The 89,624-nt window shown below is 59.9% G+C and carries 87 protein-coding genes and 1 pseudogene (1 of these 88 cut by a window edge); 43 read left to right on the top strand and 45 right to left on the bottom strand.

Annotated features, from left to right (window positions below; genetic code table 11):
* Positions 1 to 375, top strand: partial view of a quinolinate synthase NadA gene (gene nadA, locus AC07N8_RS02450; RefSeq protein WP_493142465.1) — the 3' end only. Its footprint begins 684 nt before the window's first position; the window shows 375 of its 1,059 coding nt (coding positions 685-1,059); its start codon lies beyond the left edge, outside the window; its stop codon occupies positions 373 to 375.
* An 87-nt stretch (positions 376 to 462) separates the two neighbouring features.
* Here nadA and AC07N8_RS02455 read toward each other — a convergent pair whose 3' ends face one another.
* From AC07N8_RS02455 to arcD (AC07N8_RS02510), 12 genes are all read right to left on the bottom strand, one after another.
* Positions 463 to 951, bottom strand: coding sequence for an RDD family protein (locus tag AC07N8_RS02455; RefSeq protein ID WP_483841782.1), 489 nt, complete (start codon positions 949 to 951; stop codon positions 463 to 465).
* A gap of 94 nt (positions 952 to 1,045) precedes the next feature.
* A complete protein-coding gene (locus tag AC07N8_RS02460) occupies positions 1,046 to 1,258 on the bottom strand; it encodes a cold-shock protein (protein ID WP_007934683.1) in 213 nt (70 codons plus the stop codon).
* A 404-nt stretch (positions 1,259 to 1,662) separates the two neighbouring features.
* Positions 1,663 to 2,787, bottom strand: coding sequence for a glycine cleavage system aminomethyltransferase GcvT (gcvT, locus tag AC07N8_RS02465; protein WP_493142467.1), 1,125 nt, complete (start codon positions 2,785 to 2,787; stop codon positions 1,663 to 1,665).
* Between the two features lie 37 nt (positions 2,788 to 2,824).
* A complete protein-coding gene (locus tag AC07N8_RS02470) occupies positions 2,825 to 4,201 on the bottom strand; it encodes an L-serine ammonia-lyase (RefSeq protein WP_493142468.1) in 1,377 nt (458 codons plus the stop codon).
* A 93-nt stretch (positions 4,202 to 4,294) separates the two neighbouring features.
* Positions 4,295 to 7,144, bottom strand: a complete 2,850-nt coding sequence (gcvP, locus tag AC07N8_RS02475) for an aminomethyl-transferring glycine dehydrogenase (RefSeq protein ID WP_483841779.1) — start codon at positions 7,142 to 7,144, stop codon at positions 4,295 to 4,297.
* Positions 7,145 to 7,156: 12 nt separating this feature from the next.
* On the bottom strand, positions 7,157 to 7,540 hold the full coding sequence (gcvH, locus tag AC07N8_RS02480) for a glycine cleavage system protein GcvH (RefSeq protein ID WP_123432938.1): 384 nt from the start codon (positions 7,538 to 7,540) through the stop codon (positions 7,157 to 7,159).
* 435 nt (positions 7,541 to 7,975) lie between these two features.
* Positions 7,976 to 9,484, bottom strand: a complete 1,509-nt coding sequence (gene gcsR / locus AC07N8_RS02485; RefSeq protein WP_493142469.1) for a transcriptional regulator GcsR — start codon at positions 9,482 to 9,484, stop codon at positions 7,976 to 7,978.
* 202 nt (positions 9,485 to 9,686) lie between these two features.
* Positions 9,687 to 10,049, bottom strand: coding sequence for a DUF5064 family protein (locus AC07N8_RS02490; RefSeq protein ID WP_493142470.1), 363 nt, complete (start codon positions 10,047 to 10,049; stop codon positions 9,687 to 9,689).
* 12 nt (positions 10,050 to 10,061) lie between these two features.
* Complete coding sequence (gene arcC, locus AC07N8_RS02495; protein ID WP_483841776.1) at positions 10,062 to 10,991, bottom strand: carbamate kinase; 930 nt, start codon at positions 10,989 to 10,991, stop codon at positions 10,062 to 10,064.
* A 165-nt stretch (positions 10,992 to 11,156) separates the two neighbouring features.
* Positions 11,157 to 12,167 carry an ornithine carbamoyltransferase gene (locus AC07N8_RS02500; RefSeq protein WP_483841775.1) on the bottom strand — a complete coding sequence of 337 codons (1,011 nt, stop codon included), beginning with the start codon at positions 12,165 to 12,167 and terminating at the stop codon, positions 11,157 to 11,159.
* 81 nt (positions 12,168 to 12,248) lie between these two features.
* The gene (gene arcA / locus AC07N8_RS02505; protein WP_483841774.1) at positions 12,249 to 13,505 is read right to left on the bottom strand and encodes an arginine deiminase; all 1,257 of its coding nucleotides are present in this window, start codon (positions 13,503 to 13,505) and stop codon (positions 12,249 to 12,251) included.
* 35 nt (positions 13,506 to 13,540) lie between these two features.
* Positions 13,541 to 14,968, bottom strand: a complete 1,428-nt coding sequence (arcD, locus tag AC07N8_RS02510; protein ID WP_483841773.1) for an arginine-ornithine antiporter — start codon at positions 14,966 to 14,968, stop codon at positions 13,541 to 13,543.
* A gap of 462 nt (positions 14,969 to 15,430) precedes the next feature.
* On the opposite strand from arcD (AC07N8_RS02510), the gene arcD (AC07N8_RS02515) reads away from it, so the two are divergent.
* Positions 15,431 to 16,858 carry an arginine-ornithine antiporter gene (arcD, locus tag AC07N8_RS02515; RefSeq protein WP_483841772.1) on the top strand — a complete coding sequence of 476 codons (1,428 nt, stop codon included), beginning with the start codon at positions 15,431 to 15,433 and terminating at the stop codon, positions 16,856 to 16,858.
* Positions 16,855 to 17,718 carry a DNA-3-methyladenine glycosylase family protein gene (locus tag AC07N8_RS02520; RefSeq protein ID WP_493142471.1) on the top strand — a complete coding sequence of 288 codons (864 nt, stop codon included), beginning with the start codon at positions 16,855 to 16,857 and terminating at the stop codon, positions 17,716 to 17,718. Before arcD (AC07N8_RS02515) ends, AC07N8_RS02520 begins: the two co-directional genes overlap by 4 nt.
* Positions 17,719 to 17,783: 65 nt before the next feature.
* Here the strand turns inward: AC07N8_RS02520 and AC07N8_RS02525 are convergent, their stop codons facing one another.
* From AC07N8_RS02525 to gap, 9 genes and pseudogenes are all read right to left on the bottom strand, one after another.
* Positions 17,784 to 19,115, bottom strand: a complete 1,332-nt coding sequence (locus AC07N8_RS02525) for a CoA transferase (protein WP_483841770.1) — start codon at positions 19,113 to 19,115, stop codon at positions 17,784 to 17,786.
* 194 nt (positions 19,116 to 19,309) lie between these two features.
* Positions 19,310 to 20,065, bottom strand: a complete 756-nt coding sequence (locus AC07N8_RS02530; protein WP_483841930.1) for a methyl-accepting chemotaxis protein — start codon at positions 20,063 to 20,065, stop codon at positions 19,310 to 19,312.
* Between the two features lie 102 nt (positions 20,066 to 20,167).
* Positions 20,168 to 21,454, bottom strand: a pseudogene (locus tag AC07N8_RS02535) (methyl-accepting chemotaxis protein); the annotation flags it as partial.
* A gap of 178 nt (positions 21,455 to 21,632) precedes the next feature.
* Positions 21,633 to 22,028, bottom strand: a complete 396-nt coding sequence (locus AC07N8_RS02540; protein ID WP_493142473.1) for a YbaN family protein — start codon at positions 22,026 to 22,028, stop codon at positions 21,633 to 21,635.
* A 163-nt stretch (positions 22,029 to 22,191) separates the two neighbouring features.
* Entirely contained in the window at positions 22,192 to 22,800 is a 609-nt protein-coding gene (locus AC07N8_RS02545; RefSeq protein WP_493142475.1) for a biliverdin-producing heme oxygenase, read from the bottom strand.
* 75 nt (positions 22,801 to 22,875) lie between these two features.
* Entirely contained in the window at positions 22,876 to 25,440 is a 2,565-nt protein-coding gene (locus AC07N8_RS02550; protein ID WP_493142477.1) for a TonB-dependent receptor, read from the bottom strand.
* 122 nt (positions 25,441 to 25,562) lie between these two features.
* Positions 25,563 to 26,528 (bottom strand): FecR family protein, encoded by a 966-nt coding sequence (locus tag AC07N8_RS02555; RefSeq protein WP_483841766.1) that lies wholly within the window; start codon positions 26,526 to 26,528, stop codon positions 25,563 to 25,565.
* Between the two features lie 124 nt (positions 26,529 to 26,652).
* Entirely contained in the window at positions 26,653 to 27,171 is a 519-nt protein-coding gene (locus tag AC07N8_RS02560) for an RNA polymerase sigma factor (RefSeq protein ID WP_483841765.1), read from the bottom strand.
* 140 nt (positions 27,172 to 27,311) lie between these two features.
* On the bottom strand, positions 27,312 to 28,313 hold the full coding sequence (gene gap, locus AC07N8_RS02565; protein WP_483841764.1) for a type I glyceraldehyde-3-phosphate dehydrogenase: 1,002 nt from the start codon (positions 28,311 to 28,313) through the stop codon (positions 27,312 to 27,314).
* Positions 28,314 to 28,533: 220 nt separating this feature from the next.
* Here gap and edd point away from each other — a divergent pair, with 220 nt between their 5' ends.
* The 11 genes from edd to AC07N8_RS02620 all read left to right on the top strand — a co-directional run bounded on the left by edd (position 28,534) and on the right by AC07N8_RS02620 (position 42,052).
* Positions 28,534 to 30,360 carry a phosphogluconate dehydratase gene (edd, locus tag AC07N8_RS02570; protein WP_027922964.1) on the top strand — a complete coding sequence of 609 codons (1,827 nt, stop codon included), beginning with the start codon at positions 28,534 to 28,536 and terminating at the stop codon, positions 30,358 to 30,360.
* Positions 30,357 to 31,316, top strand: coding sequence for a glucokinase (locus AC07N8_RS02575; protein ID WP_493142480.1), 960 nt, complete (start codon positions 30,357 to 30,359; stop codon positions 31,314 to 31,316). Before edd ends, AC07N8_RS02575 begins: the two co-directional genes overlap by 4 nt.
* 189 nt (positions 31,317 to 31,505) lie before the next feature.
* Positions 31,506 to 32,237: a response regulator gene (locus AC07N8_RS02580; RefSeq protein ID WP_140667520.1), complete on the top strand. Its 732-nt coding sequence runs from the start codon at positions 31,506 to 31,508 to the stop codon at positions 32,235 to 32,237.
* Complete coding sequence (locus AC07N8_RS02585; protein ID WP_123432925.1) at positions 32,227 to 33,696, top strand: ATP-binding protein; 1,470 nt, start codon at positions 32,227 to 32,229, stop codon at positions 33,694 to 33,696. The genes AC07N8_RS02580 and AC07N8_RS02585 overlap by 11 nt, the downstream gene beginning before the upstream one ends.
* Positions 33,697 to 33,922: 226 nt before the next feature.
* Positions 33,923 to 35,182 (top strand): D-mannose isomerase, encoded by a 1,260-nt coding sequence (locus AC07N8_RS02590; RefSeq protein ID WP_493142483.1) that lies wholly within the window; start codon positions 33,923 to 33,925, stop codon positions 35,180 to 35,182.
* Positions 35,183 to 35,299: 117 nt separating this feature from the next.
* A complete protein-coding gene (locus tag AC07N8_RS02595; RefSeq protein ID WP_123432923.1) occupies positions 35,300 to 36,592 on the top strand; it encodes an ABC transporter substrate-binding protein in 1,293 nt (430 codons plus the stop codon).
* Positions 36,593 to 36,738: 146 nt separating this feature from the next.
* Positions 36,739 to 37,647, top strand: a complete 909-nt coding sequence (locus tag AC07N8_RS02600) for a carbohydrate ABC transporter permease (protein WP_027922970.1) — start codon at positions 36,739 to 36,741, stop codon at positions 37,645 to 37,647.
* Positions 37,640 to 38,485, top strand: a complete 846-nt coding sequence (locus AC07N8_RS02605) for a carbohydrate ABC transporter permease (RefSeq protein WP_027922971.1) — start codon at positions 37,640 to 37,642, stop codon at positions 38,483 to 38,485. The genes AC07N8_RS02600 and AC07N8_RS02605 overlap by 8 nt, the downstream gene beginning before the upstream one ends.
* 2 nt (positions 38,486 to 38,487) lie before the next feature.
* Positions 38,488 to 39,648 (top strand): ABC transporter ATP-binding protein, encoded by a 1,161-nt coding sequence (locus AC07N8_RS02610; protein WP_483841760.1) that lies wholly within the window; start codon positions 38,488 to 38,490, stop codon positions 39,646 to 39,648.
* Between the two features lie 89 nt (positions 39,649 to 39,737).
* The gene (locus AC07N8_RS02615) at positions 39,738 to 41,084 is read left to right on the top strand and encodes a carbohydrate porin (RefSeq protein WP_493142486.1); all 1,347 of its coding nucleotides are present in this window, start codon (positions 39,738 to 39,740) and stop codon (positions 41,082 to 41,084) included.
* A 113-nt stretch (positions 41,085 to 41,197) separates the two neighbouring features.
* The gene (locus tag AC07N8_RS02620) at positions 41,198 to 42,052 is read left to right on the top strand and encodes a D-hexose-6-phosphate mutarotase (RefSeq protein ID WP_483841758.1); all 855 of its coding nucleotides are present in this window, start codon (positions 41,198 to 41,200) and stop codon (positions 42,050 to 42,052) included.
* Between the two features lie 140 nt (positions 42,053 to 42,192).
* On the opposite strand, the gene AC07N8_RS02625 is transcribed toward AC07N8_RS02620, so the two are convergent.
* On the bottom strand, positions 42,193 to 43,053 hold the full coding sequence (locus AC07N8_RS02625; protein WP_175649041.1) for a MurR/RpiR family transcriptional regulator: 861 nt from the start codon (positions 43,051 to 43,053) through the stop codon (positions 42,193 to 42,195).
* Positions 43,054 to 43,279: 226 nt separating this feature from the next.
* Here AC07N8_RS02625 and zwf point away from each other — a divergent pair, with 226 nt between their 5' ends.
* The 4 genes from zwf (at position 43,280) to AC07N8_RS02645 (ending at position 47,057) form a co-directional block, all read left to right on the top strand.
* Complete coding sequence (gene zwf / locus AC07N8_RS02630) at positions 43,280 to 44,749, top strand: glucose-6-phosphate dehydrogenase (RefSeq protein WP_310265454.1); 1,470 nt, start codon at positions 43,280 to 43,282, stop codon at positions 44,747 to 44,749.
* Positions 44,736 to 45,449: a 6-phosphogluconolactonase gene (gene pgl, locus AC07N8_RS02635; protein WP_483841757.1), complete on the top strand. Its 714-nt coding sequence runs from the start codon at positions 44,736 to 44,738 to the stop codon at positions 45,447 to 45,449. Before zwf ends, pgl begins: the two co-directional genes overlap by 14 nt.
* Before the next feature lie 17 nt (positions 45,450 to 45,466).
* On the top strand, positions 45,467 to 46,132 hold the full coding sequence (locus AC07N8_RS02640) for a bifunctional 4-hydroxy-2-oxoglutarate aldolase/2-dehydro-3-deoxy-phosphogluconate aldolase (protein ID WP_007949453.1): 666 nt from the start codon (positions 45,467 to 45,469) through the stop codon (positions 46,130 to 46,132).
* A 199-nt stretch (positions 46,133 to 46,331) separates the two neighbouring features.
* Positions 46,332 to 47,057, top strand: coding sequence for an intradiol ring-cleavage dioxygenase (locus AC07N8_RS02645; protein WP_483841756.1), 726 nt, complete (start codon positions 46,332 to 46,334; stop codon positions 47,055 to 47,057).
* Between the two features lie 2 nt (positions 47,058 to 47,059).
* Here AC07N8_RS02645 and AC07N8_RS02650 read toward each other — a convergent pair whose 3' ends face one another.
* Both AC07N8_RS02650 and AC07N8_RS02655 read right to left on the bottom strand, forming a co-directional pair.
* Positions 47,060 to 48,241 (bottom strand): aminotransferase class V-fold PLP-dependent enzyme, encoded by a 1,182-nt coding sequence (locus tag AC07N8_RS02650; protein WP_493142489.1) that lies wholly within the window; start codon positions 48,239 to 48,241, stop codon positions 47,060 to 47,062.
* Between the two features lie 18 nt (positions 48,242 to 48,259).
* Positions 48,260 to 48,496 (bottom strand): DUF3820 family protein, encoded by a 237-nt coding sequence (locus AC07N8_RS02655; protein ID WP_007949456.1) that lies wholly within the window; start codon positions 48,494 to 48,496, stop codon positions 48,260 to 48,262.
* A 204-nt stretch (positions 48,497 to 48,700) separates the two neighbouring features.
* On the opposite strand from AC07N8_RS02655, the gene AC07N8_RS02660 reads away from it, so the two are divergent.
* A complete protein-coding gene (locus tag AC07N8_RS02660) occupies positions 48,701 to 49,168 on the top strand; it encodes a ferritin-like domain-containing protein (RefSeq protein WP_027923861.1) in 468 nt (155 codons plus the stop codon).
* Between the two features lie 58 nt (positions 49,169 to 49,226).
* On the opposite strand, the gene AC07N8_RS02665 is transcribed toward AC07N8_RS02660, so the two are convergent.
* Together AC07N8_RS02665 and AC07N8_RS02670 are read right to left on the bottom strand one after the other, a co-directional pair.
* The gene (locus AC07N8_RS02665; RefSeq protein ID WP_027923862.1) at positions 49,227 to 49,697 is read right to left on the bottom strand and encodes a MaoC family dehydratase; all 471 of its coding nucleotides are present in this window, start codon (positions 49,695 to 49,697) and stop codon (positions 49,227 to 49,229) included.
* A 42-nt stretch (positions 49,698 to 49,739) separates the two neighbouring features.
* Entirely contained in the window at positions 49,740 to 50,684 is a 945-nt protein-coding gene (locus tag AC07N8_RS02670) for an alpha/beta hydrolase (protein ID WP_483841754.1), read from the bottom strand.
* 245 nt (positions 50,685 to 50,929) lie between these two features.
* Between AC07N8_RS02670 and fadD2 the strand changes: the two genes are divergently transcribed.
* A complete protein-coding gene (fadD2, locus tag AC07N8_RS02675; RefSeq protein ID WP_483841753.1) occupies positions 50,930 to 52,618 on the top strand; it encodes a long-chain-fatty-acid--CoA ligase FadD2 in 1,689 nt (562 codons plus the stop codon).
* A 353-nt stretch (positions 52,619 to 52,971) separates the two neighbouring features.
* Positions 52,972 to 54,672: a long-chain-fatty-acid--CoA ligase FadD1 gene (gene fadD1 / locus AC07N8_RS02680; RefSeq protein WP_483841752.1), complete on the top strand. Its 1,701-nt coding sequence runs from the start codon at positions 52,972 to 52,974 to the stop codon at positions 54,670 to 54,672.
* 186 nt (positions 54,673 to 54,858) lie between these two features.
* On the opposite strand, the gene AC07N8_RS02685 is transcribed toward fadD1, so the two are convergent.
* Positions 54,859 to 55,236: a hypothetical protein gene (locus AC07N8_RS02685; RefSeq protein ID WP_027923866.1), complete on the bottom strand. Its 378-nt coding sequence runs from the start codon at positions 55,234 to 55,236 to the stop codon at positions 54,859 to 54,861.
* Positions 55,237 to 55,436: 200 nt separating this feature from the next.
* Between AC07N8_RS02685 and AC07N8_RS02690 the strand changes: the two genes are divergently transcribed.
* The 3 genes from AC07N8_RS02690 (at position 55,437) to def (ending at position 57,297) form a co-directional block, all read left to right on the top strand.
* Complete coding sequence (locus AC07N8_RS02690) at positions 55,437 to 55,628, top strand: CsbD family protein (protein ID WP_003227408.1); 192 nt, start codon at positions 55,437 to 55,439, stop codon at positions 55,626 to 55,628.
* Between the two features lie 173 nt (positions 55,629 to 55,801).
* On the top strand, positions 55,802 to 56,761 hold the full coding sequence (locus tag AC07N8_RS02695; RefSeq protein ID WP_483841751.1) for a YihY/virulence factor BrkB family protein: 960 nt from the start codon (positions 55,802 to 55,804) through the stop codon (positions 56,759 to 56,761).
* Positions 56,758 to 57,297: a peptide deformylase gene (gene def / locus AC07N8_RS02700; RefSeq protein WP_493142491.1), complete on the top strand. Its 540-nt coding sequence runs from the start codon at positions 56,758 to 56,760 to the stop codon at positions 57,295 to 57,297. The genes AC07N8_RS02695 and def overlap by 4 nt, the downstream gene beginning before the upstream one ends.
* A gap of 115 nt (positions 57,298 to 57,412) precedes the next feature.
* On the opposite strand, the gene AC07N8_RS02705 is transcribed toward def, so the two are convergent.
* Entirely contained in the window at positions 57,413 to 57,847 is a 435-nt protein-coding gene (locus tag AC07N8_RS02705) for a GNAT family N-acetyltransferase (protein ID WP_483841750.1), read from the bottom strand.
* A gap of 337 nt (positions 57,848 to 58,184) precedes the next feature.
* Between AC07N8_RS02705 and AC07N8_RS02710 the strand changes: the two genes are divergently transcribed.
* From AC07N8_RS02710 to AC07N8_RS02725, 4 genes are all read left to right on the top strand, one after another.
* Positions 58,185 to 59,126 carry a fatty acid desaturase gene (locus AC07N8_RS02710; RefSeq protein ID WP_493142492.1) on the top strand — a complete coding sequence of 314 codons (942 nt, stop codon included), beginning with the start codon at positions 58,185 to 58,187 and terminating at the stop codon, positions 59,124 to 59,126.
* 82 nt (positions 59,127 to 59,208) lie between these two features.
* A complete protein-coding gene (locus tag AC07N8_RS02715) occupies positions 59,209 to 60,000 on the top strand; it encodes a phosphate/phosphite/phosphonate ABC transporter substrate-binding protein (protein ID WP_493142494.1) in 792 nt (263 codons plus the stop codon).
* Positions 60,001 to 60,117: 117 nt separating this feature from the next.
* On the top strand, positions 60,118 to 60,651 hold the full coding sequence (locus AC07N8_RS02720) for a sigma-70 family RNA polymerase sigma factor (protein ID WP_493142496.1): 534 nt from the start codon (positions 60,118 to 60,120) through the stop codon (positions 60,649 to 60,651).
* Positions 60,648 to 61,661 (top strand): ABC transporter substrate-binding protein, encoded by a 1,014-nt coding sequence (locus tag AC07N8_RS02725; protein WP_493142497.1) that lies wholly within the window; start codon positions 60,648 to 60,650, stop codon positions 61,659 to 61,661. Before AC07N8_RS02720 ends, AC07N8_RS02725 begins: the two co-directional genes overlap by 4 nt.
* A gap of 112 nt (positions 61,662 to 61,773) precedes the next feature.
* Here AC07N8_RS02725 and AC07N8_RS02730 read toward each other — a convergent pair whose 3' ends face one another.
* The 4 genes from AC07N8_RS02730 to AC07N8_RS02745 form a co-directional block, all read right to left on the bottom strand.
* A complete protein-coding gene (locus AC07N8_RS02730) occupies positions 61,774 to 62,271 on the bottom strand; it encodes a hypothetical protein (protein ID WP_493142499.1) in 498 nt (165 codons plus the stop codon).
* A gap of 137 nt (positions 62,272 to 62,408) precedes the next feature.
* Positions 62,409 to 62,963, bottom strand: a complete 555-nt coding sequence (locus AC07N8_RS02735; RefSeq protein WP_483841743.1) for a hypothetical protein — start codon at positions 62,961 to 62,963, stop codon at positions 62,409 to 62,411.
* A 139-nt stretch (positions 62,964 to 63,102) separates the two neighbouring features.
* Positions 63,103 to 63,735, bottom strand: coding sequence for a glutathione S-transferase family protein (locus tag AC07N8_RS02740; protein WP_493142501.1), 633 nt, complete (start codon positions 63,733 to 63,735; stop codon positions 63,103 to 63,105).
* 15 nt (positions 63,736 to 63,750) lie between these two features.
* Positions 63,751 to 64,182, bottom strand: a complete 432-nt coding sequence (locus AC07N8_RS02745) for a PACE efflux transporter (RefSeq protein ID WP_493142503.1) — start codon at positions 64,180 to 64,182, stop codon at positions 63,751 to 63,753.
* A gap of 120 nt (positions 64,183 to 64,302) precedes the next feature.
* Between AC07N8_RS02745 and AC07N8_RS02750 the strand changes: the two genes are divergently transcribed.
* Positions 64,303 to 65,175: a LysR family transcriptional regulator gene (locus AC07N8_RS02750; protein WP_493142505.1), complete on the top strand. Its 873-nt coding sequence runs from the start codon at positions 64,303 to 64,305 to the stop codon at positions 65,173 to 65,175.
* A 23-nt stretch (positions 65,176 to 65,198) separates the two neighbouring features.
* Here the strand turns inward: AC07N8_RS02750 and gntR are convergent, their stop codons facing one another.
* Both gntR and AC07N8_RS02760 read right to left on the bottom strand, forming a co-directional pair.
* Positions 65,199 to 66,230 carry an HTH-type transcriptional regulator GntR gene (gene gntR, locus AC07N8_RS02755; protein ID WP_493142507.1) on the bottom strand — a complete coding sequence of 344 codons (1,032 nt, stop codon included), beginning with the start codon at positions 66,228 to 66,230 and terminating at the stop codon, positions 65,199 to 65,201.
* Positions 66,227 to 66,454 carry a hypothetical protein gene (locus AC07N8_RS02760; protein WP_483841739.1) on the bottom strand — a complete coding sequence of 76 codons (228 nt, stop codon included), beginning with the start codon at positions 66,452 to 66,454 and terminating at the stop codon, positions 66,227 to 66,229. Before AC07N8_RS02760 ends, gntR begins: the two co-directional genes overlap by 4 nt.
* Between AC07N8_RS02760 and AC07N8_RS02765 the strand changes: the two genes are divergently transcribed.
* Together AC07N8_RS02765 and AC07N8_RS02770 are read left to right on the top strand one after the other, a co-directional pair.
* A complete protein-coding gene (locus AC07N8_RS02765) occupies positions 66,446 to 66,979 on the top strand; it encodes a gluconokinase (RefSeq protein ID WP_493142508.1) in 534 nt (177 codons plus the stop codon). The genes AC07N8_RS02760 and AC07N8_RS02765 overlap by 9 nt on opposite strands.
* An 82-nt stretch (positions 66,980 to 67,061) precedes the next feature.
* Positions 67,062 to 68,414, top strand: a complete 1,353-nt coding sequence (locus AC07N8_RS02770; RefSeq protein ID WP_483841737.1) for a GntP family permease — start codon at positions 67,062 to 67,064, stop codon at positions 68,412 to 68,414.
* A gap of 113 nt (positions 68,415 to 68,527) precedes the next feature.
* On the opposite strand, the gene alaC is transcribed toward AC07N8_RS02770, so the two are convergent.
* Complete coding sequence (gene alaC / locus AC07N8_RS02775; RefSeq protein ID WP_483841736.1) at positions 68,528 to 69,739, bottom strand: alanine transaminase; 1,212 nt, start codon at positions 69,737 to 69,739, stop codon at positions 68,528 to 68,530.
* Between the two features lie 139 nt (positions 69,740 to 69,878).
* Here alaC and AC07N8_RS02780 point away from each other — a divergent pair, with 139 nt between their 5' ends.
* From AC07N8_RS02780 to AC07N8_RS02790, 3 genes are all read left to right on the top strand, one after another.
* On the top strand, positions 69,879 to 70,541 hold the full coding sequence (locus AC07N8_RS02780) for a LysE family translocator (RefSeq protein ID WP_483841735.1): 663 nt from the start codon (positions 69,879 to 69,881) through the stop codon (positions 70,539 to 70,541).
* A 67-nt stretch (positions 70,542 to 70,608) separates the two neighbouring features.
* Positions 70,609 to 71,103 (top strand): GyrI-like domain-containing protein, encoded by a 495-nt coding sequence (locus AC07N8_RS02785; RefSeq protein WP_493142510.1) that lies wholly within the window; start codon positions 70,609 to 70,611, stop codon positions 71,101 to 71,103.
* Between the two features lie 315 nt (positions 71,104 to 71,418).
* Positions 71,419 to 71,907 carry a GNAT family N-acetyltransferase gene (locus tag AC07N8_RS02790; RefSeq protein ID WP_493142512.1) on the top strand — a complete coding sequence of 163 codons (489 nt, stop codon included), beginning with the start codon at positions 71,419 to 71,421 and terminating at the stop codon, positions 71,905 to 71,907.
* A gap of 134 nt (positions 71,908 to 72,041) precedes the next feature.
* Here AC07N8_RS02790 and AC07N8_RS02795 read toward each other — a convergent pair whose 3' ends face one another.
* Positions 72,042 to 72,527 (bottom strand): GNAT family N-acetyltransferase, encoded by a 486-nt coding sequence (locus tag AC07N8_RS02795; RefSeq protein ID WP_483841732.1) that lies wholly within the window; start codon positions 72,525 to 72,527, stop codon positions 72,042 to 72,044.
* A gap of 140 nt (positions 72,528 to 72,667) precedes the next feature.
* Here AC07N8_RS02795 and AC07N8_RS02800 point away from each other — a divergent pair, with 140 nt between their 5' ends.
* From AC07N8_RS02800 to AC07N8_RS02815, 4 genes are all read left to right on the top strand, one after another.
* The gene (locus tag AC07N8_RS02800; protein ID WP_493142513.1) at positions 72,668 to 73,093 is read left to right on the top strand and encodes a YybH family protein; all 426 of its coding nucleotides are present in this window, start codon (positions 72,668 to 72,670) and stop codon (positions 73,091 to 73,093) included.
* Between the two features lie 67 nt (positions 73,094 to 73,160).
* Positions 73,161 to 73,505 (top strand): YciI family protein, encoded by a 345-nt coding sequence (locus tag AC07N8_RS02805; RefSeq protein ID WP_194940643.1) that lies wholly within the window; start codon positions 73,161 to 73,163, stop codon positions 73,503 to 73,505.
* Positions 73,506 to 73,532: 27 nt separating this feature from the next.
* Positions 73,533 to 74,021: an SRPBCC family protein gene (locus AC07N8_RS02810; protein WP_493142515.1), complete on the top strand. Its 489-nt coding sequence runs from the start codon at positions 73,533 to 73,535 to the stop codon at positions 74,019 to 74,021.
* Positions 74,021 to 75,256 (top strand): RNA polymerase sigma factor, encoded by a 1,236-nt coding sequence (locus tag AC07N8_RS02815; RefSeq protein ID WP_493142516.1) that lies wholly within the window; start codon positions 74,021 to 74,023, stop codon positions 75,254 to 75,256. Before AC07N8_RS02810 ends, AC07N8_RS02815 begins: the two co-directional genes overlap by 1 nt.
* A gap of 177 nt (positions 75,257 to 75,433) precedes the next feature.
* On the opposite strand, the gene AC07N8_RS02820 is transcribed toward AC07N8_RS02815, so the two are convergent.
* Positions 75,434 to 76,288, bottom strand: coding sequence for a LysR family transcriptional regulator (locus tag AC07N8_RS02820; protein ID WP_493142518.1), 855 nt, complete (start codon positions 76,286 to 76,288; stop codon positions 75,434 to 75,436).
* Positions 76,289 to 76,378: 90 nt separating this feature from the next.
* Between AC07N8_RS02820 and AC07N8_RS02825 the strand changes: the two genes are divergently transcribed.
* Positions 76,379 to 76,825 carry a multidrug/biocide efflux PACE transporter gene (locus AC07N8_RS02825; protein WP_483841727.1) on the top strand — a complete coding sequence of 149 codons (447 nt, stop codon included), beginning with the start codon at positions 76,379 to 76,381 and terminating at the stop codon, positions 76,823 to 76,825.
* Here AC07N8_RS02825 and AC07N8_RS02830 read toward each other — a convergent pair.
* Positions 76,803 to 77,714, bottom strand: a complete 912-nt coding sequence (locus AC07N8_RS02830; RefSeq protein WP_493142519.1) for a LysR family transcriptional regulator — start codon at positions 77,712 to 77,714, stop codon at positions 76,803 to 76,805. The two genes, AC07N8_RS02825 and AC07N8_RS02830, sit on opposite strands and share 23 nt — an antisense overlap.
* A 113-nt stretch (positions 77,715 to 77,827) precedes the next feature.
* Here AC07N8_RS02830 and AC07N8_RS02835 point away from each other — a divergent pair, with 113 nt between their 5' ends.
* Positions 77,828 to 78,682: an NmrA family NAD(P)-binding protein gene (locus AC07N8_RS02835; protein WP_483841725.1), complete on the top strand. Its 855-nt coding sequence runs from the start codon at positions 77,828 to 77,830 to the stop codon at positions 78,680 to 78,682.
* A gap of 179 nt (positions 78,683 to 78,861) precedes the next feature.
* Here AC07N8_RS02835 and AC07N8_RS02840 read toward each other — a convergent pair whose 3' ends face one another.
* The 4 genes from AC07N8_RS02840 to AC07N8_RS02855 form a co-directional block, all read right to left on the bottom strand.
* A complete protein-coding gene (locus AC07N8_RS02840; RefSeq protein WP_046031989.1) occupies positions 78,862 to 79,584 on the bottom strand; it encodes a TylF/MycF/NovP-related O-methyltransferase in 723 nt (240 codons plus the stop codon).
* A complete protein-coding gene (locus tag AC07N8_RS02845; RefSeq protein ID WP_483841724.1) occupies positions 79,581 to 80,447 on the bottom strand; it encodes a hypothetical protein in 867 nt (288 codons plus the stop codon). Before AC07N8_RS02845 ends, AC07N8_RS02840 begins: the two co-directional genes overlap by 4 nt.
* A gap of 245 nt (positions 80,448 to 80,692) precedes the next feature.
* A complete protein-coding gene (locus tag AC07N8_RS02850) occupies positions 80,693 to 82,312 on the bottom strand; it encodes an inorganic phosphate transporter (RefSeq protein ID WP_483841723.1) in 1,620 nt (539 codons plus the stop codon).
* 274 nt (positions 82,313 to 82,586) lie between these two features.
* Positions 82,587 to 83,609 (bottom strand): transporter, encoded by a 1,023-nt coding sequence (locus AC07N8_RS02855; RefSeq protein ID WP_483841722.1) that lies wholly within the window; start codon positions 83,607 to 83,609, stop codon positions 82,587 to 82,589.
* A 274-nt stretch (positions 83,610 to 83,883) separates the two neighbouring features.
* Here AC07N8_RS02855 and AC07N8_RS02860 point away from each other — a divergent pair, with 274 nt between their 5' ends.
* Both AC07N8_RS02860 and AC07N8_RS02865 read left to right on the top strand, forming a co-directional pair.
* Positions 83,884 to 85,506 carry a methyl-accepting chemotaxis protein gene (locus AC07N8_RS02860; protein WP_493142521.1) on the top strand — a complete coding sequence of 541 codons (1,623 nt, stop codon included), beginning with the start codon at positions 83,884 to 83,886 and terminating at the stop codon, positions 85,504 to 85,506.
* Positions 85,507 to 85,617: 111 nt separating this feature from the next.
* Entirely contained in the window at positions 85,618 to 86,055 is a 438-nt protein-coding gene (locus tag AC07N8_RS02865) for a hypothetical protein (RefSeq protein ID WP_483841720.1), read from the top strand.
* Here AC07N8_RS02865 and AC07N8_RS02870 read toward each other — a convergent pair.
* From AC07N8_RS02870 to AC07N8_RS02880, 3 genes are all read right to left on the bottom strand, one after another.
* Positions 86,052 to 87,230, bottom strand: a complete 1,179-nt coding sequence (locus tag AC07N8_RS02870; protein WP_493142522.1) for a GAF domain-containing sensor histidine kinase — start codon at positions 87,228 to 87,230, stop codon at positions 86,052 to 86,054. The genes AC07N8_RS02865 and AC07N8_RS02870 overlap by 4 nt on opposite strands.
* 126 nt (positions 87,231 to 87,356) lie before the next feature.
* A complete protein-coding gene (locus AC07N8_RS02875) occupies positions 87,357 to 87,662 on the bottom strand; it encodes a PepSY domain-containing protein (RefSeq protein ID WP_483841718.1) in 306 nt (101 codons plus the stop codon).
* 153 nt (positions 87,663 to 87,815) lie between these two features.
* The gene (locus AC07N8_RS02880) at positions 87,816 to 88,943 is read right to left on the bottom strand and encodes a glycerophosphodiester phosphodiesterase (RefSeq protein ID WP_493142523.1); all 1,128 of its coding nucleotides are present in this window, start codon (positions 88,941 to 88,943) and stop codon (positions 87,816 to 87,818) included.
* A gap of 237 nt (positions 88,944 to 89,180) precedes the next feature.
* Here AC07N8_RS02880 and AC07N8_RS02885 point away from each other — a divergent pair, with 237 nt between their 5' ends.
* Positions 89,181 to 89,507 (top strand): DUF2025 family protein, encoded by a 327-nt coding sequence (locus AC07N8_RS02885; protein WP_493142525.1) that lies wholly within the window; start codon positions 89,181 to 89,183, stop codon positions 89,505 to 89,507.
* Positions 89,508 to 89,624 lie beyond the last annotated feature (117 nt).

The following is an 89,624-nucleotide window of genomic DNA, read 5'->3' on the forward strand; positions in this document are numbered from 1 at the left end:
GAATCGCCGACTTCGGTGATCGAGCTGGCGGATGCCGTCGGTTCCACCAGTCAGTTGATCGCAGCGGCGCAAAGCCTGCCGAACAAGACCCTGATCGTCGCCACCGATCGCGGCATCTTCTACAAGATGCAGCAGCTGTGCCCGGACAAGGTCTTCATCGAGGCGCCAACGGCCGGTAACGGCGCAGCCTGCCGCAGTTGCGCGCACTGCCCGTGGATGGCGATGAACACCCTTGAGCGCACGCTGAAGAGCTTGAAAGAGGGGGCGAACGAGATCTTTGTGGATCCGGCGCTGATTCCGCAAGCGATTCGGCCGTTGAAGCGCATGCTGGACTTCACTCAGGCTGCGCGGATGAAGCTGGCTGGCAACGCCTGAGATCTGTCAGGTAAGCAGCAATAAAACTGTGGGAGCGAGCCTTGTGGTGAGGGGGCTCGCTCCCACAGTGGTTTCTGTATGGCTGAATTACTTGGTCTTCTTTGGGATGCGAACAAGCTGCGTGTTCGAATACATGTCATGCCAGCTGCGTTTCTGCTTATCGAACAGCGACCAGAAGAAGCCCAGCCCCACGCACAGCCACGACGCAATCGACACCACGAACCGCAACAACGCCTGCCACAGGCTGATCGAAGAGCCATCGGCATTCTGCACGCGAATGCACCACACCTGCATGCCGAGGGTCTGACCCGACCAGGTCCAGAACTTGGCGAAGAAGCCGAACAGCACAAACAGCAGCACCGTCGAAAGCAATGGATCACCATCCAGCGCACCTGCTTCCGTCAGGGTGCGCATTTTCTCTTCGCCGAGGATCGCCATCTGGATCATCTTGTAAATGCCGCTGGTGACGATCAGCAGGGCGGTACACAACAGGAAGTCATAGAACATCGCTGCCAGGCGACGACCCAGGGTAGCGGCGGGAAAGTCGCCCTGGGGGTTGAGCAGGTGTTTCGACATGGCAGCCTCTGGGCGGAAAAAAAGCCATTTTACGGATTTACGCGCACAAAAAAGCCCCTGATGTCAGCATCAGGGGCTTTTTCGTAACAGAAGATTAACCTTCTGCTTGAACCTCGTCAGCCTGCATGCCTTTCTGGCCTTGCACAGCAACGAAAGTCACTTTCTGGCCTTCTTTCAGGCTCTTGAAGCCGTTGCCCTGGATGGCGCGGAAATGCACGAACAGATCCGGACCGCTTTCAGGAGTGATAAAACCAAAACCTTTCTCGTCGTTAAACCACTTGACGGTACCGCTCTGACGTTGGGACATTTCTTATTTCCTATGACGCAAAAATTAATGACAGTCTCCTTCTCATGAAAGAGTACTGGGGCTGGTTGCAGGAGAGTAAGAAGACGTCGAACGGGATGTAGCTAACTTGTAGGCTACTGCCCAGGTCACGATTCCAAGCGACCCATGCAAACACAGTGAACAAACTCTACGCCAACTACGGGAGAAAAAACAAGCCCCGTCAGGGGCCCGGTTTTGCTCAGGTTGGCCGTACTAGTCGATCCACTAGTGCCGTCTTATTCTTTGTCGCTGTTCAATTGTTTTCGATCGTTATAAGCAACGTTCATAAACGAAGGATGGCTATAAATATATGCACTATTTTATGGCGGTTGCGTTACACATTAGTGCACTGTTAACGCAACCGCGTTACTTATAGAAACAGTCAATCAGCCGCGATAGTAGCGTTGTGCAACAAATGGCATTTTGCTTACAAGCAAAGGCACCTTTTTCCCACGAACGATCGCCCAAACGGGTGTGTCGATAGCGATATAAGCGCTGTCGAGGTAACCCATGGCCAAAGGAGCGCCCAGAGTCGGACCGAAGCCGCCACTGCAGACAGCGCCGATGATGTCTCCAGCTTCGTTGACGATTTCTGCGCCTTCACGCACGGGCGTACGTTCCTGAGGCAGCAAACCGACGCGCTTGCGGCTGACGCCACCTTGTTGTTGTGCGAACACGGTTTCAGCGCCAGGGAAGCCGCCGGCCCGCGCGCCATCGGCACGACGAGGCTTGGAGATGGCCCACAGCAGGCTCGCTTCGATCGGGGTGGTGTCGGTGTTCATGTCGTGGCCATAGAGGCACAGACCGGCTTCCAGGCGCAGCGAGTCGCGGGCGCCAAGGCCGATGGCCTCTACTTCAGGTTCAGCCAGCAGGGCGCGAGCCAGGGCTTCGGCGTTGGCGGCCGGTACCGAGATTTCGAAACCGTCTTCACCGGTGTAGCCCGAACGGCTGACGAAGCAGTCCACGCCCAGCAGTTTCACGCGGGCGAACTGCATGAAGGTCATCTTCGCCACTTCCGGCGCCAGGCGTGCGAGCACGGTAACGGCGGCCGGGCCTTGCAGGGCCAGCAACGCGCGTTCTTCGAACAGCGGCTCGATAGTGCATTGCTCGCCGATGTGCTTGCGCAGGTGTGCCAGGTCCTGATCCTTGCAGGCCGCGTTGACCACCAGGAACAGTTCGTCGTTACCGAGGTTGGCAACCATCAGGTCATCGAGGATGCCACCGGTTTCGTTGGTGAACATTGCGTAGCGCTGCATGCCCACCGGCAGGTCGATGATGTCCACCGGCACCAGGGTTTCCAGGGCCTTGGCGGCATTGGCGCCGGTCAGGCGAATCTGGCCCATGTGCGACACATCGAACAGCCCGGCCTGATCACGGGTGTGCTGGTGTTCTTTCATCACGCCGAGCGGGTATTGCACCGGCATGTCATAGCCGGCGAACGGCACCATGCGGGCACCGAGTTCGACGTGCAGTGCGTGCAGCGGGGTTTTCAGCAATTGTTCGGTGGACATATTCAGCTCCTGAAAAAGTGTGCAGTGCGCGTGAGCATCAGCACTCGATAATGTTGACCGCCAAACCGCCACGGGCGGTTTCCTTGTATTTGCTTTTCATGTCGGCGCCGGTCTGGCGCATGGTGCGGATGACCTTGTCGAGGGAGACGAAGTGCTGACCGTCGCCGCGCAGGGCCATGCGTACCGCGTTGATCGCCTTGACCGAACCCATGGCGTTGCGCTCGATGCAAGGCACTTGCACCAGCCCGCCAATCGGGTCGCAGGTCAGGCCGAGGTTATGTTCCATGCCGATTTCGGCGGCGTTTTCCACTTGCTGCACGGTCCCGCCAAGGATTTCGCACAAGGCGCCGGCCGCCATGGAACAGGCCACGCCGACCTCGCCCTGGCAACCGACTTCGGCGCCGGAGATCGAGGCGTTTTCCTTGTAGAGAATGCCAATGGCCGCCGCCGTCAGCAGGAAGCGTACGACGCCGTCTTCGGTGGCACCGGGAATGAAGCGCATGTAGTAATGCAACACCGCCGGAACGATCCCGGCCGCACCGTTTGTGGGCGCGGTCACGACACGTCCGCCATTGGCGTTTTCTTCGTTGACCGCCAGGGCGTACAGGTTGACCCAGTCCAGCACCGACAGCGGATCGCGCAGTGACGATTCCGGGTTCTTGCACAGTTGCCGATGCAGTGCTGCGGCGCGACGCTTGACCTTCAACCCGCCGGGCAGAATGCCTTCGTTGCGACAACCGGCATCGACGCAGTCCTGCATCACTTGCCAGATCTTCAGCAGGCCGGCGCGGGTTTCCGCTTCCGGGCGCCAGGCGCTTTCATTGGTCAGCATCACCTGGCTGATGGACAGACCGTAGGTGGTGCAATGACTGAGCAAGTCCTTGGCACTTTTGAACGGGAAGGTCAGCGGCGTAGCGTCCTCGACGATGCGGTCGGCGCCGGCGGCGTCTTCATCGACCACAAAACCACCGCCGACCGAGTAGTACTCGCGGCTGCGGACCTGCAGGCCGGCGGCGTCGAAAGCGCGAAAGATCATGCCGTTGGGGTGATAGGGCAAGGGTTTGCGAATCATTGCCAGGTGTTCTTTCTCGTTGAACGCAATGCTGTGTTCACCGAGCAGGTTCAAGCGACCGTTGCCGCGAATCTCTTGCAGGCGGGCGGCGACGGTTTCGGTATTTACGGTGTCCGGGTGTTCACCTTCCAGGCCCAGCAACACAGCCTTGTCGCTGCCGTGCCCCTTGCCGGTGGCGCCGAGCGAGCCGTAGAGCTCGACTTTGACGCAGGTGGTGGCGGCCAGCAGCCCTTCGCGGCGCAACCCTTCGACGAAACGCGCGGCTGCGCGCATCGGGCCGACGGTGTGGGAACTGGAGGGGCCGATGCCAATCTTGAACAGGTCGAACACGCTTAACGACATGGTTGTTCTCCGGTTTCTTGTTATAGGTATTGGACAATCTTGCGAGATAACACATTGCCCTGTGGGAGCGAGCAAACCCGCCCCCTTATCCGTTTAAGCGTAGCTTTCGATCGACGGGCAGGCGCACACCAGGTTGCGATCGCCAAACACGTTGTCGACGCGACCGACCGGCGGCCAGTATTTGCCTTCAATCAGGGAGGCCACCGGATACACCGCTTGCTCACGGCTGTACGGATGCGTCCACTCGCCAACGATCTCTGCCGCGGTGTGCGGAGCGTTCTTCAGCGGGTTGTCTTCCTTGTCCAGCGTGCCGTTTTCCACCGCGCGGATTTCTTCGCGGATGCGGATCATGGCGTCGCAGAAACGGTCCAGTTCTTCCTTGGATTCGCTTTCGGTCGGCTCGATCATCAGCGTGCCGGCGACCGGGAACGACATGGTCGGAGCGTGGAAGCCGAAGTCGATCAAGCGCTTGGCGACGTCATCAACGCTGATGCCGCTGCTGTCTTTCAGCGGACGCAGGTCAAGGATGCATTCGTGCGCGACCAGGCCGTTGCTGCCGGTGTACAGCACTGGGTAATGCTCTTCCAGACGACGGGAGATGTAGTTGGCATTGAGGATCGCCAGTTGCGAAGCGCGTTTCAGGCCGGCGCCGCCCATCATCCGAATGTACATCCAGGTGATCGGCAGAATGCTCGCGCTGCCGAACGGTGCTGCGCAGACTGCGCCTTCCTTGCGTTCCATCTGGGCGTGGCCCGGCAGGAACGGGGTCAGGTGCGATTTCACGCCGATCGGGCCGACACCCGGGCCGCCACCGCCGTGTGGAATGCAGAAGGTTTTGTGCAGGTTCAGGTGCGACACGTCGCCGCCGAACTTGCCCGGTGCGCAGAGGCCGACCATCGCGTTCATGTTGGCGCCGTCGATGTACACCTGGCCGCCGTTGTCATGAATGATGCCGCAGATTTCGCGGATGCCTTCTTCGAACACGCCGTGGGTCGACGGGTAAGTGATCATCAGCGCGGCGAGGTGTTCGCGGTGCTCGATGGCTTTGGCGCGCAGGTCTTCGATGTCGACGTTGCCGCGTGCATCGCAAGCGGTCACAACCACACGCATGCCAGCCATGTTGGCGGTGGCCGGGTTGGTACCGTGGGCGGACGACGGGATCAGGCAGATGTCGCGACGGTCTTCGCCACGGCTCTGGTGATAGGCGCGGATGGCCAGCAGACCTGCGTATTCACCTTGCGAACCGGCGTTCGGTTGCAGCGAGATCGAGTCGTAACCGGTCGCGGCGCACAACATCGCTTCCAGTTCATCGGTCAGTTGCTGGTAGCCGGCGCTTTGCTCGGCCGGGGCGAACGGGTGCAGGGCACCGAATTCAGCCCAGGTCACCGGGATCATTTCGCTGGCAGCGTTGAGCTTCATGGTGCACGAACCCAGCGGGATCATGGTGCGGTCCAGCGCCAGGTCCTTGTCGGCCAGTTTGCGCAGGTAGCGCATCAGCTCGGTTTCCGAGTGATAGCGGTTGAACACCGGGTGGCTGAGGATCGGCGATTGACGAACCAGCGCAGCAGGAATGGTGCTCTGTACCGAGGCGGCCAGCGCAGCGAAGTCTGGCAGGGTCTTGCTGTCGGCGAACAGCGCCCACAGGGTTTCGATGTCAGCCTGGGTGGTGGTTTCGTCCACCGACAGGCCCAGACGCTGAGCATCGATGACGCGCAGGTTGATCTGCAGGGCGTGAGCCTTGTCGTGCAGCACGGCGGTTTGCGCGCCGGTGGCCAGGGTCAGGGTGTCGAAGAAGCTGGCTTGTTCGACGGTCAGGCCCAGTGCGTTCAAGCCTTTGGCCAGAATGGCGGTCAGGTGATGCACGCGGTTGGCGATCTGCGTCAGGCCTTTCGGACCGTGGTACACGGCGTACATGCTGGCGATGTTGGCCAACAGCACTTGGGCGGTGCAGATGTTGCTCGTGGCTTTCTCGCGACGGATGTGTTGCTCGCGGGTTTGCATGGCCAGGCGCAGGGCCGGCTTGCCGAAACGGTCCACCGAGACACCGACCAGACGGCCCGGCATGTCGCGCTTGAACGCGTCTTTAGTGGAGAAGTACGCCGCGTGCGGGCCACCGAAGCCCAGCGGAACGCCGAAACGCTGGGCGCTGCCGATGGCCACGTCAGCACCGAATTCGCCTGGCGGGGTCAGCACGGTCAGGGCCAACAGGTCAGCGGCCACAGCCACCAGAGCATTGGCGGCGTGGAAGCGTTCGGTCAGTTCGCGGTAATCGAACACGTCACCGTTGCTGGCCGGGTATTGCAGCAGGGCGCCGAAGAACGGCGTCACGTCAGTCAGTTCGAGCTCGTCGCCAACCACCACGTCGATGCCCAACGGCTCGGCACGGGTGCGCAGGACGTCGAGGGTTTGCGGGTGGCAATGCACGGAGGCGAAGAAGGCGTGGCTGCCCTTGTTCTTGCTCAGGCGTTTGCAGAAGGTCATGGCTTCGGCAGCGGCGGTGGCTTCGTCGAGCAGCGAGGCGTTGGCAATCGGCAGGCCGGTCAGGTCGCTGATCAGGGTCTGGAAGTTCAGCAGCGCTTCGAGACGGCCCTGGGAAATTTCTGGCTGGTACGGGGTGTAGGCGGTGTACCAGGCCGGGTTTTCCAGCAGGTTGCGCAGGATCGGCGACGGTGTGTGGGTGCCGTAGTAGCCCTGGCCAATGTAGGTCTTGAACAGTTGGTTCTTGCCGGCGATGGCTTTGATCGAGGCGAGGGCTTCAGCTTCGCTCAAACCGTCTTCCAGACCCAGCACGCTGGTGCCTTTGATGCTGTCCGGGATAACGCTGGCGCTCAGGGCTTCCAGCGAATCGAAGCCGAGGCTGTTGAGCATGGCTTGCTCGTCGCCGGCACGCGGGCCGATGTGACGGGCGATGAATTCGTTGGCGGTGGTCAGATTGATAGTCATGTCGGTTGCTCCTCAGGCGTCGGCTTGGGCTTTGATCAGGCGGTCGTAGGCGTCCTGGTCCAGCAGTTTGGCGACGGCAGAGGCGTCGCTTGGCTGGAAGCGGAAGAACCAGCCTTCGCCCAGCGGATCTTCGTTGACCAGTTCAGGGCTGCTGTCGAGTGCCGGGTTGACTTCCAGCACCTCGCCGTCGAGTGGCATGTACACGCCGCTGGCGGCTTTTACCGATTCCACGGTGGCGGCTTCAGCGCCTTTGTCGTAGGACTGCAGCTCAGGCAGTTGTACGAAAACCACGTCGCCCAAGGCGTTCTGTGCGAAAGCGGTGATGCCGACAGTAACGCTGCCGTCAGCTTCGGTGCGCAGCCATTCGTGGTCTTCAGTAAAACGCAAATCGCTCATGAGAACTCCTAAGGGGGCCAGACTCGTCTGGTGGACGCTATTGAATGCTTGGGCAAAAAAGCCCTGTTATGAGGGACTACATAGCAAGAACACGGCCAATGTTGGTTTTATCTTTATTTATCAGTGGCTTGGGGTGTTTTGCGAGGCGGCGGAATTTGCCTGCTGTAGCGAAATCGATACGGACAAAGTCAGGGAAGAAAGCCGAGGTGGATCAAAGCCTTGCACAGCCGTGATCGGGGAGGGGTGTAGCGATATCGTTCCGCTGTAGCGCTTTCAGTACAGATGGAGGTCGTTTTTGGAGAGGTATTTTGAATTTGGCATAAAACCAGTGTGGGAGCGGGCTTGCTCGCGAAAGCGTAGTGTCAGGCAGCAATGATGGTGACTGACCCACCGCTTTCGCGAGCAAGCCCGCTCCCACATTTGACCGCGTATGGTTCAGGGCTTGTTGGGTATGCCGTACTTGCGCAGCCGATGGGCAATTGCCGTGTGCGAGGTCTGCAGGCGGGTGGCCAGTTGGCGGGTCGAGGGGTAGCTGACGTAAAGTTTTTCCAGCAGGGTTTTCTCGAATTCCTCCATCGCCTGCTCCAGGCTGTCGACATCGCTGTCGCTCTGGCGCGCCACCGAGGTGCCGGCGATGTCGAGGTCGCCGATGTCGACTAGCGTGCTTTCGCAAATCGCCGCGGCGCGGAAAATCACGTTCTGCAATTGCCGCACGTTGCCCGGCCAGCGATTGCCCAGCAGTGCCGGGTAGGTGCCCGGCGCCAGGCGACAGACCGGGCGCTGGATTTGCGCGCAGGCTTGCTGCATGAAGTAGCGGGCGAGCAGCAGAATGTCCTGGCCACGTTCGCGCAGCGGCGGAACTTCAACGTTGAGTACGTTGAGGCGGTAGAACAGGTCTTCGCGGAAGCTGCCTTCGCTGACCATCTTTTCCAGGTCGCGGTGGGTGGCGCTGAGGATCCGCACATTGACCTTCACCTCACGATCACCGCCGACCCGGCGGAAGCTGCCGTCATTGAGGAAACGCAGCAGTTTCGCCTGCAAGTACGGCGACATCTCACCGATTTCATCAAGAAACACCGTGCCCTGGTTGGCCAGTTCCATCAGCCCCGGTTTGCCGCCTCGTTGCGCGCCGGTAAAGGCACCGGGAGCGTAGCCGAACAGTTCGCTTTCGGCGAGGTTCTCCGGCAATGCCGCGCAGTTCAACGCGAGAAATGGCGAACTGTGCCGGGCGCTGATGGCGTGGCAAGCCCGGGCGACCAACTCCTTGCCGGTGCCGGTTTCACCCTGAATCAGCAGCGGCGCATCAAGGGCCGCCACTCGTTGCGCGCGCGCCTTTAGGGTGCGGATCACCGGTGATTCGCCGAGCAGCGCATCGAACCCTTCGGCGTGGTCATGATGCAGCGCCGAGAGGCGTTCGCCGATGCGGTTGGGTTGATACAGGGTCAGCAGGGCGCCCGCGTCGGTGATTGGCGTGGCGTCCAGCAGCAGTGTCTGGCCGTTGACCGTGATTTCCCGCAGCGGCAAGCGAAAGCCCTGTTCCAGCAAAGTGTCGAGCAGCGCCGGGTCGGCGAACAGATCGGCGATGCTTTCACCCGCCGGTTCACGACCGTACAGCGCGATCAATGCCGGGTTGGCCAGCAACACTTTGCCGGCACTGTCCAGGGCCAGTACCGGGTCGGTCATGGCCGCGAGCAACGCGTCGAGTTGCAGGTGTCGGCGCTGGCCGGGAAGGATGTCAACCACCGTCACCGCTTGCACGCCACGCACGCTGAACAGCGCATCGCGCAGCTCTTCGAGGACTTCCGGGCTCAAGGTCGGGGCATCGATGTAAACGTTGGGTGGGACCATTTCCACCGCATCCAGATTGAGATTACGCCCACCGAGCAGGGCCAGGACTTCCTGGGTAATACCGACGCGGTCGATGAAGCTGACGTGGATACGCATGGGGCGGTTTTTGGTTCTGGAGTGCGGAGGGGCGCAAGTATGCCTTGGGGCGGGCGAATGGTGAAATCCTGCGCGGGATTTCAGGCCTGCACCGAACCCTTGTAGGAGCGAGCCTGCTCGCGAAAGCGGTGTATCAGTCACTATCAATGTCGACTGTCAGACCACCTTCGCGAGCAGGCTCGCTCCCACAAGGGGCAGTGGGTTATTCGAATTTCTCGAGGTCTACCGGGTCGCCGGATTTCATGTCGAGCTGCACGCGAATGTCTTCAAACATCAGATCGTAATGCTTGTGAACCGAACCAATCTGGCTGTGTGTCTTTGGAATGCCGTACTGCTCGGCGATTTTCGTCACGTTGCTGGCAAAGTTATAGGCCTCGACCTTGGGCAGGAAGAAGGTCTCTTTCATGTCCTTGCCCTGAATGCTGCCATGCATCGTGAATTGAATGCCTTTTTCCCCTTTGGGATTCTTGCTGACTTCATAGTCCAGGTGCACGTTGTAGCTGACATCATCCTTGGTCAGCGCGTGACGCTCGATGTGCAAGTGACCCGGTTCAAACTGTGCCATAGACGTCTCTCCCTACAAGTAAGTAATGCCAGGTTTCGCCGTGCTGATGCGCGTACCTGCCTTGCCCTGGACGATCGCTTCGATGTCCGAGAGTGAACCGATTACCGCGGTTTTTCCAGTGTGGCGGGCGAACTCGCAGGCGGCCTGAACCTTGGGTCCCATGGAGCCCGCGGCGAAGCCGAGTTTTTCCATTTCATCCGGGTGAGCCTGGCCGATGGCTTTCTGGGTTGGCTTGCCGTAATCGATAAATGCGGCGCTGACGTCGGTGGCGATCACCAGGATATCGGCTTCCAGTTGTTCGGCCAGCAGTGCCGAGCACAGGTCTTTATCGATCACCGCTTCGACACCTTCCAGTACGCCGGGTGATGTGTACATGGTCGGGATGCCGCCACCGCCGGCGCAGATCACGATGCTGCCTTTTTCCAGCAGCCATTTGATCGGGCGGATTTCGAAAATACGCTTCGGTTTCGGACTGGCCACCACACGACGATATTTGTCGCCGTCCGGGGCAATCGCCCAACCTTTCTCGGCAGCGAGTTTTTCTGCTTCGGCCTTGGCGTACACCGGGCCGATCGGTTTGGTGGGGTTCTGGAACGCCGGGTCGTTGGCGTCGACTTCGACCTGGGTGAGCAGGGTGGCGAAAGGCACTTCGAAGTCCAGCAGGTTGCCCAGTTCCTGTTCGATGATGTAGCCGATCATGCCTTCGGTTTCGGCACCGAGCACGTCCAGCGGATAAGGGGACACCGAGGTGTAGGCCGCGGCTTGCAGCGACAACAGGCCGACCTGCGGGCCATTACCGTGGGCGATCACCAGTTGGTTGCCGGCATGGACCTTGGCGATTTGTTCGGTGGCGATACGGATGTTGGCGCGCTGGTTGTCCGCGGTCATGGGTTCACCACGGCGGAGCAGGGCGTTACCGCCCAGAGCTACGACGATACGCATAATGCAGTCCTTCCAATCAGAGGAATAGCAAACGACTCGGTCCTTTGTGGGAGCGAGCCTGCTCCGGGCGGCGCTCCGACGAATGCGGTGTGTCAGTCGACATCCAGGGTGACTGTCAGATCGCTTTCGCGAGCAGGCTCGCTCCCACATTGACCGGCCCGTTCTTTAGAGGTCAGCCAGGGTCGATACCAGGATCGCCTTGATGGTGTGCATGCGGTTTTCCGCTTGCTCGAAGGCGATGCAGGCCGGCGACTCGAACACGTCATCAGTCACTTCGATGCCGTTCTTCAGGTTCGGGTACTGCTCGGCAATCTGCTTGCCGATTTTGGTATCGCTGTTGTGAAAGGCCGGCAGGCAATGCATGAACTTGGTGCGTGGGTTGCCGGTGGCTTTCATCAGTTCCTTGTTGACCTGATACGGCAGCAGTTGCTGGATACGTTCGGCCCAGGCTTCGACCGGTTCACCCATCGAGACCCACACGTCGGTGTGGATGAAGTCCACGCCTTTGACCGCAGCTTTGGTGTCTTCGGTCAGGGTGATGCGCGCGCCGCTTTCTTCCGCATATTTGTGGCAGCGCTCAACCAGATCGTCCAGCGGCCACAGCGCTTTTGGCGCACAGATGCGCACGTCCATGCCAAGCTTGGCGCCGATCAGCAGCAGCGAGTTACCCATGTTGTTACGGGCGTCGCCCAGGTAGACGTAACTGATCTCGTGGATCGGCTTGTCGGCGTGTTCACGCATGGTCAGCACGTCGGCGATCATTTGCGTTGGGTGGTATTCATCGGTCAGGCCGTTGAATACCGGCACGCCGGCGAACTTGGCCAGTTCCTCGACGATTTCCTGCTTGAAGCCACGGTACTCGATGGCGTCGTACATGCGCCCCAGCACGCGGGCGGTGTCTTTCATGCTTTCTTTGTGACCGATCTGCGAGGAGTTCGGGTCGATGTAGGTGACGTTGGCGCCCTGGTCATAAGCCGCGACTTCGAACGCGCAACGGGTACGGGTCGAAGTTTTTTCAAAGATCAGCGCAATGTTGTTGCCTTTGAGGTGCTGCTGCTCGGTACCGGTGTACTTGGCGCGCTTGAGGTCGCGGGACAGGTCGAGCAGATAACGCAATTCGCGAGGGGTGTGGTGTTCCAGGCTCAGCAAATTACGGTTGTGAATGTTGAAAGCCATGATGGATCTCCTTAGGTGTCGGTTATCCCCCTGGTCGTGCTTGCCTTCGGGTAGAAGGCAGCAGCGGCCAGGGCTTAAAGATTAATAGTCGATAGGGTCGCGAATGATCGGGCAGGTCATGCAGTGGCCGCCCCCGCGTCCACGCCCCAGTTCGCCGGCGCTGATGGTGATGACCTCGATACCCGCCTTGCGCAGCAAAGTGTTGGTGTAGGTGTTGCGGTCATAGCCGATGACCACGCCCGGCTCCACGGCCACCACGTTGTTACCGTCGTCCCACTGTTCGCGTTCGGCGGCGAAGCTGTTGCCGCCGGTTTCGACGACCCGCAACGCTTTCAGGTTGAGGGCCTTGGCCACGGTGTCGAGGAACGTGCCGTCTTCGCGTCGGATGTCGATGCCGCCCGGTTTTTTCTCGTCCGGACGCAGGGTGAAGGCGACGATCTGGTTCACGACTTCGGGGAAAATGGTGACCAGGTCGCGGTCGCAGAAGCTGAACACGGTGTCCAGGTGCATCGCGGCGCGGGATTTTGGCAGGCCGGCGACGATGACTTTTTCGACCGCTTTGTTTTTGAACAGGTTCAGCGCCAATTGACCGATGGCCTGACGCGAGGAACGCTCGCCCATGCCGATCAATACCACGCCGTTACCGATCGGCATCACGTCGCCGCCTTCAAGGGTGGAACTGCCGTGATCCTGGTCCGGGTCGCCGTACCAGATCTCGAATTCGGCGTTGGTGAACTGTGGGTGAAATTTGTAGATGGCGGTTGCCAGCAGGGTTTCCTGACGGCGCGCTGGCCAGTACATCGGGTTCAGCGTCACGCCACCGTAGATCCAGCAGGTGGTGTCGCGGGTGAACTGGGTGTTGGGCAGTGGCGGCAGAAGGAAGCTGGAGTGGCCGAGGAAATCACGGAACATCTGGATGGTCTTGCCACCGAAGGTGTCCGGCAGGTCATCGGCGGAGACACCGCCAATCAGGAACTCGGCGATGTGTCGCGGCTCCAGGCTTTTCAGCCAGGATTTCACTTCGTTGATCAGACCCAGGCCCACTGAGTTGGCGGTGACTTTGCGCTCCAGGATCCAGTCCAGCGCTTCGGGGATGGCGACGATGTCGGTCAACAGGTTGTGCATCTCTACAACGTCGATCCCGCGTTCGCGCATCTTGGTGACGAAGTCGAAGTGGTCACGCTTGGCTTGGGCGACCCACAGCACATCATCAAACAGCAGTTCGTCACAATTGTTCGGGGTCAGCCGCTGGTGGGCCAGGCCGGGGGAGCAAACCATGACTTTGCGCAGTTTGCCGGCTTCGGAATGCACGCCGTACTTAACTTTTTCCGTGGTCATTACAGTGATCCTCCAGATGACAAATTATTCAGGTGTTACAGGGTCAGGAAGCCGGAATACAGTCCATAGGCCGCCACCACGGCACCTATGATCACGGCTGCAAAAATCAGCTTCTCGACGTTGGTGAAAACAGGTTTGCCCAGTTCCCGCTTGGCCTTGGCGAACAGGATCACGCCGGGCGCATAGAGCAGGGCGGACAGCAGCAGGTATTTGGTGCCGCCGGCGTAGACCAGCCAGACCGCGTAGATCACCGAGATGGCGCCGATCAGCAGGTCCTTGGTGCGTTCGCCCGAGGCGTTTTCGTAAGTCTCGCCGCGCACCGCCAGCAGCAGCGCATACGCCGCCGACCACAGGTAAGGCACCAGGATCATCGAGGTGGCGAGGTAGATCAGCGACAGGTAAGTACTGGCCGAAAACAGGGTGATGATCAGGAACAGCTGGACCATCGCGTTGGTCAGCCACAGGGCGTTGACCGGCACGTGGTTGGCGTTTTCCTTGCGCAGGAACTCCGGCATGGTGTGGTCCTTGGCGGCGGCGAACATGATCTCCGCACACAGCAGCACCCACGACAGCAAGGCCCCCAGCAGCGAGATGATCAAACCTACGCTGATCAGCACCGCGCCCCAATCACCGACCACGTGCTTCAGCACGGCCGCCATCGACGGGTTCTGCAGCTTGGCCAGTTCCGGTTGGGTCATGATCCCCAGCGACAACACGTTCACCAGCACCAGGAACAGCAGCACAGTGATGAAACCGATGACGGTGGCTTTACCCACGTCGCTGCGTTTTTCAGCGCGGGCCGAGAAGATGCTCGCGCCCTCGATGCCGATGAACACCCAGACGGTGACGAGCATCATTTTGCGCACCTGGTTCATCACGCTGCCCAGGTCCGGGTTTTTCAGGCCCCAGATGTCGGCGGTGAAGATGTCCAGTTTGAAGGCGAAAATCGCGATCAGCACAAACAGCACCAGCGGCACGATCTTGGCGACGGTGGTCACCAGGTTGATGAACGCCGCTTCCTTGATCCCGCGCAACACGAGGAAATGCACACCCCAGAGCAGCAGCGATGCGCCGATGATGGCGGCGACCGTATTGCCCTCGCCAAAAATCGGGAAGAAGTAGCCGAGGGTGCTGAACAGCAGCACGAAGTAGCCGACGTTACCCAGCCAGGCACTGATCCAGTACCCCCAGGCGGAAGAAAAACCCATGTAGTCGCCGAAACCGGCCTTGGCGTAGGCGTACACCCCGCCATCCAGATCAGGCTTGCGGTTGGCCAGGGTCTGAAAGACGAAGGCCAGCGTGAGCATGCCGACAGCCGTGATGGCCCAGCCGATCAGGACCGCGCCAACGTCGGCGCTGGCGGCCATGTTTTGTGGCAAGGAGAAGATCCCGCCACCAATCATTGAGCCGACTACCAGTGCAACCAATGCGCCGAGTTTCAGTTTTCCGGGGGATTCAGACATCGCATGACTCCAGTGCAGGAGAAGAGAGACAACAGAGTAGTTCTGTTAGCTGTTCAAACATCTGACTTAGATCAGTGCATTGGCACATTCCATTGTTAATTAAAGACTTTTGGATGTTGCTTCGGCCACACACGGACTGCCGCAGAAGCCTAATCCAGACGGCTCGCTCAGAGCTATCCGAAATAAGAGAGCTTGGCTGGCGATCTTTAAATTAGTTCGTTTTGGCGTTTCCGCAAATATTTGGTACGCGTTTCCAGTGCAGAATTCATTTATTAGGATTAATCCAACAATTCGCTCTTTGCCCTGATGCACATAGAATGATCGGTTATAAATAAATGGTCCCGAAATGGCGTTTTCTAATAAACGTTATTACGCTGTATCTATTTAGTTAAGCCAACCCTGTGAAGGTTTCAAAAACATGACAACCCCCGGCCGACTGTGGACAAAAATGGAGATGCAGGTATGTCGCAACCCACGCAAAAGCTACGCCTGAGCGCACTGATCGCCCTGGTGGTGGGGTCGATGATTGGTGGCGGGATTTTCTCGTTGCCGCAGAACATGGCGGCGCGGGCCGATGCGGGGGCGGTGCTGATCGGATGGGCCATCACGGCTGTCGGCATGCTGACCCTGGCGTTCGTCTTCCAGACCCTGGCCAATCGCAAACCCGAACTGGACTCCGGGGTGTACGCCTACGCCAAGGCGGGTTTCGGTGACTACATGGGTTTCTCGTCGGCCTGGGGGTACTGGATCAGTGCCTGGCTCGGCAACGTCGGCTACTTCGTTCTCCTGTTCAGCACCCTCGGTTATTTCTTTCCGGTCTTTGGCCAGGGCAACACGCCGATTGCCATCGGCTGCGCCTCGGTGCTGCTGTGGGCCGTGCATTTTCTGGTGATGCGCGGGATCAAGGAGGCGGCGTTCATCAACCAGGTGACGACCGTGGCCAAGATCGTGCCGCTGATCATGTTCATCGTCATCGCCGCTGTCGCTTTCAAGGCCGACATTTTTACCCGGGACATCTGGGGCCGTAGCAACCCGAGTTTCGGCGGGGTGATGGACCAGGTGCGCAACATGATGCTGGTGACGGTGTTCGTGTTCATCGGCATTGAAGGCGCCAGTGTGTATTCGGCGCGCGCAGAGAAACGCTCGGACGTGGGCAGGGCGACGGTCATCGGTTTTCTCGGGGTGCTGGCGCTGTTGGTGCTGGTGAACGTGTTGTCGCTGGGCATCATGAGCCAGCCGGAACTGGCCAACTTGCAGAACCCGTCACTGGCCGCAGTGCTGGAACATATCGTCGGGCCCTGGGGCGCATTGCTGATCAGTGTCGGCCTGGCGATTTCGCTGTTGGGGGCGTTGTTGTCCTGGGCGCTGCTGTGTGCCGAGATCCTCTTCGCCACGGCCAAGGACAAGACCATGCCGGCCTTCCTGAAAAAGGAAAACGCCAACCATGTGCCGGTGAACGCGCTGTGGCTGACCAACGTGATGATCCAGCTTTTTCTGCTGATCACCCTGTTTTCCGCCGGCACTTACACCAGCCTGATCTACCTCGCGTCCTCGATGATTCTGGTGCCTTACTTGTGGTCGGCGGCGTATGCGGTGTTGTTGAGCGGGCGTGGCGAAACCTACGAACACGCCAGCGCCGAGCGCACCAAGGACCTGATGATCGGCGGTATCGCGCTGGGGTATGCGGTGTGGTTGCTGTATGCCGGCGGGGTCAAATACCTGCTGCTGTCGGCGCTGCTGTATGCGCCGGGGGTGATTCTGTTTGCCAAGGCCAAGCATGAGCAGGGCGAGCCGTTGTTCACCCATATAGAGAAGGGCATTTTTACCGGTGTCCTGATTGGTGCCGGGTTGGCCGCGTATGGGTTGTACAGCGGTTTGCTGTCGTTGTGAGGTTGTTGCTGGCGTATCAACCGCCGTATGACTGGTCGGCGATGTTGCAGTTCTTGTCGGCGCGGGCGGTGGCCGGTATGGAAATCGTGGCCGATGGGGTGTACTCGCGCAGCATCGGGCTGAACGGTGTTCACGGTTCTTTGTCGATTGGGCCGGCGGACGGTGATGCGCTTGAGCTGACGCTGGATTTTGCGGACGCGTCGGCGGTGCCGGAAATCGTCGCGCGAGTGCGGCGGATGTTTGATCTGGATGCGGATTTGCCGTCGATTCACCGGCAGTTGAAGCTGGACCTGTTGATGGAACGCTTGATTGCCGAGCGTCCGGGCTTGCGGGTGCCGGGGGCCTGGGATGGGCTGGAACTGGCGATTCGGGCCGTGCTGGGGCAGCAGATTACTGTGGGTGCGGCGATTCGGTTGGCGGGTAAGTTGGTCGCGCAGTATGGCGCGCCGTTGCAGTCGCCGCGGGCGGGTTTGAGCCATGTGTTTCCTGAGCCGCAAGTGTTGGCGCAGGCCGATCTGGCGACGTTGGGCATGCCGAAAAGCCGGGGGAGGACGTTGTCGGGCGTGGCTCAGGCGCTGCTGGATGATCCGCTGTTGTTTGAGCCGGGGCGGGAGGACGGTATCGCACGGTTGCTGGCGTTGCACGGGATTGGTGACTGGACGGCTCAGTACATTGCCTTGCGCCAGTTGCGTGAGCCGGATGCGTTTCCGTCCGGGGATGTGGGGTTGATCAAGGCGTTGGAGGTGCTTGAAGAAAGGCCGGTGACGGCGCGCGAATTGCTGCTGCGCGCCGATGCGTGGCGACCTTGTCGAGGGTATGCGGCGCAGTTGCTTTGGACATCGCTGAGCCGGATGGATTGAGCTGATCCGGGATTTGTGCTGAATAATCTGGCCCCTTCGCGAGCAAGTCGAAGGCGGTCAGACAGTCACCACCACTGCGCGCGATGGGAACCCAATTCAGTTGCCGGCAGTGCCCACTGCAATGGAGTACCGCTGATTTTCAGCGGCACATGCAGCCGGTGCGCCGGCCCCCACGGTGTCTGCTCAACCACCAGCCCTTGATCGTTGTCATCCTCCGCCCGCAACGCCTCGGCCGTTCCCGGGCCATTTTCAATCAGCAACTTCGCTGTACGCGCCAATGACAACCGCGCCGAACCCCCACGCCCCAACAGCCTGATCGCCGCAGCCGCCATCAAATACCCGGTCGCGTGATCGAGTGCCTGCACTGGCAACGGCGTCGGTTTTCCCGCGTTTTTCCACTGCATCCCGGCCTCGGCAATCCCGCTGCTCATCTGTACCAGGCTGTCGAAACCACGGCGGTTCTGCCACGGTCCGCTCCAGCCGTACGCATTGAGACTGACATCGATCAGGCCCGGCGCCAGTTTCCGGCGTTCGTCAGCCCCGTAACCCATGCGTTCCAGTGCATCGGCGCGGTAGCCGTGCAGGAGGATGTCGGCGTCCTTGAGCAGTGTTTCGAACACCGCGCGATCATCGCGGTTGTGCAGGTCCAGACGGGCGCAGCGTTTGCCCAAGGTGACTTCGGGCACGACGCCGGGTTCGTTCCAGGTCGGTGGGTCGATGCGCAATACATCCGCCCCGAGGCCGGCGAGAAAACGGCTGGCGACCGGACCGGCCAGCACGCGGGTCAGGTCCAGCACCTTGAGCCCGGCCAGCGGCTGAGCGACGGAGCCTTGCCACGCTTTCGCCAGTTGACCCTTGTCGTCGCTGAACTGAATCAACGGCTCGGCGTTCACGGCCAAACCTTGTGGGTGTTGCTGCCATTGCACCCAGGTGCGCATCTCGGCGGCGCATCCTCCGGCGTCGACGACGGCCTGTTCCAAATCACTGTTGGCCCATTGCGCCACCTTGCTTGCCATCGCCGCGCGATCGGCGCAGGTGCCTAACACGCTTTCAGCCGCAGCGCGGTGATGGGGCGCGTTGGTGTGCAGGCGGATCCAGCCGTCCTTCGTCGCGTAGTCACCGGCAACCGGGTCCCACAGCGGCGGAACGCTCCAGCCGAGGGGGCGGATCGAGGTGGCGAACCAGAAAGAGGCGAGGCGGCGGTCGACTTCGACAGCGGGCAAACGCCCCGTGTGTTGCCGCAATAACTCGCTGACTGCCTGCCCGGCTGCGGCGATGCTGGCGCAGGCGAGGTCGGTCACGGCAAACGCCGAGGGCAGGGCACCGCTCGACGTGAAGGGAATTGGGGTGTGAGGCAAGCCGAGTGCGGCTTGAATGGACGTGAGTAGATCAGTCATCGAAGGCCCTCCGGAACGAGAGCCCGATCATAGTTCAAAAAACTGGCCGGCCGGATGAAACGATGCGGCTGACTGAACACTACCCCTGTGGGAGCGAGCCTGCTCGCGAAAGCGGTGTATCAGTCACTATCAATGTTGACTGTCAGACCGCCTTCGCGAGCAGGCTCGCTCCCACAGGGGATCTGTGGTGATTGCTAGACCCGGAACTGGTCCATCAATTTCATCTGGTGAGTGGTCAGCGAGTTGAGCTGGCTGCTGATCTGCGCCGATTCGGTGGCCTGGCCCGTCAGGGTTTCGGTGACGGTACGGATCGCCGAGACGTTGCGGTTGACCTCTTCGGCCACCGCGCTTTGCTGTTCGGCAGCGCTGGCGATTTGCAGGTTCATGTCGCTGATCACCGTCACCGCGTCGCTGATTTTGCCCAGGGCCTGCACCGCTTGCTGGATCTGCCCGGCGTTGTTGTGGGCCTGGGTCTGGCTCGAATGCATGGTGGCGACCACGCCGCGCGTGCCGCTCTGGATGCGTTCGATCACCAGGCGAATCTCTTCCACCGAGTCCTGGGTGCGTTTGGCCAGGTTGCGCACTTCATCGGCCACCACCGCAAAACCGCGACCGCTCTCACCGGCACGCGCCGCTTCAATCGCGGCGTTGAGCGCCAGCAGGTTGGTCTGCTCGGCAATGCTGCGGATCACCTCCAATACCGAACCGATCTGCTCGCTGTTGACCGCCAGCGCTTCGACTTCGGTCACCGCTTTGCTGACTTCGTCGGCCAGTTGATTGATGTCGCGGGTGCTGCGCTCGATGATCTGCATACCATCACGGGCCGACTGATCGGCGCCTTTGGCGGCGTTGGCCGCATTCGAGGCGCTGTTGGCAACGTCGTGGGCGGTGGCGCTCATTTCGTTGGACGCGGTGGCGACCTGGTCGATTTCGCGGAACTGCAACTGCATGCCTTCGCTGGTTTGACGGGCGATTTCCGAAGACTGGTCGGCGGTGCCGCGGGCGTCGGTGATGCTTTGCTTGATCTGCGCGATGGTCGGTTGCAGCTTGTCGAGGAAGCGGTTGAACCAGCTGACCAGTTCGCCCAATTCGTCCTTCTTGCTGTAGTGCAAGCGCTGGGTCAGGTCGCCGTCGCCGCTGGCAATCGCCTTGAGCATCTCGGCCACGCTGTTGATCGGCCGGGTCACGCCCGACGCGGTGAGCCAGGTCAGCAGCAAACCGACCAGGCCGGCAATCACGGAGACCAGCACTGCTTTGATCGTGCCGCTTTGCTGGGCGTCATCGAGCACGGCTTGCAGTTTCACCGAGTCGGCGAGCAATACTTGTTTAGGCAGGTCGATCACCACGGCCCAGGCCTTCGCGTCGGCAATCGGGCTGACCGGGTACACCGCGCGAATCAGGTCGCCTTGCTGCAAAACTTTCGGCGCACCCCCACTGAGCAATTGCAGGATGTCCTTGCCATCCGCGCCCAGGGTTTCGCCGATAGGCTTGCCGACTTTACCGGCGTCGACACTGTTAGCCGCCAGCACGCCGGTGCCGGAGACGATCAGCATGTGCCCGGCGCTGTTGAACAGTTCACGCTGGGAATCGACCGCCGCCGCTTGCAGCGCATCGAGGGCAATGTCGATGCCGACCACGCCGATGGACTTGCCATCCACCAGCAGCGGCACGGAAATGGTGGTCATCAACACTTCTGTTTTGTTAGCGCCGACGGTATCGGCGTAGGGGTCGAGCAGGCAGGTACGCTTGCTGTCACGCGGGCAGGTGTACCAGACGTTGTAGGGCGTGCCGCTGAGGTTCAGGGTGGTTTTGGTCATGTCGTCTTCGACCATGACGGTGTTGAGTGTCTCGCCCCCGGCACGGCTCCAGTACGTGGCGAAACGCCCGGCTTCGTTGGACTGGCGCACCGCGTCATTGACGAACTCGCTGTCCTTGCCATCCAGCCCGTTGGGCTCGAACGCCAGCCAGACGCCCAACACTTTCGCGTTGCGCTCGAACGCGGTCTTGACGCTCTGGTTCAACTCTTCACGCAACGCACCCGCCTCCAGCGAGCGCTTGGCGGCCAGGGTGCGCATGTCCTTGATCTGGTCCGCCAGCGCGGTCACCACCGTCAGGGTTTCGCCAAAGGTCTTCTGCACTCGCACGGCCTGTTCAGCCGCCTTGGCTTGCAGCAGGTCTTGCACACTGTCGGTGAGCATTTTGCTGCTGGAGGCGCTGACCAGATCATCGTTCTGATTGGTCTGGTAAATGTTCATGCCGACGATCAGGGCGACCACGCCGAGCAGACACAGACCGGACAGCAAAACGATTTTCAGACGGATAGAGAGAGAGTCGAACATAGGGCGAACTCACAAATGGATGAGGTGTTGGCAAGGAGTCGCGATCGACTCGGTACGCCAAATCCATTCAGCGCCATTCAATGCACATCGGCGCCGTGTGACGGTTGCATGAACCGATGCCGACGAACGGTAGCAGGTGAACGTTTGCGCAGGAAAAAGCCCTGAAATGGCCGGGAATTCAGGAAATTCTCGGCAATGACTCCGGCCGCGACCAGATCCACAGATTGCCCAGGCCCATGCCGGTAATCGCCAGGTAAACCGGCCAGCCGTGATCGAGCATCACCAGCATCAACGTGGCACACAGCAGCATGCTGACGGTGGCACTGACCTTGGCGCGACGGGCGATGATTTTGCCGTTGCGCCAGTTGCGCAGGATCGAGCCGAACAGCCGATGGTTCTCCAGCCAGGCACTCAGGCGCGGCGAACTTTTGGTCGCGGCCCAGGCGGCGAGCAGGATGAATTCGGTGGTGGGCAGGCCCGGGATGACGATGGCGACGAGGCCTATGCCGAGGCTTACGTAAGCCAGCAGGCCAAACAGCAGGCGGGAGAGTTTTGAGGAGGAAAGGTGAGGCATGGGGCTCACGGATGGCGATTAAGGCTTGATCAGGTCTAGCAGGCTTACTCAATTCCCTGTGGGAGCGAGCCTGCTCGCGAAAGCGGTGCGTCAGGCGACATCGATGGTGTATGTGCTGACGCCTTCGCGAGCAGGCTCACTCCTACAGGGGCGATGTGTTTCTTCAGGCGAGTTCCGGGCTGGTGGCGTAAGCCTGTTCCAGCAGCACGGTGAAGCGGTTGAACGCATCGACCGCAGCCTTCTCCACTTCAGCTTCTTCCTGTGCAGAAAACTCCAGGCCATCGAGCGTCTTCACAAAGCTTTTCCAGCCTTCAGCACGACCACCTGCCGGTTCGCCGAGGTGGCGGGCGCCGAAGGTTTCGCTCAAGCCCAAACCGACAGCACGCTTGATCAAAAACGCCGCGCCAAGCTTCGAACCTTCTGACACGAACAACCAACCCAGCGCTTCAGCCTTGGTCGGATTTTTCACCGCGCCGGCAACAGGCGCTGGCACTTCGGTTTCCAGATCGGCCAGATCCGCCCTGGCCGCTTCAGCGCGGCAGCGAGCCGGCAAATCCGGAACAATCGCGGTCAATTCTGCATCGTTGTACAGCGACACCAATTCCGACTGAAACAGGTACTGAGCCACTACGAAACGCGCGAAGTTGGCCTGGGTTTCAAACGGTGCGTGGGCTTTGACCAGCGCATCGAGTTTGGTGTGCGGTTCGTTGGTGATCTGGTTCAAGCGTTGCGAACGCAGAGCGGGGCGTTGAGCAGTGTCCTGAGCGGTCATGAGAAATCCTTGAGAAATGGAGGCGCCTGGTAACGAGACGAATAAGCAGGCGCCGGACAGTAAAAAAAGGCGAGGTCAGATGTCCCAGACCAGATTGACCGCGAAGTTGCGACCCGGCTGGGTCAGGCGATCGAGGTTGGCCGGTTGCGTCACCGAGGCTTCGCCGACGCTGTCGTAGCCGCGCACGTCATCCCACTGCCAGTACTTTTTGTTGGTCAGGTTGTAGAGGCCGGCGTTGACAGTCACGTCGTCGGTGACCTTGTAGAAACCGGCCAGGTCGAGCACGCCATAACCCGGGGTCTTGAACTGGGTGCTGGTGCCGTCCGGGGTCTTGAAACTGGTGCTGTCGACGCGGGTCTTGCGCTTGACCAGTGTCCAGTTCAGCAGCGCGCCGTAGGTGTCCTGGTCGTAACCGAGGCCGAACACGCCGGTCAGCGGGTTGATGCTGTTCAACGGCTGGCCAGTGTCATCGTTGCGGCCATACAGGTAGGCCGCCGAACCTTGGGTATACAGGCCGCTCGGGGCACCGAAGGTGTCCAGGTTCAGACGCCCCTTGAGCTCCACGCCTTTGATGGTGGCGTGGGCAATGTTGTTGCTCTGGAACGTGGTCTCGGTGTAGCCAGGGGTGATGGCGTTCTCATCGATGAAGTCGCGGTATTTGTTGTAGAACACCGCCACATCGAACGTGCCGGCCTCGAACTGGCCGCGCAGGCCGGTTTCATAGCTCTTGCTCTTTTCCGGTTCCAGGTCCGGGTTGGGCGCGACCTGATAACCGCCCGCAAGGTTTTCAAAGCGACCGTACAAGGCCTTGGCCGTCGGCGTGCGGAAGCCTTCGGCGTATTGGCCGTACCACGTGTAGTTGTCATTGAAGCTATAAGTGGTGCCGAGTTTTGGCGACAGGCGATGCCAGGTCTTGGTGTCTTCGCTGACGACGCCGTTGCCGCTTTGGTCGGCGGTGGCGAGGAACTCGTCGGTGACATGCGGCGTAAGCTTGGTGTAGTCGTAGCGCGCGCCGGGCAGGAAGGTCCAGTTGCCCCAGCTGATCTGATCCTGGGCGAACAGGCTGTAGCTGGTAATGGTCGGGTCCGGGAAATCGCTGGCCGGTTTCAGGGTATCGGCGGCGCTCGGCGCACCGATCACCCGGCAGGCGCCGGCCACGGTCAGGCAGGTGCCGCTGCCGGTGCGCAAACCGGTGACTTTATCCTGCTTGATGGTGGTGCCGTAGGTCACGAGGTGATCGGTCTCGGCGATGGCAAACGACTTGTCGACCTGGGCATCGAAGACCCATTGGCGATCCTTGTACGTGGTGTCGCGGTTGCGCAGCACGGTACGCGACGGCGCGTAGATTTCTTCGGTGCTTTGATCAGCCTTGGCGATCTGGTAATTCAGCGACCATTTGATGTTGTCGGCCAGAACGGTGTCCAGGCCGAAGGTGTGATCGATGCCGAAACGTTCACGGGTGATCGTGTCGTTACCGGTGCGCGATTTATAGAAACCGAAACCGCGCCCTGCGTTGAACGGACCGCCCACAGCGCTCAACTGGTTGGTGTCGACGTCGTCCTTGTAGTGCTCGTACGTCAGGCCCAGGCGCGCGTCGTCGGCGTAATCCCAACCGAGTTTGGCCAGCACGCTGGTGGTGCGCACGTCTTCGGGATTGGCCTCGGTGCGGTTGAGGCCGGTGCCACCGGTTTCGCCGTAGGATTCGGTTTCATGGCCGTTGCGCTGGCTCAGGTGCAACAAGCCGTCGAACTCGCCGGTGCGGCCGGCCACGGTGCCGGAGGTCAGCCAGCTTTCATCGGCCGAGCTGTAACCGGTTTTCAGGCGTGCGCCGACGTCCTTGCCTGGCTTGATGATGTCGTCCGCATCCAGTGTGTAGTAGCTGACCGCGCCACCGATGGCGTTGCTGCCGTACAGCACCGATGCCGGGCCGCGGAGGATTTCCACGCGTTTGACGATTTCCGGGTCGACGTAGTTGCGGTTGGTCTGGGCATAGGGGCCATTGAAGAAACTGTCGGGCACTTGTACACCGTCAACCTGGGTCAGCACGCGGTCGCCGTCGATGCCGCGGATGTTGTAGCCCGTGAGGCCGGCGCGCTGGCCGGCGCCGCCGACCGAAACACCCGGTTCGTAGCGCACCAGTTCCTTGATGTTATTGACGTTGTTGCGGTCCAGGTCTTCACGGGTATAAACGCTGACCGTGCTCGGCACACTGTTCACGTCCTGTTCGTTACGGGTGGCGCTGATGGTCACCTGTTCCAGGTTGAGCACACCGCTGTTGCTGCGCTTCTCCAGCACAATGTTATGGGTGCCCAGTTTGCGATAGCTCAGGTTGGTCCCCACCAACAGGCGATCGAGGGCTTTTTCCGGCGGCAACGAACCGCGCACACCCGGCGACGCCACGCCTTGCGCCAGTTCTGCCGGCAAGCCGACCTGCCAGCCGGTTACGGCGGTAAAGGCATTGAGTGCCGAGACCAGCGACTGCTGAGGGATCGCGAATGAGTAATCACCGCTGTTGCGGGTCGACTGCTCGGCCGCGGTGGCGGCCATGAGCGGCGCGGCTGCCGCCATCAGGATGGCTGCGGTCAGCAGCGACAGCACGCGGGAAGGTGAAGAGGACTGGCGGGTAAGGCGAGAGGACATCGATAGCGCTCCGTGTCGCACGAATCTTTATAGGTGCTGATTGGCATGTCGAGATGCGAATCAATTGCATTGGCTATAACGAGACGAACGAGCTTCAGCTATCGAGTAAAAATAATTCTCATTTAGTTCAGGATCACCAGCGCGGGGAATTCCTGAAGCCGTGCGGAGGTGATGTGAGCGAGGGAGCGGACCACGTCCAGCGGCTGGTCGAGACGGTAATTGCCGGTCACGGCGACGTCGGCCAGTTGCTCATTGGTGTTGATGATCCAGCCCGGATAGTAGCGACGCAACTCGGCCAGCACCTGGCTTAGCGGGCAGTTTTCGAACACCAGTCGGCCCTGGACCCACGCCAGGTCGGTGGCGGCATCAAGCTTGGCCGGGCGGTCGAAACCGTTGGGGCCGATGCGGATGCTTTCACCGGCCGAGAGTCGTATGCGCGCATCGTCATGGGTCGCACGCAAGTCGACATCGCCGCGCTGCACCCGAACCTGCGTCACGCCGTCCAGATAGCGCACGGCAAACGCGGTATCGCGCACGCTGGCGGTGACCGGCCCGGCGTCGATTTGCAGTGGCTGGCCACGATTGGCCGGCACTTCGAAAAACGCCTCGCCCTGATACAACCGGGCCACGCGCTGCTGATCGTTGATGGTGCTGGAAAACGCCGAGTTGGTATTTAGCAGGACTTTCGAACCGTCCTCCAGTTGCAGGCGCTGGCGTTCGCCAATCACGGTCAAATGATCGGCCTGCAGGCGCATCGGCAGGTTGCTGAAACTGAACAGGCCGAGGATCAACACGGCGGCAGTCGCCAGCGGTTTCCAGTGCGGACGCAGGCGAGACAGGACGGTCACTTTCGGCGGTCGGGAGGCCAGTTGTTGTGCGCATTGCACGACTTGCGGGCCATCCCAGATGGCCTGCGCCTTGGCGAATGCTTCGGCATGCAGCGGATCGGCAGCCAGCCAGTCATGAAACGCTTGCGTCTGTTCCTCGCTCGGACTGCCCAGCACGATCAGCCAGTCCAGGGCCTGGTCCATCGCGCTTGCGGCGTCCCGCGCCGGGGAGGGCGCAGAGGAGCGGTGGGTGTCCGTCACGGTGTTTCCTCGGCAGTGTCTGTGCACGGCTGTTTTATGAGTGAAGCTTGAAAGTGCGGCAAGGGTAGCAAAGCCCGAGAGGCGGCGCAGTCGATCCCCGCACTTAACGAAAAGCCCTACAAACTCAGTCGCCGTTTAACCGCTCGGCGACACCGATGCAGATCGCCATGATCAGCTTCAGTTCCTTCTGCACCGTGCTCAAGGAGACGTCGAGCTTCTCGGCAATCTCCAGGTAGCTGTGCCCGTGCAGGCGGCTGAGGATGAAAATCTGTTGCTGACGCTGACTCAGTTCACCGAGGCTCACGTTCAAACGCTCCAGTAACTGTTCGGCATGGGCGGCATCCTCGGCACTGCTGGCAGGGGCGGCGATACTTTCCACCACGTCCAGCGGCACGTCGTCGAGCATCGTCCGGGACTGGATGCGGCGCGCGCGCAAATGGTCCAGCGCCAGGTTACGGGCGGTCTGGAAAACGAAGGGTTCAAGGTGATCGATGGCCCGTTCACTGAGCGCCCGGGTCACTCGCAGGTAGGTCTCCTGCAAGAGGTCTTCGGCGGTGCTGTGATTATTGACCATCCGCTCCAACGTGCGCAGCAGCGAAACCCGCTGGGCGATGAAGACGTGATTGAAGCGAGATTGACTCACGGGGGAACCTGATCCATTTCGAGCGAATGATAATGCTTATCATCTAGCCGGATGGTCAAGTATTGATTTCAGAACGCCACAAAACCTGTGTGGGAGCGAGCCTGCTCGCTCCCACAGGGGATATCCTCAGGGATGTCGGGTTACTCGGCGTTACACAACGCCAGGCAGTTATCGAGCATGCGGTTGGAGAAGCCCCATTCGTTGTCGTACCAGGCCAGCACCTTCAGCAGTTTGCCGCTGGATTTGGTGTGGTTGGCGTCGAAGATCGACGACAGCGGGTTGTGGTTGAAGTCACTGGAAACCAGCGGCAAGGTGTTGTAGCCGAGAATTTTCGAGTGCTGGCTGGCTTCTTTAAGCAGTGCATTCACTTCTTCGGCCGACGCTTCGCGTTTCAGCTGAACGGTCAGGTCCACCAGCGACACGTTGATCACCGGAACACGCACGGCCATGCCGGTCAGTTTGCCCGCCAGTTCCGGCAGCACCAGGCCAACGGCTTCAGCCGCGCCGGTCTTGCTCGGGATCATGTTTTGCGTGGCGGAGCGGGCGCGGTACGGGTCGGTGTGGTAGACGTCGGTCAGGTTCTGGTCGTTGGTGTAGGCGTGGATCGTGGTCATCAGACCGCTCTCGATTCCCAGTTCACGGTGCAGCACCTGAGCCACCGGGGCCAGGCAGTTGGTGGTGCACGACGCGTTGGAAATGATCTGGTGATGCTGGCGCAAAATGTCGTGGTTCACCCCATACACCACGGTGGCGTCGGCGCCCTTGGCCGGTGCCGAGATGATGACTTTGCGTGCGCCGGCCGTAATATGCGCGGCGGCTTTGGCGCGGTCGGTGAACAGACCGGTGCATTCGAACACGACATCAATCTTTTCCGCAGCCCACGGCAGCTCGGCCGGGTTGCGAATGGCGCTGACCGCAATTCGGTCGCCGTTGACCGTCAGGCTCTCATTATCGTGCTGAACATCGGCGTCGAACGTGCCGTGAACAGTGTCGTACTTGAGCAGATGAGCGTTGATTGCGCTGTCTCCCAAATCGTTGATGGCCACGATCTGCAGATCCTGGCGATAGCCTTGGGTATACAGTGCGCGCAGGACGTTGCGGCCAATCCGGCCAAAACCATTGATTGCGATTCGAAGAGTCATTTACAGCGCCGCCGTCGTTTTGTTGTTGGAATTACAAGATTATTCGCATAAAAATAGAAAACAAGCCTTTTTAATGGCAATATTTTGTTCAATCTACAACGAGTGACCTGAATCAACTGGTCCGACCGATCAAGAAAAACCGTTTGTCATCCCAATCACAACGGTCCTTGTTCAGCATAGACAATCAGGTCGCCACATCCGTTAGCCTGGAGTTCTACACATGCATCCCCGCGTCCTTGAGGTCACTGAACGGCTTATCGCCCGTAGCCGCGCCACGCGTGAGGCCTACCTTGCACTGATTCGCGGTGCGGCCAGCGACGGTCCGATGCGCGGCAAGCTGCAATGCGCCAACTTCGCCCACGGCGTGGCGGGTTGCGGCACCGAAGACAAGAACAGCCTGCGGATGATGAACTCCGCCAACATCGCCATAGTTTCGTCATATAACGACATGCTCTCGGCGCATCAGCCGTACGAAGTCTTTCCGGAACAGATCAAACGAGCGCTGCGCGAGATCGGTTCGGTCGGCCAGTTCGCCGGCGGCACCCCAGCCATGTGCGACGGCGTGACCCAGGGCGAGCCGGGCATGGAACTGAGCCTGCCGAGCCGCGAAGTGATCGCGATGTCCACCGCCGTGGCGCTGTCCCACAACATGTTCGACGGCGCGCTGATGCTTGGCATCTGCGACAAGATCGTGCCGGGCCTGATGATGGGCGCATTGCGTTTCGGTCATCTGCCGACGATTTTTGTGCCGGGCGGGCCGATGGTCTCGGGCATTTCCAACAAGCAGAAAGCCGATGTGCGCCAGCGCTACGCCGAAGGCAAGGCCAGTCGCGAAGAGTTGCTGGAGTCGGAAATGAATTCCTACCACAGCCCTGGCACCTGCACGTTCTACGGCACCGCCAACACTAACCAATTGCTCATGGAAGTCATGGGCCTGCACTTGCCGGGTGCGTCCTTCGTCAATCCGAACACGCCGTTGCGCGATGCCCTGACCCGCGAAGCGGCGCATCAGGTCACACGTTTGACCAAGCAGAACGGCGACTTCATGCCGATTGGCGAAATCGTCGACGAGCGATCGCTGGTCAACTCCATCGTGGCACTGCACGCCACCGGCGGCTCGACCAACCACACCCTGCACATGCCGGCCATCGCCATGGCGGCGGGCATTCAGTTGACCTGGCAGGACATGGCCGACCTCTCCGAAGTCGTGCCGACCCTGAGCCACGTCTACCCGAACGGCAAAGCCGACATCAACCACTTCCAGGCAGCGGGCGGCATGTCGTTCCTGATCCGCGAACTGCTGGACGCCGGGCTGTTGCACGAAAACGTCAACACCGTGCTCGGTCACGGCCTGCGCCGTTACACCATGGAGCCGTTCCTCGATAACGGCGAACTGGTCTGGCGCGAAGGCGTGACCGACAGCCTCGACGAAAGCATCCTGCGCCCGGTCGCTCGTGCGTTCTCGCCTGAGGGCGGTTTGCGGGTGATGGAAGGCAACCTCGGTCGCGGCGTGATGAAAGTCTCGGCCGTAGCGCTGGAAAACCAGATCGTCGAAGCACCGGCCATGGTGTTCCAGGATCAGCAGGACCTGGCAGACGCCTTCAAGGCCGGTCTGCTGGAGAAGGATTTTGTCGCGGTGATGCGCTTCCAGGGCCCGCGTTCCAACGGCATGCCGGAACTGCACAAGATGACGCCGTTCCTTGGTGTGCTGCAGGATCGCGGTTTCAAAGTGGCGCTGGTCACGGACGGACGCATGTCCGGCGCCTCGGGGAAAATCCCGGCGGCGATTCACGTCAGCCCCGAAGCGTATGTCGGTGGCGCTTTGGCGCGGGTGCAAGAGGGCGATATCATCCGCGTCGATGGCGTCAAAGGCACCTTGGAGCTTAAGGTGGACGCCGACGAATTCGCGGCGCGCGAACCTGCCAAAGGCCTGTTGGGCAATAACATTGGCAGCGGACGCGAGCTGTTTGGTTTCATGCGCATGGCCTTCAGCTCCGCAGAGCAGGGCGCCAGCGCCTTTACTTCTGCCCTGGAGACGCTTAATTGAAACTGGCTTTGGTCGGTGACATCGGTGGGACCAACGCACGTTTCGCGTTGTGGAAAAACCAGCAATTGGAAAGCGTCCAGGTGCTGGCGACGGCCGACCACGCCAGCCCGGAAGAGGCGATCAGCCTCTACCTGAGCGGACTCGGCTTGGCGCCGGGTTCGATCGGCTCGGTGTGCCTGTCCGTGGCAGGCCCGGTGAGTGGCGATGAATTTAAATTCACCAACAATCACTGGCGGCTGAGCCGCAAGGGTTTCTGCAAGACCTTACAGGTCGAGCAACTGTTGCTGGTCAACGACTTCTCGGCGATGGCGCTGGGCATGACCCGTTTGCAGCCGGGTGAGTTTCGGGTGGTCTGCGAAGGCACCCCGGAACCGTTGCGGCCGGCGGTGGTGATTGGGCCGGGCACTGGCTTGGGCGTAGGGACCTTGCTGGACCTTGGCGACGGGCGTTTTGCCGCGTTGCCGGGGGAGGGCGGTCACGTCGATTTGCCGCTGAGCAGCCCGCGGGAAACGCAGCTGTGGCAACACATCTTCAATGAGATCGGGCATGTCAGCGCTGAAACTGCGTTGAGCGGCGGCGGCTTGCCACGGGTTTACCGGGCAATTTGTGCGGTGGACGGCCACACGCCGGTGCTCGAAACGCCGGAAGCGATCACCGCTGCCGGGCTCGCGGGCGACCCGATTGCCCTGGAAGTGCTGGAGCAATTCTGCTGCTGGCTCGGTCGCGTGGCCGGCAACAACGTGCTGACCACCGGTGGGCGCGGCGGCGTGTTCATCGTCGGTGGCGTGATCCCGCGGTTTGCCGATTTCTTCCTTGAAAGCGGATTTGCCCGGTGCTTCGCCGACAAGGGCTGCATGAGCGATTACTTCAAAGGCATCCCGGTGTGGCTGGTGACGGCGCCGTATTCCGGCCTGATGGGCGCGGGCGTTGCGCTGGAACAATCCAACCCAACTTGAAATGCAATCCTGTGGGAGCGAGCCTGCTCGCGAAAGCGGTGTATCAGTCAACGAATGTGTTGAATGTAAAACCGCTTTCGCGAGCAGGCTCGCTCCCACATTGGTTTTCCCACAGTTGTTTCTGTGGTGTTTGTAGATTCAGTGCATCAGGCATAATCCGCCCAATTCAAACAACAAGGACGCCGCCCCGTGAGCTCAGTCAACAAGTCGATTTTGTTGGTCGATGACGATCAAGAGATACGCGAGTTGCTGGATACCTACCTGACTCGCGCCGGTTTCCAGGTCCGTACCACGCCCGATGGCGCCGGTTTCCGCCAGGCCTTGAACGAGGCCCCGAGCGATCTGGTGATCCTCGACGTGATGCTCCCGGACGAAGACGGCTTCAGCCTGTGCCGCTGGGTTCGCCAGCACCCGCGTCAGGCGCAAGTGCCAATCATCATGCTCACCGCCAGTTCCGACGAAGCCGACCGCGTTATCGGCCTGGAGCTGGGCGCCGACGATTACCTCGGCAAACCTTTCAGCCCACGAGAATTGCAGGCGCGCATCAAAGCCCTGTTGCGTCGTGCGCAATTCGGTCAGGAACGTAATGGCGGTGAAGTGCTGGCGTTCGACGACTGGCGCCTGGACATGGTCAGCCACCGGCTGTTCCACACCGATGGCGAAGAAGTGATTCTGTCCGGCGCCGACTTCGCGCTGTTGAAACTGTTCCTCGATCACCCGCAGGAAATTCTCGACCGCGACACCATCGGCAACGCCACTCGTGGGCGCGATCTGATGCCGCTGGACCGTATCGTCGACATGGCGGTCAGCCGCTTGCGTCAGCGTCTGCGTGACACGGAAAAACCGCCGCGACTGATCCGCACCGTACGCGGCAGCGGCTACCAACTGGCAGCCAATGTGGTTGCCAGCAATGGCCACTGAGTTTCTCAATAAGCTCGCCGCCCGTGTGCCGGTGCCGCGTTCGCTGCTCGGGCGGATGTTGTTGCTGACGTTGCTGGCGGTGTTGTTTGCGCAGACGTTGTCGAGCGTGATCTGGGTCTCGCAATTGCGTGCCACGCAGCTTGAAGGCCTGGTCACTGCCGCCCGCAGCCTGGCGCATTCGATGACGGCCAGCGTCAGTTACTTCCGCTCATTGCCGGTCGCGTTCCGGCCGTTGGTACTGGATCAGTTGCGCAGCATGGGCGGCACCCGTTTCGTGGTGACGCTCAACGACAAACCCCTGGGCATGGAAGTGCTGCCGATCACTCCACGCAAGGAAGCCGTGCTCAAAGCGGTGGACCAGGTGCTGCGCGAATCCCTGGGCCATGACACCGATATCTCGGTGACTTTCGTCAGCCCTGAAGACCTGCGGATCTTCAACAGCGGGCTGAAACTCGATGAATTGCCACGCTCCTGGGCGCATTACGCGTTGACCCTCGAACCGGTCAATCCACCCGTGCTGGTCACGCAAATCCAGATGGCACCGGGTGAATGGCTGTACATCGCTTCGTTGCTGCCCGAGCCCTACACCAGTCTTGAAGAGCAAGGTCTGCCGGCGCAACAGGTCTGGTTCATCGTCCTCACCAGCAGCTTTTTGCTGTTGTTCATCGGCTTGCTGGTGCACTGGCAAAGTCGGCCGCTCAAGCGTCTGGCGCGGGCCGCGCGCGACATGTCGCTGGGGGCTGATGTGCAACCGGTGGCCGAGGGCGGCGGCAGTGAAGTGGTCGAAGTGGGGCGTGCGTTCAACGCCATGCGCGAACGGATCAGCCGTTACCTGACGGAACGTAGCCAGTTGTTCAGCGCGATTTCCCATGACTTGCGAACGCCCATCACCCGTTTGCGCCTGCGCGTGGAATTGCTCGAAGACGAAAAGCTGCAAGCCAAGTTCGGGCGTGATCTGGATGAGTTGGAGTTGCTGGTCAAAGGCGCGCTGCAATGCGTGAAAGACACCGACATTCACGAAAACATCGAACCGGTGGACCTCAACCACGTGCTTGATTGCCTGGTGGAACCGTACCTGGCGCCTAACGGCAATGGCCGCGTGACCCAGCAGGGGCGGGCGCTGGCGGCGTATCCGGGTAAACCGCTGGCGCTCAAGCGCTGCATTGGCAATCTGATCGACAATGCCCTGAAATACGGGCAGAACGCGCATTTGCACATCGATGACGATGAAAGTGCGTTCATCCTTCACGTCGATGACGAAGGGCCGGGCGTGCCGGAACAGCGGCTGGAGCAGGTGTTCGAACCGCACTTCCGCCTGGCCGGACAGCAGCAGGGGTATGGGTTGGGGTTGGGGATTGCGCGCAACATTGCGCATAGCCATGGTGGCGAGGTCAGCCTGCAAAACCTGCGTGAGGGTGGGTTGCGGGTGACGTTGCAGTTGCCGCGCAGTGTTGACTAGATAGACCGCGTTATCGTTCTTCGCGAGCAGGCTCGCTCCCACAGGGGATTTGTGCACACCGCAAACCAATGTGGGAGCGAGCCTGCTCGCGAAGGCGTCAGACCATTAAACAAATATCTCCGGCCAAATGTCACAAACCAGTGACATAACTCGCCCCCTTCGTTACAAGCCCATCCCCGCCCGTTGTTTAGACTGCCCTCAGTCAAAACAACAAAAAAGGCACCCCATGGACACCTTCCAACCGGTCTTCAGCAGTTGGCTGAACGCGCCTGCCCATCAGCAATGGCTCGCCGCCGAAGGCCTGCGCCTGCTGGCATTCGCCAAGGCTTCAAAGCTGCCTGATGGCTTTGGCAATCTCGATGAAAAAGGCCACCTCCCGGCCAACGCCCGCGCTGAAACCATGAACACCGCACGCATGACGCACAGCTTCGCCATGGCGCATATTCAGGGCTTGCCGGGGTTTGCCGAATTGGTGGATCACGGTGTCCAGGCCCTCAGCGGCCCGTTGCGCGATGCCGAGCATGGCGGTTGGTTTGCGGTTGCTCATGCGCTGGATGACAACACCGGCAAGGCCGCTTATCTGCATGCCTTCGTGGCCCTGGCCGCCAGTTCTGCCGTGGTTGCGCAACGCCCCGGAGCACACGCTTTGCTCGATGATGCGATCAACATCATCGACACGCATTTCTGGAGCGAGGAGGAGGGCGCCATGCGCGAATCCTTCAACCGCGACTGGAGCGAAGAAGAAGCTTACCGCGGCGCCAACAGCAACATGCACGCCACCGAAGCCTTCCTCGCGCTGGCCGATGTCACCGAAGAAAGCCGTTGGCTATGTCGCGCGCAGCGCATTGTCGAGCGGGTGATCCACGGTCATGCCGCCGCCAACGATTACCTGGTGGTCGAGCATTTCGACCGCCAGTGGCAGCCGTTACGGGAATACAACCACGACAACCCGGCCGATGGTTTCCGCCCCTACGGCACCACACCGGGCCACGGTTTTGAGTGGGCGCGCTTGTTGCTGCACCTCGAAGCAGCGCGGGTTCAGACCGGCATGCTCACGCCGGGCTGGCTGGCCACCGACGCGCAAAAGCTTTTCGACCACAACTGCCGTTACGGCTGGGATATCGACGGGTTTCCCGGGATCGTCTACACCCTCGATTGGGACAACCGCGCGGTGGTTCGCCATCGCCTGCACTGGACCCATTGCGAAGCCAGCGCTGCCGCCAGCGCGTTGCTTAAACGCACGGGCGATGAGCAATACGAACGCTGGTACCGGCTGTTCTGGGAATTTTGTGACACTCATTTCATCGACCGTTGTGACGGCAGCTGGCATCACGAACTCGATCCGCAGAATCGCCCAAGCGCTGACATCTGGGCGGGTAAACCCGATCTGTATCACGCCTGGCAAGCCGTATTGATTCCGCGACTGCCCCTGGCACCCAGCATGGCCACGGCTCTGGCAAGGTTGTCCCAGAGCGTTCCTGTGTAACCATGTGGTGACATTCAAGCGTCCCTTCGTTACCTGCGAGGGGCTAACTCCTGTTTAAAATCCTATGCAGCGCAAGCACCAGACTTGCATGCATAACAACAAGAAAGGTACTTCTAGATGAATGCGATTTCTCGCCTCGCTACTGTCATTTCTCTCGTCTCCCTGTCTGCGATCCCTCTCAGTGTGCTTGCCGCCGAATCCAAAGGTTCCGTGGAAGTGGTTCACTGGTGGACGTCGGGTGGTGAAAAAGCAGCGGTCGATGTGCTCAAGGCCCAAGTCGAAAAAGACGGCTTCACCTGGAAGGACGGCGCTGTTGCCGGGGGTGGCGGTGCTACCGCCATGACCGTGCTCAAGAGCCGTGCCGTTGCCGGTAACCCGCCAGGTGTGGCGCAGATCAAAGGTCCGGACATCCAGGAATGGGCGTCTACCGGCCTGCTCGACACCGACGTCCTGAAAGATGTTGCCAAATCGGAGAAGTGGGACAGCCTGCTCGACAAGAAAGTCTCCGATACCGTGAAGTACGAGGGTAACTACGTGGCCGTGCCGGTGAACATTCACCGCGTCAACTGGCTGTGGATCAACCCGGAAGTTTTCAAGAAAGCCGGTATCACCAAAAACCCGACCACCCTCGAAGAATTCTACGCCGCCGGCGACAAGCTCAAGGCTGCGGGCTTCATTCCGCTCGCCCACGGCGGCCAGCCTTGGCAGGACAGCACCGTGTTCGAAGCCGTGGTGCTTTCGGTCATGGGGGTCGATGGCTACAAGAAAGCCCTGGTTGATCTCGACAACGCTGCGCTGACCGGTCCGGAAATGGTCAAGGCGCTGACCGAGCTGAAGAAAGTCGCGACCTATATGGACGTCGACGGCAAAGGCCAGGACTGGAACCTGGAAGCGGCCAAGGTCATCAACGGCAAGGCCGGCATGCAGATCATGGGTGACTGGGCCAAGTCCGAATGGACCGCCGCCAAGAAAGTCGCTGGCAAGGACTACGAGTGCGTAGCGTTCCCGGGCACCGACAAGGCCTTCACCTACAACATCGACTCCCTGGCTGTGTTCAAGCAGAAAGACGCGGGCACTGCGGCCGGTCAGCAGGACATCGCCAAGATCGTCCTGGGTGAGAACTTCCAGAAAGTCTTCAGCATCAACAAGGGTTCGATCCCGGTTCGCAACGACATGCTGGCCGACATGGACAAGTACGGTTTCGACTCCTGCGCCCAGACCGCGGCCAAGGACTTCCTGGCGGACGCCAAGTCCGGCGGCCTGCAGCCGAGCATGGCGCACAACATGGCGACCACACTGGCCGTACAGGGTGCGTTCTTTGATGTGGTGACCAACTACATCAACGACCCGAAAGCCGACCCGGCCGATGCCGCCAAAAAACTCGGCGCAGCGGTCAAGTCTGCCAAGTAATGCCTGGCCCCTGTAGGAGCCGGCTTGCTGGCGATAGCGGACTGTCAGTCACCAGATTTATCAACTGACACACCGCAATCGCCAGCAAGCCGGCTCCTACAAGGGCAGCATTTCCAAAGTAAATTTCTCTCGTACTGGATTTTCCCATGAGTTCTGTTGCTGTGTTCAGCAAGGCCTCGCCGTTCGATGCATTGCAACGCTGGCTCCCTAAACTGGTGCTGGCGCCGAGCATGTTCATCGTTCTGGTGGGCTTCTATGGCTACATCCTGTGGACGTTCGTTCTGTCGTTCACCAGTTCGACCTTTCTGCCGACCTACAAGTGGGCAGGCCTGGCTCAATACCAGCGGCTGTTCGACAACGACCGTTGGTGGGTGGCGAGCAAGAACCTGGCCCTGTTCGGCGGCATGTTCATTGGCATCACGCTGGTGATCGGTGTGCTGCTGGCGGTGTTTCTCGACCAGCGCATTCGTCGCGAAGGTTTCATTCGCACCATTTACCTGTACCCGATGGCGCTCTCGATGATCGTCACCGGTACCGCCTGGAAATGGCTGCTCAACCCTGGCATGGGCCTGGACAAATTGCTGCGTGACTGGGGCTGGGAAGGCTTTCGCCTGGACTGGCTGATCGACCCGGATCGCGTGGTGTATTGCCTGGTGATTGCTGCGGTCTGGCAAGCCTCGGGTTTCATCATGGCGATGTTCCTCGCCGGCCTGCGTGGCGTTGATCAATCGATCATCCGTGCCGCCCAGATCGATGGCGCGAGCATGCCGCGCATTTACCTCAAAGTGGTGTTGCCGAGCCTGCGTCCGGTGTTCTTCAGCGCCGTGATGATCCTGGCTCACATCGCGATCAAGAGCTTCGACCTGGTGGCGGCCATGACGGCCGGCGGCCCGGGTTATTCCTCCGACCTGCCTGCGATGTTCATGTATTCCTTCACCTTCAGTCGCGGCCAGATGGGCATGGGCTCGGCCAGTGCGATTCTGATGCTCGGTGCGATTCTCGCAATCATCGTGCCTTACCTGTACTCCGAGCTGAGGACCAAGCGTCATGACTAGTTTCGCTGCCAAACCTTCCATCAGCCTGAGTCGCATCGCGATTTACGGCGTGCTGATCCTCGCCGTATTCCTTTACCTGATACCGCTGGTGGTCATGCTGTTGACCAGCTTCAAGACACCGGAAGACATCAACACCGGCAACCTGCTGAGCTGGCCGACCGTGGTCAGCGGCATTGGCTGGGTCAAGGCCTGGGGCACCGTCGACGGGTATTTCTGGAACTCGATCAAGATCACCGTCCCGGCAGTCTTGATCTCCACCGCCATCGGCGCGTTGAACGGCTATGTGCTGTCGATGTGGCGCTTTCGCGGCTCGCAGTTGTTTTTCGGCCTGCTGTTGTTCGGTTGCTTCCTGCCGTTCCAGACCGTCCTGCTGCCGGCCTCGTTTACCCTCGGCAAGATGGGCCTGGCCAGCACCACCACGGGCCTGGTGTTCGTCCACGTGGTCTACGGCCTGGCGTTCACCACGTTGTTCTTCCGTAACTACTACGTCAGCGTTCCCGATGCGCTGGTGAAAGCGGCGCGGCTCGATGGCGCGGGTTTCTTCACGATCTTCCGGCTGATCATCCTGCCGATGTCCACCCCGATCATCATGGTCTGCCTGATCTGGCAGTTCACTCAGATCTGGAACGACTTCCTGTTCGGCGTGGTGTTCTCCAGCGGTGACTCGCAACCCATCACGGTGGCGCTGAACAACCTGGTCAACACCAGTACCGGGGCCAAGGAATATAACGTTGATATGGCGGCGGCGATGATCGCCGGGCTGCCGACCCTGCTGGTCTATGTGGTCGCAGGCAAGTATTTCGTGCGCGGGCTGACGGCCGGCGCAGTCAAGGGGTAATCATGGCTACGCTCGAACTTCGCAATGTAAACAAGACCTATGGCCCCGGCCTGCCGGACACCCTCAAGGACATCCATCTGTCGATCAAGGACGGTGAGTTCCTGATCCTGGTCGGACCTTCGGGTTGTGGCAAATCGACCCTGATGAATTGCATCGCCGGCCTGGAAACCATCACCGGCGGCGCGATCATGATCGATGATCAGGACGTCAGCGGCATGAGCCCCAAAGACCGCGACATCGCCATGGTGTTCCAGTCCTACGCGCTGTACCCGACCATGAGCGTGCGCGAGAACATCGCCTTCGGCTTAAAGATTCGCAAGATGCCCGCTGCCGACATCGAAACGGAAGTGGCGCGGGTGTCCAAGCTGTTGCAGATCGAACACCTGCTCAACCGCAAGCCCGGCCAGCTCTCCGGTGGCCAGCAACAGCGCGTGGCCATGGGCCGTGCCCTGGCGCGTCGGCCGAAGATCTACCTGTTCGACGAACCGCTGTCCAACCTCGACGCCAAGCTGCGGGTCGAGATGCGCACCGAAATGAAACTGATGCACCAGCGCCTGAAAACCACCACGGTCTACGTGACCCACGACCAGATCGAAGCGATGACCCTGGGCGACAAAGTGGCGGTGATGAAGGACGGGATCATCCAGCAGTTCGGAACGCCGAAAGACATCTACAACAACCCGGCCAACCTGTTCGTGGCGAGCTTCATTGGTTCACCGCCGATGAACTTCATCCCCCTGCGTTTGCAGCGCAAGGACGGTCGTCTGCTGGCGTTGCTCGACAGCGGCCAGGCCCGTTGTGAATTGCCGCTGGGCATGCAGGACGCCGGTCTCGAAGACCGCGAAGTGATCCTCGGCATGCGCCCTGAGCAGATCGTGCTGGCGAACGGCGAGCCGAACGGTTTGCCGACCATTCGCGCTGAAGTCCAGGTCACCGAACCGACCGGTCCCGACACCCTGGTATTCGTCAATCTGAATGAAACCAAAGTCTGCTGCCGTCTGGCACCGGACGTTGCACCGGCGCCGGGCGAAACCCTGACCCTGCAATTCGATCCGTCGAAAGTGTTGTTGTTCGATGCCAAGACCGGGGAACGGCTTGGAGTTGCCGGCGAACCAAAAGCCGAGGCGCACAGCGCCAACGTGGCCCAATTCAAAGGCCGCTGAAGATCAAGGTGGGAGTGAGCTTGCTCACTCCCACAGGGGATGTAACCGCGTTAGAAAACAGTTAATAACAATAAAACGAGGATGTAGGGATGAAGAAGAACAACAACGCTCAGCTTATCTGCCAGTTGTCAGCAGTTGCAGCCATGATGCTGGCCGGTAGTGTGCACGCGGCTGACGCGTTCAGCGCTGATTCCGAATGGATGACCGGTGATTGGGGTGGTGAGCGGACCAAGCTGATCGAGCAAGGCATCGACATCAAGATGGACTACGTCGGTGAAGTCGGCGGCAACCTTCACGGTGGCTACAACAACGACAAGACTGCGCGTTATTCGGACCAGTTCGGCCTGGGGGCGGCGCTGGACCTGGAAAAACTGTTTGGTTGGGATAACACCCAGGCCAAGATCCAGCTGACCAACCGTAACGGTGAAAACATCTCCAACGACCGTGTCGGCGATCCGCGTGCCGGCACCTTGAGCTCCTCGCAGGAAGTCTACGGCCGTGGCCACATGGTCCGTCTGACCCAGTTGTGGATCAAGCACCAGTTCCTCGACGGCAAACTGGACGTCAAGGCCGGTTACTTCGGCGAAGGCGAAGACTTCAACACCTTCCCGTGCGAATTCCAGAACCTGGCGTTCTGCGGTTCCCAAGTGGGTAACTGGGCCACCAACATCTGGTACAACTGGCCGGTCATGCAGGCAGCGGTCCGCGTGAAGTACAACATCTCGCCTGAGTTCTATGCGCAGATCGGCGCGTACAACCAGAACCCGTCGCAACTTGAGCACGGTAACGGCTTCAAGCTCAGCGGCAGTGGCACTGCGGGTACCGTGTTGCCGGTCGAACTGGTCTGGTTGCCGAACCCTAACAACCTGCCGGGCGAATACCGTGTCGGTTACTACAAAAGCACCGCCGAGGCCAATGACGTTCTCAAGGACGACAACGGCAATGATGCGGCCACCAGCGGTAACGCCTATCGTAGCCACAGCAGCAAGCACGGCTACTGGTTCGTTGCGCAGCAACAACTCACCAGCCACAACGGTGACAAGACCCGCGGTCTGAACATTGCAGCCAACGCCACGTTCCACGACAAGGACACCAACTTCGTCGACAACTACCAGTCGCTGATGTTTGTGTACAAGGGCCCATTCGACGCGCGTCCTAAAGATGACATGGGCATCGGTTTCGCCCGTACCCACGTTAACGATGACGTGAAGAAAAACGCCGAGCTGGTCAACGCGTCCAACAATGTCACTGATTACGAGAACCCACTGTTCTCGCCACTGCGGACCACCGAATACAACTACGAACTCAACTACGGCTTCCACGTTACCAACTGGCTGACCGTGCGTCCTAACCTGCAATACATCACTCATCCAGGCGGTGTGGATGAAGTCGATAACGCGCTGGTGGCCGGCCTGAAAATTCAGTCGGTGTTCTAACGCTGTTGCGATAAGCTCCTCTCTATGTGCGCATATTTGCGGACAGCCCAGGCTGTCCGCTTTTTTTTGGGGCGGCGCACCCCGGCAACAGATGATTTTCAGGACCGTGGCACATGCATGAGCATCCGCTACAACGCTTCTTCAAATCCTTGCGCGAACGTCCGGTGTTTGCGTGGGAGCGCTATCAGAAGCGCGACGTGTTGGTGATCGATCATCCGCTGTGTCAGGCGGTGTTCAGTCGCCAGGGCGCGCAGTTGCTGCATTTCCAGCCCACGGGTCAGAAGCCATGGCTCTGGTGCGCGGCGAAGTGGCCGCAGGTGGGGGCGATTCGTGGTGGCGTGCCCGTGTGCTGGCCGTGGTACGGCCGTCATCCGAGCGAAAACGCGTGGCCTTCCCATGGTTGGGCACGGCTGATCGACTGGAAGTTGCTCGACAGCAGCCACGACGACGATGGCGTGCGATTGCACTGGCAACTGCAGCTGTGCGACTGGCAAGTGGACCTGCATGCGCATCTGGGCGAACGCATGGATTTGCGCCTGAGCACCGAGCATCAAGACACCTTGCCCTGCCAATTGAGTCAGGCGTTGCACGCTTACTGGCGTATTGGTGATGTGGGCGAGATAGCGCTGTCTGGGCTCGAGGGCGCGCAGGGTTATGACCATTTGAACCGACAGGTCTGCCAGCAGGAAGGTGAGTTGCGGGTCGATGGCGGGTGCCAGCGTGTGTTCCAGCATGACGGCGAATTGCAGCTCAAGGACCACGCCTGGCAACGTGAATTGTGCATCGATACCGGCGACCATTCGGACACGGTGGTCTGGCATCCCGGTTCGCGGCCATTGCTGGGGGTGAGCTGGAACGAGATTTCAGAGTTCGTGTGTGTGGAAGCGGCGAGCGGCGGCGCACACAGCCTGAGCCTGGCGCCGGGGGAGAGGGCGCATTTGAGTTTGCAGGCGCGTGTGGGGGTTTAGCTCAAGATTTGCGATGTTGCGGCTGGCCCCTTCGTCGGAACGCCGCCCGGAGCAGGCTCGCTCCCACAGGGGAATGCATTCCAAATTGTGGGAGCGAGCCTGCTCGCGAAGAGGCCGGGCCAGGCTGCGGAGATACCTGGTTAGTTGAACTCATCCCCAACCGGATACCGGCTCGCATTCAGGCTCTCTTTGATCTTGCGCAAATGCGGCTGGAAATCCACCCCACGGCGCAGCGTCATGCCGGTCGCCAGCACGTCCAGCACGGTCAGCTGGATGATGCGCGAGGTCATCGGCATGTAGATGTCGGTGTCTTCCGGCAGCGGAATATTCAGGCTCAGCGTACTGGCCTTGGCCAACGGCGAACCCTCGGCGGTCAGGCCCAGCACCGACGCACCGTTCTCACGGGCGATGCGCGCCACTTCCACCAGTTCGCGGGTGCGGCCGGTGTAGGAAATGATCACGAACAACTCGCCGGTGTGCGCCACCGACGCAATCATGCGTTGCATCAGCACATCGGCATGGGCGGTGACGGCCAGGTTGAAACGGAAGAATTTGTGCTGCGCATCCAGCGCCACCGGGGCCGAGGCGCCGAGGCCGAAGAAGTGGATCTGCCGAGCCTGGATCAACAGGTCGACGGCGCGGCTGATCAGGTTCGGGTCCAGCGCCTGCAAGGCACTGTCCAGCGAGGCGATGGCGCTGCCGAAAATCTTCTTTGTATAGGCTTCAGGGTTGTCATCGGCCTCGACCGCGCGGCTGACATATGCCGCGCCACTGGCCAGGCTCTGGGCCAGCTGAAGTTTGAGTTCCGGGTAGCCGCTGACGCCGAACGAACGGCAGAAGCGGTTGACGGTCGGCTCGCTGACCTTGGAGGCCTGGGCGAGCGCGGCGATGCTGAACCGGGTGGCCTGCTGTGGGTTGAGCAGGATCACTTCGGCGACTTTACGTTCAGCCTTGTTCAGGTCTTCAAGGCGATTCTGGATCTGTTCCAGTAAATTTCGCACGCGGTCCATATATGTTCCTTGGGTCAGCAGCGCAAATTAGAGTTCGGCTATGCCAAAAGGGCCTTTGATGCGGCCCCAAACGGTGGCCTATCCTACTGATGGCTCCGACCGGCTACCACTCGGAATCTGTATTTTGCGAAAATGTTGTGGTTATTACTACATTTTCTCTTGAGCGATGCCTTGAAAAAAGGTATTTGTAGCTTAACTTGATAAAAGAACAAACATCATGCCTTCGATTACGGTTGAACCGTGCACCTTTGCCTTGTTCGGCGCCCTCGGCGACCTGGCCTTGCGCAAGCTGTTTCCTGCCCTCTATCAACTCGATGGCGCAGGCCTTCTGCACGAGGATACGCGCATTATCGCGCTGGCCCGCGAGCCCGGCACCGAGCAGCAGCACCTGGCATTCATCGGCGCCGAACTGCGTCGTTATGTGGGCGCTAAAGAGCTGGACGAAGCGGTGGTCGAGCGCTTTCTGGCGCGGCTGACCTACCTGCACGTGGACTTCCTCAAGGCTGACGATTACATCGCCCTGGCCGAAATGGCCGGCAGTGCCCAACGCGTGATTGCCTACTTCGCCACGCCGGCCGCTGTGTATGGCGCGATTTGCGAGAACCTGGCCAAGGTCGGCCTCGCGGAAAACACCCGCGTGGTGCTGGAAAAACCCATCGGCTCCGACCTGGAATCCTCGCGCAAGGTCAACGACGCGGTGGCGCAGTTCTTCCCGGAAAACCGCACCTACCGCATCGACCATTACCTGGGTAAAGAGACGGTTCAAAACCTGATCGCCCTGCGTTTCGCCAACAGCCTGTTCGAAACCCAGTGGAACCAGAACTACATCTCCCACGTGGAAATCACCGTGGCCGAGAAGGTCGGGATCGAAGGCCGCTGGGGTTACTTCGACAAGGCCGGACAGCTGCGGGACATGATCCAGAATCACCTGCTGCAACTGCTCTGCCTGATCGCCATGGACCCCCCGGCTGACTTGTCCGCCGACAGCATCCGCGACGAGAAAGTCAAAGTCCTCAAGGCACTGGCGCCGATCAGCCCGGAAGGCCTGACCACTCAAGTGGTGCGCGGTCAGTACATCGCCGGCTACAGCGAAGGCAAGCCGGTGCCGGGTTACCTGGAAGAGCCTAATTCGAACACCCAGAGCGACACCGAAACCTTCGTCGCCTTGCGTGCCGATATCCGCAACTGGCGTTGGGCCGGCGTACCGTTTTACCTGCGCACCGGCAAGCGCATGCCGCAGAAACTGTCGCAGATCGTCATCCACTTCAAGGAACCGTCGCACTACATCTTCGCCCCTGAGCAGCGCCTGCAAATCAGCAACAAGCTGATTATCCGCCTGCAACCGGACGAAGGTATTTCCTTGCGCGTGATGACCAAAGAACAAGGCCTGGACAAGGGCATGCAGCTGCGCAGCGGTCCGTTGCAGCTGAATTTTTCCGACACTTATCGCAGCGCGCGGATTCCCGATGCCTACGAGCGGTTGTTGCTGGAAGTGATGCGCGGCAATCAGAACCTGTTTGTCCGCAAAGATGAAATCGAAGCCGCGTGGAAGTGGTGTGACCAGTTGATCGCCGGGTGGAAAAAATCCGGTGATGCGCCCAAGCCGTACGCGGCCGGGTCCTGGGGACCGATGAGCTCCATTGCTCTGATCACGCGGGACGGGAGGTCGTGGTATGGCGATATCTGAATTGAAACTGCCTCAGGGCGTCAACGCCCATGAGTTCAAGAGCCCGGTGCTGTTGGCGCAAGCCCTGGCACTGTCGGTTGCCAAGCAACTGGGCGAAGCGATCGAAGCCCAGGGCACCGCCACGCTGGTAGTGTCTGGCGGTCGCAGTCCGGTGGCGTTTTTCCAGCACCTGGCCAAGCAGGCGCTGGACTGGTCGAACGTGGTGGTCAGCCTGGCTGACGAGCGTTGGGTGCCGGTAGAACATCCCGACAGCAATGCTGGTCTGCTCAAGCGTTATCTGTTGCAAGGCCCGGCGGCCAAGGCTCAGTTCCTGAACCTGTACAGCGCCAGCGCCAACCTGGAACAGGCAGCCGAGCAAGCCGACCGTTTGTTGTCCGAACTGCCGGTGATCGACGTGCTGGTGCTGGGCATGGGTGACGACGGCCACACCGCCTCGTTGTTCCCGAACAGCCCGAACCTGGCTGACGCCTTGAAAGTCGACGGCACACGTCGTTGCTACCCGATGCTGGCACCGACCGTGCCGCATCAGCGCCTCACCATGAGCCGTGCGCTGCTGGCGTCGGCCAAACACAAAGTGCTATCGATTTCCGGTCAGTCCAAGCTGACCACCCTGAGTGCCGCATTGGCCGTCGACGATGTCGCCGCCATGCCGATTCGCGCGTTTTTGCAACCTACGTTAGAGATTTACTGGTGCCCATGAGCCAAGGAACAGCCGCTATGACAACCCCATCCCCGACCGTATCCATGGCGGACAAAGTTGCCCTGATCGACAGCCTCTGCGCCAAGGCGCGGATTCTGCCGGTGATCACCATCGCTCGCGAACAGGACGTGCTGCCACTGGCCGACGCCCTGGCTGCCGGTGGCCTGACCGCCCTGGAAGTGACCCTGCGTTCGCAGTTCGGCCTCAAGGCCATCCAGATCCTGCGCGAACAGCGCCCGGAACTGATGACCGGTGCCGGCACCGTGCTCGATCGCCACATGCTCGCCGCTGCCGAAGCGGCCGGTTCGCAGTTCATCGTCACGCCGGGCATCACCCGTGATTTGCTCGAAGCCAGCGTCAACAGCCCGATCCCGCTGTTGCCCGGCATCAGCAACGCCTCCGGCATCATGGAAGGCTATGGCCTGGGCTATCGCCGCTTCAAACTGTTCCCGGCCGAAGTCAGCGGTGGCGTCGCGGCCATCAAGGCCCTCGGCGGTCCGTTTGGCGAAGTGAAATTCTGCCCGACTGGCGGCGTCGGCCCGGCCAACATCAAGAGCTACATGGCGTTGAAAAACGTGATGTGCGTGGGCGGTAGCTGGATGCTTGATCCGGAGTGGATCAAGAACGGCGACTGGGCCCGCATTCAGGAATGCACCGCCGAGGCCTTGGCGCTGCTGGACTGATCCGCTTTACCTGACACTTCGTTGTGTGTTCTACGGCTTTACGGTGCGCTTGGTCGGTGCACCGTTTTTTTTTGCCCATAGAAAACCTGTGGGAGCGAGCCTGCTCGCTCCCACTTGGAAGAACAGGCGATACATAGTTACCGCATCTCACGGCTCGCCCGACGTTAACCTGCGTTCATCTTATGGAAGAGAGAACATCATGGACGACAACACCCCAGTTACACCCACACCGCCGGTTTACCTGCTGTCTCCCGAGCAGATCCCCGGTCCGTATTTTCGTAATCCGAAACTCATCAGGCGCAACATCAGCGAAGGCGCCGATGGTGTTCCCCTGGTGCTGCGCCTGGAAATCGTCGATGCGATGACCGGACAGCCTGTCACCGGCGCGCTGGTCGATATCTGGCATTGCAATGCGCGCGGGTTCTATTCGGGCTGGAGCAGGATTGATCCAGACAAGGAAGTTGACGACGGTGACATCGGCTCGATCCCGCGCACCGACGACGACACTTACCTGCGCGGCGGGCAGTTCACCGACAAGCAAGGCGCCGTGCGGTTTACCACGGTGTATCCGGGGTTCTACGCCGGCCGTGCGCTGCACATTCATGTCGCCGTGCGCATTACTGCCGGCAACAATTACCTGGAAGAACGGCATGTCGCCTGGGTCGGTCAGTTGTACTTGCCCGAGGTGGCGTCGCGCTCGGTCCTCAACTCCCGTGAGTACAGCGGTCGAAAGGCCTTGGCGCTGACCAATGATGAAGACGTTTACTACAAGCATCACAGCGGCGAAGCGTCGACCTTGAACGTGCACACCCTCAGTCGGGAGTCGACTGAAGATGGCTTCTTCGGCTCCACGACCATTGGCATCGACACCTTTGCGGTGTCATCGCACATCAAGCCCGAGGACTTCGACAAATACACCGTGTGACCTCAACGCAGTTCGGTCAGCGCCCGGGTCAGCAACTGCATGTGCGCGGCGGTGGTGGTCAGGCCTGGCGTGATGCGAATGCACGGGCCACTCGCGGCACCGCTGCGCATCACGGTAAACAGGTTGTAGTCGTTGAGCAGTCGCTCGACCATCGGCTGTTGATCGGACTGTCGGGTGAAACGCATCGACGTGATGCCGCAATACAGGCGAGGGTCATCCGGCGTCATCACTTCGATCCCCGGAAGTTCGCGCACTTCGCGCACCCACAGATTGCGCAAGTAGTTGAGCCGGGAACTCTTGGCGGCAGATCCGCCCATGGCCTGATGTTCTTCGAACACCAGCGGCAAGGTCAGCAGCGCTGGAATATTGGGCGTGCTGTACGGCGTGCGCGCACGAATATCGGTAATCGGGAAATGCATCTCACCCATGTCCGGGTCGATATCGGCCAGGCGCTCGGGTGCGATGTAGATGAAGCCCAGGGTCAGTGGTGCACCGATCCACTTGTGCAGGTTGAAGCCGGCGAACGAGACACCGAGTTCCTCGAGCTTGAAGTCGATCTGCCCCAGTGCGTGGGCGCCATCGAGGATCACATCGACCCCGTGTTCCTTGGCCGCAGCAGCAATCGCCTGCACCGGCATCACCAGGCCGGTGCGGTGGGTGACGTGAGTCAGGGCCATCAGTTTGAGCTTGGGGTAACGCGCAAACGCGTCGCGGTAACTGGCCAGCAGACTGTCGAAACTGGCGGGATGGGCGTGATTGATTTCGATCACTTCGACCCCGCGATTGCGCGCCAGCCAGCGCATCGCGCCTTTGACGGAGTCGTATTCCAGATCGCTGAGCAGCACCTGATCGCCCGGTTGCAGGCGGTTGTAGTTGCGGATCAACGATTGCAAGCCGTCCGAAGCGTTGCGGGTGAGGGCGACGGTGTCGGGCGGCACGCCCACCAGCTCAGCCAACTGCGCGCCGATCTGCTGAATTTCACCCTGTTCGAAGCGCTGTCGTACATACACCGAGTTGCTGCGATTGATCAGCTCGATGTTGCGTTGGTATTCCTCGACCACCGTTCGCGACATGCGCCCGAAGTAGCCGTTTTCCAGGTTGATCGGGCCGGGTTCGACAGCGTAGCGGTCGGCAAAGGTCTTCCAGAAGGATTCATCACGGGCGCGGCGGGTGTTATCGGGCATGGGCTACTCGGATCAGGATCAATGGCGGGGTGCAGGTTTGCCATGTTTGGCGCGCAGGGGTTCGAGCAGTTCCGACAAGCCGTTGTGGTCGATTTCCTGCATCAGGGCCAGCAAGCCACCCAGTTCGCCATGGGGGAATCCTTCCCGAGCGAACCAGTTCAGGTACTGGCCGGGCAAGTCGGCAATGATCCGGCCCTTGTATTTGCCAAAGGGCATTTCGCGAGTGATCAGTAGTTCGAGTTTTTCAGGGTTCATCAGTCGGTCGTCTTGATTCTATGCGTCTGGAAAATACAGGCATTCTGCATGCAGGCCAATTGACAGATCATGCAAAAAAAACGGATACAGATTTGGTTGTTTTATATAAGTAGTTGAAAAATAACGAATAAATAATAGGTCAGAAGCTGGCATGCAGGGTGCAATAGTCATTACATCTTTCATCAACCCGCAAGGAATTGAAAAATGACCGACATGAATAAAGAAGCCATCTCTGTACTCAACGACCTGATTGAAACCAGCAAAGACGGTCAGGAAGGGTTCAAGACTTGCGCTGAAGACATCAAGCACCCAGAACTCAAAACACTGTTTGTTCAGCGTTCTGCCGATTGCGCCACTGCCGCTGCTGAACTGCAATCTGCCGTGCGTTCGATGGGCGGTGATCCGGAAACCTCTACCAGTGTCAGCGGCGACTTGCATCGTCGTTGGGTCGACGTGAAGTCGATGTTCACCGGCAAGGACGAAGAAGCCGTTCTGAACGAAGCAGAACGCGGTGAAGACCATGCGCTGAAGGCTTACCGCGAAGCCATGGAGAAAATCAACAAGCACAACCTGGTGGGTATTCGTGACCTGGTTGAACGCCAATACCACGGCGTGCAACGCAATCATGACCAGGTGAAAGCCCTGCGTAACCAGGCTCGCGCACGCTCGTAAGCGTTCGTTGCCTGCCAAAAAACGCCAGCCAGTCTGGCGTTTTTTTGTGCCCGGTCGATTAACCGATGCTGATCGCCGGCAATGTCGGCAGCGTCACGGTCTGCTGCTTGCGCGGCGCCAGGATCTCGGCTTCGCCGTCCACCACCAACTCATCGTTCTGGTTGAACACGCGGGTGGCAATGCGTACACGAAACTTCGGCAGTTTCTCGAGGATCTCCAGGCGCACGGTCAGGGTGTCGCCAATTTTCACCGGCTTCTGAAAGCTCATCTGCTGGCCAATATAAATAGTCCCCGGCCCAGGCAGCTCGCAAGCAACGGCGGCGCTGATCAGCGCGCCACTGAACATGCCGTGCGCGATGCGCTCCTTGAACATGGTGCCTGCCGCGAATTCGGCGTCCAGGTGCACCGGGTTGTGGTCGCCGGACATCGCAGCGAACAACTGAATATCGCGCTCTTCGACCTTTTTGCTGTAGCTGGCGGTCTGGCCGACTTCGAGGGCTTCGTAAGGGGTGTTGGTAACCTGGGTCATCTGTCTCGATTCCTGTGACGAATAAATGAATCCACAAAAAAACTATTCTGACCGGGGTGGCCGGCGGTGGCTGAGGGCCTGGGCAATCCACTGCAACACGTCGTTGATCACTTCCTCGCGGTTGCTCTCATTGAACAATTCGTGTCGCGCCTGCGGGTAAATCGTCAGGTGCAGGTTCTGGCTGCCTGCCGCACGCAAGGCGTCAGCCAGATCTTTCAGACGTTTGCCTTCGCTCACCGGATCACATTCGCCGCCAATCACCAGCAGCGGCAGGCCCGGATCGATCTGGGCGAGATTGGACGCTTTGCTGATTTGCTGCAACCCACCGAGCAAATCGATCCACAGTTGGTTGGTGCAACGAAAGCCGCAGAGCGGGTCGTTGGCGTACAAATCCACTTCTGCCGGGTCGCGACTGAGCCAGTCGAAACGGGTACGCGCCGGTTTGAATTGTTTGTTGAACGAACCGAAGGACAGCCATTCGATCAGCGCACTACGGCCCTTGGGCCCTTGGCGCAATTTCTCCAGACGGGCGATCTGCCGCGCCGCGCGATAAAGCGCCACGGGCTGGAAATTCGAGCCGCTAAGCACCGCGCCGTGCAGGCTGGCGCTGTGATGCAGCAGATAAGCCTGGGCGATGTAGCTGCCCATGCTGTGACCGAGCAACACAATCGGCACGCCAGGATGATGCTGGCCGATGTGTTGATTAAGGCTGGCGAGGTCGCCGACAACCTTGCACCAGCCATCGTCATCGGCGAAATGCCCCAGTGTGCCGTTTTCGGCAGTTTTGCCATGTCCACGCAAATCCGGTGCGTACACGCCGTAGCCTTGCTCGCAGAGTTTTTCCGCCAGCCGGGCGTAGCGAGCGCTGTGCTCGGCCATGCCATGGGCCAGCAGGATCACGGCTTTTAACGGCGAGGCGGGCAGCCACTGGTTGACGAATAGGCGGCTGTGGTCACTCGCGGTCAGCCAGAACGTGTCGTGGATCATGGCGATTCCTTTGCATGGGGCTGCATGTGGCATGGGCGTGGTTGCATTGTATAGCGCATCCCGCGCTTGCCGTCTGATCAGGCCACGCCACGGCAGGAAGATTCACGCGGTCAATGACGGCGTCGGCTGTATTTGCCTGAATCGCCATAACTGCTAGTGTCCGTGAAGCCCCGCCTTTCGCTTCATGTTTTTTAGAAGTGACAGAAAAGCGGCCCGGATAGGCTCAGGTAAAGAGGACAAGAACAATGCAACCTGATTTCTGGAATGACAAACGCCCGGCCGGCGTGCCCCTGGACATCGATCTTGGGGCCTATAAGTCGGTGATTGAGGTGTTCGAGCGTTCCTGCAAGAAATTTGCTGACCGCCCGGCCTTCAGCAACATGGGCGTGACCCTGACCTACGCCGAACTGGAACGCCAGAGCCTGGCCTTCGCCGCGTACCTGCAAGCCCACACTGACCTGGTGCCGGGGGATCGCATCGCGGTGCAGATGCCCAACGTCCTGCATTACCCGATTGCCGTGTTCGGTGCCTTGCGCGCCGGGCTGATCGTGGTCAATACCAACCCGCTGTACACCGCGCGGGAGATGCGTCATCAGTTCAAGGACTCCGGCGCCCGGGCGTTGGTGTACCTGAACATGTTCGGGCAGAAGGTCCAGGAAGTGCTGCCTGACACCGACATCCAGTACCTGATCGAAGCGCGAATGGGCGACCTGATGCCGGCCGCCAAGGGCTGGCTGGTTAATACCATGGTCAGCAAGGTCAAGAAAATGGTCCCGGCGTATTCGTTGCCGCAGGCCATTTCCTTTAAAACCGCGCTGCACATGGGACGTGGCCTGGGGATCAAACCGCTGAAAGTCAGCCTCGACGACATCGCCGTGCTGCAATACACCGGCGGCACCACCGGTCTGGCCAAGGGCGCGATGCTCACCCACGGCAACCTGGTGGCGAACATGCAACAGGCGCGGGCGTGCCTGGGGCAGTTCGGCCCTGACGGTCAGCCGCTGCTGCGCGAAGGGCAGGAGGTGATGATCGCGCCGCTGCCGCTGTACCACATCTATGCGTTCACGGCGAACTGCATGTGCATGATGGTGACCGGCAACCACAACGTGCTGATCACCAATCCGCGTGACATTGGCGGCTTCATCAAGGAGCTGAAGAACTGGCGGTTCTCGGCGTTGCTGGGGCTCAACACGCTGTTCGTCGCCTTGATGGATCACCCGGATTTCAAGACCCTGGATTTCTCCAGCCTCAAGCTGACCAACTCCGGCGGCACGGCACTGGTCAAGGCCACCGCCGAGCGCTGGGAGCAGATGACCGGTTGCCGCATCACCGAAGGTTACGGCTTGACCGAAACGTCGCCGGTGGCCTGCACCAACCCGTATGGCGACCAATCGCGAATCGGCACGGTCGGCCTGCCGGTGCCGGGCACCACGCTCAAAGTGATCAACGATGATGGCGTCGAGCAGCCGTTGGGCGAGCGCGGCGAGCTGTGCATCAAGGGCCCGCAGATCATGAAGGGCTACTGGCAGAAACCGGAAGCCACCGCCGAAGTGCTGGATGCCGAGGGCTGGTTCAAGTCCGGCGACATCGCGGTGATCGACCCGGACGGTTTTGTGCGCATCGTCGATCGCAAGAAAGACATGATCATCGTCTCGGGCTTCAACGTGTACCCGAACGAGATCGAAGACGTGGTGATGGCTCACCCGAGAGTCGCCAACTGCGCGGTCATTGGTGTGCCGGACGAGCGTTCGGGGGAGGCGGTGAAGTTGTTTGTGGTGGCCCGTGAAGCCGGGGTCAGCCTTGAAGAGCTGAAGGCGTACTGCAAGGAAAACTTCACGGCGTACAAAGTGCCCAAGCACATTGTGTTGCGTGAGTCGTTGCCCATGACACCGGTCGGGAAGATTCTGCGGCGGGAGTTGCGCGATATCGCCTGATCGTTGAATGGCCGCGCGTCGCTCGATCGCGAGCAAGCTCGCTCCCACAAGGTTCTCGGTGATCTTGTGGGAGCGAGCTTGCTCGCGATTTTTTTTGGATAAGCCCCCGTATTTCGGGGCTTCCAAGGCTTTATAGGATTTTTGCTCTAAAATGACCGCTAGAAGTTCTTGAGTCACATTTGTGACCGTAGAGGCCGCTTTTGGCTCTGGTCGACCCTTGGCAAAGCTGCTACTCTCGGCGCGCTTTGTGACTTCTCGGCCTAGTAAAAAGCCAGACTCACCGATAAAACACACACCAATAATAATCGCATCAAATGCGGTGCTGAATTCGCGTTGCTGAGGAGTGGGCTTCCATGATCGAAGACTTTTGGAAGGATAAGTACCCAGCTGGGATCGCTGCCGAGATCAATCCAGACGAGTACCCGAATATTCAGGCAGTGTTGAAGCAATCCTGCCAACGCTTCGCCAACAAGCCGGCATTCAGCAACCTGGGCAAGACACTCACCTACGGTGAACTGTACGAATTGTCCGGTGCGTTTGCCGCTTATCTGCAACAGCATACCGACTTGCAGCCAGGCGATCGAATCGCCGTGCAGTTGCCTAACGTGTTGCAGTACCCGGTCGCCGTCTTCGGTGCCATTCGCGCCGGGCTGATCGTGGTCAACACCAACCCGCTGTACACCGCGCGGGAAATGGAACACCAGTTCAACGACTCCGGTGCCAAAGCGTTGGTCTGCCTGGCCAACATGGCGCATCTGGCGCAAACCGTCGTGCCGAAAACCGGCGTCAAGCACGTGATCGTCACGGAAGTGGCCGACCTGCTGCCGCCGCTCAAGCGCCTGTTGATCAACAGCGTCATCAAATACGTGAAGAAGATGGTCCCGGCGTATCACCTGCCCAAGGCCGTCAAGTTCAACGACGTGCTGAGCAAGGGGCATGGCCAGCCAGTGGCTGAAGCCAACCCGGCCAGCAGCGATGTCGCGGTGCTGCAATACACCGGCGGCACCACCGGCGTGGCGAAAGGGGCGATGCTGACCCACCGCAACCTCGTGGCGAACATGCTGCAATGCAAGGCGCTGATGGGTTCCAACCTTAATGAAGGTTGCGAGATCCTGATCACGCCGCTGCCTCTGTACCACATCTATGCGTTCACCTTTCATTGCATGGCGATGATGCTGATCGGCAACCACAACATCCTGATCAGCAACCCGCGCGACCTGCCGGCGATGGTCAAGGAACTGTCGAAGTGGAAGTTCAGCGGTTTCGTCGGCCTCAACACCTTGTTCGTGGCGCTGTGCAATAACGAAGGTTTCCGCAAGCTGGACTTCTCGGCGTTGAAAGTCACCCTGTCCGGTGGCATGGCCCTGCAACTGGCTGCCGCCGAACGCTGGAAAGCGGTCACTGGTTGCGCCATCTGCGAAGGTTACGGCATGACCGAAACCAGCCCGGTGGCCACCGTCAACCCGATCCAGCATATCCAGATCGGCACCATCGGCATCCCGGTCCCGTCGACCCGCTGCAAAGTCATCGACGATGCTGGCGTGGAGCAACCGCTGGGCGAAATCGGCGAACTGTGCGTGAAAGGTCCGCAGGTGATGAAGGGTTACTGGCAGCGCCAGGAAGCCACCGATGAAATCCTCGACAGCGAAGGCTGGTTGAAGACCGGTGACATCGCGTTGATCCAGCCGGACGGCTACATGCGCATTGTCGATCGCAAGAAAGACATGATCCTGGTCTCCGGTTTCAACGTGTACCCGAACGAACTGGAAGACGTGCTCGCGACCCTGCCGGGCGTGCTGCAATGTGCGGCCATTGGCGTGCCGGACGAGAAGTCGGGCGAGGCGATCAAGATCTTCATCGTCGCCAAGCCGGGCGTGACGCTGACCAAAGAGCAAGTGATGGAGCATATGCGTGCGAACGTCACTGGCTACAAGGTGCCGCGTGCCGTCGAGTTCCGTGATGCGCTGCCGACCACCAACGTCGGCAAGATTCTGCGCCGCGAGTTGCGCGACGAAGAACTGAAGAAAATCGCCGCGAAAAAGGTCGGCGCGTAACACCAAAAAGCCCCGCGGATGCGGGGCTTTTTTTGCTCGTCTGACAAGTCTTCGTTGCCTGTCAGACCGCCTTCGTCGGAACGCCGCCCGGAGACAGGCTCGCTCCCACATTTTTGACCGTGTTCTCTCAGAAGGAATGCGATCACCTGTGGGAGCGAGCCTGCTCGCGAAGCTTTTGCTTTTTGCTTACAGGCGGAACGGCGCGAAATTGACGTTGGTACCCGCCGGGCGCATGTCCTGCAGGAACGAATCCTTGTCGGCACTCAGCTCCAGGCTCAAGGCAGCCTTGCGCTTGCCTTCATTGCGCACCACCAGGCCTTCCAGCTTCTCGCGCAGGAACACGGTCGGCACTTTCAGGTGCAGCAGCTCGTCGGTGTCCGGCGTGTGCATCAGCAAGTGAACCCATTCGTACTGACCAATGGCCAGGCGCGCGACCGGGATATCGAACCACCAGATGTTGCGGTTGCGGTTCAATTCGGTGAAATGGCAGTTGTTGACGCCAAGCACGGCACCGCCAAGTTCCTGGTTTCTGCGGGCAATGGCCTGCTTTTTATCGAGTTTCATAACATTCCTACGGGATTGGATCTTCAGCGCCATGGCCTGAATACGTTGCGCATTCTCGGGGGTTGGTCGGCAAACATAAAGCCCAACCTGCCAAGATCGACGAAATGTGCCGTACAAAATAAATGAAACTCCCTGCAAACGCCCCCGGTCAATCCTTGTGTAACGACTTTTCTCATTGATTTGTTCACAGGAGAAACACCATGAGCAGCACTGGCGATAAAGTAAAAGGCATGGCCAACGAAGCGGTCGGCAACGTCAAGCAAGGCGTGGGCAAGGCCACTGACAACACCAAACTGCAAGCCGAAGGCAAAGTGCAGGAAAAGAAAGGCGAGGCTCAGCAAGCCGTGGGCAAAGCCAAAGATGCCATCAAGAAAGGCGTCGACAAGGCTTGATTTGGCCTTTGAGGACGATCAGGAACGGCCATCCACGGATGGCCGTTTTTGTTTAAGCCTGAACTTGAGCGCGGAAATTGTTTCAAAGTCGCCAAGTAGGCTACTTTGATGTAGCAAACGGCCCCTGAGTCGCCACGACTTCAACCCCAATCTTGCGGCGAAAGGAGACGCTAATGATTTTCCCGGACATGAAAGGCCTGCCCCTGCACCGAGTGATGGTGCGCACGGTCACCGAGTTCATCGACGATGAAATGTCGACTTATGCCTCGGCGCTGGCCTATCAGATGTTGTTCTCGCTGTTTCCCTTCATCCTGTTCCTGATTGCCCTGATCGGTTTCCTGCACCTGCCGGACTTTTTCTCCTGGCTGCGCCTGCAATCTGAACTCGTCTTGCCGCCCCAGGCGCTGGAACAGGTCAACCCGGTGATTGACCAGCTCCAGCAATCCAAGGGCGGCTTGCTCTCGGTGGGTATCGTGATTGCGCTGTACACCGCGTCTGCCGGCGTGCGGCTGATGATGAGCGCGATGAACGCGGCCTACGATGTGGTCGAAGGCCGGCCGGCGTGGAAGCGCTTCCCGTTGTCGATCATCTACACCGTCGGCATCGCCGGGATGCTGCTGGTCGCCGCTGCGCTGATGGTGCTCGGTCCGCAGTTGATGGGCTGGATCGCTGCGCAAGTCGGTCTCGAAGACTTCATCGTGACGCTCTGGACGATCGTGCGCTGGCCGGTGGTGGTGATTCTGCTGATGGTCGCGGTGGCGCTGATTTATTACGTCATGCCCGACGTCAAACAGGAGTTTCGCTTTATCACGCCGGGGTCGGTGCTGGCGGTGGTGGTGTGGATCTGTGCCTCTGTGGGCTTCGGTCTGTACGTCAAGGAGTTCGCCAACTACAACGCCATGTATGGCAGTATCGGCGCGATCATCGTGCTGTTGCTGTACTTCTACATTTCCGCCGCGGTGCTGTTGCTCGGCGCGGAGATGAATGCGGTGATCGAGCACATGTCGAACGAAGGCAAGGACCCCGGCGAGAAGGTCCCTGGCGAACACGGCCATGACTATGAAAAACACCATGTTTCCGGATTGGGGCGCGATCACTCGCTCGATTCCACCACTGACGAAGTCATCAAATGATCCGTGAAATTCTGAAAATGGGCGATGAGCGCCTGCTGCGCGTTGCCCCGCCGGTACCGGCCGAGATGTTCGACAGCCCTGAGTTGTGGCAGTTGATCGACGACATGTTCCAGACCATGGAAAGCGTCGGTGGCGTTGGCCTGGCTGCGCCGCAGATCGGTGTCGACCTGCAACTGGTGATCTTCGGTTTCGAGCACAGTGAACGCTACCCGGACGCCGAGGCAGTGCCGCAAACCATCCTGATCAATCCGCTGATCACACCGTTGAGCCCGACGCAGGAGGAGGGGTTTGAAGGATGCCTGTCCGTGCCGGGGCTGCGCGGCGCCGTGGACCGTTACCAGCAGATTCGCTACGAAGGTGTCGACCCCAAGGGCCAGCCCATCGTACGCATCGCCTCAGGCTTCCATGCGCGGGTGGTGCAGCATGAATGCGATCACCTGATCGGCCGTTTGTATCCGTCGCGCATTACCGACTTCAGCAAGTTCGGGTTTACCGAAGTCATGTTCCCGGACCTTGATCCGAACGCAGACGACTAAGACCACCACAAAACCAATGTGGGAGCGGGCTTGCTCGCGAAGGCGGTGTAACAGTCACTGGAGATGGTGAATGTAGCGCCCCCTTCGCGAGCAAGCCCGCTCCCACATTGGATTTTCACAAGTCTTGAGTAAGCGGAGTGCCCGGCTCCAACCCCATCGCAATCATCGGCTTGCTGCGTGCATAACGGCTCAACCGTTCCACCATGGCATACGGCATCTGCGGATCGAAGGCAAAGCCGCGACGCTCATAAAAGCCCCGCAAGTCCGGATGGCAAAACAGCCACACCGGAAGGTCGAGGTCCTTGACCGCCGCCGCAATCAAATCACCTGCAACCCCCTGTTCGCGACAGCCCGGGTCGACAAACAACCCCGTCAACCAATGCCCGCCCGCCACCGGTCGCAAGCACAGCGCCGCCACAATTTCATTGCGTCTGGCCACCCATAACCGAGCGTCGCGCACGGCTTTCATCGGCGATTGGTGCGCGCGATAAAATTTGTTCATCAGTGGCCATAACGGCTCGTCGAGCAGGGTGTACTGGGTGTCGGGCATGGGTCTGGACTGTCGGTGTGCAAAGCGGGCGATTATAAAAGAACGGGCGCGCAGGGATAGGTGTATACCTGATCTCACATCCCGTATGAGTGGAGTACGTATCATGGCCAAAGGCATGGATTCAAAGAAAGCAGCGAAGAAAAAGCCGGCGAAAACCGCCGATGAAAAGCGCGCGGACAAGAAGGCCAAGAAGGTGGATGTGTTCGGTCACTGATCCCGCGACAAGGGAGCCCGGCCATCGGGCTCCTGCTGCACGTCTAACGAAATAACCAAATAATCTGCAAGATTTCCCAAGGCCAATGCACAGAAGGGGACTGGTCCCGATCTGAGCAACGCCATGCCTCATTACTTTGATAACGCCCACCGAGAAGAAATCGACACCCTGCGTCAGCGCTTTACGGCCCGCACCGAATGGCCGACCTGGCTGTTGTTGATCGGCGTTTACGGCGGCTGGTTCAGCCTGGTGCTGGCGAGTGATCGATTGGGGTTGTGGTGGAGCACGGCGCTGCTGATTCCATTGCTGGTGCTGTGGTTGTCGGTGCAACACGAATTGCTCCACGGTCACCCGACCCGCTGGACAACCCTGAACAAGATCCTCGGCTATGCGCCGTTCGCGGTCTGGTATCCCTACACCCTGTACCGCGACAGTCATCTGCTACATCACCGCGACGAAGACCTGACCGTTCCAGGTCGCGATCCGGAAAGCCGTTACCTGAGCGCCGAGCAGTGGCAGGGCAGTTCACTGTTCGAACAGGGCCTGCACTGGCTGAACAAAACCGTGATCGGGCGTTTCATGATCGGTGCGCCGCTCGCCTTGCTGGCACTGGCGAAAGAACAACTGCAGCAGTTGATCAACGGTGAGCGACAGGCCTGGCTGATGTGGCTGACCCACGGTGTACTGACCTTGCTGATGCTCGCATTCATCGCCCGCTACAGCGTGTTGCCGGTGTGGCATTACCTGCTGCTGATCAGCGTGCCGGCGCTGTCGATTGCGATGATTCGCTCCTACTATGAACATCGTCCGCACGCGCACTCCGAACAGCGGACCGTACTCAATGAAGCTGCGTGGCCTTGGCGCTGGCTGTTCCTGAACCTCAATTTTCATCTGGTGCATCACGACTTGCCGGGGTTGGCGTGGTACGACTTGCCGCGTGCTTATCACGCACGCCGCGAACAATGGATCGCGCGCAGTGGCGGGTTTCTGGTGCGGGGGTATGGCCAGTTGTGGCGCGAGAATGGCGTGAAAGCAATCGACAGCCCACAGCATCCGTTTCACTGATTTGTTGGATCCCCCCCCAATCCCCTGTGGGAGCGAGCCTGCTCGCTCCCACAATTAGAAATTTGTTGTTTGGGATATTTCGATGACACGCCACCTTGCCGAACTCCTGATGTACGTCGCCCCCGAGCCCATCCGCCAGGCCAACGAACGCTGGCTGACGTGCATTCTCGAACGCTTTCCCAGCGATCGCCTCGATGCCAGCCACCTGTCATTGACAGACCTCTGGCTCTCCCCGCACTTGCTGCTGACCCAAACCTGCGGCTACCCGCTGATGACGGCATTGCGCGGTCAGGTCCGGGTGATCGGACGGCCGCGTTATGAGCTGCCGGACAGCACCGCTGGCAGCCATTGCAGCCTGCTGCTGAGTCGCGCCGGTGATCCTCGGCGGACCTTGGCTGACTTCCGCGACAGCCGCGGCGTGATCAATGGCGAAGACTCCAACAGCGGCATGAACCTGCTGCGCCATCGACTGGCGCCGCTGCATCGCGACGGACAGTTCTTTGCCAGTGTCGCCATCAGCGGCAGCCACCGCGACAGCCTGCGCTGGCTGCGTGAAGATCACGCGGATCTGGCCGCCATCGACAGCGTGACCTTTGCCTATCTGGCCCAACACGCCCGCGAAGAAGTCGCCGGCCTGCGCGTCGTGACCCGCAGCGCATTCAGTCCGACCTTGCCCTACATCTCGGCCGCCGGGACGAGCGATGAACAGGCTGAGCACTTGCTGCAAGTGATGAATCAGACCTTGAGCGAACTGCCCGACGTGGCTGAAATCCTCGGGCTGAAAGAAGTGCTGCCTGCCAGCGAAAGCGACTATCAGGTGATCCTCGACTATCAGCAGGAAGCGGAAATTCTCGGCTATAGCCGTTTGCGCTGAAATTTCTAAATCGAATATAAAAATGCTTTTTAAGTATTATTAAAGAATAAGGCTCCTTGTTAGGATCGCGCCACCGGATCACCGGACATTCAGCGACCCCTAACCCTTGGAGCCTCTATGTCCGGCACCGACGACTCCCATCGTAACCACGTGGGCGGATTGTTCCGCGCTCATTACCCCTGGCTGTGCGCACGCTTGCGCCAGTATCTGGGAACCGGCGCGAGTGTCGAAGACATTGCCGCCGACACCTTCATGCAATTGCTCGAATCCCCCAGCCTGACGCCTATTCGTGAGCCGCGCGCGTTGCTCACGACTATCGCCCGCCGACGGGTTTATGAGCTCTGGCGTCGCCGCGATCTGGAGCGTCAGCACCTCGAACAGCTACCGCAGGCCGACCTGGCTCGCGGGCCATCGCCTGAAGATTTGCTTCAGTTATCGCAAACCCTGAACAGCCTCGACCGCACCCTCGAGCGACTGCCGGGCAAGGTCCGGGCAACCTTCCTGCTGTCGCACGTCGACGGCCTCACTTATCCACAAATCGCTGCCGAACTGGGCATTTCCCAGCGTTCGGTCAGCATTTACATGACCCGCTCCCGGGCACTGTGCGCCCAGCACAGCGCCAACCAACCCTTGACCCGGAGGTCCGCATGAGATCGATCAAAACCCTGCTCGGCAGTTCGCTACTGGCGCTGAGCCTGGTGGCCAGCCAGGTTCCGGCAGCGGAAAAAGCTGCGCCCATCCACTTCGGCGACATCACTTGGGAGAGCGGCAGCCTGATCACTGAAATCCTGCGATTGATCGTCGAAAAAGGTTACGGCTACCCGACCGACACCTTGCCGGGCAGCACCGTCAGCCTTGAAGCGGCGCTGGCCAAAAACGACATTCAAGTGATCGGCGAAGAGTGGGCTGGGCGCAGTCCGGCGTGGGTCAAGGCGTCTGCCGAGGGCAAGGTGTTCGGTTTGGGCGACACGGTCAAAGGCGCCACCGAAGGCTGGTGGGTGCCGGAATACGTGATCAAGGGCGACCCGGAACGTGGCATCAAGCCACTGGCGCCGGAATTGAAATCCGTTGCCGACCTGGCTAAATACAAGGACGTGTTCCGCGACCCGGAAGACCCCAGCCGTGGCCGCTTCCTCAACAGCCCTACCGGCTGGACCTCAGAGATCGTCAACAGTCAGAAACTCAAGGCGTATGACCTGACCGCCAGCTACGTCAACTTCCGCACCGGCTCCGGCGCGGCGCTGGATGCCGAAGTCGCTTCATCGATCCGCCGTGGCAAACCGGTGCTGTTCTATTACTGGTCGCCGACGCCGCTGCTGGGGCGTTTCAAACTGGTGAAACTCGACGAGCCGCCGTTCGACGCAGAAGCCTGGAAAACCCTGGCCGATTCCAGCAACCCCAACCCCAAGGGCACGCGCTCGATGCCGGCCAGCCTGGCCATTGGCGTGTCGGCACCGTTCAAGGCGCAGTACCCGGACCTTGTGTCGTTCTTTGAAAAGGTCGATTTGCCGATCGATCTGCTGAACCAGACGCTGGGGCAGATGAGCGAAAAACGCCTGCAACCGCGTGAGGTGGCCCAGGCGTTTTTACGCGAGCAGCCGCAGGTGTGGAAGGCTTGGGTGCCGGGGGAGGTGGCTACGAAAGTGAGTGCAAGTTTGTAATGGTGTAGTGCCTGGTTAAAAGCCATCGTGCAAGCTCGCTCCCAGATTAAATTCCTGCCCCTCTAACGTTGAGGGGCAAGACTTTAAGTTAGGGTATTTCGTTGGGCCAGATCTATTCTGTCAGTGAAAAACTACCTCCGACCTTTGCGGGACTATTAGGGTTATCTTCATCGACTGCGATGAACTCGAAGGTGCCTCGTGCAAATTTTTTATCCAGGTCTACTTCAAGCAACGTGATGACACCTCCTTGCACTTGCCCAATCCAGGAACTTCCGTGCTCTTTGGAGTTGTAAATGCCAGTAACGCTAGGGCCCCCTTCTTCGGGATCTCGGTTTATGAATGGATAAGTACCAGGTTCTATTTTGTCGTCGATATTCAATTGAACTCCCCATGTAGCGGGAGGGAAGTCAAGGTTGACTCCGACAACCAGTAGCTGATCTTGTTTCACCACCAGCTCGAGGTGGTTAGTTGGAATAGAAACCTCTTCTCCACCCTTTTCCCTGACATTTACGCTGAACAGCCCGATAGCTTTTTTTTCGGTATTCATGTTTTTTCTTCCTTGCTGGTTATCAATAGAGTCCCGTATATCCTGTAAACGCAGCTGGCTCATGATTTTCCAAACAAGGGTGTACGTCTACTGTCAGAAGTTACAGGTATTGGATTTTTAACTTAAGTAACAGACAAGCGGTAGGAGGGTTGTCAGCAAAAGAACCCCTGTCGGGGCTCTTTTTGTGAACGTAATCAACATCAAAGTGAAGCCAGAAACTTGTCGACCACTTGAGTGCCACTCTTTTCGCTACTGCTGCTTTCTTTCTCGGCCTGCGCCAGTTTCATCTTGTCCTGCAGGCGATCGGCAATTTCTTGTGCGACGGCCTGTTGTTTCTCCGGCGGCATGGCTTTCAAGTCTTCTTCGGTAATGCCCATGTCTTTCAGAATACTGTCGCGCAGCCGCTGTTCCGGCGTTTTGCTCATGTAGTCCTTGAAGTCGGTCATCGCCGCGCTGTCACTGAACTTGTCTTGCACATCGGCCGGTACTTTCGACGGATCGGCTGCCTGCAGCGCCACGCGGGTTTTGGCGAAGGCTTCATCGATGTTGTCGCTGATCTTGCTCGCTTCGTTCACTTGCTGCGTGGTTTGTTGGGTCGCGGACGCCTGGACCTGCGCCTGAACATTGGTTTGCAGCGCTTGCAGCATCGCGCCCTGCATGCCGCTTTGCAGCCCGGCGGCGGCTTCAGCGCTCGGGTCTTCGCCGGGACGCTTGGGCAGAGGGATCATTTGTGTTTGTTTTGCACTGACCAACATGATGAATAGCCCTGTAGGTAATTGCTGACCGGAGGGCAGGAGCAATTAGCGTGCCGTCGCTTGAGGCCCCTGTTTACGGGGCTCGATGGGTGAATAGCGGTCAGCAGTTGCCGTCAGGCGGCAGAGTTCGACCGCGCCGTCACGGCAAGCCGTTACAGCCGTGTTTCAGGAAGCCCTGACGTTGTGCCAGGCGCTGGAAGTACTCGTCGACGGCGGGGAAGTCCGGCCGTTCCATCGGGGTCATCAGCCAGCGGTTGACCGACAGCCCGACGACAATGTCGGCCAGGGTAAAACGAGGCCCGGCGACATAGGCTTTGGTGACCGAGAGCTGATGTTCGAGGATCGCCATTTTCTGGTTCCAACCGCGCACGCCGACAGCAATCCGGTGCGGGTCCTGAAACTCCGGGTCCTTACGCACCAAAGCGGTAAACGCGTAGCTCCAGGAAGGGTTAAGCTCGGTGGCTTGCCAATCCATCCACTGTTCCACCCGCGCCCGCGCCGCCGGGTCATGCGGCAGCAAATCAGTGTTTTGGTGTTTGCCGGCCAGGTAGCGGCAGATGGTGTTCGACTCCCACAACACGCCGGCCTCGTCGATGATCACCGGCACCTGTGCGTTGGGGTTCAGGCGCAGAAACTCCGGCGTGTGGGTCGACGCATAACCGCTGCCCCAGTCCTCACGCTCGTAGGCAAGGCCTAGTTCCTCACAGGTCCACAGGACTTTTCTGACATTGATGGACGACGCCTTGCCGAGAATCTTCAGTGCATGTTCCATTGAGCTACTCCGTTTTCAAACCGGATCCGGCAGCGCCGGCGTTGGCAAACCAAACGTGCGATCAAACAGCCAGTTGAACGCGAAGGTGTAGCACGGGATGAAGATGATCAGCGCCAAGTCCAGCAGGAACGCTTGCACCAGACTGATGTTCATCCACCAGGCAATCAACGGGATGAGAAACACTATCAAGGTTAGTTGAAAACCCACGGCATGGGCGATGCGCCGTTTGACGGTGCGGGTGCGTGATAACTGGCGACTTTCCCAGCGCTCGAACAGCGAGGTGTAGATGAAATTCCAGGTCACGGCGATGGTGGTGATGATCACCGCCAAGGGGCCGGTACTGCCAGGGGAAGTGCCGGACAACAGCGCCAGGCCGAGTGCCGAAAACGTCATGCCGATGACTTCATACAACGACACGTAGACCAGTTTGCGTTTAACGCCTTGCATGGGGATTTGCCTCTTTTTTGCGAACTTGAAACCAGCGCACTGGCGAAGGCGGCGAAAGATAGCTTCAATAGGAGTGACAGAAAAAGTCAGAAGCTTTCAGTTTTAGTGATAGGACGGTGAATGAATTTCAACAGTGACAGCATCGAGTTGTTTCTCGCGGTGATCGAACGCGGCTCGTTTTCAGCGGCTGCCCGGGCGCTGGGCAAAGTCCCGTCGGCCGTGAGCATGAGCATCGCCAACCTGGAGGCTGAACTGGGTTATCCGCTGTTTGATCGCAGCCACCGCGAACCGGTGCCAACCGCCATGGCCAGTGCGCTGGTGCCGCACGCTCGACTGATCGCCGAGCAGCTCAAACAACTGCACGTGCATGCCATCGAGTTATCGCTGGGACTGGAGAGCAAGTTGTCGATAGGCGTCGTGGCGGACATCGACAAGGGGCGCTTGATGGCGGCGATCAAGGTGATTGCCGAGCGTCATCCTCTGCTGGAAATCGAAGTGCTCAGTGCGCCGCAGGATGATGTGTTGGCCATGCTGCACAGCGGCCGGGTCAGCGTGTGCCTGGCCTTCGCCGGGCTCAGCATGAATGTGCTGGAGCGGTTTCAGTTTGTCGGCACTGAGCGGATGATCGCCACGCTCGCGGCGGACAATCCGATGCTTCAGGGGCAGGATTTGTTTCTCGAGGATCTGGTAAACGTCCGGCAAATCATCGTCGCCAGCCGCGACTTGCCGATCAGTGAAACCCGGCCCTTGGTCGGCGAGTCTTACTGGCGCACCGACACCTTGGCGATGGCGCTGGAGATGGTCGAAGCGGGCTTGGGTTGGGGCAACTTTCCGGTGTCTGTGGTCCAGCCGCTGCTCGATGCCGGAAGGCTCAAACGCCTGAATTTTCGCAACATCGAGAATGGTCTGGAGTTGCCGGTGCATGCCGTGTGGCTCAAGAGCCAACCGTTGCAGAAGGGCGCGTTGGCGTTTGTCGAACTGATGGGCCACTGACAGCGATGATCCCACAGGGGGGGTTATGTGCTTTCGCGGATTTTCAGTTCAAACCCCATATCCTGCACCGGTTTGGCCACCGAATTCCCCGCCAGCAACGTCAACATCAACTCCGCCGAACGCCGGCCAATGGCCTCTCGCGGTGTGTTGATGCTGCTCAGGCGCGGCACCATGTGCGCCGAGGCGGGCAGGTCGTTGAAGCCGAGGATGGCGATTTGTTCCGGGATCTTGATGCCGTGGCGCATCGCTTCGAGCAGTGCGCCCTGGGCCAGGTCGTCGTTGCCAAAAAAGATCGCATCGATATCGGGATGACTGGCCAGCAGTTGCAGAAACAACTCGCCGCCCAATCCAACGGAGGAGGCACGCGGGGTCAGCACTTCCAGGTCAGGGTCATACAAACCGGCCTTTTGCAGGGCTTTGCGGAACCCTTCACCGCGCAGCAAGGTGCGCTGGTCCAGCTGCGCGCCGATGTAGGCCAGACGCTTGCGACCACGGGACAGCAAATGTTCAGCCGCTGTTTCACCGGCGGCCAATTGCGAGAAGCCCACGCAATTCACGCCCGCCGCACTGTCCAGTTCCATCATGTACACGCAGGGAATGTTGCTGGCTTCAATCATCCGCCGCGAACTTTCAGTGCGGTCGAAACCGGTCAGCAGCAAGCCGCGAGGCTGATAGGCCATGTAGTTGCGCAGCAGGTTTTCTTCTTCATCGCGCGAGTAATGGAAGTTGCCGATCAGCACTTCAAAGCCCTTGGGGCGAAGCACTTGATGAATGGCTTCCAGCGTGTCGATGAACAACAGGTTGGACAGTGACGGCACTAACACCACCACCGAATGGCTCTGCGCCGAAGCCAGGGCGCGGGCGGCGGGGTTGACCACGTAGTTGAGTTCAAGCGCGGCTTTCTGGACTTTTTCCACCAGTTCGGTGGCCACGGTGCTGACGCCACGCAACGCACGGGAGGCGGTAATCGGACTGACGCCGGCCAGTCGGGCCACTTCATTGAGGGTAGGGCGGCCAGTGGTGCGGGTATTTTTATCGTTTTTAGGGGAGGTCATCGGGCGGCTTGCCAAACAAAATTCAAGGCACTAAGGTAGCGCTGTCCCGAAGCAGCTGCAAATGCGTAAGCGAGTTTTGCCTGAACCTCGCTTTTTGGCGCTGGGACGAAAATGCTGCAACCCATAAAAAATGACAAGAAGGCGTCGGCAACTTCTGCTTTTGCACGAGTGTCATAACTGGCAAAGGTAGCGCTGTCTGCGCGCTGAGGTGTTACATGAATCATCCCATCACCGCCCTGGTCATCATGGGCGTTGCCGGTTGCGGCAAGACATGCGTCAGCGAGGCCTTGTGCCAACTGAGCGGCGCCACTGCCATTGAAGGCGATACTTTCCACCCTGCCGCCAATATCGAAAAGATGAGCGCGGGTATCCCCCTGAACGACCAGGACCGTGCCGGCTGGCTCGACAGCCTGTGCGATGAACTGCGCCGCGTCGACGCCAAGGGCGAACGCCCGGTGCTGACCTGCTCGGCCCTCAAACACAGTTACCGCGAAGTGTTGCGTAGCGCCTTGCCGGGCCTGGGCTTCGTGTTCCTTGAATTGACCCCTGAAGTCGCCGCCGAGCGTGTGTCGCATCGGCCGGGGCACTTCATGCCTTCGACCCTGATCGACAGCCAGTTCGCCACCCTCGAATCCCCCGTGGGCGAGCCGTTGACCCTGGCGCTGGACGCATCGACCCACAGCGTCGAGCAACTGGCGTCGCAGGCGCATGTCTGGTGGCAGGCAAACGGCTTGAAACAGGCCGTATGAGCGTTGCCAAAAAAGATAGCGCTGTCCTGATGGCTTGCGAATTACCCGCTTTAATAACAACAACAACCAGGAGACACCCCTAATGTTTGGCATGTCCCACGAGACGTTCCTGCTGCTCGATGCAGTGGTCACGGTGATCGGGCTTATCGTCCTGATCACCAAGTTCAAATTCCACCCCTTTATTGCCCTGATCATCGCCGCTGCATTTCTCGGGCTGACCTCCGGCATGCCGATCGGCACCGTTATCAAAGCGTTCCAGGACGGCTTCGGTGGGGTGCTCGGTTTTGTCGGGATCATCCTGGCGCTGGGCACCATGCTCGGCAAAATGATGGCCGAGTCGGGCGGGGCGGATCAGATTGCCCAGACGCTGATTCGCGCGTTCGGCAAAGACAAAGTGCAGTGGGCGATGATGTTCGCGGCCTTCCTGGTCGGCATTCCGCTGTTCTTCGAAATCGGTTTCGTGCTGCTGATCCCGCTGGTGTTCATCGTTGCGCGTCGTACCGGCGTGTCGATCATCAAGATCGGTATCCCGCTGCTGGCCGGTCTGTCCGCCGTGCACGGTCTGGTTCCGCCGCACCCGGGTCCATTGCTGGCCATCGGCGTGTTCGGCGCCGACATCGGCAAAACGATTCTGTACGGGCTGATCGTTGCGCTGCCGACGGCCATCATTGCCGGTCCGATCTACGGCACGTTTATCGCCAAATACATCCCCGGTCATCCTAACCAGGAACTGGTGGATCAACTGGCGCGTGAGCCGGAATCGGCCGACCTGCCAAGCTTCAGCATCACGCTGATCACTGTGCTGCTGCCAGTGTTCCTGATGTTGCTCAAGACCTTTGCCGATGTGGTACTGCCAGAAGGCAATTTCGCACGCTCCTTCATGGACCTGATCGGCCACCCGATCTCGGCGTTGCTGTTGGCGCTGCTGTTGTCGCTGTACACCTTCGGTCACCGTCAGGGCATCGACTCGAAACGCATTCTGAAATGGCTCGATTCGAGCCTCGCGCCGACCGCTGCGATCATTCTGATTATTGGGGCCGGTGGTGGCTTCAAGCAGATGCTGGTGACCAGCGGCGTGGGTGACGTGATCGGCCACATGGCGGTGAATGCACAGATCTCGCCGATCCTGCTGGCGTGGCTGGTGGCGGCGGTGATTCGCGTGGCTACCGGTTCGGCGACCGTTGCGACCATTACTGGCGCGGGCATTGTGGTGCCGGTGGTGGGGATGATTCCGGGTGTGAACCGTGAGCTGCTGGTGTTGGCCACCGGTGCCGGTTCGCTGGTCCTGTCGCACGTCAACGACGCGGGTTTCTGGCTGGTGAAGCAATACTTCAACATGACCGTAGCGGAAACCTTCAAGACCTGGACGGCGATGGAAACCATCCTGTCCGTGGTTGCGCTGGGCTTTATCCTGCTGCTGTCGATGTTCGTTTAAACGACGCCGCAACGCTTTTGTAGGAGCCGGCTTGCTGGCGATGCAGGCGACTCGGTTGATCTTCTGACCGGGTCGATGCGATCGCCAGCAAGCCGGCTCCTACAGGTTCGGTGTCAGGATTTGGCGACTAGCCCATCCGCCCTGAACATCCCGCGAATCCCGCGCACAGCCTGACGAATCCGGTCCTGGTTTTCGATCAGCGCGAAGCGCACATGATCATCCCCATACTCACCAAACCCCACGCCCGGCGAGACGCAGACCTTGGCCTCGGCCAGCAGTTTCTTGGCGAACTCCAGCGAGCCCAGGTGCGCATACGCCTCGGGAATCTTGGCCCAGACGTACATCGACGCTTTCGGGTTTTCGACCATCCAGCCCAGTTCATGCAGGCCTTTGACCAGCACGTTACGCCGCTGCCGATACTGCTCGGCGATGTCCTTGACGCATTGCTGATCGCCTTCCAGCGCCGCAATCGCCGCGACTTGCAGCGGGGTGAAGGTGCCGTAGTCGTGGTAGCTCTTGATCCGTGCCAGGGCGTTGACCAGTTCCGGGTTGCCGACCATGAAACCGATCCGCCAGCCCGCCATGTTGTAGCTCTTGGACAGGGTGAAAAACTCCACCGCAATGTCCTTGGCGCCCGGCACTTGCATGATCGAGGGGGCTTTCCAGCCGTCGTAGACGATGTCGGCGTAGGCCAGGTCGTGCACCACCAGTACGTCGTATTGCTTGGCGAGGGCGATCACCCGTTCGAAGAAATCCAGCTCCACGCATTGCGCGGTAGGGTTGGACGGGAAGCCGAGGATCATCATTTTCGGTTTCGGGATCGAGCCGCGAATCGCCCGTTCCAGTTCGGCGAAGAAATCCACGCCAGGAATCAGTGGCACCGAACGCACCTGGGCGCCGGCAATCACGGCACCGTAGATGTGAATTGGATAACTCGGGTTCGGCACCAGCACGGTATCGCCCTGATCCAGCGTGGCGAGCATCAAGTGCGCCAGGCCTTCCTTGGAACCGATGGTGACAATGGCTTCGGTTTCCGGGTCGATGTCGACCTCGTAGCGATCCTTGTACCAATTGGAAATCGCCCGGCGCAGACGCGGAATGCCTTTGGACGTCGAGTAGCCGTGGGTGTCTTCGCGCTGGGCGACGGTCACCAGTTTTTCGACGATGTGCGGCGGAGTAGGGCCATCAGGGTTGCCCATGCTGAAGTCGATGATGTCTTCGCCACGACGACGGGCGGCCATCTTCAGCTCGGCAGTGATGTTGAAAACGTAAGGAGGGAGTCGATCTATGCGCGCAAAGCGGCGCGGCGAACCTTGTTCGGCCATTGTTGCCTCGGATAACGTGAGCGCCCGGAACCGTCCGAGCGACGCTGGCCACTGCGGTGGCCTGTTGCGGAAGATAAGGGCAGTCGTGGCACACTGTCCAGCCAATGAGTAAACAAATTTTTCCGAAGGAAATCGGTAGATGGAATTTAGCAGCGGCTTCTTGCTGAGCCTTTCGTTGTGCCTGGATATCGGCGTGGCCAACATCGCGATGATCACCCTGGCCATGCAACGCGGCTATTTCCAAGGCTTTGCACTGGGCTTGGGGACCTGTGTCGGCGACCTGATCTACGCGGTGCTGGCGCTGGCGGGCATGACCGTTTTGCTGCAATACGAAACCGTGCGCTGGGTGCTGTGGATCGGCGGTTCGGCGTTGCTGATCTATTTTGCGGCGAAGATGATCTATTCGGCGATTCACCACGAAGCGGCCTTGGCGCAAACCGAAGAGGTGGGGCAGAACTCCCATCGCAAAGAGTTTTTCCGCGGGATCTTCCTCGCCATGTCCTCGCCCAGTGCCATCCTGTGGTTCGCAGCGGTGGGCGGCACGCTGATCGCCCGTTCCGGTGGCGGTGGTGCGCTCAGCTCGGCGCTGTTTCTCGGCGGATTCCTCTGTGCCGGTCTGCTGTGGAGTGCCGGTTTGTGCTTTGCCGCGAGCCACGGCGGCAAGTTGCTGGGTGACAAACTGCTGCGCTACTCGTACATGGCATCGGCGGCGATCTTCTGCTATTTCGCGGTCTACGTGATCCTATCGGGATACAACGAGTTTGTAGGCGCGGCGGCAGTCGAACAGTTGCACGCCCTGTAACTGGGCGAATCGGGTTTGGCTTCTATACTCCCAGCCGAACCCATTTTTAAGCCTCAGGAGTTGAGCCATGGATGAGCAAACAGGCGTAAAACCAGCCGAGCCCCGCTTCGAACACGGGCACTTCCTGCTCATTGCAGGGTTTGGGGGGCGATTCACCCAGGAAACCTCGAAGAAAATCCCCGATCTCTGGGAAAAATTCATTCCCGAGATTGGCCAGATTCCCGGTCAAAAAGGCGAAGTGACCTACGGTATCTGCTGCAATCCGGATGGCAAGGGCGGATTCGAATACATCGCCGGCGTCGAGATCGACAAGCTCGACGACCTGCCGGAGAAGTACCGTTGGGTCGAAGTTCAACCTCAGCATTACGCGGTATTCGAGCACAAGGGATCGCTGGATACCTTGCCCCAGACCTTTCAGTACATCTGGAAAACCTGGTTGCCGCAGTCCGGCAAAGAGGCGGCGGACGCCCCGGAATTCGAACGCTACAGCGAAGACTTCAACCCGAAGCTCAACACCGGTGTGTTGGAAATCTGGCTGCCGATCAAACCAGACAAGCCGTGAACACCGCGAGAGGCGGACGGCGTGTCCGCCTCTTGTCGGGCTATTTACCTTGCTTCATCCGGCGCGCCCGCATCAGGTCGATCGACAAGGTGACGAAGCCAAACGTGCTGATGCCCAACAACATAAGAAGACCGATCTGAACGCTGCTCATGGTGTGTTCCCCCTATTGATGTCCTGAGACCGGCTCCATCAATAATCCGAACCTTCGAGCAATGAAAGCGCCTATACGCAGGCTTTACGGCGCCGGCAGTGATCGATATGAACACCTTATTCAACTATCATTCGCAGCCTTTCCCACGCTGATTCCGAGCCGCCATGAACACCCTCATCCGCAACGTCACCGCCACTGACCTGGACCGCTGCTACGCCATCGAAACCGTTGCCTACGAAGGTGACGAGGCGGCCACCCGCGAGAAAATCGCCACGCGCATTGCCACCTGGCCTGAGGGTTTCATCGTGGCGGAAGTCGACGGCGTTGTAGCCGGTTTCATCAATTCCGGTGCGGCGTTTCAGGTGGAGATGTCGGACGAAGCGTTCAAGGAACTGATCGGCCACGACCCGGCCGGCCCGCAAGTCGTGATCATGTCGGTGGTGGTGCACCCGGACTATCAAGGGCTGGGACTGGCGAAGCGGTTGATGGGCGAATTCATTGAGCGGATGCGTGCGTTGGGCAAAACCCAGATTCACCTGATGTGCAAGGAGCGGCATATTCCGCTGTATGCCGGGTTTGGTTTTGCCTACGTCAAACCGTCGGCCTCGGACCATGGCGGGATGGCGTGGCATGAGATGGTTCTCGACTTATAAATCCACCGAAAATCCCCTGTGGGAGCGAGCCTGCTCGCGAAGGCAATGTGTCAGTGAACATCATCATTGGCTGATACACCGCCTTCGCGAGCAGGCTCGCTCCCCCATTGATTTGGTGTTGGGTCAGCAGTGCCTCAGAACACCAGACCCATCCGCCGCTCATAGCCAATCCGGCCCCTGTAGGCCTCGCCGCTGTCCACCCAGCCAAATTTGGCATACAGCGCAATAGCCGACTCATTGTCCGCATCCACCGACAATTCCAGCCCCTTTATCTCCGGAAACGCCTGGCGCGCCACCTCGGGCAGCGCTTGCAGGCAAGCCTTGCCATAGCCTTTTCCCTGAGCACGTTGATCGACTTGCAGCGCATGCAAAGTGGCGCTGTGTTCATCGGCCCAGGCCGGTAACACGGGCGGGCGTTTGAGCAGCAGGAAGGCCACCGGAGCATCCTCGACCAGCAGCGCAAATCCTTTGACGCCGGGGCCAGGTTTGGACAGCAAGGTGTGCAACGCGCCATGAATGTCGCCGCTGAACTTGATTTGTTCTTTGTGTACTTCGATGGCCTCGACCTGCTGGCGCTGGCGCGCGTTCAGGCTTTCGTAAGGCACGAGACGGGCTGTCACTGGAGTGTCCTTTTCCCACATGAATGAGCCTCGGATTCTAGCGAGTTTGCACCGTTGGATTATTTTTATTTCGACTGTCGATTTGGCTTTTTGCCGAACGACTAAGGGTGTCTTCACTACAAAAAACACGGAGAACCACCATGAGCGCTACACACGAAATCGAGACCCTGATCGACACTTATCGCCAGGCCGTCATCTCCAAGGATGTCGACCGGATCATGGCCCTGTACGCCGAGGAGATCGTCTCCTACGACGCGGTCAAGGCCCTGCAGTTTCGCGGCAAGGCCGCCTACCGCGCGCATTGGCTGGAGTGCATGGAAATGTGCCAAGGCCCGCATAAATTCGACTTCGACCACATGAACGTCGTGGCGGACGAGCACATCGCCTTCGCCCATTGGCTGGCCCATTGCGGCGGCACCAACGACAAGGGTGAAACCCAGGCCTGCTGGATGCGCGTCACCGCTTGTTACCGTCGCGACGGCGGGCAATGGCGGATTGTCCACGAACACTGGTCGGCGCCGTTCGACATGGCCAGTGGCGCTGCGCTGTTCAATCTGGAGCCCTGATCGTCGGGAATTTCGCCAACGCGTCAATCTGCAGCCATAGTTGATCCGTTCGATTCAGGAGAGCCACATGAAATACCTATGCCTGGTCTACAGCAACGAGCACACCTTGCACTCGCTGCCCGAGAGCCCGAACGACGCGGAGTGCATGGCCTACGCCGAGTCGATCCAGAGTGGCGGCCGGATGCTCGCGGCCGAGGCGCTGGAGTCGGTGCAGACCGCCACCACCGTGCGCATGCGTAACGGCAAGATGTCGATCACCGACGGTCCGTTCGCCGAAACCAAGGAGCAGTTGGCCGGCTTCTACCTGATCGATGCCAAAGACCTCAATGAAGCGCTCCAGGTCGCCGGCAACATCCCGGCGGCCCGGGTCGGCTGTGTCGAGGTGCGTCCCGTTCGCCAGTTGAATCCTTGAATAACAAAAACCAGAAAGGAGTTGTGCATGAGCCCGCAATCAGCTGAAAAAAAGTCTGAGTTCGAGTTATCCATCAGCCGCCTGATCGACGCGCCACGCCAGAAGATCTTCCGCGCCTGGACCGAGCCGGCCTTGCTCGCCCAATGGTGGGGGCCGCACGGCATGACCACGCCGGAGTGTGAAATGGACCTGTGGGTCGGCGGCCAGTTTCGCACCCTGATGCGCGCACCGGACGGCAGCGAATACCCGACCATGGGCGTGTTCCTGGAGATCGTCGCGCCTGAGCGACTGGTGTTCACCGATGCGTTTGTCCCGGGCTGGATTCCTTCGGGCAAACCGTTCATGGCGGCCGAAGTGACGCTCGAAGAGCGGGGCGGCAAAACCCTCTACACCGCGCGTGCCATGCATTGGTCAAAAGAGGATCACAAGGCCCACGAAGACATGGGGTTTCATGATGGCTGGGGGCAAAGCCTTGATCGACTGGAAACGCTGGTGACTGAAGGCATGCCGGACTGATGCCTGGCGAGGCGGTGCAGGCCCGGGTCGAGCAGGTTTACCGCGAAGACTCGCGACGAATCCTGGCGACGCTGATCCGCTTGCTCGGCGATTTCGACCTCGCCGAAGAGGCCCTGCACGAGGCCTTTTTCATCGCGGTCGAACGCTGGCAGCGTGACGGCGTGCCGGACAATCCGCGCGCCTGGCTGGTGTCCACCGGGCGCTTCAAGGCCATCGATGCCTTGCGTCGGCGCGCGCGGTTTATTGCCTCGCAGCCGATGCTGATCGCGCAACTGGAGGCGCTGGAGCAGGCCGACTGGAGTGACGAAGACGTGGAAGACGATCGCCTGCGCCTAATCTTCACCTGCTGTCACCCGGCACTCGCCTCCGACGCCCAGGTGCCACTGACCTTGCGCGAAGTCTGCGACCTGACCACTGAGGAAATTGCCCGGGCGTTCCTGTCGGCGCCGGCCACCATCGCTCAACGCATCGTGCGAGCGAAGGCGAAAATCCGTGATGCGAAAATCCCTTATCAAGTGCCGACGCTAGCGGAATTGCCCGAGCGCCTCGACAGTGTGCTGCGGGTGATTTACCTGGTGTTCAACGAAGGTTACTCGGCGTCCATTGGCGCTGAAGTGACGCGCGAAGACCTGACGCGCGAGGCGATCCGGCTGGGGCGATTGCTGTTGGAGTTGCTGCCGGAGCCGGAGGTCATGGGGCTTCTGGCGATGATGTTGCTGCACGAGTCACGGCGCCAGGCCCGGACGTCGGCGACCGGCGAGTTGATCCTGCTGGATGAGCAGGACCGCTCGTTGTGGGACGCCGGGATGATTGCCGAGGGTTGTGCCTTGGTCGAACAGGCGCTGACCCGGCAGCGCTTCGGGCCTTATTGCCTGCAAGCTGCGATTGCGGCGGTGCACGCTGAAGCGGCGACACCGCAAGACACGGACTGGCTGCAGATTGTCGGTCTGTATGACCTGCTGTTGCGGGTGGTGCCGTCGCCGGTGATCGAGTTAAACCGGGCGGCGGCGATCTCCCGGCGCGATGGGCCGTTGGCGGGGCTGACGTTGGTTGAGGCGATTCTGGATCGGGGCGAATTGCTCGACTACCACTTGGCGCATTCGGCGCGGGCGGAATTTTGTCGGCAGCTTGGGCGAGTGGAGGAAGCGCGGGCGGCGTATGAGCGGGCGCTGGAGTTGACGCAGCAAGTACCGGAGCGGCGGTTTCTTGAGGCGCGGATCAACGCTTTAAAATGATGTGATCTGGCGGGACCCTTCGCGAGCAGGCTCGCTCCCACACTGGATCTATGTCGCAACGAAGATCACCTGTAGGAGTGAGCCTGCTCGCGATGGCAGCCTCACTGTTCCACAGCTGATCGTCGCCACACCATAAATCCAATGTGGGAGCGAGCCTGCTCGCGAATGGAGGCGCCGCTATTCCAGCATCTTGCTCAACAACCAGCTCCCCGCCGGCCCCGGCGGATGCTGGCGCGACCACAGCGCATCGACAAACACCGGTTTCGGCCAGCCGCGCACCTGAAGTTCCTGCAACGACCCCGGCCCAAACCGCTCCACCAACCACCTCGGCAACGGCGCCCAGCCAAATCCACCCTGAGCCATTTCCAGCAGCATCAAATAACTCGGCGCCGACCACACGCGCCCCTTCGCCCGACTTTCATACGGATTGACGATGGTTGCCAAACGCAATTCCCGGTGCTGTTGCAGCACGTCCTGATCGATATGATCGAGCGCCGCCAACGGATGCACAGGGGAGACGAACAATGCGATTTCGGTCTTTTCTTCAACCGTCGAACTCACCAGGTCCGGCGGATAGCTGTCCTGCATTTCGGCAAACGCCACCTGCGCCCGACCCCGTTGCACCAGCGCAATCAAGTCATCGCATTCGGCAATCAGGCATTCGAGTTCCAGGTCCGGATATCGCTGCTCAAACGCACCCAGCGCCGCTTCGAAGCGGTCGGATTGATAGGTATCGGAAATCGCCACGGTCAGTTTCGGCTCGACACCTTGTGACAACTGGCTGGCGGCCATTTCCAGGCGGCTGGCGGCGGCCAGGATTTCCTCTGCCCGTTGCAGCATCACGTGACCTGCCGGGGTCAGGCTGGGTTTGCGACTGCTGCGGTCGAACAGCACCAGGTTCAGATCGATCTCCAGACTGGCCACCGCCGCACTGATGGTCGACTGGCTGCGCCCCAATTTGCGCGCCGCTGCGGAAAACGAGCCTTGGGTTGCCGCCTGGACAAACGCCAGCAACACTTCGTGAGAGGCCATGAACTATCGCCTTGATCGATGGTTATTGGTTATGAAGTATCGGTGTGATGCAGGATCATGGCAACCACAGTCACTCAGAGGAGTCCGGCCATGAGCGCCAATAAATCCATCACTGAACGTATTTTCCAGGCCGTTGGTTTCGAACTGCTGGCCATCCTGATCTGTACCCCGTTGCTGGCCTGGATCATGGACAAACCGCTGCTCGACATGGGTATGGTCACGATGTTCATTGCAGCCCTGGCCCTGGGCTGGAACGTGGTCTTCAACGGCCTGTTCGACCGCGTGCTCAAGCACTACAAAATGGCTCACAACGCGTGGGTCCGGGTGGTCCATGCGCTGCTGTTTGAAGGTGGTCTGGTTGCCTTCGGTGTGCCGCTGATTGCCTGGTGGCTGAAGATCGGCCTGTGGGAAGCGTTCCTGCTCGACATCGGTGTACTGCTGTTCTTCCTGCCGTACACCTACATTTACCACTGGGTGTACGACGTGGTGCGGGAGCGGGTGATGATCGGCCGGGCTACCTTGCACAAAGCTCACTGACAAACTCGAGAAACGCCCGCACCTTGGCCGCCGGCAAGTGCCGTGAAGGGTACAAGGCATACAGTGGGAAACGCTCATCGGGCCAGTCGGGAAACAACTCGACCAGGCGGCCCGTCTTCAAGGCCGGCGCCATCCCCAGGTCCAGCACCTGGGCGATGGCCTGGCCGCTTTCGCAAACGCTGTGCAGCGTGCCGACATCATTGACCAGCAAGCGGCAATGCGGCTGCACATGCAACACCGGCCGTCCCGGTCGATGGAATTCCCAACCGAACGGGCGAGCGGTTTGCGGATCGCGAAACTGCATGCACACGTGCCGCTCGTCCTCCATGTCCAAGGGCGTCAATGGCCGCCCATGTTTTTTCAGATAGGCCGGCGAGGCGACGGTCAGTACCCGCACTTCCAACAATTGGCGCGCCACCAGCGAAGAGGACGCTGGATGGCCGAATCGTATGGCCAGATCAAAACCGTCCGCCACCATGTCACCCAACTGATCGCGGGTTTGCAACTCCAGGTACAGCTCGGGGTAGCGCTGCATGAACTGGCCGAGCGCCGGGCCCAGAATCAACCGGGAAAAGTACGGGTCCATGTTGACTCGCAGACGTCCCCGGACTTGGGTGGCGCTGCTGGACGCCGAGTTCGCCGCTTCTTCGAGACTGGCCAGCAGTGGCGCGATCTCGCCGTAGAAGCGCCGGCCCTCATCGGTCAGGGTGACGGTGCGGGTGGTGCGGTCGAACAGGCGAATGCCCAAGCGTTTTTCCAGCCGGGCGATGGCGCGGCTCACGCCCGATGGCGTCAGTTCCAAGGCCTCGGCGGCGCGCACGAAGCTGCCACCATCGACCACTGCGCTGAACACGCCCATGCCGCTGGCAAGACTGGCATCGAAGCTCATTGATGATTCCTGATCACGTGTGCAATGACATTGATGCTATCGGAGAATCTCGCTATTGCGCGGAAAATTCTCCCCGTCGCGACAGTCGTCGTTTTCTCGCAGGAGAGCAGTTCATGTACGCAGTGATGGGCATTACCGGGCAGGTGGGTGGCGAAGTCGCCCGAACCTTGTTGGCCGCCGGCCATGCAGTGCGCGCCGTGGTGCGCAACGCCGACAAAGGCGCGGTGTGGGCGCAGCGCGGTTGTGAGTTGGCAGTGGCCGATGTTGATGACTGGCAGGCCATGGCCCAGGCCTTTACCGGCGTGGACGGTGTGTTTGTGATGATGCCGTCGAACTTCGATCCGTCTCCCGGTTTCCCGGAAACCCGCCAAGTGGCGGATAACATTCGTCAGGCACTGGCAGCCGCTCGCCCCGGTCAAGTGGTGTGCCTGTCGACCATCGGTGCCCAGGCCACTCAGCCGAACCTGCTCAACCAATTACAAATACTTGAGCAGGCATTAACCACGCTGGAGTTGCCCGTCACTTTCCTGCGCCCGGCGTGGTTCATGGAGAACGCTCAGTGGGACGTCGAGCACGCAATGGGTTCGGGGATGATTCCGAGTTTCCTGCAACCGCTGGATAAACCGGTGCCGATGATCGCCACCGCCGACGTTGGACGGCTGGCCGCCGAGCTGTTGCAGGAGTCGTGGCAAGGCAAACGAATCGTCGAACTGGAAGGCCCGCAACGCATCACGCCGCTGCAACTGGGTGCCGGTTTCAGCGAACTCTTGGGCAAACCGGTGCGGATGCAAAGCGTGCCGCGTGAGACCTGGCAGGCGTTGTTCGAGCACCAGGGCATGCGCAATCCATTGCCGCGGATGCGGATGATTGATGGCTTCAACGAAGGCTGGATCGAGTTCGAAGGCGAGCCGCGCAAGGGCAGGGTGGAACTGCTGGCGGTGTTGAAGGGACTGGTTTCCCGGCACTAAATTTATGGACTGGTTGGCAAATCTCATCCAGTCCACAACCTGAAGAACACCCGTAACCTTGTGGGAGCGAGCCTGCTCGCGAAAGCGGTGCTCCAGTCAACGATTATGTTGAATGTGAAGGCCTCTTCGCGAGCAGGCTCGCTCCCACAGTGGGTGTAATTCAGTTCAGAACTTTTGTGTCAGACGTGGAAGTAGCCCACGCAGCTGTCAAACGGCAAACGCTTCAGCTCGATCTTGTTCAAGTCCAGCACTTCGCGCAGGGCCTTGGTTTCGCCCGGGAAGTTGCGGTAAGCCACTTCGTCCAGCACCACGATCGCGCCTTTAGGCATGTACGGCAGGAAGGTTTCCAGCGCGACTTTGGTCGATTCGTACAGGTCGGTGTCGAGGATCAGCATGGCCACGACCAGGTCAGGACGGGTCTTCACCCACTCCGGCACAGTCTTGACGATGTCGCCCTTGACCAGCTCGCAACGCGGGATGCGGTTGACCGGGCGCAGCAGGTCGTTGGCGTCGATCATGTCCTGGATCAGCGACTGGTCGGTGTCGGAGAACATGGTCTCGTTGACGTCGGCCGGGTCTTCTTTCTTGTCGATGCTCTGGAAGCCTTCGAAGGTGTCGAAACCAACGATCGAACGGTTGATCGCGTACGGTTCCAGGATCATCGACAAGTGCATGTACAGCATCAGCGAGTTGCCCTTGTACACGCCGCACTCGATGATCGCGCCCGGTACTTCAGCGACTTTCTTGAACAGCTCCATGCGCGACAGGGCAGCGGTCACGCCGATGCGGTTGGCGAACACGAACGGGGCGTCGGCCACGTACTCGGCATCGACCCGTTTCAGAACGTTGGCACGGGTTTCGTTGTACTGGGCCTCGGCAGGCGTGATGCGACGCTTGGTCATTGCTGGATTCCTTGGAAATTCGAAAAGTCGTGGGCGTGGAAATAGTCTTTGAAACCGGCGCCGACGTCAGGGCAGGCGCTGTCGACGTTGATCGCGCCACGCTTGTGTTTGAGGTCATCGAGGTGCATCAGGCGGAAATCCACGCTGAAGCGGGTTTGTTCGGTGTGGTTGGCAACCGTGCCGTGCAGGTGCGAGCCGGAGAAAATCAGCATCTCACCGGTGTTGCCGGCGATGCGCACTTCAGACGCGGTATTGATCGCCTCCAGTGGCACCGGGTGCACGCGGACTTCCTCCTTGAGGTTGTCCTTGGCCTTGTGCCGCTGGTTGCTGATCCAGTCGTTGAGGCTCCACTCGCTGGAGGTGTTCTTCACCGGCACGTCGAAGTAACCGGCGTTGATCATCATGGTCTGGTCGGGGCGAATGGTGTGCACCGGCATCCAGGTGTTGATCTGGCAATCGACGCTGCCGTACCACGTGTCGCGGTGCGGTTTGTAGGCGTAGCTGACGCCGGCGTGCAGGTAGTCATAGTTCGGCACCACGCGGATGCGCGGCACGTCGAAAATGTACTCGCGCGGGTCGACGCCGATCTCGTCGATAAACGACAGGATCAGGTCCTTGGCGCGCTGGCTGTTGGTGAACTGGCCCTTGAGGCGCGTCACCAACACCACGAATTCTTCCACCGGCATCAGCGTGTGCAGGGCCTGGTGGTTGGTCTCGCCGTCGAAAGCGGCGGTGATGCTTTCCTGAGCGAACGCACACAGCTCTTTGGCCGCGCGCAGCTGAGTGTTCAGGAAGATGTCGCCGGCGTAGATGGCTTCTTTGAAGTCAGCTTTTTGCTGAAGCTGATTGATATACAGATTCACGATTCCACTCCTGAATACATCGAGTCTCTTAAGAATCGGCAACACGTTAGCAAACTGAAGTGCTAACTGGCGGGTGGTGGATCAATAAATGCGTAATCGCCTGTATTTGCGACGAAATGCTTTTTACCCGGCAAAAAAAACCTGTGGGAGCGAGCCTGCTCGCGAAGAGGGAGTGTCAGTCGATACATCTGCAACTGACAGACCGCCTTCGCGAGCAGGCTCGCTCCCACAGGGTCTTGGGTTGGTCAGAAGATTTGGGTGAACAACCAGTACAAGCTGCCCGACAACAGGATCGCGGCCGGCAAGGTCAGCACCCACGCCATCAGCAGGTTGCGGATGGTCTTCATCTGCAAGCCGCCCCCGTTGGCGACCATGGTCCCGGCCACGCCCGACGACAACACGTGGGTGGTCGACACCGGCAAACCGAACATATCCGCCGCGCCAATCGTCAGCATCGCCACGGTTTCCGCCGAGGCGCCCTGGGCGTAGGTCAGGTGCGTCTTGCCGATCTTCTCGCCGACCGTCACCACGATGCGCTTCCAGCCGACCATGGTGCCCAGGCCGAGTGCAATCGCCACCGCGATCTTCACCCACAGCGGAATGAAGCGCGTCGAGTTGTCGATCTGCTGTTTGAACAGCTGCAGCTTGCCGCTGGTGTCGGCGTCGAAATTACCGACCTTGTTCTTGTCCATCAGGCGAATGGTTTCGCTGGTCAGGTACATGTCGTTTCGCACGTTGCCCACGGCCTCGGCCGGCACTTTGGCCAGCGAGCCGTAACCCTTGACCTGCGCGCCGATGCTGCCGGTGAGGGCGGCGAGGGCCGGTACCAGTTGCGGCGTGGCTTCCTTGCTGCGCACGTAGTCGGACAGGATCGGGCGCGGGTCGGCCGGGGCCGGTTGCGGTGCAGCCTTGACCAGCGCTTGCTGGGTGACTTCCGCGACGGCGGCGAACTGCAACGCCTGGTCGGCCGGCATGGTGCGGTTCAGCGCGTAGGCCATGGGCAGCGTGCCGACCAGAATCAACATGATCAGGCCCATGCCTTTCTGGCCATCGTTGGAACCGTGGGCGAACGACACGCCGGTGCAGGTCACAATCAACATGCCGCGAATCCACCACGGTGGCGGGGTGTTGCCTTCGGGGGCCTTGTACAGCGAGCGATTCTTGACGAACGCGCGCAGGGCCAGCAGCAGCAACGCGGCGAAACCAAAGCCGACCAGCGGCGAGAGCAGCAAGGCGTAACCGATCTTGGTCGCCTGCGCCCAGTCCACGCCGCTGGTGCCGTCACGGCCGTGCATCAGCGCGTTAGCCACGCCGACGCCGATGATCGAACCGATCAGCGTGTGCGAAGACGAGGCCGGCAAACCCAGCCACCAGGTGCCGAGGTTCCACAGTATCGCGGCGATCAACAGGGCGAAGATCATCGCAAAACCGGCAGAGGAACCGACTTGCAGAATCAGTTCCACTGGCAGCAAAGCAATGATGCCAAATGCCACCGCGCCGCTGGACAGCAGCACGCCGAGGAAGTTGAAAAACCCGGACCACGCCACCGCGAAATTCGGCGGCATCGAGTTGGTGTAGATCACTGTCGCCACGGCGTTGGCGGTGTCGTGGAAACCGTTGACGAATTCAAAGCCGAGGGCGATCAGCAGCGCCACGCCCAGCAGCAGAAACGGGGTCCAGGTGGTCACCACTGTGCCGAGTTCGTGCATGTCGTGCATCAGGCTGTAAGCGGTGAACAACAACCCGATGGCCAGCACGCCGAAAAAAATCACCAGCGTGAACACGCCGGGTTTTTTATCGAATTGGGGTCTGGCGCTGCTGCTAGCGGACGCCTGAGCATCGGCGGGGTAGGAAGGAGTAGCCATAACGGACAATCCTGATGAGGTAGGTGTGTCAGTGATAGTCGTTGCTAATTGTTACAGAGAGACTGCGTCAGGTCAGGGTTTGGGGTTTTTGCTTGTCCGTTAATCAGAATTCACTTGGCCAGGCACGACCTGTGGCGAGGGGGCTTGCCCCCGCTGGGCAGCGAAGCGGCCCCCGACTTTCTTCAGTCAAACGGTGTTGGCAGGTTTTGCGACTGCTTCGCAGCCGAGCGGGAGCAAGCTCCCTCGCCACAGGGGATTGGTGGTGCTTTGAGGCTCAGTAATCCTGGCGCTTGCGAAACGCCCAGCGTCCGGCCAGCACGGTAAAGGTCGCGACCAGTGCCACCAGGATCCAGAACCCTTCCGGGTCGCCGGACAGAGGGATGCCGCCAACGTTCATGCCAAAGAAACCGGCAATGATGTTGATCGGCAACGCCAGCACCGTGACCACCGTCAACGTAAACAGTGTGCGGTTGCTCTGCTCGTTGAGGTTGGCGGCGATTTCTTCCTGCAACAGCTTGATCCGCTCACCCAGCGCCGTGAGGTCGTTGATGATCAGCGCAAACTCCTCGGTGGACTTGCGCAGCTCCTTGACGTCCTCCTTCTGCAGCCATTGCGGCGGCCGATTGAGCAAGCGCAGCAACGACCCGGGCTCCAGCGCCAGCAGGCGTTGCAGGCGCACCAGCACCCGGCGGTTGGCGCCCAGTTCGGCACGGTTGGTCGACAGCCGCGAGGACAACAATTCATCTTCGATCTGATCGACACTCAGGCTGGTCTTGCGCACGATTTGCGTTAGCACCTCGCCCTGATCGCGCAGCAAGTGCACGAGCAATTCCAGCGGCGAACGGAAACATTCACCGGCCTTCACCGAGGAACGCAGCTTGTCCACCGAGTGCAGCGGTTGCAGACGCGCGCTGATGATCAACCGACTGCGGGCGCACACCCACAGCGTCGAGACATCCGAGGAGACCATGCTGCTGAGGTTGAACACCACATCGTTGACCACCGCCAGCAAGGCCGAATCCACATGCTCGATACGCGTCGAGCGCGACCCTTCGTGCAGCGCTTCGAAAAACTCGTCCGGCAATTCCAGATGACTTTTCATCCAGCGCTCGCACGCGGCGTGCGCCAGGTTCAGGTGCAGCCAGAGGAATTCTTCACTGTCGTCGGGTTGTTGCAGGCATTGCAGCGCCCTGGCCGAATCGATCTCGCGACCGCGTTCACCAGGGCGAAAACTGAACCCGTAGAGCAGGCCGAACAGATCGGTGTCGCGATGGCTTTGGTCGATGCTGTGGTTCATGAGTGCTCGCAAGGAAGGCGCCTGTCGCGGGCTTTACAGGTTCACTTGAGCCGCATCATCGCAAGGATTTTTGACAGTGATGTGACAGCTTGATGAAGGCCAAATAGTGGCGCTACCGACGGTCGGAATCGATTAAAGAACCGCTCTGGCACGCCGATCCCGCTTACGTTAACGTGCGCGCCTTTGGCCACGAGCCAAGGTCGCAGACAGGGATGTCCGGACACCTTTCACGCCTTGTTGCGGCGTGTCTCACCCCTGTCATGAGTATCACTCGATGCTGCAAAAATCCCTGAGAGCACAAATCCTCGCTTTGTTGAGCGGCAGCCTGCTGGCGATGTTGCTGATCGCTTTGGCTTGCTTTCACTTCCTGTCCAGCGGTGTTCAGAGCTACGCGAACCTGATCGATGGCCCGTTGCACACTTCCCAGTTGATCGATGAAGCCAACCTGCAATTCAAGGTGCAGGTTCAGGAATGGAAAAACGTCCTGCTGCGCGGCAAGCAACCGGCGGACCTGGACAAATACTGGAAGCAATTCGAAGACCGTCAACGCGATGTGCAAAGTATCCTCGGTGAACTGGCCGGGCAGAAGGGAATCGAGCCGCAACTCAAGACCCGCATCGAACGCCTGCGTGATGAACACCGCTTGCTTGGCACTGCTTATCAGAAGGGCCGCGATGCCTACGTCGCTGCCGGTGCCGACCCGACTGCTGGCGACAGCGCCGTCAAAGGCGTGGACCGCGCCGCCAGCGATCAGATGAGCGAACTGGTCGCCGAACTGCGCAAGCAGGGCGCCGAGCAGTCGAAGCTGATCAGTGCCGACGCTGACCGCACCGTGTTGCTGGGGATCATCGTGATGCTCGCCTCGGGCTTGCTGGTTGGTTTGTTGAGCCTGTGGCTGGTCAACCGCAACCTGGTCGAACCGATTCGCAAACTGATCGACTATGTGGCGCAACTCAGCCAAGGCAAGTTCGCCGATCGCGTGGCCAGCACCCGTCAGGATGAGCTGGGCAAACTGGCGGTCGCCGCCAATACCCTGCGTGATTTCCTCGCCGAAACCTTCAGCCACTTGCAGCGCAGCGCCAAGGACCTGGACAGCGCCAGCGGCGAACTGAACTCCATCGCCAGCCTGATGGCGGGTGGCACCAACGAGCAGTTCAACCGCACCGATCAGGTGGCCACGGCGATGAACGAAATGTCCGCCACCGCGCAAGAAGTGGCCCGCCACGCCGCCGATGCCGCACGCGCTGCCGACGACGCTGACCAGTCCGCGCAGCAGGGCGAGAAAGTCATGCAGGGCACCATCCACACCATCACCCAGATGCGCGGTGAAATCGCCAACACCGCCACGGTCATTCGTCAGCTGGAAACCGATAGCGGCCGTATCGGCAAGGTACTGGAAGTGATTCGCGGCATCGCCGAACAGACCAACCTGCTGGCGCTCAACGCCGCCATCGAAGCGGCCCGTGCCGGTGAAGCCGGGCGTGGTTTTGCGGTGGTCGCTGATGAAGTGCGCAGCCTGGCCCAGCGCACGGCGGCGTCGATCATCGAGATTAACCAGATCATCCAGACCGTACAAACCGGCGCGGTGGACGCGGCACAGGCGATTGAAAGCGGGCAGTCACGCAGTGAAGAAAGCGTGCAGCAAGTGACCGAGGCCGGCGCCATGCTGGAGCGCATCACCCAGGCGGTCGAAGCGATTCGCGACATGAACCGCCAGATCGCCACCGCTGCCGAAGAGCAGACCTCGGTCGCCGAGGACATCTCGCGCAACCTCACCGAGATCACCAGCATCGCCAGTACCAATCTGGACAACGTGCAACGCACCGAAGCGGCAAGCCACAACCTGCACGGCTTGTCGTCGCAGTTGAATGACGTGACGGCGCGTTTGAGCGCGTAAGGCCGACGGCTGTGTACCGGCTCGCTTACCAAGTCGGTACACACTCGATCTCAAGTGCGGCTTGGCCATGTCGATGAGGGAGATACCCAACACCCACAGTGGATAAATCCCATGGTCAGCATCACCTCGGTATCGATCAACCAGACCCTCACCACTTCCACCAGCAAAACCGCGATCAGCGATCCCGCCGCCGACACCTCCGTCACCGCCACCACCGCAACGCCTTCCGACGACACTAAAGTGGCCGCCGGTGGCGCTCCCGCGTCGAGCGACAGCAGTTCCAGCAGCAGTGAAGAATCCGATGCAGTGAAAACCTTGCGCAAGCAAATCGCCGAGCTGCAAAAGCAGATGCAGGAACAGCAGCAACAGCTGCAAGCGGCCCAGGCGAAACAGGAAGATGCGGACGCCAAAGCGGCTGATGTCGCGGCGGCTCAATCGCAGGTGGCGACCACGGCGGGTTCGTTGCAGACGGCGACGGCGGCGTTGTTGCAGGCGTTGCAGGATTCCGATTCGAGCACGTCGGGTTCGCTGGTCAGTACCAGCGCCTAAGCCTGCACCGGCAGGCTGAAGGTAAACGTCGTGCCCTGTTGCGCAGTCGAGACCACGTCCAGTTTTCCACCGTGGGACTGCGCAATCTGACTGGCAATGTACAAGCCCAACCCGAGGCCGGTCTGCGGCGTATCGCTGGCCGGTCGCGAGTAGGGGCGGAACAGATACGCCAATGCGTCCTCGGCAATCAGCCCCTGATTTTTTACGCTCAGGATGAAATGCCCTTCGTTGATCTGCGCATCGACCTCGACCGGACCTTGGGGATCGCCGTGGGCTACCGCGTTTGCCACCAGATTGGACAGCAACTGGGCGACCCGCTCGCGGTCGCACGCGACGTTGTGCAAATCGCCGATGGACGAGGTTATGACCCGGTCCGGGTGAACACTCTGAACCTCGGAAATCACATGCCCTAGTACCGCATCCAGATCCGCGCACGGTTCGATGTTCACCGGAATGCCGCTGCCAAAGGAGCCACGGGCGAAATCCAGCACGTCATCGACCAGGCGTGTGGCGCGTTGGGCGCTGGTAAGGATGTGCCGGGCCCGTTGCTGATTGGCCGGCTCAGGGAGTTTGCGCAGGAGCATTTCGGCGCCGGCGCTGATCGCGAACAACGGGTTGCGCAAGTCATGGCCGAGCACAGCGATGAACTGTTCGCGCAGTTGCGAGGTTTCACGTTCCTGCTTGAGCGCCGCTTCGGTGTGCTGCTGGTTTTCTTCAGCTTCGATTTGCAGCGCGAGCATCCGGGCGAAGGATTCCATGGTGCTCTGGATCGTGCTGGATTTGAGCGGCGCCGGGTTGGGATCAAGCGCGCAGATGGTGCCGAAAAAACGCCCGTCGGTGCGGAAGATCGGCACCGAGATGTAGCTTTCGAACTGGTAAATACGCGGTGTGTGGTGATTGTGGTAGAGCGGGTCTTCACTGGCCTTGTCGATCACCACCGACTGGTGGGCCTGACGAATTTCGTGGCACAGGGTCGTGACCAGGTCCAGTTCACCGCCGACCTGCAGGCCGAAATTCAGTTGGTCGAGTACGGCACAAGCGGTCCAGGAGCTTTCTGTCACACGCGCCACCGCGCAGAAGCGCAGGCCCGTCAACTCACGGATGACCTGGAGAATCGCCGGCACCGCGCTGATCCGACCGATCGTGGCGATGTCTGCTGCCGCTGTGTGCCCCATGTCCGTCAATCCCTGCGTGTCCACCGTGAACCGATTCTAGCGGGCTGGCGGCGTGTTGGCGCGCTCTGAATTCGGGATGCAAAAAAGCCGCACGATTTGGAGATCGTGCGGCTTTATCAGTTCAGATTACTTGTCTTGTTTGTTGCTCAGGACTTTGCCGGTGGCGGCATCGAAATCGACGTCCCATTCCGTGCCGTCAGCCAGACGCAGTTCAACTTCGTATTCGTAGCCGTTGAAGTGGTTGTCCAGGTCCGTGTCGGTGATGGTCGCGCCTGGGTGCAGTTTCAGTGCTGCCTGGTTCATTTCTTCCAGCGGCTTGATCTTGCCGCTCTTGACCAGCTCAGGGATCTGATCGACGCGAACGTCAGCCTGGGCCAGGCCAGCAGTGAGGGTCAGGGCAGCGGCGGTGAACAGGGCAGTCAATGTTTTCATGAGGTTCTTTCCTTGGGTTGTTCCGTTTAAGTGACGCCAGATTAGCTATGGCAACTTAATTCATCCTTAATTCCAGAAAGCCATCGCTCACAGGTTCTGCACAAATCCTGTGGGAGCGTGGCTTGCCCGCGATAGCCGCACCGCGGTCCCGAATCAATACCCGTTGTTCTGCAGCAACTGCGCAACAGTCCCCGCCGCCGGCCGCTTGTAAAACTTCAACAACTCACTCGCCCGGTTAGTAAAGATCCCATCCACCCCGGCATCCGTCACTTTCTGGTAATCCACCGCGTCATCAATGGTGTACACGTGCACCAACAAACCCTGATCGTGGGTGAACTGGTTCATCCACGGTTTCACCAGGTCCGAATAGCTCTGGTCGCCACCTTGGGTCAGCGCGGCGGAGGGGCCGGTGCCGATGGCGCCCTGAGCCTTGGCGTACTCGACCCATTGCTGGAATTCGGCTTTGTCTTTCGGTTCCTGCTTGGCGTAGTACGTGGCTTTGTCCTTGTCGCCGGACTCGGCGAACGTCACCTTGGATTTCGGCTCGATGCTGCCTTCGCCGACCCACAGCAGCAGGATCTTCGGCACCTTCGGCATTTCTTTTTCCAGCAGTTCAAGGCTGCTCTTCTCGAAAGTTTGCAGCACCACCTTGCCTTTGCCCTGACCGACCGCCAGGTCACTTTTCGCCAGTTTCGAACCGGCCGGGCTCAGCCAGCCTCGGTCCTGCAACTTGTCCTTGAGGTCGCGCTCGATGCCGGGGAATTGCTTCGGCTCCTTGGTCTCGATGTACAGGCCAGGCTTGTGCAGCGGGTTGCCTTGGGCGATGTCGATGATCTCGTCCAGGGTCAGGATTTTCAGCCCGGCGTAGGACGGACGCGCGCGATCCGGGTAAGCGGTGTTGAACCAACTGCCGGCGTCGAGAGTTTTCAACTCGGCCATGGTGAACGCGTTGGCCGGGCTGTCCTTGCGATCAGGGAATCGGGTGGCGACGTCAGTGGTGCGTTGCAGGTTGTTGTCGTGCAGGGCAAACAGCACGCCGTCCTTGCTGCGCTGCAGGTCCATCTCCAGGTAATCGGCGCCCAGGTCGCGGGCCAGTTTGTAGGCGGCCGCGGTGGACTCGGGAGCATCGAACGACGCGCCGCGGTGGGCGATCACCGCCGGGTGCGGAATGCCCAAACGGCTGGCCAGAGCGGTCGGGCCGGGCTCGCTGGCGGCCTGTGCCTGGCCGAGGCCGAGCATCAGGCTCAGCAGCAAGGCGCTTTTGGTGAAGGTAACCGGCATGTCGAGATCCTTTCGCAGAGAGATTTTCAAAGACGTCTCTTTTAACAACTGAGCGCCGCTCGCGCTATCGCCAGACCGACATAAACGTGTTTAAAGGCCATTTTTTCAGCGCCGGTGTGCGCTGGTTTGCAGTACTCTTGGCCACGGCAGTTTCCCCGGCAGAGGGAAACCCGCGTCATTTTCCTTGCGTGTAAACCATCGATCACCGGTCGTTAACGACCTTATTGTGAGGTTTATATGCGCATCACTTCCGAACTCATCTGCCAGGCCGCCGACCAACTCAACGGCTTCGTCGGCCTCAATCGCAAGACGGGTCATTACATCGTTCGATTCAGCGAAGACTCGTTCGGCATGGACGTGGCCGATGACGGCATCATTGCGGTGAGCGAGTTTGTCTGGGCGCCGGGGGCGGGGCAGGTCATGACGCTCAAGCGTGAGCTGATTCAGTTGTTGCTGGATCAGAATATTGATGACCGGATCAATGTTACCGAGCCGTTGCGGGTGTATATGCAGCGGCGGGACGTGCCGGAGATTGCGGCGGTGCGGAGTCTTGTGCAGGGCTAAGCTTTGCGGCGACTGTGTTGGCCTCTTCGCGAGCAGGCTCGCTCCCACAGTTGAAATGCGTTCCCCTGTGGGAGCGAGCCTGCTCGCGAAGGCGGCCTAATGGACAGCGCAATTTTC

Source organism: Pseudomonas sp. GW821-FHT10C09, assembly GCF_059415465.1.

Excerpts from the sequence above, each read along its gene's own strand:
- AC07N8_RS02740 (WP_493142501.1), bottom strand. The coding sequence starts at position 63,735 with ATGGAACATGCACTGAAGATTCTCGGCAAGGCGTCGTCCATCAATGTC.
- arcA (WP_483841774.1), bottom strand. The coding sequence starts at position 13,505 with ATGACCACGGAAAAAGTTAAGTACGGCGTGCATTCCGAAGCCGGCAAA.
- AC07N8_RS02720 (WP_493142496.1), top strand. The coding sequence starts at position 60,118 with ATGTCCGGCACCGACGACTCCCATCGTAACCACGTGGGCGGATTGTTC.
- AC07N8_RS02660 (WP_027923861.1), top strand. The coding sequence starts at position 48,701 with ATGACCGACATGAATAAAGAAGCCATCTCTGTACTCAACGACCTGATT.
- AC07N8_RS02870 (WP_493142522.1), bottom strand. The coding sequence starts at position 87,230 with ATGGGGCACACAGCGGCAGCAGACATCGCCACGATCGGTCGGATCAGC.
- AC07N8_RS02615 (WP_493142486.1), top strand. The coding sequence starts at position 39,738 with ATGAAGAAGAACAACAACGCTCAGCTTATCTGCCAGTTGTCAGCAGTT.
- AC07N8_RS02590 (WP_493142483.1), top strand. The coding sequence starts at position 33,923 with ATGGACACCTTCCAACCGGTCTTCAGCAGTTGGCTGAACGCGCCTGCC.
- AC07N8_RS02770 (WP_483841737.1), top strand. The coding sequence starts at position 67,062 with ATGTTTGGCATGTCCCACGAGACGTTCCTGCTGCTCGATGCAGTGGTC.
- AC07N8_RS02460 (WP_007934683.1), bottom strand. The coding sequence starts at position 1,258 with ATGTCCCAACGTCAGAGCGGTACCGTCAAGTGGTTTAACGACGAGAAA.
- AC07N8_RS02705 (WP_483841750.1), bottom strand. The coding sequence starts at position 57,847 with ATGCCCGACACCCAGTACACCCTGCTCGACGAGCCGTTATGGCCACTG.
- gntR (WP_493142507.1), bottom strand. The coding sequence starts at position 66,230 with ATGACCTCCCCTAAAAACGATAAAAATACCCGCACCACTGGCCGCCCT.
- AC07N8_RS02760 (WP_483841739.1), bottom strand. The coding sequence starts at position 66,454 with ATGATTCATGTAACACCTCAGCGCGCAGACAGCGCTACCTTTGCCAGT.
- AC07N8_RS02750 (WP_493142505.1), top strand. The coding sequence starts at position 64,303 with ATGAATTTCAACAGTGACAGCATCGAGTTGTTTCTCGCGGTGATCGAA.
- fadD1 (WP_483841752.1), top strand. The coding sequence starts at position 52,972 with ATGATCGAAGACTTTTGGAAGGATAAGTACCCAGCTGGGATCGCTGCC.
- AC07N8_RS02685 (WP_027923866.1), bottom strand. The coding sequence starts at position 55,236 with ATGAAACTCGATAAAAAGCAGGCCATTGCCCGCAGAAACCAGGAACTT.
- AC07N8_RS02710 (WP_493142492.1), top strand. The coding sequence starts at position 58,185 with ATGCCTCATTACTTTGATAACGCCCACCGAGAAGAAATCGACACCCTG.
- fadD2 (WP_483841753.1), top strand. The coding sequence starts at position 50,930 with ATGCAACCTGATTTCTGGAATGACAAACGCCCGGCCGGCGTGCCCCTG.
- AC07N8_RS02765 (WP_493142508.1), top strand. The coding sequence starts at position 66,446 with ATGAATCATCCCATCACCGCCCTGGTCATCATGGGCGTTGCCGGTTGC.
- AC07N8_RS02835 (WP_483841725.1), top strand. The coding sequence starts at position 77,828 with ATGTACGCAGTGATGGGCATTACCGGGCAGGTGGGTGGCGAAGTCGCC.
- AC07N8_RS02840 (WP_046031989.1), bottom strand. The coding sequence starts at position 79,584 with ATGACCAAGCGTCGCATCACGCCTGCCGAGGCCCAGTACAACGAAACC.
- edd (WP_027922964.1), top strand. The coding sequence starts at position 28,534 with ATGCATCCCCGCGTCCTTGAGGTCACTGAACGGCTTATCGCCCGTAGC.
- AC07N8_RS02780 (WP_483841735.1), top strand. The coding sequence starts at position 69,879 with ATGGAATTTAGCAGCGGCTTCTTGCTGAGCCTTTCGTTGTGCCTGGAT.
- AC07N8_RS02530 (WP_483841930.1), bottom strand. The coding sequence starts at position 20,065 with ATGCAGTTGCAGTTCCGCGAAATCGACCAGGTCGCCACCGCGTCCAAC.
- AC07N8_RS02810 (WP_493142515.1), top strand. The coding sequence starts at position 73,533 with ATGAGCCCGCAATCAGCTGAAAAAAAGTCTGAGTTCGAGTTATCCATC.
- AC07N8_RS02855 (WP_483841722.1), bottom strand. The coding sequence starts at position 83,609 with ATGAACCACAGCATCGACCAAAGCCATCGCGACACCGATCTGTTCGGC.
- def (WP_493142491.1), top strand. The coding sequence starts at position 56,758 with ATGATCCGTGAAATTCTGAAAATGGGCGATGAGCGCCTGCTGCGCGTT.
- AC07N8_RS02695 (WP_483841751.1), top strand. The coding sequence starts at position 55,802 with ATGATTTTCCCGGACATGAAAGGCCTGCCCCTGCACCGAGTGATGGTG.
- AC07N8_RS02670 (WP_483841754.1), bottom strand. The coding sequence starts at position 50,684 with ATGATCCACGACACGTTCTGGCTGACCGCGAGTGACCACAGCCGCCTA.
- AC07N8_RS02640 (WP_007949453.1), top strand. The coding sequence starts at position 45,467 with ATGACAACCCCATCCCCGACCGTATCCATGGCGGACAAAGTTGCCCTG.
- AC07N8_RS02585 (WP_123432925.1), top strand. The coding sequence starts at position 32,227 with ATGGCCACTGAGTTTCTCAATAAGCTCGCCGCCCGTGTGCCGGTGCCG.
- gcvT (WP_493142467.1), bottom strand. The coding sequence starts at position 2,787 with ATGTCCACCGAACAATTGCTGAAAACCCCGCTGCACGCACTGCACGTC.
- AC07N8_RS02815 (WP_493142516.1), top strand. The coding sequence starts at position 74,021 with ATGCCTGGCGAGGCGGTGCAGGCCCGGGTCGAGCAGGTTTACCGCGAA.
- gcsR (WP_493142469.1), bottom strand. The coding sequence starts at position 9,484 with ATGCGTATCCACGTCAGCTTCATCGACCGCGTCGGTATTACCCAGGAA.
- AC07N8_RS02880 (WP_493142523.1), bottom strand. The coding sequence starts at position 88,943 with ATGCCGGTTACCTTCACCAAAAGCGCCTTGCTGCTGAGCCTGATGCTC.
- AC07N8_RS02545 (WP_493142475.1), bottom strand. The coding sequence starts at position 22,800 with ATGACCGCTCAGGACACTGCTCAACGCCCCGCTCTGCGTTCGCAACGC.
- alaC (WP_483841736.1), bottom strand. The coding sequence starts at position 69,739 with ATGGCCGAACAAGGTTCGCCGCGCCGCTTTGCGCGCATAGATCGACTC.
- AC07N8_RS02595 (WP_123432923.1), top strand. The coding sequence starts at position 35,300 with ATGAATGCGATTTCTCGCCTCGCTACTGTCATTTCTCTCGTCTCCCTG.
- gcvH (WP_123432938.1), bottom strand. The coding sequence starts at position 7,540 with ATGAGCGATTTGCGTTTTACTGAAGACCACGAATGGCTGCGCACCGAA.
- AC07N8_RS02455 (WP_483841782.1), bottom strand. The coding sequence starts at position 951 with ATGTCGAAACACCTGCTCAACCCCCAGGGCGACTTTCCCGCCGCTACC.
- arcC (WP_483841776.1), bottom strand. The coding sequence starts at position 10,991 with ATGCGTATCGTCGTAGCTCTGGGCGGTAACGCCCTGCTCCGCCGTGGT.
- AC07N8_RS02825 (WP_483841727.1), top strand. The coding sequence starts at position 76,379 with ATGAGCGCCAATAAATCCATCACTGAACGTATTTTCCAGGCCGTTGGT.
- zwf (WP_310265454.1), top strand. The coding sequence starts at position 43,280 with ATGCCTTCGATTACGGTTGAACCGTGCACCTTTGCCTTGTTCGGCGCC.
- AC07N8_RS02830 (WP_493142519.1), bottom strand. The coding sequence starts at position 77,714 with ATGAGCTTCGATGCCAGTCTTGCCAGCGGCATGGGCGTGTTCAGCGCA.
- AC07N8_RS02645 (WP_483841756.1), top strand. The coding sequence starts at position 46,332 with ATGGACGACAACACCCCAGTTACACCCACACCGCCGGTTTACCTGCTG.
- AC07N8_RS02820 (WP_493142518.1), bottom strand. The coding sequence starts at position 76,288 with ATGGCCTCTCACGAAGTGTTGCTGGCGTTTGTCCAGGCGGCAACCCAA.
- gap (WP_483841764.1), bottom strand. The coding sequence starts at position 28,313 with ATGACTCTTCGAATCGCAATCAATGGTTTTGGCCGGATTGGCCGCAAC.
- AC07N8_RS02490 (WP_493142470.1), bottom strand. The coding sequence starts at position 10,049 with ATGGCACAGTTTGAACCGGGTCACTTGCACATCGAGCGTCACGCGCTG.
- AC07N8_RS02540 (WP_493142473.1), bottom strand. The coding sequence starts at position 22,028 with ATGCCTCACCTTTCCTCCTCAAAACTCTCCCGCCTGCTGTTTGGCCTG.
- AC07N8_RS02605 (WP_027922971.1), top strand. The coding sequence starts at position 37,640 with ATGACTAGTTTCGCTGCCAAACCTTCCATCAGCCTGAGTCGCATCGCG.
- AC07N8_RS02620 (WP_483841758.1), top strand. The coding sequence starts at position 41,198 with ATGCATGAGCATCCGCTACAACGCTTCTTCAAATCCTTGCGCGAACGT.
- AC07N8_RS02790 (WP_493142512.1), top strand. The coding sequence starts at position 71,419 with ATGAACACCCTCATCCGCAACGTCACCGCCACTGACCTGGACCGCTGC.
- AC07N8_RS02665 (WP_027923862.1), bottom strand. The coding sequence starts at position 49,697 with ATGACCCAGGTTACCAACACCCCTTACGAAGCCCTCGAAGTCGGCCAG.
- AC07N8_RS02525 (WP_483841770.1), bottom strand. The coding sequence starts at position 19,115 with ATGACTGATCTACTCACGTCCATTCAAGCCGCACTCGGCTTGCCTCAC.
- AC07N8_RS02800 (WP_493142513.1), top strand. The coding sequence starts at position 72,668 with ATGAGCGCTACACACGAAATCGAGACCCTGATCGACACTTATCGCCAG.
- gcvP (WP_483841779.1), bottom strand. The coding sequence starts at position 7,144 with ATGACTATCAATCTGACCACCGCCAACGAATTCATCGCCCGTCACATC.
- AC07N8_RS02610 (WP_483841760.1), top strand. The coding sequence starts at position 38,488 with ATGGCTACGCTCGAACTTCGCAATGTAAACAAGACCTATGGCCCCGGC.
- AC07N8_RS02805 (WP_194940643.1), top strand. The coding sequence starts at position 73,161 with ATGAAATACCTATGCCTGGTCTACAGCAACGAGCACACCTTGCACTCG.
- AC07N8_RS02600 (WP_027922970.1), top strand. The coding sequence starts at position 36,739 with ATGAGTTCTGTTGCTGTGTTCAGCAAGGCCTCGCCGTTCGATGCATTG.
- AC07N8_RS02470 (WP_493142468.1), bottom strand. The coding sequence starts at position 4,201 with ATGTCGTTAAGCGTGTTCGACCTGTTCAAGATTGGCATCGGCCCCTCC.
- AC07N8_RS02785 (WP_493142510.1), top strand. The coding sequence starts at position 70,609 with ATGGATGAGCAAACAGGCGTAAAACCAGCCGAGCCCCGCTTCGAACAC.
- AC07N8_RS02735 (WP_483841743.1), bottom strand. The coding sequence starts at position 62,963 with ATGTTGGTCAGTGCAAAACAAACACAAATGATCCCTCTGCCCAAGCGT.
- AC07N8_RS02655 (WP_007949456.1), bottom strand. The coding sequence starts at position 48,496 with ATGAACCCTGAAAAACTCGAACTACTGATCACTCGCGAAATGCCCTTT.
- AC07N8_RS02550 (WP_493142477.1), bottom strand. The coding sequence starts at position 25,440 with ATGTCCTCTCGCCTTACCCGCCAGTCCTCTTCACCTTCCCGCGTGCTG.
- AC07N8_RS02850 (WP_483841723.1), bottom strand. The coding sequence starts at position 82,312 with ATGGCTACTCCTTCCTACCCCGCCGATGCTCAGGCGTCCGCTAGCAGC.
- AC07N8_RS02860 (WP_493142521.1), top strand. The coding sequence starts at position 83,884 with ATGCTGCAAAAATCCCTGAGAGCACAAATCCTCGCTTTGTTGAGCGGC.
- AC07N8_RS02865 (WP_483841720.1), top strand. The coding sequence starts at position 85,618 with ATGGTCAGCATCACCTCGGTATCGATCAACCAGACCCTCACCACTTCC.
- AC07N8_RS02730 (WP_493142499.1), bottom strand. The coding sequence starts at position 62,271 with ATGAGCCAGCTGCGTTTACAGGATATACGGGACTCTATTGATAACCAG.
- AC07N8_RS02715 (WP_493142494.1), top strand. The coding sequence starts at position 59,209 with ATGACACGCCACCTTGCCGAACTCCTGATGTACGTCGCCCCCGAGCCC.
- AC07N8_RS02500 (WP_483841775.1), bottom strand. The coding sequence starts at position 12,167 with ATGGCTTTCAACATTCACAACCGTAATTTGCTGAGCCTGGAACACCAC.
- arcD (WP_483841772.1), top strand. The coding sequence starts at position 15,431 with ATGTCGCAACCCACGCAAAAGCTACGCCTGAGCGCACTGATCGCCCTG.
- AC07N8_RS02745 (WP_493142503.1), bottom strand. The coding sequence starts at position 64,182 with ATGCAAGGCGTTAAACGCAAACTGGTCTACGTGTCGTTGTATGAAGTC.
- pgl (WP_483841757.1), top strand. The coding sequence starts at position 44,736 with ATGGCGATATCTGAATTGAAACTGCCTCAGGGCGTCAACGCCCATGAG.
- AC07N8_RS02725 (WP_493142497.1), top strand. The coding sequence starts at position 60,648 with ATGAGATCGATCAAAACCCTGCTCGGCAGTTCGCTACTGGCGCTGAGC.
- AC07N8_RS02875 (WP_483841718.1), bottom strand. The coding sequence starts at position 87,662 with ATGAAAACATTGACTGCCCTGTTCACCGCCGCTGCCCTGACCCTCACT.
- AC07N8_RS02690 (WP_003227408.1), top strand. The coding sequence starts at position 55,437 with ATGAGCAGCACTGGCGATAAAGTAAAAGGCATGGCCAACGAAGCGGTC.
- AC07N8_RS02650 (WP_493142489.1), bottom strand. The coding sequence starts at position 48,241 with ATGCCCGATAACACCCGCCGCGCCCGTGATGAATCCTTCTGGAAGACC.
- arcD (WP_483841773.1), bottom strand. The coding sequence starts at position 14,968 with ATGTCTGAATCCCCCGGAAAACTGAAACTCGGCGCATTGGTTGCACTG.
- AC07N8_RS02885 (WP_493142525.1), top strand. The coding sequence starts at position 89,181 with ATGCGCATCACTTCCGAACTCATCTGCCAGGCCGCCGACCAACTCAAC.